The sequence below is a fragment of the Streptomyces sp. NPDC038213 genome (assembly GCF_055600495.1).
Genome location: NZ_JBVJYM010000004.1, coordinates 111,414 through 226,756 on the forward strand (window position 1 = coordinate 111,414; position 115,343 = coordinate 226,756).

Annotated in this window: 90 protein-coding genes and 2 pseudogenes (2 of these 92 cut by a window edge); 53 read left to right on the forward strand and 39 right to left on the reverse strand. The window is 75.7% G+C overall.

Annotation, left to right across the window (positions count from 1 at the left end; all coding sequences use genetic code 11):
- On the forward strand, nt 1-568 hold the 3' portion of the coding sequence (locus tag ACZ7JZ_RS07850) for a hypothetical protein (protein WP_470934407.1). The gene continues 119 nt to the left of window position 1, outside the view; 568 of the gene's 687 nt are visible here — the last part of the coding sequence; its start codon lies off the left edge, out of view; it ends in the stop codon at nt 566-568.
- Nucleotides 568-1,557, forward strand: coding sequence for a serine/threonine-protein kinase (locus ACZ7JZ_RS07855; RefSeq protein ID WP_470934409.1), 990 nt, complete (start codon nt 568-570; stop codon nt 1,555-1,557). The genes ACZ7JZ_RS07850 and ACZ7JZ_RS07855 overlap by 1 nt, the downstream gene beginning before the upstream one ends.
- A 58-nt stretch (nt 1,558-1,615) precedes the next feature.
- Here ACZ7JZ_RS07855 and ACZ7JZ_RS07860 read toward each other — a convergent pair whose 3' ends face one another.
- Entirely contained in the window at nt 1,616-2,911 is a 1,296-nt protein-coding gene (locus ACZ7JZ_RS07860) for a streptophobe family protein (protein ID WP_470934412.1), read from the reverse strand.
- 154 nt (nt 2,912-3,065) lie between these two features.
- Here ACZ7JZ_RS07860 and ACZ7JZ_RS07865 point away from each other — a divergent pair.
- Both ACZ7JZ_RS07865 and ACZ7JZ_RS07870 read left to right on the forward strand, forming a co-directional pair.
- Nucleotides 3,066-4,319, forward strand: a pseudogene (locus ACZ7JZ_RS07865) (DUF6777 domain-containing protein); the annotation flags it as partial.
- Nucleotides 4,320-4,741: 422 nt separating this feature from the next.
- Nucleotides 4,742-6,856 (forward strand): SpoIIE family protein phosphatase, encoded by a 2,115-nt coding sequence (locus tag ACZ7JZ_RS07870; RefSeq protein WP_470934415.1) that lies wholly within the window; start codon nt 4,742-4,744, stop codon nt 6,854-6,856.
- 22 nt (nt 6,857-6,878) lie between these two features.
- Here the strand turns inward: ACZ7JZ_RS07870 and ACZ7JZ_RS07875 are convergent, their stop codons facing one another.
- The 3 genes from ACZ7JZ_RS07875 to modA all read right to left on the reverse strand — a co-directional run bounded on the left by ACZ7JZ_RS07875 (nt 6,879) and on the right by modA (nt 10,721).
- Nucleotides 6,879-7,589 carry a DUF4328 domain-containing protein gene (locus tag ACZ7JZ_RS07875; protein WP_470934418.1) on the reverse strand — a complete coding sequence of 237 codons (711 nt, stop codon included), beginning with the start codon at nt 7,587-7,589 and terminating at the stop codon, nt 6,879-6,881.
- A 132-nt stretch (nt 7,590-7,721) separates the two neighbouring features.
- The gene (locus ACZ7JZ_RS07880; RefSeq protein WP_470934421.1) at nt 7,722-9,740 is read right to left on the reverse strand and encodes an ABC transporter permease; all 2,019 of its coding nucleotides are present in this window, start codon (nt 9,738-9,740) and stop codon (nt 7,722-7,724) included.
- 165 nt (nt 9,741-9,905) lie between these two features.
- Nucleotides 9,906-10,721, reverse strand: a complete 816-nt coding sequence (modA, locus tag ACZ7JZ_RS07885; RefSeq protein ID WP_470934424.1) for a molybdate ABC transporter substrate-binding protein — start codon at nt 10,719-10,721, stop codon at nt 9,906-9,908.
- Between the two features lie 303 nt (nt 10,722-11,024).
- Between modA and ACZ7JZ_RS07890 the strand changes: the two genes are divergently transcribed.
- A complete protein-coding gene (locus ACZ7JZ_RS07890) occupies nt 11,025-11,399 on the forward strand; it encodes an RNA-binding S4 domain-containing protein (RefSeq protein ID WP_470934427.1) in 375 nt (124 codons plus the stop codon).
- Nucleotides 11,400-11,986: 587 nt separating this feature from the next.
- Here ACZ7JZ_RS07890 and ACZ7JZ_RS07895 read toward each other — a convergent pair.
- The 3 genes from ACZ7JZ_RS07895 to dhaK all read right to left on the reverse strand — a co-directional run bounded on the left by ACZ7JZ_RS07895 (nt 11,987) and on the right by dhaK (nt 14,216).
- Nucleotides 11,987-12,418 (reverse strand): PTS-dependent dihydroxyacetone kinase phosphotransferase subunit DhaM, encoded by a 432-nt coding sequence (locus ACZ7JZ_RS07895; RefSeq protein ID WP_470934430.1) that lies wholly within the window; start codon nt 12,416-12,418, stop codon nt 11,987-11,989.
- Nucleotides 12,415-13,098, reverse strand: a complete 684-nt coding sequence (gene dhaL, locus ACZ7JZ_RS07900) for a dihydroxyacetone kinase subunit DhaL (protein WP_470935226.1) — start codon at nt 13,096-13,098, stop codon at nt 12,415-12,417. The genes ACZ7JZ_RS07895 and dhaL overlap by 4 nt, the downstream gene beginning before the upstream one ends.
- A gap of 131 nt (nt 13,099-13,229) precedes the next feature.
- Nucleotides 13,230-14,216, reverse strand: coding sequence for a dihydroxyacetone kinase subunit DhaK (gene dhaK / locus ACZ7JZ_RS07905; RefSeq protein WP_470934433.1), 987 nt, complete (start codon nt 14,214-14,216; stop codon nt 13,230-13,232).
- A gap of 180 nt (nt 14,217-14,396) precedes the next feature.
- Here dhaK and ACZ7JZ_RS07910 point away from each other — a divergent pair, with 180 nt between their 5' ends.
- Entirely contained in the window at nt 14,397-16,616 is a 2,220-nt protein-coding gene (locus ACZ7JZ_RS07910) for an NADP-dependent isocitrate dehydrogenase (protein ID WP_470934434.1), read from the forward strand.
- Between the two features lie 106 nt (nt 16,617-16,722).
- Nucleotides 16,723-16,905 (forward strand): annotated as a pseudogene (locus tag ACZ7JZ_RS07915) (glycosyltransferase); the annotation flags it as partial.
- A 31-nt stretch (nt 16,906-16,936) separates the two neighbouring features.
- Here the strand turns inward: ACZ7JZ_RS07915 and ACZ7JZ_RS07920 are convergent.
- A complete protein-coding gene (locus tag ACZ7JZ_RS07920; protein ID WP_470934435.1) occupies nt 16,937-19,465 on the reverse strand; it encodes a PP2C family protein-serine/threonine phosphatase in 2,529 nt (842 codons plus the stop codon).
- 190 nt (nt 19,466-19,655) lie between these two features.
- Complete coding sequence (locus ACZ7JZ_RS07925) at nt 19,656-21,647, reverse strand: heavy metal translocating P-type ATPase (RefSeq protein ID WP_470934438.1); 1,992 nt, start codon at nt 21,645-21,647, stop codon at nt 19,656-19,658.
- 100 nt (nt 21,648-21,747) lie between these two features.
- On the opposite strand from ACZ7JZ_RS07925, the gene ACZ7JZ_RS07930 reads away from it, so the two are divergent.
- Nucleotides 21,748-22,071, forward strand: a complete 324-nt coding sequence (locus ACZ7JZ_RS07930) for an ArsR/SmtB family transcription factor (protein ID WP_470934441.1) — start codon at nt 21,748-21,750, stop codon at nt 22,069-22,071.
- Between the two features lie 4 nt (nt 22,072-22,075).
- Nucleotides 22,076-23,317: a glycosyltransferase gene (locus ACZ7JZ_RS07935; protein ID WP_470934444.1), complete on the forward strand. Its 1,242-nt coding sequence runs from the start codon at nt 22,076-22,078 to the stop codon at nt 23,315-23,317.
- Between the two features lie 22 nt (nt 23,318-23,339).
- On the opposite strand, the gene ACZ7JZ_RS07940 is transcribed toward ACZ7JZ_RS07935, so the two are convergent.
- Complete coding sequence (locus ACZ7JZ_RS07940) at nt 23,340-25,364, reverse strand: helix-turn-helix domain-containing protein (protein WP_470934447.1); 2,025 nt, start codon at nt 25,362-25,364, stop codon at nt 23,340-23,342.
- A gap of 114 nt (nt 25,365-25,478) precedes the next feature.
- The gene (locus tag ACZ7JZ_RS07945; RefSeq protein ID WP_470934450.1) at nt 25,479-26,864 is read right to left on the reverse strand and encodes an MFS transporter; all 1,386 of its coding nucleotides are present in this window, start codon (nt 26,862-26,864) and stop codon (nt 25,479-25,481) included.
- A gap of 203 nt (nt 26,865-27,067) precedes the next feature.
- Between ACZ7JZ_RS07945 and ACZ7JZ_RS07950 the strand changes: the two genes are divergently transcribed.
- Nucleotides 27,068-27,598, forward strand: coding sequence for a GNAT family N-acetyltransferase (locus tag ACZ7JZ_RS07950; protein ID WP_470934453.1), 531 nt, complete (start codon nt 27,068-27,070; stop codon nt 27,596-27,598).
- Between the two features lie 140 nt (nt 27,599-27,738).
- Here ACZ7JZ_RS07950 and ACZ7JZ_RS07955 read toward each other — a convergent pair whose 3' ends face one another.
- On the reverse strand, nt 27,739-28,194 hold the full coding sequence (locus tag ACZ7JZ_RS07955) for a DUF5997 family protein (RefSeq protein ID WP_470934456.1): 456 nt from the start codon (nt 28,192-28,194) through the stop codon (nt 27,739-27,741).
- 37 nt (nt 28,195-28,231) lie between these two features.
- Here ACZ7JZ_RS07955 and ACZ7JZ_RS07960 point away from each other — a divergent pair, with 37 nt between their 5' ends.
- A complete protein-coding gene (locus ACZ7JZ_RS07960; RefSeq protein WP_470934459.1) occupies nt 28,232-29,077 on the forward strand; it encodes a LysR family transcriptional regulator substrate-binding protein in 846 nt (281 codons plus the stop codon).
- Nucleotides 29,078-29,099: 22 nt separating this feature from the next.
- Here ACZ7JZ_RS07960 and ACZ7JZ_RS07965 read toward each other — a convergent pair whose 3' ends face one another.
- The 7 genes from ACZ7JZ_RS07965 to ACZ7JZ_RS07995 form a co-directional block, all read right to left on the reverse strand.
- Nucleotides 29,100-29,714: a TetR/AcrR family transcriptional regulator gene (locus tag ACZ7JZ_RS07965; RefSeq protein ID WP_470934462.1), complete on the reverse strand. Its 615-nt coding sequence runs from the start codon at nt 29,712-29,714 to the stop codon at nt 29,100-29,102.
- Nucleotides 29,715-29,851: 137 nt separating this feature from the next.
- A complete protein-coding gene (locus ACZ7JZ_RS07970) occupies nt 29,852-31,912 on the reverse strand; it encodes a galactose-binding domain-containing protein (RefSeq protein ID WP_470934465.1) in 2,061 nt (686 codons plus the stop codon).
- A 149-nt stretch (nt 31,913-32,061) separates the two neighbouring features.
- Nucleotides 32,062-32,823, reverse strand: coding sequence for a 3-hydroxybutyrate dehydrogenase (locus ACZ7JZ_RS07975; RefSeq protein WP_470934468.1), 762 nt, complete (start codon nt 32,821-32,823; stop codon nt 32,062-32,064).
- Nucleotides 32,824-32,920: 97 nt separating this feature from the next.
- Entirely contained in the window at nt 32,921-33,415 is a 495-nt protein-coding gene (locus tag ACZ7JZ_RS07980; protein WP_470934471.1) for a hypothetical protein, read from the reverse strand.
- Nucleotides 33,416-33,610: 195 nt separating this feature from the next.
- The gene (locus ACZ7JZ_RS07985; RefSeq protein WP_470934473.1) at nt 33,611-35,272 is read right to left on the reverse strand and encodes a serine hydrolase; all 1,662 of its coding nucleotides are present in this window, start codon (nt 35,270-35,272) and stop codon (nt 33,611-33,613) included.
- Nucleotides 35,273-35,338: 66 nt separating this feature from the next.
- The gene (locus tag ACZ7JZ_RS07990) at nt 35,339-36,286 is read right to left on the reverse strand and encodes an AAC(3) family N-acetyltransferase (RefSeq protein WP_470935229.1); all 948 of its coding nucleotides are present in this window, start codon (nt 36,284-36,286) and stop codon (nt 35,339-35,341) included.
- Between the two features lie 238 nt (nt 36,287-36,524).
- A complete protein-coding gene (locus tag ACZ7JZ_RS07995) occupies nt 36,525-37,361 on the reverse strand; it encodes an alpha/beta hydrolase fold domain-containing protein (RefSeq protein ID WP_470934476.1) in 837 nt (278 codons plus the stop codon).
- 332 nt (nt 37,362-37,693) lie between these two features.
- Here ACZ7JZ_RS07995 and tdh point away from each other — a divergent pair, with 332 nt between their 5' ends.
- The 3 genes from tdh to ACZ7JZ_RS08010 all read left to right on the forward strand — a co-directional run bounded on the left by tdh (nt 37,694) and on the right by ACZ7JZ_RS08010 (nt 41,147).
- Nucleotides 37,694-38,722 carry an L-threonine 3-dehydrogenase gene (gene tdh, locus ACZ7JZ_RS08000; RefSeq protein ID WP_470934479.1) on the forward strand — a complete coding sequence of 343 codons (1,029 nt, stop codon included), beginning with the start codon at nt 37,694-37,696 and terminating at the stop codon, nt 38,720-38,722.
- 148 nt (nt 38,723-38,870) lie between these two features.
- Nucleotides 38,871-40,070 (forward strand): glycine C-acetyltransferase, encoded by a 1,200-nt coding sequence (locus ACZ7JZ_RS08005; protein ID WP_470934482.1) that lies wholly within the window; start codon nt 38,871-38,873, stop codon nt 40,068-40,070.
- Between the two features lie 105 nt (nt 40,071-40,175).
- Complete coding sequence (locus ACZ7JZ_RS08010; protein ID WP_470934485.1) at nt 40,176-41,147, forward strand: LysR family transcriptional regulator; 972 nt, start codon at nt 40,176-40,178, stop codon at nt 41,145-41,147.
- A 7-nt stretch (nt 41,148-41,154) separates the two neighbouring features.
- Here the strand turns inward: ACZ7JZ_RS08010 and ACZ7JZ_RS08015 are convergent, their stop codons facing one another.
- A complete protein-coding gene (locus tag ACZ7JZ_RS08015; RefSeq protein WP_470934489.1) occupies nt 41,155-42,141 on the reverse strand; it encodes a LysR family transcriptional regulator in 987 nt (328 codons plus the stop codon).
- 144 nt (nt 42,142-42,285) lie between these two features.
- Nucleotides 42,286-43,095, reverse strand: a complete 810-nt coding sequence (locus ACZ7JZ_RS08020; protein WP_470934492.1) for a DeoR/GlpR family DNA-binding transcription regulator — start codon at nt 43,093-43,095, stop codon at nt 42,286-42,288.
- A 148-nt stretch (nt 43,096-43,243) separates the two neighbouring features.
- Between ACZ7JZ_RS08020 and ACZ7JZ_RS08025 the strand changes: the two genes are divergently transcribed.
- From ACZ7JZ_RS08025 to ACZ7JZ_RS08080, 12 genes are all read left to right on the forward strand, one after another.
- Entirely contained in the window at nt 43,244-44,134 is an 891-nt protein-coding gene (locus tag ACZ7JZ_RS08025) for an SIS domain-containing protein (RefSeq protein WP_470934495.1), read from the forward strand.
- Entirely contained in the window at nt 44,131-45,012 is an 882-nt protein-coding gene (locus tag ACZ7JZ_RS08030) for a class II fructose-bisphosphate aldolase (protein ID WP_470934498.1), read from the forward strand. Before ACZ7JZ_RS08025 ends, ACZ7JZ_RS08030 begins: the two co-directional genes overlap by 4 nt.
- An 89-nt stretch (nt 45,013-45,101) precedes the next feature.
- Nucleotides 45,102-45,503 (forward strand): GntR family transcriptional regulator, encoded by a 402-nt coding sequence (locus tag ACZ7JZ_RS08035; RefSeq protein ID WP_470934501.1) that lies wholly within the window; start codon nt 45,102-45,104, stop codon nt 45,501-45,503.
- Complete coding sequence (locus ACZ7JZ_RS08040) at nt 45,500-46,384, forward strand: ABC transporter ATP-binding protein (RefSeq protein ID WP_470934504.1); 885 nt, start codon at nt 45,500-45,502, stop codon at nt 46,382-46,384. The genes ACZ7JZ_RS08035 and ACZ7JZ_RS08040 overlap by 4 nt, the downstream gene beginning before the upstream one ends.
- Nucleotides 46,381-47,256, forward strand: coding sequence for a hypothetical protein (locus ACZ7JZ_RS08045; protein WP_470934507.1), 876 nt, complete (start codon nt 46,381-46,383; stop codon nt 47,254-47,256). Before ACZ7JZ_RS08040 ends, ACZ7JZ_RS08045 begins: the two co-directional genes overlap by 4 nt.
- Before the next feature lie 111 nt (nt 47,257-47,367).
- Nucleotides 47,368-48,558: an acyl-CoA dehydrogenase family protein gene (locus ACZ7JZ_RS08050; RefSeq protein ID WP_470934510.1), complete on the forward strand. Its 1,191-nt coding sequence runs from the start codon at nt 47,368-47,370 to the stop codon at nt 48,556-48,558.
- 122 nt (nt 48,559-48,680) lie between these two features.
- On the forward strand, nt 48,681-49,541 hold the full coding sequence (locus ACZ7JZ_RS08055) for an ABC transporter ATP-binding protein (RefSeq protein WP_470934513.1): 861 nt from the start codon (nt 48,681-48,683) through the stop codon (nt 49,539-49,541).
- The gene (locus ACZ7JZ_RS08060) at nt 49,538-50,515 is read left to right on the forward strand and encodes an ABC transporter substrate-binding protein (protein ID WP_470934516.1); all 978 of its coding nucleotides are present in this window, start codon (nt 49,538-49,540) and stop codon (nt 50,513-50,515) included. Before ACZ7JZ_RS08055 ends, ACZ7JZ_RS08060 begins: the two co-directional genes overlap by 4 nt.
- A 79-nt stretch (nt 50,516-50,594) precedes the next feature.
- The gene (locus tag ACZ7JZ_RS08065; protein ID WP_470934519.1) at nt 50,595-52,700 is read left to right on the forward strand and encodes an iron ABC transporter permease; all 2,106 of its coding nucleotides are present in this window, start codon (nt 50,595-50,597) and stop codon (nt 52,698-52,700) included.
- 317 nt (nt 52,701-53,017) lie between these two features.
- Nucleotides 53,018-53,395, forward strand: coding sequence for a hypothetical protein (locus ACZ7JZ_RS08070; protein WP_470934521.1), 378 nt, complete (start codon nt 53,018-53,020; stop codon nt 53,393-53,395).
- 363 nt (nt 53,396-53,758) lie between these two features.
- The gene (locus ACZ7JZ_RS08075; RefSeq protein WP_470934524.1) at nt 53,759-56,209 is read left to right on the forward strand and encodes a serine/threonine-protein kinase; all 2,451 of its coding nucleotides are present in this window, start codon (nt 53,759-53,761) and stop codon (nt 56,207-56,209) included.
- Nucleotides 56,210-56,277: 68 nt separating this feature from the next.
- The gene (locus tag ACZ7JZ_RS08080; RefSeq protein ID WP_470934527.1) at nt 56,278-57,855 is read left to right on the forward strand and encodes a phytoene desaturase family protein; all 1,578 of its coding nucleotides are present in this window, start codon (nt 56,278-56,280) and stop codon (nt 57,853-57,855) included.
- Between the two features lie 15 nt (nt 57,856-57,870).
- On the opposite strand, the gene ACZ7JZ_RS08085 is transcribed toward ACZ7JZ_RS08080, so the two are convergent.
- Together ACZ7JZ_RS08085 and ACZ7JZ_RS08090 are read right to left on the reverse strand one after the other, a co-directional pair.
- Entirely contained in the window at nt 57,871-58,644 is a 774-nt protein-coding gene (locus ACZ7JZ_RS08085) for a YoaK family protein (protein ID WP_470934530.1), read from the reverse strand.
- An 86-nt stretch (nt 58,645-58,730) separates the two neighbouring features.
- Nucleotides 58,731-60,464, reverse strand: coding sequence for a serine hydrolase domain-containing protein (locus ACZ7JZ_RS08090; protein WP_470934533.1), 1,734 nt, complete (start codon nt 60,462-60,464; stop codon nt 58,731-58,733).
- 427 nt (nt 60,465-60,891) lie between these two features.
- Between ACZ7JZ_RS08090 and ACZ7JZ_RS08095 the strand changes: the two genes are divergently transcribed.
- From ACZ7JZ_RS08095 to ACZ7JZ_RS08105, 3 genes are all read left to right on the forward strand, one after another.
- Nucleotides 60,892-61,998, forward strand: coding sequence for an NAD(P)H-dependent flavin oxidoreductase (locus ACZ7JZ_RS08095; protein WP_470934536.1), 1,107 nt, complete (start codon nt 60,892-60,894; stop codon nt 61,996-61,998).
- A gap of 13 nt (nt 61,999-62,011) precedes the next feature.
- Nucleotides 62,012-63,706: an acyl-CoA synthetase gene (locus ACZ7JZ_RS08100; RefSeq protein WP_470934539.1), complete on the forward strand. Its 1,695-nt coding sequence runs from the start codon at nt 62,012-62,014 to the stop codon at nt 63,704-63,706.
- An 85-nt stretch (nt 63,707-63,791) separates the two neighbouring features.
- Complete coding sequence (locus ACZ7JZ_RS08105) at nt 63,792-64,889, forward strand: calcium:cation antiporter (protein WP_470934542.1); 1,098 nt, start codon at nt 63,792-63,794, stop codon at nt 64,887-64,889.
- Here the strand turns inward: ACZ7JZ_RS08105 and ACZ7JZ_RS08110 are convergent.
- The 3 genes from ACZ7JZ_RS08110 to ACZ7JZ_RS08120 all read right to left on the reverse strand — a co-directional run bounded on the left by ACZ7JZ_RS08110 (nt 64,879) and on the right by ACZ7JZ_RS08120 (nt 68,899).
- Nucleotides 64,879-65,775, reverse strand: coding sequence for a YhjD/YihY/BrkB family envelope integrity protein (locus ACZ7JZ_RS08110; RefSeq protein ID WP_470934545.1), 897 nt, complete (start codon nt 65,773-65,775; stop codon nt 64,879-64,881). The two genes, ACZ7JZ_RS08105 and ACZ7JZ_RS08110, sit on opposite strands and share 11 nt — an antisense overlap.
- A gap of 98 nt (nt 65,776-65,873) precedes the next feature.
- On the reverse strand, nt 65,874-67,181 hold the full coding sequence (paaK, locus tag ACZ7JZ_RS08115) for a phenylacetate--CoA ligase PaaK (RefSeq protein ID WP_470934548.1): 1,308 nt from the start codon (nt 67,179-67,181) through the stop codon (nt 65,874-65,876).
- Nucleotides 67,182-67,267: 86 nt separating this feature from the next.
- A complete protein-coding gene (locus ACZ7JZ_RS08120) occupies nt 67,268-68,899 on the reverse strand; it encodes an acyl-CoA synthetase (RefSeq protein WP_470934551.1) in 1,632 nt (543 codons plus the stop codon).
- Between the two features lie 160 nt (nt 68,900-69,059).
- On the opposite strand from ACZ7JZ_RS08120, the gene ACZ7JZ_RS08125 reads away from it, so the two are divergent.
- From ACZ7JZ_RS08125 to ACZ7JZ_RS08160, 8 genes are all read left to right on the forward strand, one after another.
- The gene (locus ACZ7JZ_RS08125) at nt 69,060-69,860 is read left to right on the forward strand and encodes a crotonase/enoyl-CoA hydratase family protein (protein ID WP_470934554.1); all 801 of its coding nucleotides are present in this window, start codon (nt 69,060-69,062) and stop codon (nt 69,858-69,860) included.
- A 128-nt stretch (nt 69,861-69,988) separates the two neighbouring features.
- A complete protein-coding gene (locus ACZ7JZ_RS08130) occupies nt 69,989-70,960 on the forward strand; it encodes a Zn-ribbon domain-containing OB-fold protein (RefSeq protein WP_470934557.1) in 972 nt (323 codons plus the stop codon).
- Complete coding sequence (locus ACZ7JZ_RS08135) at nt 70,957-72,021, forward strand: thiolase domain-containing protein (protein WP_470934560.1); 1,065 nt, start codon at nt 70,957-70,959, stop codon at nt 72,019-72,021. The genes ACZ7JZ_RS08130 and ACZ7JZ_RS08135 overlap by 4 nt, the downstream gene beginning before the upstream one ends.
- Entirely contained in the window at nt 72,018-73,193 is a 1,176-nt protein-coding gene (locus ACZ7JZ_RS08140; RefSeq protein WP_470934563.1) for a thiolase domain-containing protein, read from the forward strand. The genes ACZ7JZ_RS08135 and ACZ7JZ_RS08140 overlap by 4 nt, the downstream gene beginning before the upstream one ends.
- A gap of 93 nt (nt 73,194-73,286) precedes the next feature.
- Nucleotides 73,287-73,709: an ACT domain-containing protein gene (locus tag ACZ7JZ_RS08145; RefSeq protein WP_470934566.1), complete on the forward strand. Its 423-nt coding sequence runs from the start codon at nt 73,287-73,289 to the stop codon at nt 73,707-73,709.
- A 73-nt stretch (nt 73,710-73,782) separates the two neighbouring features.
- Nucleotides 73,783-74,853, forward strand: a complete 1,071-nt coding sequence (locus ACZ7JZ_RS08150) for an ATP-binding protein (RefSeq protein WP_470934569.1) — start codon at nt 73,783-73,785, stop codon at nt 74,851-74,853.
- 47 nt (nt 74,854-74,900) lie between these two features.
- Nucleotides 74,901-76,613 carry a hypothetical protein gene (locus ACZ7JZ_RS08155; RefSeq protein ID WP_470934572.1) on the forward strand — a complete coding sequence of 571 codons (1,713 nt, stop codon included), beginning with the start codon at nt 74,901-74,903 and terminating at the stop codon, nt 76,611-76,613.
- 67 nt (nt 76,614-76,680) lie between these two features.
- Complete coding sequence (locus ACZ7JZ_RS08160) at nt 76,681-77,181, forward strand: hypothetical protein (RefSeq protein WP_470934575.1); 501 nt, start codon at nt 76,681-76,683, stop codon at nt 77,179-77,181.
- A 45-nt stretch (nt 77,182-77,226) separates the two neighbouring features.
- Here the strand turns inward: ACZ7JZ_RS08160 and kstD are convergent, their stop codons facing one another.
- Together kstD and ACZ7JZ_RS08170 are read right to left on the reverse strand one after the other, a co-directional pair.
- Complete coding sequence (gene kstD / locus ACZ7JZ_RS08165; protein WP_470934578.1) at nt 77,227-78,996, reverse strand: 3-oxosteroid 1-dehydrogenase; 1,770 nt, start codon at nt 78,994-78,996, stop codon at nt 77,227-77,229.
- A gap of 308 nt (nt 78,997-79,304) precedes the next feature.
- Nucleotides 79,305-80,441: an aminoglycoside phosphotransferase family protein gene (locus tag ACZ7JZ_RS08170; RefSeq protein WP_470934581.1), complete on the reverse strand. Its 1,137-nt coding sequence runs from the start codon at nt 80,439-80,441 to the stop codon at nt 79,305-79,307.
- Between the two features lie 352 nt (nt 80,442-80,793).
- On the opposite strand from ACZ7JZ_RS08170, the gene ACZ7JZ_RS08175 reads away from it, so the two are divergent.
- The gene (locus ACZ7JZ_RS08175) at nt 80,794-82,287 is read left to right on the forward strand and encodes a DNA-binding protein NsdB (protein ID WP_470934584.1); all 1,494 of its coding nucleotides are present in this window, start codon (nt 80,794-80,796) and stop codon (nt 82,285-82,287) included.
- A 66-nt stretch (nt 82,288-82,353) separates the two neighbouring features.
- Here the strand turns inward: ACZ7JZ_RS08175 and ACZ7JZ_RS08180 are convergent, their stop codons facing one another.
- Entirely contained in the window at nt 82,354-83,811 is a 1,458-nt protein-coding gene (locus ACZ7JZ_RS08180; protein ID WP_470934587.1) for a PP2C family protein-serine/threonine phosphatase, read from the reverse strand.
- Between the two features lie 235 nt (nt 83,812-84,046).
- The gene (locus ACZ7JZ_RS08185) at nt 84,047-84,298 is read right to left on the reverse strand and encodes an SCO4226 family nickel-binding protein (protein WP_470934590.1); all 252 of its coding nucleotides are present in this window, start codon (nt 84,296-84,298) and stop codon (nt 84,047-84,049) included.
- A 276-nt stretch (nt 84,299-84,574) separates the two neighbouring features.
- On the opposite strand from ACZ7JZ_RS08185, the gene ACZ7JZ_RS08190 reads away from it, so the two are divergent.
- The 7 genes from ACZ7JZ_RS08190 (at nt 84,575) to ACZ7JZ_RS08220 (ending at nt 94,591) form a co-directional block, all read left to right on the forward strand.
- The gene (locus ACZ7JZ_RS08190) at nt 84,575-86,806 is read left to right on the forward strand and encodes a xanthine dehydrogenase family protein molybdopterin-binding subunit (RefSeq protein ID WP_470934593.1); all 2,232 of its coding nucleotides are present in this window, start codon (nt 84,575-84,577) and stop codon (nt 86,804-86,806) included.
- Between the two features lie 14 nt (nt 86,807-86,820).
- Nucleotides 86,821-87,288 (forward strand): (2Fe-2S)-binding protein, encoded by a 468-nt coding sequence (locus tag ACZ7JZ_RS08195; RefSeq protein ID WP_470934596.1) that lies wholly within the window; start codon nt 86,821-86,823, stop codon nt 87,286-87,288.
- Between the two features lie 363 nt (nt 87,289-87,651).
- A complete protein-coding gene (locus ACZ7JZ_RS08200; protein WP_470934599.1) occupies nt 87,652-89,346 on the forward strand; it encodes a PucR family transcriptional regulator in 1,695 nt (564 codons plus the stop codon).
- 82 nt (nt 89,347-89,428) lie between these two features.
- Nucleotides 89,429-91,342, forward strand: coding sequence for an APC family permease (locus ACZ7JZ_RS08205; protein WP_470934603.1), 1,914 nt, complete (start codon nt 89,429-89,431; stop codon nt 91,340-91,342).
- An 83-nt stretch (nt 91,343-91,425) separates the two neighbouring features.
- Nucleotides 91,426-91,863, forward strand: coding sequence for a hypothetical protein (locus tag ACZ7JZ_RS08210; RefSeq protein ID WP_470934606.1), 438 nt, complete (start codon nt 91,426-91,428; stop codon nt 91,861-91,863).
- 248 nt (nt 91,864-92,111) lie between these two features.
- The gene (locus ACZ7JZ_RS08215; protein WP_470934609.1) at nt 92,112-93,278 is read left to right on the forward strand and encodes a PLP-dependent cysteine synthase family protein; all 1,167 of its coding nucleotides are present in this window, start codon (nt 92,112-92,114) and stop codon (nt 93,276-93,278) included.
- Nucleotides 93,275-94,591 carry an MFS transporter gene (locus ACZ7JZ_RS08220; protein WP_470934612.1) on the forward strand — a complete coding sequence of 439 codons (1,317 nt, stop codon included), beginning with the start codon at nt 93,275-93,277 and terminating at the stop codon, nt 94,589-94,591. The genes ACZ7JZ_RS08215 and ACZ7JZ_RS08220 overlap by 4 nt, the downstream gene beginning before the upstream one ends.
- A gap of 132 nt (nt 94,592-94,723) precedes the next feature.
- On the opposite strand, the gene ACZ7JZ_RS08225 is transcribed toward ACZ7JZ_RS08220, so the two are convergent.
- Nucleotides 94,724-95,329, reverse strand: a complete 606-nt coding sequence (locus tag ACZ7JZ_RS08225; RefSeq protein WP_470934615.1) for a phosphoribosylanthranilate isomerase — start codon at nt 95,327-95,329, stop codon at nt 94,724-94,726.
- Nucleotides 95,330-95,548: 219 nt separating this feature from the next.
- Here ACZ7JZ_RS08225 and ACZ7JZ_RS08230 point away from each other — a divergent pair, with 219 nt between their 5' ends.
- The gene (locus ACZ7JZ_RS08230; RefSeq protein WP_470934618.1) at nt 95,549-95,791 is read left to right on the forward strand and encodes a helix-turn-helix domain-containing protein; all 243 of its coding nucleotides are present in this window, start codon (nt 95,549-95,551) and stop codon (nt 95,789-95,791) included.
- Nucleotides 95,792-95,888: 97 nt separating this feature from the next.
- Here ACZ7JZ_RS08230 and ACZ7JZ_RS08235 read toward each other — a convergent pair whose 3' ends face one another.
- The 3 genes from ACZ7JZ_RS08235 to ACZ7JZ_RS08245 form a co-directional block, all read right to left on the reverse strand.
- Nucleotides 95,889-98,366 carry a helicase associated domain-containing protein gene (locus ACZ7JZ_RS08235; RefSeq protein WP_470934621.1) on the reverse strand — a complete coding sequence of 826 codons (2,478 nt, stop codon included), beginning with the start codon at nt 98,364-98,366 and terminating at the stop codon, nt 95,889-95,891.
- Between the two features lie 131 nt (nt 98,367-98,497).
- Nucleotides 98,498-99,442: a hypothetical protein gene (locus ACZ7JZ_RS08240; RefSeq protein ID WP_470934624.1), complete on the reverse strand. Its 945-nt coding sequence runs from the start codon at nt 99,440-99,442 to the stop codon at nt 98,498-98,500.
- A gap of 115 nt (nt 99,443-99,557) precedes the next feature.
- On the reverse strand, nt 99,558-100,460 hold the full coding sequence (locus ACZ7JZ_RS08245; RefSeq protein WP_470934627.1) for a helix-turn-helix domain-containing protein: 903 nt from the start codon (nt 100,458-100,460) through the stop codon (nt 99,558-99,560).
- A gap of 80 nt (nt 100,461-100,540) precedes the next feature.
- Here ACZ7JZ_RS08245 and ACZ7JZ_RS08250 point away from each other — a divergent pair, with 80 nt between their 5' ends.
- From ACZ7JZ_RS08250 to ACZ7JZ_RS08265, 4 genes are all read left to right on the forward strand, one after another.
- On the forward strand, nt 100,541-102,307 hold the full coding sequence (locus ACZ7JZ_RS08250; RefSeq protein ID WP_470934630.1) for a glycoside hydrolase family 35 protein: 1,767 nt from the start codon (nt 100,541-100,543) through the stop codon (nt 102,305-102,307).
- Nucleotides 102,308-102,752: 445 nt separating this feature from the next.
- Nucleotides 102,753-106,262: an endo-alpha-N-acetylgalactosaminidase family protein gene (locus ACZ7JZ_RS08255; protein WP_470934633.1), complete on the forward strand. Its 3,510-nt coding sequence runs from the start codon at nt 102,753-102,755 to the stop codon at nt 106,260-106,262.
- A 95-nt stretch (nt 106,263-106,357) separates the two neighbouring features.
- Nucleotides 106,358-107,689: a CapA family protein gene (locus ACZ7JZ_RS08260; RefSeq protein WP_470934637.1), complete on the forward strand. Its 1,332-nt coding sequence runs from the start codon at nt 106,358-106,360 to the stop codon at nt 107,687-107,689.
- A 44-nt stretch (nt 107,690-107,733) separates the two neighbouring features.
- The gene (locus ACZ7JZ_RS08265) at nt 107,734-108,225 is read left to right on the forward strand and encodes a phosphatase domain-containing protein (RefSeq protein WP_470934641.1); all 492 of its coding nucleotides are present in this window, start codon (nt 107,734-107,736) and stop codon (nt 108,223-108,225) included.
- 73 nt (nt 108,226-108,298) lie between these two features.
- Here ACZ7JZ_RS08265 and ACZ7JZ_RS08270 read toward each other — a convergent pair whose 3' ends face one another.
- Nucleotides 108,299-108,514, reverse strand: a complete 216-nt coding sequence (locus tag ACZ7JZ_RS08270) for a dodecin (protein WP_470934643.1) — start codon at nt 108,512-108,514, stop codon at nt 108,299-108,301.
- A gap of 287 nt (nt 108,515-108,801) precedes the next feature.
- Here ACZ7JZ_RS08270 and ACZ7JZ_RS08275 point away from each other — a divergent pair, with 287 nt between their 5' ends.
- From ACZ7JZ_RS08275 to ACZ7JZ_RS08285, 3 genes are all read left to right on the forward strand, one after another.
- Entirely contained in the window at nt 108,802-110,058 is a 1,257-nt protein-coding gene (locus ACZ7JZ_RS08275) for an extracellular solute-binding protein (protein WP_470934646.1), read from the forward strand.
- Nucleotides 110,059-110,303: 245 nt separating this feature from the next.
- A complete protein-coding gene (locus ACZ7JZ_RS08280; protein ID WP_470934649.1) occupies nt 110,304-111,149 on the forward strand; it encodes a GNAT family N-acetyltransferase in 846 nt (281 codons plus the stop codon).
- Nucleotides 111,146-112,117: a lysophospholipid acyltransferase family protein gene (locus ACZ7JZ_RS08285; RefSeq protein WP_470934652.1), complete on the forward strand. Its 972-nt coding sequence runs from the start codon at nt 111,146-111,148 to the stop codon at nt 112,115-112,117. Before ACZ7JZ_RS08280 ends, ACZ7JZ_RS08285 begins: the two co-directional genes overlap by 4 nt.
- On the opposite strand, the gene egtD is transcribed toward ACZ7JZ_RS08285, so the two are convergent.
- The 4 genes in view from egtD to egtA are tightly spaced (each overlapping or abutting the next) and all read right to left on the reverse strand, a layout consistent with a single transcriptional unit that may run on beyond the window.
- Entirely contained in the window at nt 112,012-112,974 is a 963-nt protein-coding gene (gene egtD / locus ACZ7JZ_RS08290) for an L-histidine N(alpha)-methyltransferase (RefSeq protein WP_470934655.1), read from the reverse strand. The genes ACZ7JZ_RS08285 and egtD overlap by 106 nt on opposite strands.
- Nucleotides 112,971-113,729 carry an ergothioneine biosynthesis protein EgtC gene (egtC, locus tag ACZ7JZ_RS08295; RefSeq protein WP_470934658.1) on the reverse strand — a complete coding sequence of 253 codons (759 nt, stop codon included), beginning with the start codon at nt 113,727-113,729 and terminating at the stop codon, nt 112,971-112,973. The genes egtD and egtC overlap by 4 nt, the downstream gene beginning before the upstream one ends.
- A complete protein-coding gene (gene egtB, locus ACZ7JZ_RS08300; RefSeq protein ID WP_470934661.1) occupies nt 113,729-115,111 on the reverse strand; it encodes an ergothioneine biosynthesis protein EgtB in 1,383 nt (460 codons plus the stop codon). The genes egtC and egtB overlap by 1 nt, the downstream gene beginning before the upstream one ends.
- Nucleotides 115,108-115,343, reverse strand: partial view of an ergothioneine biosynthesis glutamate--cysteine ligase EgtA gene (gene egtA, locus ACZ7JZ_RS08305; protein ID WP_470934664.1) — the 3' portion only. The gene runs 1,066 nt beyond the window's last position; only the last 236 of its 1,302 coding nucleotides appear in the window; its start codon lies beyond the right edge, outside the window; its stop codon occupies nt 115,108-115,110. Before egtA ends, egtB begins: the two co-directional genes overlap by 4 nt.

Below are 115,343 nucleotides of genomic sequence, written 5' to 3' on the forward strand. Positions count from 1 at the left end.
CTTCCTCCCCGTCCAGCTCCTGGCCCGCCGCGGCGAATGGGGGGAGATCCTCTGCGCCAACGGCTGGTCCGCCTGGGTGGACGGCCGCCTCCTGGTCGCCGTACCCCGCCCGCCGCCCACGGGCGGGCGCCCGCTGGGCCGCAGCGAGGACCTCCGGCCGCTGCTCGCCCGCTGCGCGGAGTCCCTGGAGCGCTACGGGCGGGCCGCGGACGAGCTCGCGGCCGGCCGCACCGACGGCGAGGGCTTCCGGCGCGCCACCCGCGGACTGCGCGCAGGGATCGTCGTCGACGGCGAATCGGTCTGGCTGTACGACGAAGCCGCCGCGCGCTGGATGTACGGGGACGGCGTCCGGATCACCACCTACGCCGCCGAGGGGCCCGGAGCCGCAGCCGCCGGCCTCCCCGCCGCCGGGCCCGACCCGGGGTCCGCCCCCGTGCCCGTACGCGTCGAGCCCCCCGCGGAGGAGCCCGCCGGGGGCACCGAGGTGCCCGCCGCGGGCCGGCAGGGGCACGCGCCGACCCGCGTCGTGTCCCCGGAGGGCACCGGTACCGCCCCCGGTGAGCGGTGATGGGGGCACCCGGGCGCGAGGACAGCAGGCTGCCGTACGACCTCACGGGCAGCCGGGTCGCGGGCTACCTGGTCGAGGCCGAGATCGGGCGCGGCGGCATGGCCGTGGTCTACCGCGCCCACGACGTGCGGCTGGGCCGGACCGTGGCCCTCAAGGTCCTCGCCCCCGAACTGGCCCGCAACGACTCCTTCCGGGCCCGCTTCGTCCACGAGTCCCGGGCGGCCGCCGCGATCGACCACCCGCACATCGTGCCGGTCTTCGAGGCCGACGAGAGCGAGAAGCTGCTGTTCATCGCCATGCGGTACGTGCCCGGACAGGACCTGCGCGCCCTGCTGGACCGCACCGGGCCGATGCCCCTCGCCGCCGCCGTGCGGATCGCGACCCAGGTGGCCTCCGCCCTCGACGCGGCCCACGACCACGACCTCGTCCACCGGGACGTGAAACCGGGCAACATCCTCGTCGCCGCGGGCACCGACGAGGAGCACCCCGAGCACGTCTACCTCGCCGACTTCGGCCTGACGAAGAAGTCCCTGTCCCTGAGCGGGCTGACGAACATCGGCGACATCGTCGGCACCCTCGACTACATGGCCCCGGAGCAGATCGACGGGAAGCCGGTGGACGGGCGCTGCGACCTGTACAGCCTGGGCTGCGTGGTCTTCGAGATGCTGACGGGCACCGCGCCCTTCCCGCGGGAGAACGACGTCGCCGTGCTCTGGGCCCACAAGCACGAGCTGCCGCCCCCGCTGACCTCGGTACGGCCCGATCTGGCGCCCGCCCTGGACGGGGTGCTCGCGCGGGCCCTGGCCAAGGAGCCGGGGGACCGCTTCGACGGCTGCCTCCAGTTCACCGGAGCGCTGCGGCTCGCGGCCCGGCAGGCGCCGGAGCGGCCCGGCCGGGACGGCGGGCCGGGCGGGTCGACAGGGCCGTCCGGGCCCCCGCCCCCGCCCCCGCGCTGGGCGCTGCCGGTCTTCCGCGCCGGGCGGGGCTGATCCAGCCGGGGGCGGCGGAAGGCCCGTACCGCCGTACGGGCGGTCGTACCGGCAGCCGTCAGGCGGGCGGGCGGGGACCGGCGGGGTCCGTCTGGCCGCGCCGCCGGACCGGGCGGGCCAGCAGGGCGCCGAGGTACCCGGCCACCGCCCCCCACAGCACGCCGAGGCCCACGTTCCGCCACAGCTCGGGGCGCAGCTCGACCCGCCCGGCGAGCCCGTCCACCTCGCCGATGCCGATCAGCGACAGGCCGAACCGCGCCTGTACGCCGGCCAGCAGGCAGACCGCCAGCACGGTCAGCCCCAGCGCCACCGCGAGGTGCAGCGCGTGCTGCCAGGCCCGCATCCGGGCCGGGGAGCGCACCGCGGCCGCGAACCCCGCCGCGGGCACCAGGACCGCCGCCGCGACCACCAGCCACCAGGCCCGGCCGTCGTACTGCGCGAGGGCGCCCACATCCAGCTGCGAGAGCTCGGGGGTGCGCAGCACCTGGTCGAGGGCCTGGGGCATCGGCAGCCCGAACGGGCCCTCCACCCGGCCCTCCCAGGCCCCGCCGAGCCCGAGGGTCAGGGCGGTCCAGGCGAGGTTCGGCAGCCCGAGCAGCACGACCGCGAGGGTCTCGCCCGCGTGCCCGCGGGTCAGGGCCACGACCACCCCGGCGACCAGGCCGACGGCCGCGTACGCCAGGAGCAGCAGGACCATCGCGGAGGCCGCCGGCCGGACCGCCTGGTGGAAGCGGACCAGCCGCGGGGGCAGCGGGGCCCGCCGGGACACCAGCAGCGCGAGCAGCATCAGCCCCGCGATCCACAGCAGCCCGAAGAAGAGGGTGGCCGGGACGTCGGCGGCGAAGCCGACCGTGGGGGAGGCGTCGAAGAGCTCGCCGAGCTCCCCGAGGGGGTTGTCGCCCAGGGAGATCCCGAAGCTGTGCCGGGCGAAACCGGCGAAGGCACCCAGGACCGCCAGCCACAGCACGGCCAACTGGACCGCCCGCAGCAGCAGTTCGCCCGCCCCCGCCACCGCGCGGTGGTGCAGCGGGCGGACGAGGAACCAGCCCGCGGCCAGCGCCCCGGCCAGAGTGACCGACAGCGGCAGCAGGGCGATCGAGGCGTCCGCGCCGGCCAGGAACCCGGCCCCGCCCGTCACCTCCACCGATCCGCCCGCGGCCATCACGACCACGGCCGCGACCACCCGGGGCAGGGCCCCGCCGGGCAGGTCCCGCGCCCCGGCGGCGAGGAGTCCGGCGGTCGCCACCACGGTCATCGCGGCGAAGCCGGCGAGTACGGCGAGCAGTGCGTCGGCCCAGCCCCGGACGGCGGCTCCGCGCGGTCCGGAGGGGGCGGTTCCTGCGGTTGCGCTCACAGTGCCACCGTAAGCAGGGGGCGGGCGGGCCGCGCGGCGGGCGGCCCCGGGTTGCGGGCCTCACCCGGATGGCGCACACAATGGTCGGCAGGAGTGACGAAGTCCGGCGCATCCCGTCACGGGACCGGAATCCTCCGCCAGGAAGAAGCCGCCCATGACCACTCAACCGTCGGGCCCGCCGCCTTCCGGCGGCCGCCCCACCGGCCCCCCTTCCGGCCCGCTGTCGGGCCCCGGCGCCCAGGGCCCGCCCACCCCGCCCCCCGGCCCCCCGCCGGCCCCGCCCCAGGGCGGCGGCCCCGGGGGTCCCGGCGCACCGGGCGGCCCCGGCGGACCGGCGGGCCCCGCGGGGTCCGGCGGCGGGCGCGGCGGCCCGTGGTGGCGCTCCGCGCCCAGGGTGGCGACCGCGGCCCTGGCCCTGGTCGCCGCGGTGGTCCTCGTGGTGGTCCTGACCCAGCGCGGCGGCGGCGGGAGCTCGGAGCCGCAGGCCGGCGGGGAGATCTTCCTCCAGCCCGCCTCAGCCGCCGGCCCCGACCCGTACACCGAGTCCACGGTCACCCCCGCCGCCGCCCAGCAGCCGGCCACCACCGCCCCCGCCCGCCCTCCGACCCGGCCCACCCCGCCCGGGCAGACCGTCACCCGCAGCGTCGACGGCGCCGCCCCCGGCCTGTACGGCGGGACCAAGAACGTCGCCAGCTGCGATGTCGAGAAGCAGGTCAGGGTGCTCGGGGCCCAGCCCGCCAAGAACGGCGCCTTCGCCGCCGCCCTCGGCATCCAGCCCCAGGCGGTGCCCGCGTACCTGCGCTCGCTCACCGCGGTCCAGCTCCGATCGGACACCCGGGTCACCAACCACGGCTACCGGGACGGCCGGCCGACCAGCTACCAGGCCGTCCTCCAGGCCGGCACGGCCGTCATGGTCGACGGCCGCGGGGTCCCGCGGGTGCGCTGCGCCTGCGGCAACCCGCTCACGCCGCCCGTGGCGCTGGGCGCCGACCCGCAGCGGCGGGGCACGCCCTGGGCCTCGTACCAGCAGGTCGACGTGGTCGTGATCGCGCCCTCCGTGACGGTCGTCAACAACTTCGTGATCTACGACCAGCGCGACAACCGGTGGTACGAGCGCCACCACGGCCGGCACGGGCGGCCCGACCGGCCCGTCCCGCCGCCGCCCAAGCCCTCGCCGTGGGTGCCGGTGACCCCGCCGGTGACCCCGTCCTCCCCGAGCCCGTCGGAGAGCCCGTCTGAGAGCCCGTCCGAGAGCCCGTCCGAGAGCCCGTCCGAGAGCCCTTCGGACTCGGCGTCCCCCTCCGACTCGCCTTCGGACTCGGCGTCCCCCTCGGATTCGCCGTCCGACTCCCCGTCCGATTCCGTACCGCCGTCTGAGGACTCCGAAGGGGCCTCCCCGGCCGATTCGCCCTCGGACGCCGTCGTCCCGTACGCGCCCGTCACCCCCTGCCCGTCGCTCTCCGGCAGCGTGATCGTGACCCCGCCGGTGCAGGAGGGCGCCACCCCGCCGAACCCCTGCCCGCCCGTGGCGCAGCCGCCCGCCGTGGACTCCCCGTCCGTGCCCTCGCCCGAGCAGCCGTTAGAGGACCCGGCGGGCACCGGGGAGTCCCCGGCCACCGAGGACCCCGCGGTCACCGGGGAGTCCGCGGCACCGGCCTCCTCCGCCCCCGCGCAGGTCCCGGCCTCCCCGGCCGACCCGCCCCCGGCCGGCTCCTCCCCGGCGGTACCGCCCCCCGGTGAGCAGCCCCCGCCCCCCGGCGAAGGCTCCTGACCCGCCCGCGGCTCCCGTCCGATCCGACGGGAGCCGCGGATCGGTGAGACAGTTGCTCCATGGCCGACAGGGGAGTGCCCCGGAGCGCCGCGCCTCCGCCGGAGGACTGGCCGGCCCGACCGGACCGCAGCCTCCAGCTCAACCGGATGGGCACGTTCGACTGGAACCTCGACAGCGGGCAGATGCACCTGGACCCCACCGCCCTCGAGGTCTTCGAGCTGCGCCCCGGCGAGTACGGGGGCACCGCCGCCTCCCTGCGGCTGCGGATCCCGCCCGGCGAGGAGGCCCGGCTCGACGCCCGCGTCTCCCAGGCCCTGAAGAACGGCCGCAGCGAGTACGGGGCCTACTTCCGGATCCGGCGGCGCGACGGCCGCCCCCGCTGGACCCACATCCAGGGGCACATCCTGCGCGACCCCTCGGGCCGCCCGTTCCGCATCATCGGCATCGTCCGCGACGCCTCCCTCGACCCGCGCGAGGCCGGGGCCCCGCAGTGCGGCGGCGGGCGGGCGCCGCGGGCCGAAGAGGCCGCCGTACGCCGCAGGATGACGGGCGTGGTGGACCGGACCAGCGCGATCCTGGCCCACGCCCGGACCGTCCACGACGTCACCGAGGTCCTCAAGGACCCCGAGTCCCTGGGCCACCTCGGGGCGGTCAGCGTGATGCTCGGTGTCGTCGACGGCGGCCGGATCCACCTGGTCGCGGAGGGGCAGCTCGGCTCGTACGTCCCGGAGATCGAGTACACGCGCATCGACGCCCGCTTCCCGATGAGCGAGGCCGTGCGCACCCTCCAGCCCGTGTTCCTCTCCGAGCGGGAGGAGTTCCAGGAGCGCTACCCGCAGCTGTGGCCGTTCATCGAACCCCTCGACGTGCGCAGCGGGGCCTACCTGCCGCTGATCGCCCAGGGCCGCCCCATCGGCGCCCTGGGGCTGCTCTACGCCCGGCCCGGCGGGTTCTCCGCGGAGGAGCGCAACCTGCTCGTCGCCCTGGGCAGCGGCATCGCGCAGAGCCTCCAGCGGGCCATGCTGTACGAGCAGGAGCACGACCTCGCGGAGGGCCTCCAGCGGGCGATGCTGCCGCGGAGCATCCCCGAGGTGCCCGGGGCCCGGATCGCGGTCCGCTACCGGGCCGCCCGGATGGGCCGGGACATCGGCGGGGACTGGTACGACGTGGTCCCGCTGGGCGGCAACCGCATCGGGGTGATGATCGGTGACGTGGAGGGGCACGACACCGACGCCGCCGCCGTCATGGGCCAGCTCCGGATCGTGCTGCGCGCCTACGCCGCCGAGGGCCACACCCCCGCAGCGGCGATGGCCCGCGCCTCCGCGTTCCTGCGCGACCTGGACACGGACCGGTTCGCGACCTGCACCTACGCCGAGGTGGACCTCGGCACCGGACTGCTCCAGCTGGTCCGCGCCGGACACCTCGACCCCCTGGTGCGCCGCGGGGACGGCAGCTGCCACCGGATCGCCGTCGCGGGCGGCCTCCCGCTGGGCCTGCCCGCAGGCGCGGACACCGGCCCGGGACCGGCGGGGCCCGGCTACCCCGTCACCGCCTTCGAGCTGCACCCCGGCGAAACCCTGGTGCTGTGCACGGACGGCCTGGTCGAACGGCCCGGCACCGACCCCGGCCTCGGGATGCGGGAGCTGATGGCAGCGACCCGCAAGGGACCGACCGACCTGGAGGCACTCGCCGACGCCCTCTGCGACCTGGTCGGCGACCAGGGCGGCGGGGACGACATGGCCCTGCTCCTGCTGCGCCGCCAGGGGGCCGTCGTCCCCCGCGGCGGCGGACCCCTGCGCCAGCACCTGGAACCGGGCGATCCGCAGGGCCCCACGGCCGCCCGCCACCTGGTCCGGGCGGCGGCCGCCGCCTGGGGCGCCCCGGACCGCGCCGACGAGATCGAGCTGGCCGCCGACGAACTGGTCACCAACGTCCTCGTCCACACCGACGGCGGCGGCGAGGTCATCCTGCGCCTGACCCCGGAGGGCCGCATCCGCGTGGAGGTGGAGGACGGTTCCAGCGCCCTGCCGCGCCGCCGCGAGGCGGGCGACTGGGCGGTGTCGGGGCGCGGGCTGATGCTGATCGAGCAGCTGGCCGACGTGTGGGGCGTGGAGCCGCGGGGCGGCGGCAAGTGCGTGTGGTGCGAGTTCGAGGTCACGGCGGGGGCGGGCTGAGTCCCGGCCGCGGGCTGCGCGTTCAGCCCCGGGCCACCGGCCCCTGCACGGCCTTCACGTGCTGGAGGGCCGACAGCCTGCGGACGAACAGGACCGCGGCCGCCGCGGCACCCAGGTCCAGCAGGTCCGCGAGGATCAGCGTCTCCATGCCGCGCCCGTAGGCGTCCGCGTCGGTGTCGCGGAGGGCGTACTGCCCGGCCAGGCCCGTGATCGTGCCCGCGGTCCACAGGACCCACCAGGTGTTCACGGTGCCGAGCGACAGCGTGGCCGGCCGCCCGTCCGCGGGCAGCTGCGTGCTCGCGGTCCAGATCTCCACGGAGATCCGGTACGGCATCCAGAGGTTCACCACCGGGATGAACCAGGCGCCGAGCGACCAGCCGGGCCCACGGCGGAAGCCCTCGGGCGCGAACACCTGCCCGTTGGCCCGCACCCGCCGGAACCAGACGAGGAAGAGGACCCCGGTCGCCAGCAGCAGGTTCATGCGCACCACGTCGGACAGGTGGAGCAGCCGCTCCACCTCCCCGGAGCGCTCCTCCGACCACGGGTCCTGCGCCGTGTACTGCGAGCCGTAGAACTCGTGCGCCACGACCCCCGCGTAGAGGGAGAACAGGACCGCCCCGGCGGACAGCAGGAGCAGGCCGGTCACCCAGTAGGAGAGCGTCCGCGGGTCGCGGACCGCGGGCACGGGCAGGGGCGGGCGCGGCCGGAGGGTTCCGGTCGTGTCGGCGTTCATGGCTGGGTTCCCCCCGGGGACGTACGCGGTCGGTGTCCCGCCGGTGGCGGGCCCGAGGACCCTACGGCAGCCCTGACCTGCGAGGAAGCCCAGGGTCCGGTCCCAGGTGCCGGAGGCCGGGGAGCAATCGGGTCAGAGGGTGACGAGGGTGGTCTCGGTGGCCTTCACGCTGGTCCACACGGCGGTTCCCTCGGCCAGGCCGAGTTCCGCGGCGGCGTCCGGGGTGATCTCGGCGAGGAGGTCCGGGGACTCGGGTGAGGTGACGAGCACGCGCAGCCGGCTGCCGACCGCGGTGATCTCGCGGACCGTGCCCGGCCACACGTTGCGCGGGCTGCCGCCCGGCCGCTCCCGGTACACGGCCACCGCCTCGGGCGCGATGATCGCCAGGGCCCGGCAGCCCTCGGGGGCCTCGTCCGCGAGGACGAGCCGCCCGCCGCCCTCCAGGGCGAGCGCGCCGTCCGCCACCGTGCCGGGCCAGGCGTTGCTGCCGAGCATCCGGGCCACCCACGGGGAGCGCGGATGCCGGGCCACCTCGGCGGGGGGCGCGTCCTGGAGGGCCTCGCCGCCGTCGAGTACGAGCACCCGGTCGGCCAGGGACACGGCCTCCACCGGGTCGTGCGTGACGATCAGGCAGACCCCGCCGAAGCCGCCCAGGTGGCTGCGCAGGGTGTGCCGGACCCGGGCCCGGGTGGTCTGGTCGAGGGCCGCGAGGGGTTCGTCGAGCAGCAGCAGCCTCGGCCGGGCGGCCAGCGCCCGGGCCAGGGCCACCCGCTGGGCCTGCCCGCCCGAGAGCTGGGCCGGCCTGCGGTGGGCGAGGGCCCCGACGCCCAGCCGGTCCAGCCACTCCCGGGCCTGGCGGCGGGCCTCGGCGCGCGGCACCCCGCGGGCCCGCAGCCCGTACGCGGTGTTGGCGAGGGCGGACAGGTGCGGGAAGAGGGCCCCGTCCTGCGGGACCCAGGCCACCTGGCGGCGGTGCGGGGGCAGTGCGGTGACGTCGGTGCCGCCGAGGCGCAGCTCCGCGTGTGCGCGCGGGGTGAGGCCGAGGAGGGCCCGCAGGAGGGTGGTCTTGCCCGCGCCGTTCTCCCCGACCACGGCGATGGTGGTGCCGGGCGCGGCGTCGAGCGCGAGCCGGTTGAAGCCGCTGACCTCGGCGTGCAGGGACCACCGCTCGGCGGGAGCCGACGGGGCGGAGGGGGCGGGGGACGGGGCTGCTTCCGGTCCGGGTCCGGCTGCGGCGGGCTCGGGGGGCGGTTCCGGGGCGGGGCGCGGGTCCGCCGCCGGGGTGCCCGTCCAGCGGCCGCGCAGGGCGATCAGCACGGCCATGGCCACGGCCAGCAGGAGCAGCGACAGGGAGGTCGCGGCCTCGGGCTCGTCCTGGAGCAGCAGGTAGACCTGGAGGGGCAGGGTCTGCGTGGTGCCGGGCAGATTGCCCGCGAAGGTGATCGTGGCGCCGAACTCGCCCAGGGCGCGGGCCCAGGTGAGGGCCGCGCCGGCCAGCAGGCCGGGGCCGACCATGGGCAGGGTGACCGTGAAGAACACCCGTACCGGCGAGGCGCCGAGGGAGGCCGCGGTCTCCTCGTAGCTCGGCTTCAGCCCGCTGAGCGCCCCCTCCAGGCTGATCACGAGGAACGGCATGGCCACGAACGTGGCCGCGACCACGGCGCCGGAGGTGTGGAAGGGCAGGGTGATCCCGAAGGTGTCCTCCATCCACGGGCCGAGCAGCCCGCGCCGACCGAAGGCGAGCAGCAGGGCCACGCCGCCCACGGTCGGCGGCAGCACCATCGGCAGCAGCACCAGCGAGCGGACCACCGCCTTGCCGGGGAAGTCGACGCGGGCCAGCAGCCAGGCGAGCGGCACGCCCAGCACCAGGGACAGCCCGAGCGACCAGCCGGAGACGAGGAGCGAGAGCTTCAGCGCCTCGACCACGCCCGGCGTGGTGAGGTGCGCCGCGAGATCGCTCCACGCCGTCCGCACCAGGATCCCGACGAGCGGCAGCAGCAGGAACAGCACCGCCAGCAGGGCCGGCAGGGCCAGGGCGAGCGGCGGCCGGGTGCGGGGCCTGCGGGGGCTGCGGACCCCGGCCTGGCCGGGGGCCGGGGCCGGGTCGGGTGCCGCGGCCGGGGCGGGCGTCGGGTCGGGTGCTGGGCTCATGCGGGTTCCTGCGCGTTCGGTCGTACGGGAAGGCGTGGCAGGGCGAGGATACGAGCGCGGCGGGGCCGCCCGTCCCCCCGGAGCGGGCGGCCCCGCCGCGGAGCGCGCGGGCCTGCGGCCGGGGGAGCCCCGGGCTCCCGCCCCCGCCCGCGTCTCCGGTCCCGCTTACGGCTGCTGGAAGCCGGCCCCGCGCAGGATCTGCTGGGCCTCGGGGGTGCTCAGCCAGGCCACGAAGGCGGCGGCCGCACCGGCGTTCTTCGACTGCTTCAGCGCGGCGGCCGGGTAGGAGGCCACGGCGTTCTGCCCGTCCGGGATCACCACGGCCTCCACCTTCCCGGCGGCCTTGGCGGCGTCGGTCTTGTAGACGAGGCCCGCGTCGGCCTCGCCCAGCTCCACCTTGGAGAGCACGGCGCGGACGTTCGGCTCCAGGGACACCGGCTTCACGGCGACCTTCTGGGCGTCCAGGATCTTCCTGCTGTAGCGGCCCACCGGCACCTCGGGCGCCGCGAGGACCACCTTCAGCTTGGTGTCCGCCAGGTCCTTCAGGGCGCCGACCTTGAAGGGGTTGCCCTTGCCCGTGGCGATGACCAGGCGGTTCTTGGCGATCACGGTCGGCGCGCCGGCCAGCTCGGCCGTCAGCCCGTCCATGGTCCTCGTGTCGGCGGTGACCAGGGCGTCGGCGGGCGCACCCTGCTTGACCTGGGCGGCGAGCTCCTGCGAGCCGGCGAACGAGAAGGTCACCCTGGTGCCCGGGTTGGCCTTCTCGTAAGCGGCGCCGGCCGCCTTGAAGACGTCCGTGAGGGAGGAGGCGGCGAGCACGGTCAGGGAGGCGGCCTTGGGCGCGTCGGAGGACGGGGAGGACTTGGTGCCCTCACCGGCGGTGTCCGTGCCCGCCTTGTCGCTGCCGCAGGCGGCCAGCGGGACGAGCAGGGCGGCGGTCAGGACGGCAGCGGCGGCGCGGCGGGTGGTGATCGGGGACATGAGGGTCGGACTCCTCGGTGCGGCGGACGGGCGGGACCGGTCCGGGGGCGGGACGAGCGGCGCCGGTGACGGGCGGTGCGGGCTCTGCGTGACGGAGCGGATGGTGCGCGGAGCGGGCGGCGGCCGGGTCGCGGCCGCCGGGCCGGACCCGGGCGACATGCGGCAGGTGATGCCGCATGTGCGACAAGGTAGGGCCTTTGATGTCGCATGTGCAATCGTCTTCTGACGAACTGCCTGGCAATTGCTACAGCGTATGTCGTTTCCGACAAAGACCGCCCGGGGGGCGGGCGCTAGAGTGCGGGCATGGCTGACGAGGGAACCTCCGCACGCGTCGACAGCTGGATCTGGTCCGTCCGGCTCACCAAGACCCGGTCGCTGGCCGCGGCCGCGTGCCGGGCCGGTCACGTCCGCGTCAACGGCGACCGCGCCAAGCCGGCGCAGACCGTGAAGACGGGCGACGAGGTACGGCTCTTCCACGAGGGCCGCGAGCGGATCGTCATCGTGCAGCGGGTGGTCACGAAGCGGGTCGGCGCCCCGGTGGCCGCGGAATGCCTGATCGACAAGAGCCCGCCGCCCCCGACCCGCACGGAGGCCGCCGCGACGGGCCTGCGCGACCGCGGCGCGGGCCGCCCCACCAAGCGCGAACGCCGCGACCTGAACGCCCTCCGCGGCCGCTGATCCGGCGGGACGCCGGTGCGGGTAGGGGCGTCCCACCCGACCGGCCGGGCGGAGCGGACCCGGCCCGCCGTGATGCGGACCGCCGGGGCCCGGTCCGCCGGGGTCCGGTCCGCCGAGATCATGGCGGCCCGGATCCGCTCCGGCGGACCGCCTGACCGCGGGCCGCCGTGCCGGACGGCCGGGGGCCGGCCCGCCCGCATCCGGGACGGGGTGAGGTGCCCGTACGAACCCCGCCTCACGGGCGTACCGAACCCGGCTTGCGGGCGTGCGGGACCCGGCTTCGGGCGTGCCGGACTCGGCTTACGGGCGTACCGGACTCGGCTTACGGGCGTACCCGACCTGGCTTCGGGCGTGCCCGGCCGGGCTTGCGGGCGCCCTGAACCTGGCTCCGGGCGCGCCGGGTCTGGCTGCGGGCGTACCGGACTCGGCTTCCAGGCGTACCCGACCTGGCTCCGGGCGTACCCGGCCGCGCTTACGGGCGTGCCGGACTCGGCTCCGGGCGTACCGGGCCGGGCTTACGGGCGTATCCGACCCGGCCACGCCCCTCCCGGGCCGGCCCGCCCCAGTTCCGGTCCTCACCGGCCCGGTCACGCCTTGCGGTAGGCGTACGCCTCCGCCGCCGAGGCGGCGACGGCCGCCAGGTCGGCCCCTGCGGAGGCCGTGACCAGTGCGGACACCGCGCCCTCCACGAACGGTGCGTCGACCAGGACGGCGCCCTCGGGCAGCTCGTCCCCCTCCGCCAGGAGGGCCTTCACCGTGAGCACCGAACTGCCGAGGTCGGCCAGGAGGGCCACCCCCGCGCCCCGGTCCACGGACCGCGCCGCCGCCACGATCAGCTCGGCGCTGGTGCCCAGGCCGCCGTCCAGCGTGCCGCCCGCCGCGGCCAGCGGCACCGGCCGGCCGCCCGCCGCGAGGCCCCGGGCCAGCTCCGCCACCGACTCGGCCACCCCGCGGCTGTGCGACACGAGCACGATCCCGACCAGCGGCGCTCCGCCCCCGTCTGCCCCCGGCCCGCTCACGCGGCCTCCCCCGAGTCCGGACCGGTCCGTGAGCCCGTACCCGTATCCGCCCCCGGCCCGCGCCCCTGTGCTTCCGCCGTCCCAGCCACCCCCGTCGCCTCAGCCGTGTCCGCCGCCTCAGCCGTCTCCGCCAGTGCCGCGAACAGCAGCGCTGCCGAGGCCGCCCCCGGGTCCTCGTGGCCGATGCTGCGCGCGCCGAGGTAGCTGGCCCGGCCCTTGCGGGCCTGGAGCGGTGCGGTCGCCAGCGCGCCGTGCTCCGCCGCGTCCCGCGCCGCCGCGTACGAGGTGGACAGCGCCGCCACCCCCGGCACCAGCGCGTCCAGCATCGTCGCGTCACCCGGCGCCGCCCCGCCCAGCTGAGCCACCGCGCCGACCCCCTTGTACAGGGCCAGCCGCAGGGCGTCGTCCGAGACCTCCGGGGCCTCCCCGAGCTCCTTGCCGGTACGCCGCAGCAGGGTCCCGTACAGGGGCCCGGAGGCCCCGCCGACCGTGGAGATCAGGGTCCGCCCGGCCAGCTGGAGCACCCCGCCGGGGTGGCCGGGCCGCTCCGCGTCCAGCTCCGCCGCCACGGCCGCGAACCCGCGCAGCAGGTTGGCGCCGTGGTCGGCGTCCCCGATGGGGGAGTCCAGTTCGGTCAGCCGCCCGGCCTCCCGCCCGACGGCGGCCGTGACCGCCGCCATCCAGCTCCGGAAGAACTCCGCGTCGCGCACCCTGCCGCCTCCTCGCCTGGGACCCGGGCCGGACCGCCCGTACGCCGCCCCGCCCCGCGCCCGCCCGTACCGCCGCGCCCCAGCCTACGGACCCGAACCGCTCACCGGCCCCAGCGCAGCGCCGCCGTCGACACCGGTGCGTCCCACAGCCGCAGCACCTCCCCGTCGGCCTCGCACAGCGTCACCGAGCAGCCCGCCATGTCCAGCGAGGTGACGTAGTTCCCGACGAGCGTCCGCGCGACCGCGACCCCGCGCTCCGCCAGCACCGCGTGCACCTCGCCCGCGAACCCGTACAGCTCCAGCAGCGGGGTGCCGCCCATCCCGTTGACCAGGGCGAGCACCGGCCCCGCGGGCCGCAGATCGGCCAGTACGGCGTCCAGGACGCCCTCCGCGATCTCCCGCGCGCCCGCCACCGGGCGCCGCTCGCGCCCCGGCTCCCCGTGGATGCCCACGCCCCACTCCAGCTCGCCGTCCGGCAGCTCGAAGGTCGGTGCGCCCTTCGCGGGCGTGGTGCAGGCCGTCAGGGCCACGCCGAAGCTCCGGCAGCGGGCGTTCACCTCCCGGGCCAGCGCCGCCACCCGCTCCAGCGGCGCGCCCTCCTCGGCCGCCGCGCCCGCGATCTTCTCCACGAACAGCGTCCCGCCCGTCCCGCGCCGCCCGGCCGTGTACAGGCTGTCGGCCACCGCCACGTCGTCGTCCACGAGCACGCTCTCCACCCGGATGCCGTCCTCCGCCGCCAGCTCGGCGGCCATCTCGAAGTTGAGCACGTCGCCGGTGTAGTTCTTCACCACGAACAGCACCCCGGCCCCGCCGTCCACCGCCGCGGCCGCCCGCAGCACCTGGTCCGGCACGGGAGACGTGAACACCTCGCCCGGGCAGGCCGCGGCCAGCATCCCCGGGCCCACGAACCCGGCGTGCAGGGGCTCGTGCCCCGCACCGCCGCCCGACACCAGCGCCACCCGCCCCGCCTGCGGCGCACCGCGCCGCCGCACGATCCGCCGCTCGGCGTCCACCTCCAGCTCGGGATGGGCCGCGGCCATCCCGCGCAGCGCGTCCGCGACGACCGTTCCGGGGCTGTTGATCAACATTTTCACGGGGTCTCCTCCGTCCGCCGGCGGCGCCTGACCCGCTTCCCGGGGGCGCCGCGCCGCGGGTCCGCCGGACCCGCGGTCGAGACCTGACCCATACCCCTGTCCAGAGGAGGGCGATCACGGGATATCTTGATGTCAAGCAATGTTGGAGACGTGGAGACGCGGAGCGGAGCACCGGTGACTGACTCGACCATCATCTATACGCACACTGACGAGGCCCCGGCCCTGGCCACCTATTCCTTCCTCCCGGTGGTCCAGGCCTACGCCTCGACCGCCGGAGTCCGGGTCGAGACCCGTGACATCTCGCTGGCCGGGCGCATCATCGCCAGCTTCCCGGAGTTCCTCCAGGAGGACCAGCGCATCGCGGACGCCCTGGCCGAGCTCGGCGAGCTGGCCAAGACCCCGGCCGCCAACATCATCAAGCTGCCGAACATCTCCGCCTCGATCCCGCAGCTCAAGGCCGCGGTCGCCGAGCTCCAGGCGCAGGGCTACGCCCTCCCGGACTACCCGGACGACCCGCAGACGGAGCAGGACAAGGACGTCCGCGCCCGCTACGACAAGATCAAGGGCTCCGCGGTCAACCCGGTCCTGCGCGAGGGCAACTCCGACCGCCGAGCCCCCGGCTCGGTCAAGAACTACGCCAAGGCCCACCCCCACCGCATGGGCGCGTGGAGCGGCGACTCGAAGACCAACGTCGCCACCATGGGCGAGAACGACTTCCGCTCCACCGAGAAGTCCGCCACCATCGCCGAGGCCGGCACCCTGCGCATCGAGCACGTGGCCGCCGACGGCACCACCACCGTGCTGCGCGACTCCGTACCGGTCCTGGCCGGCGAGGTCGTCGACGCCTCCGTGATGCGCGCCGCCGCCCTGCGCACCTTCCTCGAGGCGCAGGTCGCCCGCGCCAAGGCCGAGGGCGTGCTGTTCTCCGTGCACCTCAAGGCCACGATGATGAAGGTCTCCGACCCGATCGTCTTCGGCCACGTGGTCCGCGCCTTCTTCCCGAACACCTTCGCGAAGTACGGCGAGGCCCTCGCCGCCGCCGGCCTGTCCCCCAACGACGGCCTCGGCACCATCCTGAACGGCCTGGGCTCCCTGGAGAACGGCGCCGAGATCAAGGCCTCCTTCGACGCCGAGACCGCCGAGGGCCCGGCCCTCGCGATGGTCGACTCCGACAAGGGCATCACCAACCTGCACGTGCCGTCCGACGTCATCGTCGACGCCTCGATGCCGGCCATGATCCGCACCTCCGGCCACATGTGGGGCCCGGACGGCCAGGAGGCCGACACCCTCGCCGTCCTCCCGGACAGCTCCTACGCCGGCGTGTACCAGGCCGTCATCGAGGACTGCCGCGCCCACGGCGCCTTCGACCCGGCCACCATGGGCTCGGTCCCGAACGTCGGCCTGATGGCCCAGAAGGCCGAGGAGTACGGCTCCCACGACAAGACCTTCGAGATCGCCGAGGCGGGAACCGTCCGCCTCGTCGACGCCGAGGGCAACGTCGTCCTGGAGCAGGAGGTCGCCGAGGGCGACATCTTCCGCGCCTGCCAGACCAAGGACCTGCCGGTCCAGGACTGGGTCAAGCTCGCCGTCACCCGCGCCCGCGCCACCGGCGACCCGGCCGTGTTCTGGCTGGACGAGACCCGCGCCCACGACGCGCAGCTCATCGCCAAGGTCAACGCGTACCTGCCGCAGCACGACACCGAGGGTCTGACCATCAAGGTCCTCGCCCCGGTCGAGGCCACGAAGTTCTCCCTGGAGCGCATCCGCCGCGGCGAGAACACCATCTCGGTCACCGGCAACGTGCTGCGCGACTACCTGACCGACCTCTTCCCCATCCTGGAGCTGGGCACCAGCGCCAAGATGCTCTCCGTCGTCCCGCTGATGGCCGGCGGCGGCCTCTTCGAGACGGGCGCCGGCGGCTCCGCCCCGAAGCACGTCCAGCAGCTGGTCAAGGAGAACTACCTGCGCTGGGACAGCCTCGGCGAGTTCTTCGCCCTGGCCGCCAGCTTCGAGCACCTGGCCACCACCACGGGCAACGCCCGCGCCCAGGTCCTGGCCGACACCCTCGACCGCGCCACCGGCACCTTCCTCAACGAGGACAAGTCGCCGACCCGTCGCCTCGGCGGCATCGACAACCGCGGCAGCCACTTCTACCTGGCCCTGTACTGGGCCCAGGAGCTGGCCGGCCAGACCGCGGACGCCCAGCTCGCCGAGGCCTTCGGCCCGCTCGCCAAGACCCTGGCCGAGCAGGAGCAGGCCATCGTCGCCGAGCTGAACGCCGTCCAGGGCTCCCCGGCCGACATCGGCGGCTACTTCCAGCCCGACCCGGCCAAGGCCGCGGCCGTCATGCGCCCGTCCGCCCTCCTGAACGACGCGCTGGCCACCCTGGTCTGACCCGCCCCCCTGCCCGCACCCTCCGGGGCGCGGGCACCGGCAGCACCACGGCCCGCCCCGCCCCGGCACCCGCCGGGGCGGGGCGCAGCCGCATCCGGGGCCCGGGCTGATCCCCGCTGCGGGGTTCGACCCCGCGCTCGGGGCCCGGCGCTACCTGCTGCCCGCCGTGCTGGGGGCGCGGTCCGCCGGGGTGCCGGCGCTCATCCACGAGTCGAACGCCGTTCCCGGGCGGGCCAACAGGTTCGCGGCGCGGCTCACCCCGCACATCGCCGTCGCCTTCGAGCCGTCAGCCTGCGGTACGCGTCGTCCACGGCGGCAGCCTACGGCTCGCGCGGAGGGCGGCGGGTGGTCAGGAGGAGGGCTATGTCGTCCGGGCGGTCCGGGGTGTGGCGGGCCTCGGTCATCAGGCGGTCGGCCAGTTCGCCCAGGGGGGCGGGGGCGGTGCGGGAGAGGGCCGCGGCGAGGCGGGCCACGCCGTGGTCGATGTCCTCGCCGGGGCGCTCCACCAGGCCGTCGGTGTACAGGGCGAGGACGGCGCCCGGTTCGAGGAGGAGGTCCGTGACCGGGTAGGTCTCCTCGCGGTCCACCCCGAGGACCACCCCGCCCGGCAGGTCGAGGACCGCGGTACGGCCGTCCCCGCCGCGCAGCAGCGGCTGCGGATGGCCCGCCCGGACCGCCCTCGCGCGGCCCGACCCCGGGTCGAGCTGGACGTAGCAGCAGCTCGCGAACTGGCCCGGGTCCAGGCCGATCAGCAGCCGGTTGGTGCCGCCGAGCACCTCCTGCGGGCTGTTCCCGGCCAGGGCGAAGGCCCGTACGGCGCTGCGCAGCTGGCCCATCGTGGCCGCCGCGGACACCCCGTGGCCCTGGACGTCCCCGATGACCAGGGCCAGCTGCCCGCCGCCGGTCTCCAGTACGTCGTACCAGTCCCCGCCGACCTCCATGCCCGCCGTCCCCGGCAGGTACCGGCCCACGGTCTCCAGCCGCTCGTCCACCGGCAGGCGGTGGGGGAGCAGGGCGTCCTGGAGCCCGCGGGCGAGCGCCGCCTCCGAGTCGTAGCGCTGCGCCCGCTCCAGCGCCTGGGCGATCAGGCCCGCGAGCGCGGTGAGGACCGTGCGCTCCTCCGGCGCGAACCCGCGCGGACCGTCGAAGCCGAGGATGCACGAGCCGACCGGGCGCCCCGAGGCGATCAGCGGCAGGAAGGCGCGGGCGCCGACGCTCGCGTCGAGCGGGATGCCCGGGTACGCGGCCGCCAGGTGCTCCATCGACTCGAAGAAGATCGGGCGGCCGGTGGTCAGGGCCTCGACCCCGGGCAGCCGGGCGTCGAGCCCGACTCCGTCGAACCGGTCGAGGAAGCCCTGCGGGAAGCCGGTCTCCCAGGCCAGGTACAGGTGCCGCTCGTTGAGCAGGTAGATCGCCAGCTGCCGGCCCCCGAAGGCGGGCAGCAGCTCCTCGGTGACCACCGCGGACACCTGCCGGGCGGTGACCGCCTCGCTCAGCGCTATGGCCAGGGCCACCGGCCGGTACAGTGCCGAGCCCCGGTCGGCGGGGGAGCCGGGTCCGGGTCCGGGCCGCCCCACCGAGCCCGGCGCGTACACCGGGTCCTCCGCGGCGGCGAGGGTGACGGTCAGTCCGACCCGGCCCGGGTGCAGCCGCACCGACACCCAGTCGCGGGCCTCCCGGCGGGCCACGAAGCGCACCTCGTCCCCGGAGAGCAGCACCGAGCGGAAGTAGTCCTCGTACGCCGGGTGGCCCAGCCACGGCAGCGCCTCCCACAGCACCCGCCCGGTCAGCTCGGCGCGGCCGAGGCCCAGCAGCCGCTCCGCGGCCGGGTTGGCGTACGTGACCCGGCCGAGCCGGTCGAGGGCGAGCACGGTCTGCGGGAGCCGGTCGGCGGCCTCGTCGAAGGCCGAGCCGACCCCGGGGTCCAGCAGGAACCCGGTGACCCGGCGGCCGGGCCGGGCGGTCAGCTCCAGCAGCAGCGCCTGCCCGCCGGGGCCGCGCAGCGGGACCCGGCGGGTGGCCGGGCCGCCGGGGGCGGCCAGGGCGCGGGCGGCCGCCCAGACCCCGTAGCGGTCCTCGCGGGCCCAGCCCGCGCTGATGGTGGCGACCGTCCCGTCGAACTCGTGCGGCTCCAGTCCCGCGAGGGCCACCAGTTCCGCGTCGGCGCTCATCGCCCCCGAGTCCAGGTCCCATGCGAAGTGCCCGGTGCGCACGGGCGGCGCGGCCGGCTCGGGCAGCTGCACGCAGACCGGCTCCCCGTCCCACTCCACGGCCGTCCCCCCGGCCCGGATCCGGCCCAGCCCGACGGCGAGCTCCTCCGCGCCCTGCCGCATGACCTTCCGGTCGGCGGCGGAGAGGGGCGCGCCGGGGGCGGCGGGGCGCAGGACGAACAGGACCCCCAGCCGGTCGTGGCGGTCGCGGGAGCCGGGGGCGTCGCGCAGGGCGCGGGCGTCGCCGCCCACCGGCTCGTACAGCGAGGCGAAGGGGAACGGCAGGCCCGCCATGAGCTGCGGGAACAGCCGCATGGCCTCGTCCGCGTCCGTGAGGTGCACGGACTGCCCGGTGCGGAAGGCCTCGGCGACCGGGTACGGGCGGTTCTCGTGGATCCGCCACCAGGGGCCGAACAGCGGGCCGGGCAGCCCCGCCAGCAGGGCCAGCCGCAGCAGGCCGGGGGTGCCGGAGCGCAGGTAGACGCCGCCGGCGTACCCGTCGGCGGCCTCGGTCGTGCTCACCGCGGCCTGGGCCAGCGCCAGGGTGAGCTCGTCCGGCCCGGCGCCCGGGGCCCCGGGCCCGGCCACGCCGTTCCCGGTCACACAGCCAGGATGCGCCCGCCCGGGTCCGGCCCGCATCCCGTGCCCGTCCGGGACCGGCGGGGACCGGCCGCGCCCGGCCGGGTCGGACCAGGGGTCAGCCGGGTCAGGCAGACCAGCCGGGTCGGCCGGCCTCGCGGGGGTACGCGTGCCGCGCGTCCGCGGTGCGTGCGCGGCGGCCGGGCCGGCCCGACGGGCCGACCCGGCCGGGGACGCCCGGGCCGCGGCCTCAGCTCGGGTCCGGGTGGCGCAGCAGCCGCAGCGCGTTGGCCACGACCAGCAGCGTGGAGCCCTCGTGCACCAGCACCGCCGGGCCGATGCCCAGCCCCAGCACGGTGGCGGGGACCAGCACCGCGACGATGCCCAGGCTCAGCCACAGGTTCTGCCGGATGACCCGGGTGGCGCGGCGGCTGAGCCCGGTGATGAACGGCAGCCGGTCCAGGTCGTCCGACATCAGGGCGATGTCCGCGGTCTCCAGGGCCACCGCGGAGCCCGCGGCGCCCATCGCGACCCCGACGGTCGCCCCGGCCATCGCGGGGGCGTCGTTGACCCCGTCGCCGATCATCGCCGTACGGCCCTTCGTGCGGAGCGCGGCCACGGCGCCCGCCTTGTCCTGCGGCAGCAGCCCGCCGCGGGCCTCGTCGATGCCGACCAGGGAGGCCACCGAGTCGGCGACCCGCTGGTCGTCGCCGGAGAGCATCACCGTCCGGGAGACGCCCAGGGCGCGCAGCCGGGCCACGGTGGCGGCGGCCTCCGGCCGCGGGGTGTCCATCAGGGCGAGCACGCCCAGGTGCCGGTCGCCGTAGCGCACGGCCATCGTGGTGCGGCCGGCCGCCGAGAGCTCCTCGGCCCGCTCGCGCAGCGCCTGCGGCACCGGGGTGCCCGACTCCTCGAACCCGGCCAGGCTGCCGATGCGGACCTCGGTGCCCCCGATCCGGCCCGCGACCCCGCGGCCGACCAGCGCCCGTACCTCCTCGGCCTGCGGGACCGGCAGGGCCGGGTCCAGGTGCCCGGGGGCGTCCCGGACCACGGCCTGCGCCAGCGGGTGGTCGCTCTGCCGCTGCACGGCCAGGGCGGTGCGCAGCAGCTCGGCGGCGTCGGTGCCCTCGGCGGGCAGGACGTCGGTGAGGCGGGGGCGGCCCTCCGTCAGGGTGCCGGTCTTGTCGAAGGCGACGGTGTGCAGCCGGCCGAACTCCTCCAGCGGCGCCCCGCCCTTGACGAGCACCCCGCCCCGGGCGGCCCGGCCCACCGCGCTCAGCACGGCCGCGGGGGTGGCGATGGCCAGGGCGCAGGGGCTGGCCGCGACCAGGACGGCCATCGCGCGGTAGAACGACTCGGCGAACGGCTCGCCGGCCAGCGCCCCGTACAGCAGCAGCGCGGCGACCAGGGCGAGCACGCCCGGTACGAAGACCCGCTGGAAGCGGTCGGTGAACCGCTGGGTGGGGGAGGTGCGCTCCTCGGCCTCCTGCACCATGCGCACCACCCGGCTCAGCGTGGTGTCGGCGGCGAGCCGGGTGACGACCAGCTCCAGCGAGCCGGCTCCGTTGACCGTGCCGGCGTACGCGCGGCTCTCGGCGGGGACCGCGCCCTCCAGGGCGAGGGCGGCGGCCGGGTCGGCCACCGGCCGCTTCTCGGCGGGCATGCTCTCGCCGGTCACGGGGGACTGGTCCACGCTGCCGGTGCCGGCGGCGACGAACCCGTCCGCGGGGAGGCGGGTGTGCGGGCGGACCAGGACCCGGTCGCCGACGGCGAGCTCGGCCACGGGCACCTCGGCGGGCTCCCCGGCGGGTGCCCCGACGGGCCCGGCGGCCTCCTCGCCGCCGGTGTCCCCGGCCCGGCGCAGCAGCAGCGCGGTGGCCGGGGCCAGGGCGCCGAGGGCCTCGATGGACCGCCGGGCGCGGCCCATGGCGTACCCCTCCAGGGCGTGGCCGAGGCTGAAGAGGACCAGGAGGACCGCGCCCTCCTCCCAGCGGCCGATGGCGGCCGCGCCCGCGGCGGCGACCAGCATCAGGAAGTCGACCTGGAACTTTCCGCGGCGCATGCTCACGAGGGCCTCGCGGAGGGTGAAGAACCCGCCGAAGGCGTAGGCGGCCGTGAAGAGCGGGGTGGCGCCCAGGACCAGCCCGGCGATCCAGGCGGCGAGGGCGAGCAGGGCACTGGCCAGTTCGGCGCGCTCGCCGAGGAGCCCGTGCCGGTGGGTGTTCGTACGGTTCGCACTCATGACCTCAATATATCAGCACATTGAAATATGTGAATGTGTTGAGCGGGTCCGGTCGCGGCCCGGGACGGCCCGGGACGGCCCGGGACCGTAGGGTGGGCCCGTGGAACAGACATCCGGCACCGGCCCCCTGATCTCCGAGGCCTCCGCGGCCGCCGTCGCCGAGGTCATGCAGGGCCTCGCGGCCCCCGCCCGCATCCGCATCCTCGACCGGCTGCTGCGCTCCCCCTGCTCCGTCGGCGAACTCGCCGAGGACCTCGGCCTCGGCCAGCCCACCGTCTCCAACCACCTGCGCCTGCTGCGCCACCTCGGCCTCGCCGCCGGCCACCGCAGCGGCCGCACCGTCGTCTACGCCCTCCACGACGAGCACGTGGCCGAACTCCTGCGCCAGGTCCTGGCCCACGTCCACCACGACCTGCCACAGTGAGGCCGTGCGCGTACTCATCGTGACCGCCGGCTCCTGGGGGGACGTCGCCCCCTACACCGGCCTCGGCATCCGGCTGCGCGCCGCGGGCCACGAGGTCTGCCTCGCCACCCACGGCCGCTTCGAGACCGCCGTGACCGCCCACGGCCTCGGCTTCCGCCCCCTGCCCGTCGACCCGCGCGCCGAGCTCGCCTCCGCCGCGGGCCAGGGCCTCGCCCGGGCCGTCAGCACCCCCGTGGCCATGGCCCGCGCCGTCCGCATGGCCCGTACGTTCATGCCGCGCCTGACCTCCGGGATCGTGGACGCCGTGGCCGGGGGCGCCGACGTGCTGCTGTCCTCCACCCTCACCGACCCCGTCTGCGCCACCCTCGCCGAAGCCGCCGCACTGCCCTCCCTCGGCGTCTACCTCCAGCCCCTCGAACCCACCGCCGCCTTCCCGCCCCTGGTCACCGGCGTACGCAGCCTCGGCCCCCGCGGCAACCGGCTCGCCGCCCGCGCCCTGTGGGCCGGCACCGACCTCATGTTCGCCCCCGCCGTCCGCGCCCTGCGCAGCGAACTCGGCCTGCCCCGGCGCCGCTTCGCCGGCCCCCTCGGACTCGACCCGCACCGCCCCGTCCACCACGGCTTCAGCCCGCTCGTCGTCCACCGCCCCGGCGACTGGCCCCCCGGCCACCGCGTCGGCGGCTACTGGTGGCCCGAGCCCCCGCCCGGCTGGCAGCCGGACCCCCGGCTCGTCGAGTTCCTCGCCGCCGGACCGCCCCCGGTCTTCGCGGGCTTCGGCAGCTTCGTCGCCGCCGACGCCCGGCGCCTGAGCGCCCTCGTGGTCCGGGCCCTGCGCGCCGCCGGGGTCCGCGCCGTCGTCCAGGCCGGCTGGAGCGGGCTGCACGCCGAGGGCGACGACGTCCTCACCGTCCCCGAGGTGCCCCACTCCTGGCTCTTCCCGCGCACCGCCGCCGTGATCCACCACGCCGGGGCCGGCACCACGGCCGCCGGACTGCGCGCCGGGGTCCCCGCCGTCCCCGTACCCGTCCAGCTCGACCAGCACTTCTGGGCGGCCCGCCTGACCTCCCTGGGCTGCGCCCCGGCCGCGCTGCGCTACCAGACCCTGACCGCGGACCGCCTCGCCGAGGCCGTGCGCCGGGCCGTCGGGGACCCCCGCCACCGCGAGAGCGCCGCCCGGATCGCCACCGGACTCGCCGCCGAGGACGGGGCCGCCCCGGTCGTCGCCGCACTGGAGCGGCTCGCCTGACGGGGCCGCCGGCCGCGCGGGCTCAGAGCAGTCCCCCCGCCTCCCCGGGTACACCCGCGGCCCCCGACCCGTCCGCCGTCAGCCGGTGCAGGCGCAGGGCCAGTTGGAGCTCCAGCGTGCGGGCCGGGGTGTTCCAGTCCGGGCCCAGCAGGGTCCGCACCCGGTCCAGCCGCTGCACCACCGTGTTCACGTGCACGTGCAGGGCGTCCTTGGTACGGGTCAGGCTCGCGCCCTGCGCGAAGTAGGCGCCCAGGGTGCGGACCAGGTCCGTCCCCCGCTCCGCGTCGTAGTCCAGCACCGGGCCCAGCACCCCCCGCACGTACGCCGACAGGTCCGCCCGCTCCCCGATCAGCAGCCCCACGAACCCCAGCTCCGCCAGCGCCCCGCCCTGACCCGCGTGCCCCAGCGCCCGCAGGGCCGACAGGCAGCGCCGCGCCTCCGCATGGGCCGCCGGCAGCCCGGCGGGACCGTCCGCCGGACCGGCCGCACCCACCGTCACCGGCGCCGACACCAGCGCCCCCAGCTCCGCAGCCAGCTCCCGGGCCGCGGCCCCCGGCTCCGCCGCCGGCACGACCACCACCACCTCGCCGCGGTGCAGCCCCGCCAGCCCCCGCCGCGCGTGCGCGATCCGGGCCGCCGCCGACAGCAGCCGCCTCGGGTCCACCGGCGCGCCGCCCCGCCCGGACGGCCCGGCACCCGGTACGGCCGCTCCGGCACCCGCCCCGGACGGCCCGGTGCCCGCCACGAACACCGCCTGCCCCGCGCCCAGCGCCACCCCCAGGCGCCGGGCCCGGCGCGCCAGCCCGGCGGCGTCGGCGGTGCCCGCCAGCAGGTCGTGCAGCAGCTCCCCGCGGATCCGGTCCTCCGCCTCCGCGACCGACCGCCCCAGGAGCAGCAGCAGCGCGGTCACCACGCTCGCCCGCTCGAACAGCAGCCGGTCCGCGTCCCCCAGCGGCGCCGCCCGGGTCAGCGCGATACTGCCCAGCGGCTCCGGACCGGCCACCACCGCGCACAGCCAGCTGCCGTCCGCCGCCACCGCCCGCCCGCTGGACCGCGAGGCCGCCACGGCCGCGGCCGGCGGGGACGCGGGCCCCGCACCGGCCCGCGCCAGCTCCGCGCCCTCGCTGTCGTGGACCACGATCCCGCCGTCGAGCAGACCCGCCAGGGCCAGCGCCACATCGGCCACGCCGCCCCCGCGCAGCACCAGGTCGGTCAGCTGGTCGTGGGCCCGCTCGGCCCGCGCCGAGGCCTCGCTGTGCGCGCGGATGGTCTCCGAGGCCCGTCCCAGCTCCACCAGGGCCGCCCGGGTCTCCTCCAGCAGGCGCGCGCCGTCGATCGCGATGGCCGCGTGGTCCGCCAGCGAGGACAGCAGCGCCACCTCGTCCGCCGTGAACCCGCGCGGGGCCCGGTCCGCCGCGTACAGCACCCCGATGATCCGCGAGCCCACCCGCAGCGGTACGCCGAGGATCGCGCGCAGCCCCTCCTCGGCGACCGCCCCGTCGATCGCGTCCGTGTGCCGGAACCGCGTGTCGGCCTGGTAGTCGCCGGTCACGTACGGGCGCGCGGTCTGCGCCACCAGCCCGCCCAGGCCCTCGCCCATCCCCAGCCGGACCTGCTGGAAGGCGGCCGCCACCGAGCCGTCCGTGACCCGCATGTACGTGTCCCCGGCCGCCTCGTCGTTGAGCGACAGGTACGTCACGTCCGTGCCGAGCAGCAGTTTCGCCCGGTGCACGATGGCCCGCAGGACCGCGTCGAGGTCCCGCAGCCCGGCCAGGTCGCTCGCCGTGTCGAAGAGCGCGGTCAGCTCGGCCTCCCGCCGCCGGTGCTGCCCGATGGTCCGCCGGATCCGCAGGGCCACCTCGGCGGCCTCCGCCACGGCGGCCACCGCCTCCGCCGGCGCCCCCGCCTCCCGGGCCGCGGCGGCCGGGCGCGCGAAGTCCTCGGCGGGCGCCCCCGCGGCCAGCAGGTCCAGCAGCCTGCGCAGGGCGGCGGCGGTGGCGCCGTCGGTTCCGGGGGCCGTTCCGGGGGCTGTCACGGTGGGGAGCATACGTCGCGCCTCTCCGGGCGGTGGGGGCGGCGCCGTACGGCCCGGACGGGGAGCCGTACGGCAGCGGCGGGTGCAGCGGGCGGGGCCGGGAACCGCCCGCCGGGTACGGGCCCCTCAGCCGCCCGTCCGGGCCCCGGCCGCCGTCTTCCCGGCCCCCGCACCGGTCTGCGCCGGCACGGCCGCCGCCCCCAGGCTGCGCCCGCGGGTCTCCCGGGCCACCGCCACGGTGCCCACGGTCACCAGCGCCGCGGCGCACAGGTACACCGAGACCGGCACCGAGGACCCGTAGTCCTTCAGCAGTTCCACCGCGATGATCGGGGCGAGCGCCCCGCCGACGATCGAGGCGAGCTGCGAGCCCATCGAGGCCCCCGAGTAGCGGACCTCGGTGTCGAACATCTCCGAGATGAAGGCGGCCTGCGGCCCGTACATCGCCCCGTGCAGCAGCAGGCCCACCGTCACGGCCAGCACGATCACGGGGAAGGACTCCGTGTCCAGCAGGGCGAAGAAGGCGAACGCCCACAGCGCCATGCCCGCGGCGCCGATCAGGGTGACGGGCCGGCGCCCGATCCGGTCCGACAGGGCGCCCCACAGCGGGATCGTCACGAAGTGCACGGCCGAGCCGATCAGCACCGCGTTCAGGGCCAGGCTCTTGGGCAGCTCCAGATGGGCCGTCACGTACACGAGCAGGAAGGCGGTGAGGATGTAGTACGAGACGTTCTCCCCGAGCCGGGTGCCGATCGCGGTCAGCACCTGGCGGCGGCTGGTGCGCAGCACCTCGACCACCGGCGCCCGGGGGGCCTCGCCCGCAGCCTTCCGCTCGGCGGCCTTCTCCTGCGCCGCGAGGAACACCGGGGACTCCGACACCGAGATCCGGATCCACAGTCCGATCACCACGAGGACCCCGGAGAGCAGGAAGGGTATCCGCCAGCCCCAGGCGAGGAAGGCCTCCTCGGACTGCACGGCGGCCAGCAGGGCCAGCACCCCGGTCGCGAGCAGGTTCCCGCCGGGCGCCCCGGCCTGCGGCCAGGAGGCCCAGAACCCGCGGCGGCGGTCGTCGCCGTGCTCCGACACCAGCAGCACGGCCCCGCCCCACTCACCGCCCAGCGCGAACCCCTGCACCAGCCGCAGCAGGGTCAGCAGCACGGGCGCCGCGGCCCCGATCGCGGCGTGCGTGGGCAGCAGGCCCATCGCGAAGGTGGCCCCGCCCATCATCAGCAGGCTGAGCACCAGCAGCTTCTTGCGCCCGACGCGGTCGCCGAAGTGCCCGAACACCACCCCGCCCAGCGGCCGGGCCGCGAAGCCCACCGCGTAGGTGAGGAAGGCGAGCAGGGTCCCGGTCAGCGGATCGCTGTCCGGGAAGAACAGCGTGTTGAACACCAGCGCGGCGGCGGACCCGTACAGGAAGAAGTCGTACCACTCCACGGTGGTCCCGACGAGGCTGGCGGCGACGATCCTCTTGATGCTGCCGGACGGTGCTGACGGGGGAGCGGAGGCGGCCATGGGCACCACTTTCGGACGGGGAGGGGGGAACGATTCCGTGCGGCCACACCCTAGGAACGCCCAGGTCAAGGGCACATGGTGCGCGCCTCCACAGTTGCCCCCGCAGAGGTGTGCGCTTCCGCCATGCGGACGGCCGCTGGGAGCCCGTACCCGGGCTCCGGGGGAGGCCGGGCTCCGGCGGGCGCCCCGGATAGCATCGGCCCATGCCCGACGAGCGCCTGACCGCCGATCACCTGCCCGGTTCCGCCGCGCTGCCGCCCGGGATGGAGATCCGCGAGCTGGACGTGGGCGATGCGGTGACCGCGGCGGCGGCGCAGGAGGTGGGGCGGCGCGCCTACGCCGTCGAGGCGGGACTGATCGGCTTCGACGGGATCCCCGCCCTGCACGAGTCCCTCGCGCAGATGCAGGCCCGCCCGCTGCGCTGGCTGGGCGCGGTGACGGGCGACGGCCGGGTGGCCGCCTTCGTGGCCTGGGAGGCCGGCACCGGCGGTGGGCCGCAGGAGACGGTCGTCGACCGGGTCTGCGTGGACCCCGCCTGGTTCCGCCGCGGCCTGGCCTCCCGGCTGCTGGAGCACCTGCTCGCCGGGGCCGCCGGCAGCGGCGGGGTGCGCGTGACCACCGGCGCGGACAACGCGCCCGCGGTGACCCTCTACCGCAAGCTCGGCTTCAGCCGCGGTGCCGACTTCGAACCCGTACCGGGCCTGCGCATGGCGAGCTTCCTCCTCCGCCGCTGAGGCGGGCCCCGGTCCGGGCGGATCCGCTGCCCCGTGCCTCCCGGCGGCTGAGCCGCCCCCGCGCTCCCTGGGCCGGATACGCGAACACCGCGGCGGGGTCCCGGGGACGGGACCCCGCCGCGGTGGCGGGACGGGGCGGGTCAGGAGCGGGGGCGGCGGTCCGCGGCGGCGGGCTTGCCGGCCTTCTCGGCCTTCTCGGCCTTCTCCGCGCGCATCTGCTTGATGCGGACGGTCTCCTTGCGGACCTCGGACTGGGTCGCGCGCTCCTTCTCCAGCCAGGTCGGGTTCTCGGCCTTGAGGGCCTCGATCTGCTCGGTGGTGAGGGCCTCGGTGACCCCGCCGCGGGCCAGGCCCGCGATCGAGATGCCGAGCTTGGCGGCGACCACGGGGCGGGGGTGCGGGCCGTTGTCCCGCAGTTCCTTCAGCCACGCGGGCGGGTTGGCCTGCAGCTCGTTCAGCTCGGCGCGCGAGACCACGCCCTCCTGGAACTCTGCGGGGGTGGCCTCGAGGTACACACCCAGCTTCTTCGCCGCGGTCGCGGGCTTCATCGTCTGGGTGCTCTGGTGCGACGTCATGGTGTCAAGGGTATCGAGCATGTGCACGGGCTCCGACCACGCCCGGTAGCCTTGCGGGGTGACAGGCTCGGATGAATCCCCCGCGTTCCGGCTCGCCTACGTTCCGGGAGCGACCCCCGCCAAGTGGGTGCGGATCTGGAACGAGCGCTTGCCCGACGTCCCCCTCACCCTCGTCCCGGCCGCCCCGGCGGAATCCTTCGGGATGCTCCGCGGGGGTGCGGCCGACGCGGCGCTGCTGCGGCTGCCGGTGGACGGCGAGGACCTCAGTGCGATCCCCCTCTACACCGAGACCACGGTGGTCGTGGTCCCCAAGGACCACCTCTTCGCGGCGGTGGAGGAGGTGTCCGCCGAGGACCTGGCGGACGAGATCGTGCTGCACCCGCTCGACGACACCCTCGGCTGGGAGGAGCGCCCGCCGGGCAGGCCCGCCTTCGAGCGGCCCGCCACCACGGCCGACGCGGTCGAGCTGGTCGCCGCCGGGATCGGCGTGCTCGCCGTACCCCAGTCGCTGGCCCGGCTGCACCACCGGCGGGACCTGACCTACCGCACCCTGACCGGGGTCCCCGAGTCCCGGGTCGCCCTGTCCTGGCCGGCCGCGGAGACCACCCCCGACCTGGTCGAGGAGTTCATCGGGATCGTCCGCGGGCGCACGGTGAACAGCACCCGCGGCCGCGGCCAGACCCCGCCGAAGGACCAGTCGAAAGCGCAGGGCAAGGCGCAGTCCAAGGCTTCGGCCAAGGGCCAGGGCAAGGCCCCGGCCAAGGGGTCCGCGAAGGGCGGAGCCAAGGCCGGGGCCCGCGGCGGGGCGGCCCGGACCGGCGGGAAGTCGGCCGCCCGCTCCGGGGGCGGCGGCAGGGCCGCGGCCAAGGGCGCCCGCCGCCCGGGCAAGCCCCGGGGCCGCTGACCTGCGCCGGCGTCCCCGCCGCTCAGGCGTCCACGGCCGGGACCGGGGTCTCGACCAGTCCCGCCACGTGCGCCGTGACCGTGTCCAGGACCGCCGCTGCGCCCGCGGCCTCGCCGAGGGCCAGGTGGTGCAGGGTCAGCCCGTCCGTCATCGCCGCCAGGTAGCGGGCCAGCACCGACACCGGCACCCGCAGGGTGAAGCCCATCTCGGCGCGCAGCTGCCGGATCAGCTCGGCGTAGGTCTCGGCGTACAGCTCGTACTGGCGCCGGGCCAGGTGCCCGAACCCCGGCTGCCGCAGGGCGTACTGCGTCAGCTCGTACGTCAGCATGTGCGCGCCCGGGTGGGCCACCACGTGGTCCCAGTAGGCCTGGAAGCCCGCCCGGATCGTGTCCTGGAGGGTCTCCCGGGGCCGCAGGGCCTCCTTGACCACGGCCGCGTAGTGGTCGGTGATCGAGGAGATCACGGCTTCGAGGAGGGCCTCCTTCGATTCGAAGCAGTAGTGGAAGACGCTCAGCGACACGCCCGCCTCCGCGGCGATCGACCGGGTCGTGGTCCGGGCGACCCCGTCGCGGGCCATCGCGCGGATCGCGGCCTCGGTGAGCTGCCGGCGGCGCTCGGCGGACGGCAAGCGTGCCATGCGCCCTCCCTCCCGTACCTGCCCGGTACGCATCGGGGCGCGGCGCCCGCCGGCGCCGCGCCACCCGTCGGTGCGGACGGCTCCGCCCGGACCGGCGCGGGGCCGGTCCGGGCGGCTCCGCCCGTTGCTGTACGGGGTCAGCTGCTGTAGACCCCCACCTCGTGGAGCGAGTAGCCCCACTGGGTGCCGCGCTGTACCCCCTGGACGCGTACGTACCGCGCCGGGGTCCCCTCGAACCGCGCCGTGTCCAGACCGCCGTCCCCGGCGGTGGTGGACCAGGCGGTCTTCCACTCGCTGCCGTCCGCGGACAGCTCGATCCGGTACGCCCTGCCGTGCGCCCGCTCCCAGTCCAGCGTGATCCGCTTGACCAGGTTCACGGAGCCGAGGTCGACCCGCCACCACTGGTCGTCGTTCCACTCGCTGGCCCAGCGGGTGCCCCCGTCGCCGTCCGCGGCCCGGCCGGGCGCGTACGAGACGAAGGGGTTCCACCACTCGCTGGTGGACGCGGCGGCCGGGCGGCCCAGGGCCAGGTTCTCCCCGGCCTTGTGCTGCTCGGAGCCGCCCCAGGTGCGCAGGTAGGACTCGGCGCCGCGGAACAGGTCGTCCACCACGTCCTGGCCGCCGGTCAGCCGGATGTCCTCGATCCAGTCGGGGACCAGGCCGTAGTGCGAAGCGCCGTCGGTGTTGAGGTCCCAGGTGCGCTGCCCGGTGGTCTGCTTGTCGATCACCGAGCCGCCGTCCGTGCTGCGGAAGGGGTAGCGGACCGGGTTCGGGGTGTCGGCGCCGCGCGGGCCGGGCCAGCCGCCCACGCCGTTCATGTCGGTGCCGTAGCCGTAGCCCGCCCCGTACTTGTCGCGCAGCGCGTCCGTGCGCTTGGCCTCGGCGCTGAAGGCCTCGGCGCCGTTCATGTACTGGGCCGCGAACCCGCCGAGTTTGTAGAGCCGCTCGGTCCACTCGCTGTCCATCCAGCTGTGCGAGGAGATGATGCCCGGGTAGGACTCCGACTCCAGGATGTCGAAGGCGCGGCCGGCCGCCTTGACGCTCATGTGGTCGATCTCCAGCATCATCTTGCGCTTCATCATCCCGCGCACCGCGTACTCGCCCAGCTCCGTGAGCCCGCGGGTGTTGCACTGGGCGCCGGCCGCGTACGAGGGCACGCTCACGCCGGCCGGCAGCTCCTTCTCCGCGGCGGGGGCGGCGGCCAGCCCGATCGGGTTGTCGCGCTGCGGGCCGGTGCACTCCTCGGTCTTCCAGAAGGTGCCGGTGGACAGGAACTGGCCCACGTTGATGGCGGTGCCGAGGGCCCCGGAGTCGAAGCGGACCCCGCACAGGGCGTTGTCGAATTTGTGGCACAGGAACATGCTGCGCACGCCCAGCTGGTGCAGTTCGTCGAGCCCGCGGTCGATGTCCGCCTTGCCGCACTGCGCGACGTCGAGGACCTGCTTGCAGCCGAAGGGCTCGGAGGTCTCCACCCCGAGGACCACGGCGAGTTTGCCCTCGCCGATCACCCGGCGGGCCTGCTCGGTGTCGGTGACGATCCGGAACCAGCCCTTCCCGGGGCCGCCGTACATCTTGTCGACGAAGGCCTGCATCTCGTACGTCTTGCGGGCCTGGAGCCGGATCGAGGTCATCTCGTCGCAGCTGCGGTCCTTGAAGAAGTACACCGAGCAGATGACCCCGTTGGTGACCAGGTCGTTCACCATGATGCGCTGGCCGCCGCGCCAGGCGCGCTCCACCCAGGCGTAGTAGTTCTGCTGGTGGGTCAGCGAGTCGTGGGCGGGCCAGTCCTTGAAGGTGGGCCAGCCGTCCGGGTCGTGCTTGCCGTCACCGCCCTTGGTGATGAAGTCGAAGACGGCGAGGGAGCCGTCGGGGTAGTGCTCGGGGCAGTCCTTGAGCGCGTCGGCCACCCCCAGCTCGGAGAAGGTCTTGCCGCAGATGAGCCGGCCGCCGAAGGCCTCGTTGGACATGAGGTGGTTGTGGGCGTCGACGAAGCCCCGGACCTGTCCCTTGGCGTCGGTCCCCTTGAAGGGCTCGCCGGTGACGTTGATCTCGGAATCGGGGGCGGGCCGGGCGGTGGGGGTCCACCACCCGGGCTCGGCCGCGGAACTGGGCACGGGGCCCAGCAGCATGGCCATCGCTGCGAGGAGGAACGACAGGACCAGCAGGGGCCTGCGTCTGCGCTGTGGGGGTCGCGTCATGGCCTGTGAGGATTGCTACTGGCGCGTACGGAGTCAATAGTCCGGGACGGCCGACCTGATGATGTGCCTGATGAATCGTCAGAATCCTTCCCGCAAAGGCACTTCGGGGCGGCCGCGGTCCGCAGGTCCCGGGGGAGGGGCCGGGCCGCTCAGTGCGCCCCCCAGCCCCCGTCCACCGGTACGGAGGCGCCCGAGATGTACCCGGTGAGCGGGCCGCACAGCCAGACGGCCACCGCCGCCACCTCCTCCGGCTCGATCAGCCTCTTGATCGCCGACCGGTGCAGCAGCACCTCCGCCGCCACCCGGTCCGCCGGGATGCCGTGCACCGCCGCCTGCGCCGCGATCTGTCCCTCGACCAGCGGGGTGCGCACGTACCCGGGGTTGATGCAGTTGCTCGTCACCCCGTGGGCGGCGCCCTCCAGCGCCACGACCTTGCTCAGCCCCTCCAGCCCGTGCTTCGCGGCCACGTACGCGGACTTGTACGGGCTCGCGCGCAGCCCGTGCACGCTGGAGATGTTCACCACCCGGCCCCAGCCGCCCCGGTACATGTGCGGCAGGCAGCGGCGCACCAGCAGGAAGGGGGCCGTCACCATCACCCGCTGGATCAGCTCGAAGCGCTCGGGCGGGAACTCCTCCAGCGGTGCCACGTGCTGGAGCCCCGCGCTGTTGACCAGGACGTCGACGTCCCCGGGCAGACCCTCCAGGGCCCGCGGGTCCGACAGGTCCACGGCGTGGGCCAGGCCGCCGGTCTCCGCGGCCGCGGCGGCGGCCGCGTCCGCGTTCAAATCGGCGATGTGGACCCGCGCACCGGCCGCGGCCAGCGCCCGCGCGCAGGCCAGCCCGATCCCGCTGGCGCCGCCGGTGACCAGGGCCGTGCGGCCGCCGAGGTCCGTGTGGCTCTCACTCGTCATGCCGGGAACGTTAGGGAGGCGGCCCGGCCGCTGCCCATGGGTGCGGCCGCCACACCTCGCGGCGCGGGGGTGGCGGCCGGCCACGTGCCCGCGGCCGTCACAGCCGGTGGACGCGGCCCTCCTCCACGGCCAGCGGACGGCTGCCCGCGGCCAGGATCCGCACCCCGGGCGCGGTGGCCAGCAGCCCGCGCAGCCAGTCCAGGGCCCCGGCGGTCAGCTGGTCGCAGCCGTCGAGGACGAGCAGCATGTCGCACTCGGCCAGCGGGCCGCGGACGTCCCCCGTGCCGCAGGGCGGGAAGGGCGTGCCGGCCGGTCCGCCGAGCGCCGCCGACAGCTCCTCGGCCCCGAAGGGCCGGTCCACGGAGATGACGGCCGTGCCGTCGAAGAAGTTGGAGTCCAGCCGGTGCGCGATCTCGCGGACGAGCCGGCTGCGCGGCGCGCGCTCGCCCGTCACCGTCGTGACCCGGCCGCGGCGCACCGCCGTCAGCAGCCGGGACAGTTCGTGGAACCGGGTGTCGGGCGGTGCGGGCGGCCCCGACGGCCCGGGCGGTCCCGGTGGCCCGGGCGGATTCCCCACGTCGTGTTTCGGCACGATGCCCCCGTTGCATACGTGTCGCGGAGCGGCAGGAAGTCGCATTCAAGCCGCAGTACGGACGATTATCCGCCGCCCGGGGGAGACGGGTAGAGGAATTGCCGATTCCTTCTCAAAAAGCACCAAAGGCATGAAGGGGAAACGCATTCGTTACCCGGCGGCCGCCCCGGAAGCCGGCCGCAGGCCGCCCGGACGTCAGCCCGAGCCCGCCCGCGTGAAGGTCCCGAGCCCGTTCTGGTCCAGGTACTCCACCCGCACGGTGTCCCCGCGGAACGTCACCCCGGTCCGGCCCACCGCGTTCTCGCCCCGGGTCTCGAAGCTGAACACGTCCCCGTCGTAGTGCGTGAGGGGGTAGCGCTGCGGCTCGGGACCCAGCTCCAGCACGAGCCGCCCGCCGTCACCCGCGACCACCTTCAGCGGCCCGTAGTACGGGTTGTCGTACGTGCCCGTGTACGCGGAGTCCGCACGCGCCGCGGCCGGGTCGGCGGGCGGCTTCGCGTAGTCCGTCTCCGAGCGCCCGGCCTCGTCCTGCTGCGCGTACAGCCCCGCGAACAGGGCGAGCCAGTCCGCACGGGGGGCTCCGTACTGCGCGGTCTCGAAGAACTCCATGGCCACGCCGTCGGGCAGGCCGCCCAGCGGGGCGCCGTTGGCGAGCACCACGATGCCCAGCTGCTCCAGCGGCAGCATCGTCACGTTGGTGTTCGCGCCGAGCGCGAAGGCGCCGGTGTGGCTCAGCCGCAGCCGGGCCTGGTCGTCGTAGCTCACGTTCCAGCCCAGCCCGTAGAAACCGGTGCGCGCCGTGGGGGAGTTGGGCGGATGCGACAGGGAGTGCGGGGTGTGCGTGCGGGTCAGCTCCCCGCCGTCGACGATCTGTTTCCCGTCGAGCCTGCCCTGTGCCAGCTGCAGGCGCAGCCATCGGGACATGTCCCGGGCTGTGGAGCTGACCCCGCCGGCCGGGGCCTGCGCGTCCGGGTCGCGCACGAACCGCGGCTCCCAGCTGCCACCGGCCGTCCGCACGTGCCCCCAGGCCCGGTTGGAGGCCTTCGCGTAGTCCGCGAACAGCGTGCTGGTCGAGGCCATCCCGGCCGGTTTGAACAGGACGTCCTCGTTGAGCTTCTGCCAGCTCACGCCCTCGGCGCGGGCCACCGCCTCCGCCGCCGCGGTCAACCCGAAGTTGGTGTACGCGTAGCTCGCGCGGAAGGGGGTCAGGGGCTCGTACCGCAGGTGTCCGAGGATGTACTCCTGGTCGAAGCCCAGGTCCTCCAGCAGGTCGCCGGCGTGGTCGGGCAGGCCGCTGCGGTGCGAGAACAGGTCGGCGGCGGTCGCGTGCCGGCCCGTCCACGGGTCCTTGAGCGTGAAGCCCGGCAGCTCCCCGGCCACCGGCCGCTCCCACAGCCCCCCGGGACCCTCCGCGGGCCCGTCCTCGTCCCCGGGCCCGCCGCCCTCCCGGCCCGCGAGCGCGGCGAGCACCGTCGAGGAGACCGGCTTCGACACCGACGCCAGCTGGAAGACGGTGTCCGGGTCCACCTTCGCGCTCTCGCCCGCCTTGCGGACCCCGAAGCCCTTCAGGTAGACGACCTCGTCCCGGTACACGACCGCGACGGACACGCCCGGGATCCCGCTCTTCTCCATCGCCGCCGTGACGAACCCGTCCAGCTTCGACAGGGCCCGGTCCACCTTCGCCCGGTCCAGCTGGGGCTCCGGCGCGGGCGGCGGCGCGGGCGCTGCCCCGGCCCCGGGTGCGGCGGTGGCGGCCAGCAGCGCGGCCAGCCCCGACACGGCGAGCAGCCGGGCCCGGGGCCGGCGCCGGCCCCGCGCGGTGACCCCCCGTACGGCAGCCCCCCGTACGGTGTCCATACAGCCATTGAACGCCCCCCGCCCCGCCCTGTCTCCCGGGGCGCCCGGGGCTCGGCGGTACGCGACTCAGCGGGCCCGGCGCCGCCCCGGGAGCCAGCCCACCGCGAAGTCCACCGCCCCGCGCACGGACAGCAGCCGCGCGGCGGCCCCGCCCACACGGCCGGTGCGCACGGCGCCCGGTCCGCGGACACCCGCGGCCGGACCTGCCGCACCCTTCTCGAAGGCGGCGCCCAGCGCACCGAAGTCCGAGTCGTCCAGGGCCACGTCCTCGTACGACCACCACTGCCGCACGCCCCCGCGCAGCACCACGCACGAGTACTCCCGGCGGGGCGGCTGCGGCACCCGGTACTCGGCCAGGTGGAAGGCCGTGCACCGCTCGAAACCCACCCCGAGCAGCAGGACCTGCGCATCGAGCCCGTACAGGCGGGCCAGGGGCGACTCCTCGCCCAGGTGGCAGTCCGGGGCGTGGTCCGCCACGACCGCCCCGGCGGCGGGCCCGAGGGCCGCGAACGAGGTCTGCGGATGCCCGCTGCGCAGCGCCCCCGGGCTGCGCCGGACCGCCTCCGCGAGTGCCCCCATCCCGGGGGCGGGGGTGGCGTGCGGGTCGAAGGCCGGCATCCGGTCGCGCAGCGCGGCGACCTCCCGCGGGGACAGGCCCCGGGTCCGCTCCCGGTACTGGGGCGAGGTGTCGGAGTTCTCCGTGGTGAAGGCCGGGGCCACCAGGGTCCCGGCGGGCCCGAGTACGGTCCGCAGGGACCGCAGCACGGGCCCCGGCCCGACCTGCGGGCCCAGCGCGCGCAGGGAGGCGTGCACCATCAGCACACCGCCCCCGGCGACGCCCAGCGCCCGCAGGTCGGCGGTGAGCCGGGAGTCCAGCGGCGCGGAGCGCACGGGCAGGGCGGGCTTCCCGGGTCGCTCCGGCAGGCCCGCCCGGGCCCCGCGCACGGCGGGAGCAGCAGGCATGGCGGGAGCGGTCCGGGACGGCTCCCGGCGGTGCTGGGGGTACGGCGGCATGGTGCTCACGCGCAACTCACTCCTGTGGCCCGGCCGGTCGTGCGGAACCCGGTCATCGTAGGACGGCCGCCCCCGCCGGGGGCGCCCCGCGGCGCCCGCCACCCGATCGGGCGACCCGACCCGACCCGACCCCCGCCCGACCCCGACCCCGGGCCCGGAGGGCTCAAGAACGGCCGGGAAGGCTCCGGAGCGGCCGGGAAGGCCCCCCACCAGCCGCCGGGACCCCGGACGGACCGCTCTACGCGGCCTCCGCGCCCCCAGGCACGGCCCGGGTACGGGCGATCAGGTCCACGATCCGGTCCCGCGCCTCGCGCCCCTCCGGCACGGGCAGCAGCGGGTAGCAGTGCGTCTGGCCGGGCGCCTCGACCAGCTCGGCGTCCACCCCCGCCCGCCGGGCCCGGTCGAGGAGTTCACGGCTGTCGGGGCCGAGCACGTCGCGGGTGCCGCTGAAGAGGGTCAGCGGGGCCAGCCCCGCCAGGGACCCGTACAGCGGGCTGACCAGCGGGTCGTCGGCCGCGAGCGTGCCCGCGTACAGCCGGCCCGCCTCGCGGAGCCCGGCGCGCGCCAGCATCGGGTCGCGCGGCTCGATCGCCGTCTGGTCGGGGTGGCTCATCGACACGTCCAGCCAGGGCGAGACCAGGATGATCCGGGAGGGCTGCGCCCCGCTGCGGTCGCGGAGCTTCTGGGCGGCGGCCAGGGCGAGGCCCGCCCCCGCCGAGTCCCCGATGAGCACCGTCCCGCCCGCCCCGCCGCCCGCGATCAGCCCGCTGAGCAGGTCCGCCGCCACCGGCACCGTCCGGTCGGCGGTGCCCCGCGGCGCCAGGGTGTACGCGGGCACCACGCAGCGGGCCCCGGCGCGGGTCACCAGCGTGCGGATCAACGCCCAGTGGGGGCGCACCAGTTCGTTGATGTAGCCGCCGCCGTGCAGGTACAGCACCTGCGCGGTCGGCTCCCGGTCCCGCGGGGACACGTCGTACACGGGCCAGGCGCCCACGATCGTCCGGGACACCTCCGCGACCCGCGCCAGGCTCCGCGGCGGCAGGTGCGACGCGGGCCGCCGGGCGGTCTCCGCCACCCTCGCCCGTACCGCCTCCGCGCTCGCCCAGCGCCTGCGCCTCCCCGATACGACCAGCGCCGCGGTCAGCGCTCTGCTCCGCAGACTCGGCTCGCCCGTCACCCGTCCCGACCCCTCCCGGTGCCCGTCCCCGTCCGGTAGGAGCATAGGCGTGAAGTTCTGCTGTCGGCCCGCTTAAGAAATCCTCGATGGACTGAAGAGTGATCTTCTCGGCACATTGGTGCGCGTCCGAGGGAACCCTGTGGCCGCTGTGGCCGCCGGGACCCCCGCGTGGCGTATGCCTTGAGGCGTACGCCCTGCCCGTCCCGCACTTCCCGCATGGAGCCGCACCCATGAAGGCACTCGTCAAGCACAAGGCCGAGCCCGGACTCTGGCTCATGGACGTGCCGGAGCCCGAGTACGGCCCGGGCGAGGTCCTGATCAAGGTCCTGCGCACCGGCATCTGCGGCACCGACCTGCACATCCGCTCCTGGGACGGCTGGGCGCAGGGCGCCGTCAGGACCCCCCTCGTGCTCGGCCACGAGTTCGTCGGCGAGGTCGCCGCGGTCGGCGCCGGGGCCGGCGAGGTCGCGGTCGGCGACCTGGTCAGCGGGGAGGGCCACCTGGTCTGCGGCAAGTGCCGCAACTGCCTGGCGGGCCGCCGCCACCTGTGCCGCAGCACGGTCGGCCTGGGCGTGGGCCGCGACGGCGCCTTCGCCGAGTACGTGGTCCTGCCCGCGTCCAACGTGTGGGTGCACCGCACCCGCGTGGACCTCGACGTGGCCGCGATCTTCGACCCCTTCGGCAACGCCGTGCACACCGCGCTGTCCTTCCCGCTGGTCGGCGAGGACGTCCTGATCACCGGCGCCGGCCCGATCGGCATCATGGCCGCGGCCGTGGCCAAGCACGCCGGGGCCCGCAACGTGGTCATCACCGACGTCAGCCCGGAGCGCCTGGAGATCGCCCGCAAGGCCGGTGCCACCCTGGCCCTCGACGTCTCCGAGCACCCCATCGCCGAGGCGCAGAACCGCCTCGGGCTGCGCGAGGGCTTCGACATCGGCCTGGAGATGTCCGGCCGCCCCGAGGCGATGCGCGACATGATCGACAACATGACGCACGGCGGCCGGATCGCCATGCTGGGCCTGCCCGCGCAGGAGTTCCCGGTGGACTGGGCGAAGATCGTGACCTCGATGATCACCATCAAGGGCATCTACGGCCGCGAGATGTTCGAGACCTGGTACGCCATGACGGTCCTGCTGGAGGGCGGCCTGGACCTGAGCCCGGTCATCACCGGCAAGTACGGCTACCAGGACTTCGAGGCGGCCTTCGACGAGGCCGCGACCGCGCGCAGCGGCAAGATCATCCTCGACTGGACGGCCTGACCCCCGGTCGGGCCCGCCCGCAAGGCCACGGGGGCCCACCGCCCCCCTTCCCGGACCGGACCCCGCTCCACCCCCCCCCGAGCGGGGTCCGGTCCCCCTCACTCCTCCTCCGCACCACAGCCCTCCGCCGCACAAGGAGCAGCAGCACATGTTCGAGTCCGTACGCGACGACCTCCGCGCCACCCTCGACGAGATCAGGGCCGCCGGCCTGCACAAGCCCGAGCGGGTCATCGGCACCCCGCAGAGCGCCTCGGTGGCCGTCACCGCGGGCGGCGCCCCCGGCGAGGTGCTGAACTTCTGCGCGAACAACTACCTCGGCCTGGCCGACCACCCCGAGGTCGTGGCCGCCGCCAAGGACGCCCTGGACCGCTGGGGCTACGGCATGGCGTCCGTCCGCTTCATCTGCGGCACCCAGGAGGTCCACAAGGAGCTGGAGCAGCGCCTTTCGGCCTTCCTCGGCCAGGAGGACACGATCCTGTACTCCTCCTGCTTCGACGCCAACGGCGGAGTCTTCGAGACCCTCCTCGGCGCCGAGGACGCGGTCATCTCCGACGCCCTCAACCACGCCTCCATCATCGACGGCATCCGCCTGTCCAAGGCCCGCCGCTTCCGCTACGCCAACCGCGACATGGCCGACCTGGAGGCGCAGCTCAAGGCGGCGGCCGAGGGCGGGGCCCGGCGCAAGCTCATCGTCACCGACGGCGTGTTCTCCATGGACGGCTACGTCGCCCCGCTCACCGAGATCTGCGACCTGGCCGACCGCTACGACGCCATGGTCATGGTCGACGACTCGCACGCCGTCGGCTTCACCGGCCCCGGCGGCCGCGGCACCCCCGAGCTGCACGGGGTCATGGACCGCGTCGACATCATCACCGGCACCCTCGGCAAGGCCCTCGGCGGCGCCTCCGGCGGCTACGTGGCCGCCCGCACCGAGATCGTCGAGCTGCTGCGCCAGCGCTCCCGCCCGTACCTGTTCTCGAACTCCCTCGCCCCGGTCATCGCCGCCGCCTCCCTCAAGGTCCTCGACCTGCTGGAGTCCGCGGGCGACCTGCGCGAGCGCCTCGCCGAGAACACGAAGCTGTTCCGCACGAAGATGACCGAGGCCGGCTTCGAGATCCTGCCCGGCGACCACGCCATCGCCCCCGTCATGATCGGCGACGCCGCCGAGGCCGGCCGGATGGCCGAGCTGCTCCTCGAGCGCGGCGTGTACGTGATCGGCTTCTCGTACCCGGTGGTCCCGATGGGCCAGGCCCGCATCCGGGTCCAGCTCTCGGCCGCCCACTCGGCACAGGACGTCGAGCGCGCCGTCGCCGCCTTCATCGACGCCCGCGCCGCCCTCCAGGGCTGAGGCGCCGCGCTCCGGGCCGGGGCGCGGCCCTTCCGGGGCCCTCCGGGGTCCCGCGGCCACGGGCCGCGCCCCGGGGCCCCTGTGCGGGCCTGACACAATGGCGGGGTGATCGACCCCCGCCGGCTGCGCATCCTGCGGGCCGTGGCGGACCACCGGACGGTGACCGCCGCGGCCGCCGCGCTGTACCTGACCCCCTCCGCGGTCTCCCAGCAGCTCGCCGCCCTCGAACAGGAGACCGGGCACGCCCTGTTCTCCCGCAGCGGGCGCGGGGTGCGGCTGACCGCCGCCGGGGAGATCCTCGTGGGCCACGCCCACGAGGTGCAGGCCCAGCTGGAGCGGGCCGAGGCGGAGCTCGCGGCCTACGCCGACGGGAGCGCCGGCGAGGTCACCGTCGCGGCCTTCGCCACCGGCATCGCCGAGGTCCTGGCGCCGGCCCTGGCGCGCCTCGCCCGCGAGCGCCCCGGGATCCGGATCCGGGTGCGCGACGCCGAGGGGGACCAGGCCCTGCCGATGCTGCTCGACGGGGAGGCGGACCTCGCCCTGGCCGTCGAGTACCGCGGCGGCCCCGGCGCCGACGACGCCCGGCTCTCGCTCGTACCGCTGTACGCCGAGCCCTTCGACGCGGTGCTGCCCGCCTCGCACCCGCTGGCCGCGCACCCCGGGATATCCCTCGCGGAGCTCGCCGACAGCGACTGGATCGGGCAGAGCCCCGGCAACCCCTGCCACGACGTGGTCGTCCTCGCCTGCGAGCTGGCCGGCTTCCAGCCGCGGCTGGTGCACTCCTCGGACGACTTCCGGGCCGTGGCCGCCCTCGCCGGGGCCGGGGCCGGGGTGGCGCTCGTACCGCGCTCGGCGCTGCGCGGCATGGAGCTGAAGGAGGTCGTCGTACGGCCCGTCACGGGACCCGTCACCGGCCCGGCCGCCACCCGCCGGGTGTTCGCGGCCGTGCGCCGCGGCAGCGGGGGCCACCCGCTCCTGCGGCCCGTCCTCCAGGCCCTGGTCCGGGAGGCCGCGAACCTGTCCCCGGCGAACGCGGAGGGCGGGGCGCCCGCCCCGGGCCCCCGGGACCCTGCCTAGAGACGGCCTAGGATCCTCCGCCGCCCTGCGTGCCCGGGTGCCCCGAAGCGGCGGCCACCCGCGCGACCGTGCTGACGAACGCCCGGAGCAGCGGGGTGTCCGCCCCGGCCCGCCACACCAGCCCCCAGTCCAGCGGCGGCGCGTCCTCGATCGGTACGTACGCCAGGTCCGGCCGCTGGTAGAAGCGCACCACCTGGGCCCCGACCGGGTACGCCCCCTTCCCGGCGGCGATCAGCGCCAGCGCCTCCTGCAGCGAGCCCACCGTGGGGCCCTCGGGGGCGGGCTCCGCCCCGGGCGCGGCCCCCGTACCGGCGCTTGGTGCCCCCGAGTCCCCGCAGTCCCCGCTGTCCTCGCGCAGGGTGCGCGAGCGGGCCCAGTAGTCCGGCATGGTCGGCGTGCGCAGCATGGTCACCCCCGCCAGGTCCGCCCGCCGCAGCGAGGAGCGTGCGGCCAGCGGGTGGGAGGCGGGCAGGGCCAGCATCCGGGGCTCGCGCACCAGCGCCGGGCCGGTGGCCAGGTCCGCCTCGCGGACGGGGAAGCTGGCGTTCATCAGGTCGGCCCCGCCGCTGCGCAGCGGCTCCTGGGCCACCCCGAAGGCGTACTCGCGCAGCTCCACCCCGCAGTCCGGGCGCTCGGTGCGGAAGGCGTCCGCCGCGAGGACGAACAGCTGGCCCCACAGGGCGCCGACGAAGCCGATCCGCAGGGTGCCGGCGGCGCCCTGCGCGGTGGCCACGGCCCGGCGCACGGCCTCCGCGATGGCGCGGTGGTGCGGGGCGAGGTCGTCGCGCAGCTGTCCGCCGAGCGGGGTCAGCGCCACCCGGCGGCTGGTGCGGACGAAGAGCGGGGCGCCGATGCGGCGCTCCAGCTTCTTGATGGTCTGGCTGACGTGGGCGCGGGAGACCGTGAGGCGGTCCGCGGCGCGCCCGAAGTGCAGTTCCTCGGCGAGGACCAGGAACGCGTCGAGCTCGTGCCGCTCCAGCACGGGTGCCCCCATCGGTCATCGTGGGTTACCGCTGATTGCGGCTTTCGGCATTGTTCCAGGTGGGAGGATGTAGAAGGGTGAGTTCCGGATGCGCTCCCGGCCGGGTCCGGACGGGCCGTCCGCAGGCGGAGGGGGCAGTTCGTCGGGAACGGGGGTTCAGACGACCTGCACCTCGACGCCCGCCTCCCGGAAGGCCTGCGCCGTCCGCGGGGGCACCGCCGCGTCCGTGACCAGGACGTCCACGCGGTCCGCGGGGCAGATCCGGGCGAAGGCGCGGCGCCCCAGCTTGCTGGAGTCCGTGGCCACCACCACCCGGCGGGCCCGCTCGCACAGCAGCCGGTTGATCGCCGCCTCGTCCTGGTCGTGGGCCGCGGCCCCGTCGAGGGGGTCGAAGGCGTCCACGCCCACGACGGCCGTGTCCAGGGTGATCTGCCCCAGGACCCCGTCCGCGAGGGGGCCGGTCAGCTCGTAGGTCTGCGGGCGGGCGACCCCGCCGGTGACCACGACCTTGAACTGCGGGCGGATGGCCAGCTCCGCGGCGATGTTCAGGGCGTTCGTGACCACGGTGAGGGTGACGGAGCCCCCGCCGTCCGGGCCGCCCGCGGCCCCGGCCCCCGTCAGGTCGGGCCGGGCGGCCAGGGCCCGGGCCACCTCGGTGGTGGTGGTGCCGCCGGTCAGCCCGACCACCTCGCCCGGCGCCACCAGTGCGGCCACCGCGGCACTGATCCGCTGCTTTTCGGCCGCCCGCCGCGAGCTGCGGTAGCGCAGCGGCAGCTCGTACGACACGCCGTGCACCACCGCGCCGCCGCGGGTGCGGACCAGCAGCTGCTGCTCGGCGAGCTGGTCGAAGTCCCGCCGGACGGTGGCGGGGGAGACGCCCAGCTCGGCCGCGGTCGCGTCCACGTCGAGCCGGCCCCGCTCCACCAGCAGGTCCAGCAGGGTCTTCCAGCGGGCGTCGCGGGACATCGGACGTCCTTCCGTGGTGCGGTACGGCGTATTCGGCCCGACCCTAGCCCAACCCGTCACCGTTGATGCTTGAAGTTGCTCGAAACCACACGCTAACTTGCAAGAACAAGCATGTACGTGCAGGAAGCCCGAGAGGGAGTCGTCTGGAATGAGCCATGCCGCCCGTGAACTGGGTTCGCAGCCGGAATGCTGGCAGCGCGCCGCCGAACTCGCCCCCGCCCACCGCAGGATGCTGCCCGCCCCCGGTGAGCGGGTGGCCATCACCGGCTGTGGCACCTCGTACTTCATGGCCCGCGCCGCCGCGGCCCTGCGCGAGACCGCCGGCCTCGGGGAGACGGACGCCTTCCCGGCCTCCGAGTTCCCGGCCGGCCGCCGCTACGACCGGGTGGTCGCCCTGACCCGCTCGGGGACCACCACCGAGGTGCTCGACCTCCTCGCGGCCCTGCGCGGCCGCACCCCCACCACGGCGGTCATCGGGGACCCCGACACCCCGGTCGCCGCCCTCGCCGACCAGCTCGCGGTCCTCGGTTTCGCGGACGAGCAGTCGGTGGTGCAGACCCGCTTCGCCACCACCGCCCTGACCCTGCTGCGCGCCCACTTCGGCCTGTACTCCGACGCGGTGGCCGAGGACGCCCGTACCGCGCTCGCCGAGCCGCTGCCCGAAGGGCTCGACGGGTGCGGCCAGTTCACCTTCCTCGGCCGCGGCTGGACCTCCGGGCTCGCCGAGGAGGCCGCCCTGAAGATGCGCGAGGCCTCCCTCTCCTGGGCCGAGGCCTACCCGGCCATGGAGTACCGGCACGGGCCGATCAGCGTCACCGGGCCGGAGAGCGCCACCTGGATGCTCGGCCGGGCCCCGCACGGACTGCCCGAACAGGTCGCCGCGACCGGCGCCCGCTGGATCCAGGGCACCCTCGACCCCGTCGCCGAACTGGTCCGCGCCCAGCGCCTGGCCCTCGCCGTGGCGGAGCGCCGCGGACTCGACCCGGACAGCCCCCGCCACCTGACCCGCTCCGTGATCCTCGCCGGGGAGGTCCGGTGACCCTCGCCGCCACCGGCGACCTCGTCGCGGACGCCGCCGCCGCGGGCCGCGCCGTCGCCGCCTTCAACATCATCACCCTGGAGCACGCGGAGGCGGCCATCGCGGGCGCCGAGAGCGTGCACACCCCCGTCGTCCTCCAGATCAGCGAGAACGCCGTCAAGTACCGGCACGGGCGGGTGCTGCCCCTGGCCCGGGCGGCCGCCGCCGCGGCCGAGGCCGCCGAGGTCCCGGTCGCCCTCCACCTCGACCACGTCAAGAGCGCCGACCTGCTGCGGCAGTGCGCCGCGGCCGGGTTCAGCTCCGTGATGTACGACGCGGCGCACCTGCCGTACGCGGAGAACCTGGCCGCGACCCGCGCGGCCGCCGAATGGGCCCACGCCAACGGGCTGTGGATCGAGGCCGAGCTCGGCGAGGTCGGCGGCAAGGGCGGCGCGGCCCCCCTCGACGCGCACGCGCCGGGTGCCCGTACGGACCCGGAGGAGGCCGCCGCCTTCGTGGCCGCCGCCGGGGTGGACGCCCTGGCCGTGGCCATCGGCACCACCCACGCCATGACCACCCGCACCGCCGCCCTCGACCACGTCCTGCTGGGGCGGCTCGCGGCCGCGGTGGACGTACCGCTGGTGCTGCACGGCTCCTCCGGGCTGCCGGACGCGGAACTGGCCGCCGCGGTGGAGGGCGGGATCACCAAGGTCAACATCGGCACGGCCCTCAACGTGGCCATGACGGACGCGATCCGCACCCACCTCGACGCCCACCCGGGCGCCGCCGACTGCCGTTCGTACCTCACCGTGGGCCGGGCCGCCATGGCCCGCACGGCCGCCGCCCTGATCACGGCCCTGGGCGCGGGCCTGCCCCTGACGGTCCCGGCCCAGGCGTAGGAAACGGCTCTCCCGGAAGGGAGTTGACAGGCGCGGTCCCCTTGCACCACCCTTTCACTACTTCATTAGTGAAAGGGTGGTGCAGCGGCGTGGTGACGTACCGGATCGACCGGCGCAGCGGCGTCGCGACCTACCTCCAGATCGTCCAGCAGACCAAGCAGGCCCTCAGGCTGGGCCTGCTGCGGCCCGGCGACCGGCTGCCCACGGCCCGCGAGGTCGTCGAGGCCACGGCCGTCAACCCCAACACCGTCCTGAAGGCGTACCGCGAACTGGAACGCGAAGGACTCGTGGAGGGCCGCCGCGGCCTGGGCACCTTCGTCCGCCGGGGCCTCGGCGGGGGGCGGGCCGCCGACGGCCCGCTGCGCGCCGAGCTGGCGCAGTGGATGGAGCGGGCCCGCGCGGCCGGACTGGAGGAGGAGGACATCACCGCGCTCTTCACGGCCGTGCTGGACGGGGCCGGGAGCGCACCGAACGAGGGGGAGGGACCGTGACGGTCACCATCGAGGCCCAGGGCCTCGGCATCAGGTACGGGCGGGAACAGGCCCTGGACGACTGCTCGTTCCGGGTGCCCGCGGGCAGCATCTGCGCGCTCGTGGGCCCCAACGGGGCCGGCAAGTCCACCCTGCTGGCCGCTGCCGCGGGCCTGCTGAGGCCCACGGCGGGCACCATCCGCAGCGCTGCCCGGGAGCAACTGGCCTACGTGGCGCAGAACAAGCCGCTCTACCCGCAGCTCACCGTGGAGCAGACCCTGCGCATGGGAGCCGAGCTCAACCCGGGCCGCTGGGACGCGGCCGCGGCCCGCGCGGTGGTCGAGGCGGGCGGCATCGACCCGGGTCGGCGCGTACGTACCCTCTCCGGGGGCGTGCACACGCAGATCGCCCTCGCCCTGGCCCTCGGCAAGCGCCCCGAACTGATGCTGCTGGACGAGCCGATGGCCGATCTCGACCCGCTCGCGCGCCAGCGCCTGATGGGCACCCTGCTCTCCACCGCCGCCGAGAACGGCACCACGGTGCTGCTCTCCTCGCACATCCTGGGCGAACTGGAGCAGGCCTGCGACCACCTCCTGCTGCTCGACGGCGGCCGGGTCCGGCTGGCCGGCGCCATCGACGACCTCGTCGCCGCCCACCTGCTGCTCACCGGTCCCGTGCGCGACCTGGCCCCGCACACCGTGGTCGAATCCCGCACCGCCGGACGCCAGCTGACCGCCCTGGTCCGCCCCCGCGGCCCCGTCGACACCGAGGGGGCGGCCGTCCTCGAACCGGGCCTGGAGGACGTGCTCCTCGCCCACCTCCGCTCCCCCGGGGCCCCCGCCCTCCTCACCCCGGCCATGACCGCGGGCACCCCCCACCAGCACCCGGAGGCCGCCGCATGAGCAGCGCCCACGCCCTCATCGGCGCCCTGCGCGTCACCGCCCTCGTCCACCGGCGCGCCCTGTGGCTGCTGTTCGCAGCGCCGGCCCTCGCGGCCGCGGCGCTGCCCCTGCACCGCTGGTACACCGCGGACACGGCGGACGAGTACGCGGCCAGCGGCTGCTCCGTGCAGCGCACGACCGCCGACTGCGGCGGCCTCGTCCGCGTCTACCTGGACGACCTGCACAACGGGTCCGCGCTGCTCCAGTACGCCGGGGTCTCCCTGGCACTGCTGCCCGTCCTGTTCGCCGTACTCGTCGCCGGCCCGATGACCGGCCGCGAACTGGAGTCCGGCACCCACGCCATGCTGTGGACCCAGTCCCTCAGCCCGCGCCGCTGGCTGGCCGCGAAGCTGGCCGTTCCGGCCGCCCTCGCCCTGACCGCCGTACCCCTCTTCTCCCTGGCCTTCGACCGGGTCCGCGCCGCCGGGCTCGACGGGTACTACCCGCTGGACTGGTACCTCTGGCAGGCGTACGCCGCCACCGGGGCCGTGCCCGTAGCCCACGCCCTCTTCGCCGTCGCCGCCGGAGCCCTCGCGGGGGTCCTGCTGCGCCGCACCCTGCCGGCGGCCGGCGCCGCCGCCGCGGCCGCGGCGGCCCTCGCCGTCGCCATGTCCTGGCTGCGCCCGCACCTGTGGCCCGCCGTCGAGGGGCCGGCGCTCCGCGCCGGGGACTGGCAGTCGGAGTGGACCGGGCTCTCCGCGCCGGTCGTGCGCGAACACCACCCGGAGTCCCACTTCTGGCCCCTCCAGCTGGTCGAGACCGGCATCGTGCTCGCCCTGGCGGCGCTCGCCGCGGCGGCGGCCTTCCGGGTGCTGGAGCGGCGGCACGGCTGACGGTCCGCCCGGCGTGCCCGCCGACCGCCCGGCCCCTTCCGGATTGGTGGAACAGGTTCTAGTCTGTGCGCCGCCAGCAGCGCCGCAGAGCCGCTACGTCCTGGAGGGGCCGTGCACCTCGAATACACGCCTGAGCAGCAGCAGTTGCGCACCGAACTGCGCGCCTACTTCGCCGGGCTGGTGCCCGAGGACGTCTACGCCCGGTACGAGGACCCCGCGGCCCAGAAGCGCTTCTACCGCGAGACCATCCGGCGGCTGGGCGCGGACGGCTGGCTGGGGGTGGCCTGGCCCGTGGAGTACGGCGGGCGGGGGATGTCGCCCGTGGACCAGTTCATCTTCTTCGACGAGGCCGCCCAGGCCGTCGTACCGCTGCCGCTGATGGCGCTGAACACGGTCGGTCCGACGATCATGCAGTTCGGTACGGAGGAGCAGAAGGCGTACTTCCTGCCGCGGATCCTCTCCGGCGAGATCGACTTCGCCATCGGGTACAGCGAGCCCGACGCCGGCACCGACCTGGCCGCGCTCAAGTGCAGGGCGGTGCGCGAGGGCGACGAGGAGACCGGCACGTACGTGGTCAACGGGCAGAAGATCTGGACCACCAACGGCGACACCGCCGACTGGGTGTGGCTGGCCGTCCGCACCGACCCGGACGCCCCCGCCCACAAGGGCATCACCATGCTCCTGGTCCCCACCGCCGACCCCGGCTACAGCTGCACCCTCATCAACACGCTGGCCTCGCACGACACCACGGCCAGCTATTACGAGGACGTCCGGGTGCCCGCCACCCGCCGGGTCGGCCCGGAGAACAGGGGCTGGCGCCTGATCACCAACCAGCTCAACCACGAGCGCGTCACCCTGGCCGCCCACGGCACCATGGCCATCCGCGCCCTGCACGACGTCCAGCGCTGGGCCGCCGCCACCAGGCTCGCCGACGGCCGCCGCGTGATCGACCTCGGCTGGGTCCGCGGCCGCCTGGCCCGCACCCACGCCCGGCTCGACGCGATGAAGCTCCTCAACTGGCAGATGGTGAACGCCGTCCAGGACGGCACCCTCACCCCCCAGGACGCCTCGGCCGTCAAGGTCTACGGCTCCGAGGCCCGCCGCGACGCCTACGCCTGGCTCATGGAGGTGGTCGCCGCGGCGGGCCCCCTGAAGGACGGCTCGGCCGGTTCGGTCCTGCACGGGGAGCTGGAGCGCGGCTACCGCAGCGCGGTCATCTTCACCTTCGGCGGCGGCAACAACGAGATCCAGCGCGAGATCATCTCCTGGATCGGCCTGGGCATGCCGCGGGTGCGCCGCTGAGGCCCGTACCGCCGCCCCCGGCAGCCGGGAACGGCCGGATGGGGATCCTGGCCTGATATCGCCTTGCCGACGGAAGCGGGGGCGGTCTTGGCGATCAACTAAGGCTAGGCTAACCTACGTGCGTGCTTGAAGGTGAAGAGAACGCCGCGTGCCGCCCTGCCCGCGGCCGTCAACTGTCGGCCACCGGTGTCACGGTGGCGTACGAGGGCCTCGACGTAGTCCACGACGCGTCGATGACGCTGGAACCCGGCGAGGTCACGGTCCTCGTCGGACCCAACGGCAGCGGCAAGTCCACGCTGCTGCGCACCCTGGCCCGGCTCCAGCGGCCCAGGACCGCCACCCTGGTCATCGACGGCGACACCGACGCCTTCGCGCTCAGCCCCCGCGCCTTCTCGCGCCGCGTCGCCCTGCTCACCCAGGGCCGCCCCACACCCAGCGGCCTGACGGTACGGGACCTGGTCGAATTCGGCCGCTACCCCTACCGCGGGCGGTGGGGCCGCGAGGACCCCGGCGGCCGTGCGGCCGTCGACCGCGCCCTCGACCTCACCGGCGTGGCCGAACTCGCCGGCCGCGGCGCCGAACACCTCTCCGGCGGACAGCTCCAGCGCGTCTGGCTGGCCGGCTGCCTCGCCCAGGAGACCGGCGTCCTGCTCCTCGACGAGCCCACCACCTACCTCGACCTGCGCTACCAGGTCGAACTCCTCGACCTCATGCGCGACCTGGCCGACGACCACGGCATCGCCGTCGGCGCGGTCCTGCACGACCTCGACCAGGCCGCCGCCGTGGCCGACCGGATCGTCCTGCTCGACGCCGGACGCGTCGTCGCCGACGGCGCCCCCGCCGAGGTCCTCACCCCGCAGCGGCTCACCGACACGTACGGCATCCGCATCGAGGTCGACACCGACCCCCTCACCGGACGGCTGCGCACCCGTGCCATCGGCCGCCACCACTCGCGAAGCGAAAGGCTCAGCCCCACCCCATGAAGAAGTTCCTCCTCACCGCGGCGGCCGCGACCACCGCGGCCCTGGCCCTGACCGCCTGCGGAACCACCGAGCCCGCCGCCGACGACGCCAAGAAGACCGCCGAGCCGATCACCCTGACCGACGCCTCCGGGGCCGAGGTCCAGCTCGACGGCCCCGCCAAGAAGGTCGTCGGCACCGAGTGGAACGTCGTCGAGAACCTGGTCTCCCTGGGCATCGACCCCGTCGGCGTCGCCGACGTCAAGGGCTACAAGACCTGGGACACCGTCGTCCCGCTGAAGAACGAGCCCAAGGACATCGGCACCCGCGGCGAGCCCAGCATGGACACCGTCGCCGCCCTCAAGCCCGACCTCATCGTCGCCACCTCCGACCTGCCCCCGGCCGCGGTCAAGCAGCTGCGCGAGGTCGCCCCGGTGCTCACCCTCCGCTCCGCCGACGCCGCCGACCCCATCGGCCGCATGACGCAGAACCTCGACCTCATCGCCCGGGCCACCGGCACCACCGAGAAGGCCGCGGCCGTCAAGACCGCCTTCGAGGCCAAGCTCGCCGAGGGCGCCAAGGCCCTGTCCGCCGCGGGCCTCGCCGGCAAGCCGGTCGCCTTCGCCGACGGCTACCTCGTCTCCAACCAGGTCTCCATCCGCCCCTTCACCAGCGGCTCGCTCATCGGCGCCGTCAACGAGAAGCTCGGCCTGAAGAACGCCTGGACCGTCAAGGGCGACAAGGACTACGGCCTCGGCACCACCGACGTCGAAGGCCTCACCAAGATCGGTGACGTGTACTTCGCCTACATCGGCAACGACGGCGACCAGAGCAGCAACCCCTTCGGCGGCGTCCTCGCCAAGGACAAGGTGTGGACCTCCCTGCCGTTCGTGAAGAAGGGCAACGTCCACCGCCTGCCCGACGGCATCTGGATGTTCGGCGGCCCCGACTCCATGAACAAGTACGTCGACTCCCTCGTCGCCGCCCTGACGAAGTAGCCGCAGCACCGCCCCGGGCGCGGCGCACGCGCCCGGGGCGCAGTACGGGCACAGCAGAAGAGAGAGCGCAGAAGAGAGCATGGCCGCCACCGCAACCACCCCCGCCCCCCGCCCCCCGGCGGATCCGGACCCGGACCCCGCCGCGGGGAAGTCCGCACCCGCGTCCGCCGCCCGGACGGCGGCCGCGGTGACGGCCCTGCTCCTCCTGCTCGTCGCCGTCCTCGCCGTCGTGGACCTCACCCAGGGCACCGCGGCCGTCGGCGCCTCCGAGGTCTGGAAGGCCCTCACCGGCCGCGCCGACACCGCCGACGCCTCTGTCGTCATCGCCTCCCGGCTCCCGCGGATGGCCGCCGGACTGCTCGTCGGCGTCCTCCTCGGCGCCGCGGGCGCCGCCCTCCAGGCCGTCAGCCGCAACGTCCTCGCCGCGCCCGACACCCTCGCCGTCAACGCCGGCTCCTACTTCGCCCTCGGCATCGCCACCGTCACCGGCGTCACCCTCCCGCTGTTCGCCTCCGCCGGAGTCGCCTTCGCGGGAGGCCTCGCCGCCGCGGGCATCGTCCTCGGCCTGTCCGGCCTCGGCACCGGAACGGTCCGCCTGGTCCTCGCCGGCAGCGCCCTCACCCTCGGCCTCACCGCCGTCACCGAGGGCCTGCTCCTGCTCTTCCCCCACGAGACCGAGGGCCTCTACCACTGGAACCAGGGCAGCATCGCCCAGAACGGTTTCGACGGGCTCCTCCAGACCGCCCCCGCCGGCGCCCTCGCCCTGGCCGGGCTGCTGCTCCTCGGCCGCCGGATCGACGCCCTCGCCCTCGGCGACGACGCCGCCCGCGGGCTCGGCGTACCCGTCCGCGCCACCCGCATCACGGCCGTCGTCCTCGCCGCCCTGCTCTCCGCCGCCGCCGTCACCCTCGTCGGCCCCATCGGCTTCGTCGGACTGTGCGCGCCCGCCCTGATCCGCCCGCTGGCGCGCAGGTTCCGCGGGTTCACCCGCAGCCGCGCCGCGATCCCGGCCGCCGGGCTCGCCGGTGCGGCCCTCGTCCTCGGCTCCGACGTACTCCTGCGCGCCCTCGTCCCGGCCGACCTCGCCGTCGCCGTGCCCACCGGGGTCGTCACCAGTCTCCTCGGCGCCGTCTTCCTCGTCGCCATGGCCGCCAAGGCCCGCGACACCAGCGAGGCCGGCTCCCAGGACCGGGTGCGGATCCGCAGCCGGGCCGCCTTCCTCACCGCCACGGCCGCCCTGGTCGCCGCCCTCGTCGCGGTCGCGGTCGCAGGCGTGCTGCTCGGCGACGCCAAACTCCTCCTGGGCGACGTACTGAACTGGCTCCAGGGCCGCGCCGGACGCTCCGTCACCTTCATCCTCGACACCCGCACCCCCCGGGTCCTCGCCGCCCTCCTCGCCGGCGCGGCCCTCGCCCTCGCCGGCACCCTCGTCCAAGGGGTCACCCGCAACCCGCTCGCCGAGCCCGGGGTCCTCGGCGTCTCGGGCGGCGCCGCACTGGGCGCCGTACTGCTCGTGACGACCGTCCCGGCGGCCGGCAGCTGGGACCTGGCCGGAGCCGCCTTCGCGGGCGCCGCCGTCGCCGCCGTCCTGGTCTTCGGACTCGCCGCCAGGGGCGGCTTCCGGCAGAACCGCCTCGTACTCGTCGGCTTCGGCGTCGCCACCGGCTCCGCCGCCCTGATCAGCCTCCTGATCATCCTCACCGACCCGTTCAACGCCACCAAGGCCCTCACCTGGCTGTCCGGCTCCACGTACGGACGCACCCTGCCCGACGTCCTGCCCCTCGCCGGGGTGCTCGCGGTCGGCGTCGCCGTCGCCGTCGCCGCCCGCACCTCCCTCGACCTGGTGTCCCTCGACGAGGACACCCCGCGGCTGCTCGGGATCCGGCCGGGCCGGGCCCGCCTGGGCTTCCTCGTCCTGTCCGTCCTCCTCAGCGCGAGCGCCGTCGCCGCCGCCGGCACCATCGCCTTCGTCGGCTTCGTGGCCCCGCACGCGGCCCGCGCCCTCGTGGGCCGCAGGCACAGCCGGGTCACCCCGGTCGCCGTACTCCTCGGCGCCGTCCTCGTCTGCACCGCCGACCTCGTCGGCCGCACGGTCATCGCCCCCGCCCAGCTCGGCGCGGGCCTGATGACGGCCGTGATCGGCACGCCGTACTTCCTGTACCTGCTGGTGCGCAGCCGGCGGTAGGGGTGAGGGGGTGCGGGCGGAGGCGGGCGGCCTGCCCCCAGGGGAACCGGATCACCGCCCCCGCCGTCCCAGGGGCATCCCCACGCGGATCCCCACGCGGACGAAAGGCACCTCCCATGCAGTCACCGCGCATCCCCGCCGACCGAGGCGTCCCTGCAGGCCGAGGCGCCACCGCCCGGGGCGTCACAGGCCGAGAAGGCACAGGCCGGGGGGCCGCCGGCGCCCGGGCCCGCCGGACCCGCTCCGGGCTCCTCCTGCCCGCGGCCGCCGCCGCCCTCCTGCTCGCCGTGACCGGCTGCAGCCCCGCCGGTGCCACGGTGGGCGAGGGACCCATGGGCAGCGGGCCCGCCGCCGCCCCCTTCAGCCAGGACGGCGAACGCCCCGCCCCCGGCAGGCCCGACACCGACTCCCCGCGCACCGGACCCGCCGACCCCAAGCCCGGGGTCTGGTACCCGTACGACCTCTACACCCACTGCGGGATCGGCACCCTCACCTTCGCCGGCAAGTACTGGGGGCTGCGCCAGATGCGCACCGACATGGAATCCGGGGTCGCCGGGCCGCGCGTGGAGTGGAGCGGCGACTACACCCCCGGCTACATCCAGCTGGAGGCCGAGAAGGTCGCCGTCTTCGAGACCGCCGGCCAGCCCCCGCTGACCTTCACCCCGGTCGCCGCGCCCACCATCCTCTGCAAGTAGCCGGGCCGGGCCGACGCGTCCCGCCGGTACGTGGCCGAAATGCGTACCGGCGCCCGACCCGCCCGCCCGGCTCCCGGCGCCGCCCTTGCGCGCGCACCCCGTACCCCGGACGGGTGGCCCCTGCACCGATCCGCCCCGGTCTGTACGCCCCACCCGCCGCCGGCGCCCCACCGGCCACCCTGCCGCGCGCCGTTCCCGCACGTCCGCCCCGGCAGCGCTCCGCAGGTCACAATCGTGGGGCAATGGCGCGGCCGGACCCCGGGAGCCGTCCCTCGGCGTACACACTGAATCGGGGGGCCGCCATACTGGACGGTCCGGGAGGGCGCGGCACGACAACGGGGGCGACAGCACGACATGGTGGAGTTGGCGGAAACCAGACTGATCCAGGGCCGGTACCGGCCGCTCGACCTGATCGGGCGCGGTGGCATGGGCGAGGTCTGGCGGGCGCGCGACGAGTCGCTGGGGCGGCACGTGGCCGTCAAGTGCCTCAAACCGCTCGGCCTCGACCACGACCCCAACTTCACCCGCGTCCTGCGCGAACGCTTCCGCCGCGAGGCCCGCGTCGCCGCCTCCCTCCAGCACCGCGGGGTCACCGTCGTCCACGACTTCGGCGACGACAGCGCCTCCGGCGGCTGCCTCTTCCTCGTCATGGAGCTCCTCCACGGCCGCAACCTCAGCCAACTGCTCGACGCGAACGAGCACCGGCCGCTGCCCGTCGGCGAGGTGCTCGACATCGCCGAACAGGTCGCGGCCGCCCTCGCCTACACCCACGAGCAGGGCATCGTCCACCGCGACCTCAAGCCCGCGAACATCATGCGGCTCACCGACGGCACGGTGAAGCTCTGCGACTTCGGCATCGCCCGCCTCGCCCACGACATCGGCTTCACCGCCAAACTCACCGGCGGGGGCATGGCCATGGGCACCCCGCACTACATGTCCCCGGAGCAGATCGCGGACGAGGAGGTCGACCACCGCAGCGACCTGTACTCGCTGGGCTGCGTCCTGTACGAGATCGCCACCGGCGCCCCGCCCTTCGACCTCGGCGACTCCTGGTCCGTCCTGGTCGGCCACCGCGACCAGGCGCCGGAGCCGCTGCGCACGCACCGGCCCGAACTGCCCGGGTACTTCGAGCGGGCCGTCCTCGACCTGCTGGCCAAGAAGCCGGAGGAGCGCCCGGCGGACGCCCGCGCCCTCCACCGCCGCCTGGTCCAGTCCCGCGGCAGCCGGGGGGCGGGGCAGCGCACGGGGGGCGCCGGCATCCGCCCGCCGGCGGGCAGCACGTCCGCCGGTACGGGGACGGGCACCGGTATCGGCACCAGCACGGGTTTCGCCGCCGGTATCGACTCCGGTCCCGCGACCCTGCCCGCGCCCGGTGCCCCGCTGCCCGCATGGGCCCAGGGGCTGGCCCCGGGCCCCCGCGCGGGCACCCCGCGCACCACGGCCGGTGATGCCTGGGCCCAGGCCCTCACGCTGCGCTGGACGGGGGGCGGGGGAGGGGAAGCGGGCGGGCCGCCAGCCGCCAACGGCGGCGCAGCCACCGCCCCTGCGCCCGGAGCCGTCGACAGTGCCGGTGCCGGGCCCGCCTCCGCCCCGCCCGCCGCAGACCCCCGGGTGCCCGGCCGGCGGGACCCCGCCGCCTCCGCCGGCGCGCCGGGCGACGCGCTGGCCGCCCGCCACGGCACCGCCCTCGGCCTCGGCCGGGCCGGGCGCTGGGAGGAGGCCGGGCGGATCCACCGCGAGGTCGCCGCCGCGCGCGCCGAGACCCTCGGCCCCGACCACCCCGACACCCTGGCGAGCCGCTACGAGGTCGCCTTCACCCTGAGCCGGTGCGGCCGCCCCGGCGAGGCGCTGCTGGAGTACGGCACGGTCGCGGAGGGCAGGTCCCGTTCGCTGGGCGCCGAGCACCCCGAGACCCTGGCCGCCCGTCAGGAGACCGCGTACGTGCTCGCCGAGCTCGGCAGGCACCAGGAGGCGCACGAGGTGTACGGGGAGGTGCTCGCCGTACGGGAGCGGGTCGCCGGGCCCGAGCACCCCGACACCCTGGCCTGCCGCCACAACCTCGCCGTCAACCTCTCCCGGCTGGGGCGCCTGGAGGAGTCGCACCGGACCGCCGCCGAGGTCGCGGAGGCCCGCGCGAGGGCCCTCGGGCCCGGCCACCGGGACACCCTGCTGTCCCGGTACGAGGTCGCGTACGCCCTCGGGCGCCTGGGCAGGTGGCCGGAGGCCCTGGACGCGTACCGCAGCCTCGCCGGGGCCCGCGCGGAGTCCCTCGGCCGCGACCACCCCGAGACCCTGGCCGCCCGCTACGAGGTCGGCATCAGCCTGGGCCGCCTCGGCCGCAGCGCCGAGGCACTGGACCTGTACCGGTCGCTGGTCGCGGACCGCACCCGCGCGTACGGGGCCGCCGACCCGGAGACCCTGAGGGCCCGGCACGGGCTCGGCGTGAACCTCGGCCGGCTCGCCCGCTGGGAGGAGGCGCTCGAAGAGGCCCGGCAGGTCGGTGCGCTGCGCGCCGCGGTGCTCGGCGGGCGGCACCCGGACACCCTGGCCAGCCGCCGCGAGGTGGCGGTCGCCCTGGGCTGGCTGGGGAGGTGGCCGGAGGCCCTGTCGGTGTACCGGGAGGTCGCGGTCGGGCGCGAGGCGACCCTCGGCCCGTCGCACCCGGACACCCTCGCGGCCCACGCCGACGAGGCCCACTGCCTGGACCGCCTCGGCCGCCACGAGGAGTCCGCAGCCGTCACCCGCCACATCGATTCCCTCCGCACCCACCACCACCCCCATGCCAGCCAACTGCCTCCGGCGGGGGAGGGGTAGGGGCAGGGGGCGCAGCGGGCGGCCGGGGTCTGGCCGGGCAGGGGCGGGGCGTGCTACCAACTGGGGCCATGAGTCGAGCGCTTGCGTTTTCCAGGGAACGGTACGACGTCGTGATCGTGGGGGGCGGGCACAACGGGCTGGTGGCCGCCGCCTACCTGGCGCGGGCGGGGCGGTCCGTGCTCGTGCTCGAGCGGCTCGGGCGCACCGGTGGGGCCGCCGTCTCCACGCGCCCCTTCGCGGGGGTGGACGCGCGGCTGTCGCGCTACTCGTACCTCGTCTCCCTCCTGCCCCGGAAGATCGTCACCGACCTGGGGCTGGAGTTCGCCGTCCGCAAGCGCACGGTCTCCTCGTACACCCCCGCCGTCCGCGGCGGCCGCCCCACCGGGCTGCTCGTCGGCGGCGGGGAGGACCGTACCCGCGAGTCCTTCGCCCGGCTCACCGGCGGCGCCGCCGAGTACGAGAGCTGGCGCCGCTTCTACGCCACCACCGCGCGCGCCGCCGAGCGGATCTTCCCCACCCTCACCGAACCCCTGCCCACCCGCGCAGCCCTCCGCGCGCGCGTCGACGACGAAGCGGCCTGGCGGATGCTGTTCGAGGAGCCGATCGGGCGGGCCGTGGAGGAGCGCTTCCGTGACGACCTGGTCCGCGGAGTGGTGCTCACGGACGCGCTGATCGGCACCTTCGCCGACGCGCACGACCCCTCCCTGGTCCAGAACCGCTGCTTCCTCTACCACGTCATCGGCGGCGGCACCGGGGACTGGGACGTCCCCGTCGGCGGCATGGGCGCGCTGACCACCGCCCTCGCCGGTGCGGCCCTCGCCGCGGGCGCCGAGATCGCCACCGGCCACGAGGCGCTGCGCATCGAGACCGACGGGGCCGCCGACGCGTCCGTGACCTTCCGCACGGCCGACGGCGAGGGCGGGGTCGGGGCCCGCCGGGTCCTGGTCAACGCCTCCCCGCAGGCCCTGGCCGCCCTGCTGGGGGAGCGGCCGCCGACGCCGGCCGAGGGCGCGCAGCTCAAGGTGAACATGCTGCTCACGCGGCTGCCGCGGCTCAAGGACACCTCGGTGGACCCCCGCGAGGCCTTCGCGGGCACCTTCCACATCGCGGAGGGGTACGGGGAGCTGGCCCGGGCCCACGCCCAGGCGGCGGCGGGTGAACTGCCCGCCGCCCCGCCCTCGGAGATCTACTGCCACTCCCTCACCGACCCGTCGATCCTCGGCCCGGACCTGGCCCGCCGGGGCTACCAGACGCTCACCCTCTTCGGACTCCACACCCCGGCCCGGCTGTTCGAGAAGGACAACGACGGCGTGCGCGGGCAGCTGCTCGCCGCCACCCTCGCCCAGCTCGACGCCCACCTCGCCGAGCCGCTGGCCGACTGCCTGGCCTTGGACTCCGAGGGCCGCCCCTGCATCGAGGCCAAGACCCCGCTGGACCTGGAACACGAACTGCGGCTGCCCGGCGGCCACATCTTCCACCGCGACCTGTCCTTCCCGTACGCGGAGGCCGCCGCCGGGGAGGCCGGACCCTGGGGGGTCGGCACGGCCCACGCCAACGTGCTGCTGTGCGGGGCGGGCGCGGTCCGCGGCGGCGGGGTCAGCGGCATCCCGGGCCACAACGCGGCGATGGCGGTGCTGGGGGCGTGAGGCGGGGCGGGGCCCTCAGCGGGTGAAGAGCCGCGGCAGCCGCAGGCAGGCCATGCCCACGGCAGCCGTGAGGGCGGCCGCCATCAGGAGGAGGTAGGGGAGCGGGCGGCCGGAGTGGAGGTACGCGGCTCCCAGCAGCCCGCCCGCGAACATCGCGCCGACCGAGGCCGCCCGCCGCAGCGAGGCTCCGGCGGAGCGGCCGAAGGCCGGGTCGTGGCCCAGCACCGAGCCGCCGAGGAACGCGGTCATGGCCCGGGTGACCAGCGTGGTCGGCATGTCCGGCACGCTGACCCGCATCGCGGTCACGTTGCGCAGGCCCATGGCCGCGGACAGGACGGCGACGGTGGCGAGGTGGCGGTCCGTCGGGGCGCTGCGGACCGGTTCGAGGCCCCAGGCGGTGACCGCCGCCGCGACCACGAGGGCCGCCTCGGTGGAGACGGCGATGACGAACCACCGCCGCCGGTGCTCCTCCAGCCGCCACTCCAGCCGGGCGGCGGCCACCGCCCCGGCGGTGAAGGAGGCGAGGGAGACGGCGGGGGCCACCACCGAGAGCCCGCCCTCGCCCACGGTGCCGAAGGCGAGGAAGAGGACGTTCCCGGTCTGCATGGCGGTGAACACCGGACCGAGGGCGAGCAGGCTGGCGGCCTCGGTCATCCCGGTGGCGAGGCTGAGTACGGCCATGAGCGCGGCGAGTGCGGCCACCGGCCGCGCGGGCGGCGCGGCGGCGCCCGCCGCCGCGGGGGCCCTCCCCTGCTCCCCGTCCCCGCCCCGCGTCCGGTCCTCCTGCACGGCCACCACCTCCCGAGCGGGAACGACTGGCGCCAGTGTCGCCGGATGCCGGGCGGCCCGGCCGCCGGCCCCGTTCCGGCGCGGGCTCAGTCAGCCGAACGGCTCCACCCCACCGCCTCGATCAGCCCCGCGTCCGCCGGCCGGTCCTCCGCGAAGAGGAGCCCGCGGGGTTCGGAGACCCGCAGCACGTCGGCGTAGACCCCGCGCCCCACGTACCGGCCCGTGGCCGTGTGCCGCAGCCGGATGCGGACCTCGCGCCCCGCCCAGGCCGCGAGGGGGGCCTCCAGCCGGTGCCAGATCCGCCCGGACCAGCCGCCGACGGTGCCCTGCGGCCAGTGCTCGGGGCTGCCGCCGGTGGCCCGTACCGTCGTGAAGGGCAGCGGCTGCCAGTCGGTGCCGTCCGCCGAGGCCTCGACGTGGAGGGCGCCGGCGCCGGGCACGGTGTCCCACCACAGGGCGCAGCGCAGCCGCGCCCCGGCGGTGGCGGGGGTGAGCGGGGGGAGGGTCAGGGTGCCGGAGCCGCCGGGGGTCATGCCGGAGTACCAGGCGGGGCCGCCGTGCCGGGTGCGGACGGGGACCGCGCGGGCGAAGGCGTTGCCGACGGCGACCCGCGGGGCGCTGCCGGCCCGCCAGGTGCGGACGGGGTGGACCGAGTTGCCGAGCAGGACCAGGTACGAGTCCGTGGACGGGTCCAGGGCGAGGGAGGTGCCCGTGAACCCGGTGTGCCCGGCGGACCGGGGGGTGGCCATGGCGCCCATGTACCAGTGCTGGTAGAGCTCGAAGCCGAGCCCGTGGTCGTCGCCGGGGAAGGCGGTGTTGAAGTCGGTGAAGAGCAGTTCGACGGAGGCGGGCCGCAGGATCCGCTTGCCCGCGTAGACCCCGCCGTCGAGCAGGGCGCGGGCCAGTACGGCCAGGTCCCAGGCGGTTCCGAAGACCCCGGCGTGCCCGGCGACCCCGCCCAGCGCGTACGCGTTCTCGTCGTGGACCTCCCCCCAGACCAGCCCGCGGTCGAGTCCGGACCAGGGCGGCCGCTGCACCTCGGTGGCGGCGGTCGCGCGGCGCCAGGACGGCGGCGGGTTGTAGCGGGTGCGGTGCATCCCGAGCGGGCCGGTGACCTCCTCGCGGAGCAGGACGTCCAGGGTGCGGCCGGTGATCCGCTCCAGGAGGAGCTGGAGGGCGATCAGGTTGAGGTCGGAGTACCGGTAGACCGTCCCCGGCGGGTCCTGCGGGCGTACGGACCACAGCAGGCGCAACTGCCCCTCGCGCGTGGACTCCTGGTAGAAGGGCGCCCAGGAGCGCAGGCCGGAGGTGTGGGTGAGCAGCTGGCGGACCGTCACCCGCTCCTTGCCGCCGCCGGTGAACTCGGTCAGGTAGCGGTGTACGGGCGCCTCCAGCGCGAGGCGGCCGCGCTCCATCTGCTGGACGGCGAGGACGGAGGTGAAGAGCTTGGTGAGGGAGGCGAGGTCGAAGACGGTGTCCTCGGCCATCGCGATCCGTTCGGCGGCGGGCAGTTCGCGGGCCCGGTCGGTGCGCCCGTCGTACTCCGCGTACCGGACGGCGTCGCCCACGGCCCGGTGCAGGGCGACCGTGCGGCCCCGCCCGGCGAGGACCACCGCCCCGGCGTAGTACGGGTAGTGGGGGGAGGGGCCGAGGAAGCGGGCCGCCTCGGCGGCCACCGCCTCCAGCTGCCGGTCGATCAGACCGGCCTGCCGCGGGGATCCGTAGCGCAGCCGCAGCCCCTGGAGGGCGCGCCGCTCGGCGGGGTTGCCCGCCCAGCCGGCCGCGCCCGCCGCGCCGGGGAGGGCGTGCAGGACGAGCACGCCGCCGAGTGCGAGCAGCCGGGCCCCGAGCCGGCGGCGGCTCGGTCCGGGTGGCGGCTGGGCGGGTCCCGGGGGCGCGGATGCGGTGGCGGGGGCGGCCGCGGTGGGAGCGGAAGCGGCGGTACGCCCGTTCGCGCCGGAGCCCCGTACCGGTGCCGGTGCCCGCGGTGAGGGCGGGGCCGGTACGAACGCCGCCCGTGTCGCCCCCGTTCCGGGCACCCGCCCGGCCTCCGCCCCAGCAGCCCCCGTCGTCCCGTCTGCCCCCGTGTACCCGTCCATTTCCGGACCTCCCGTTCCGACCCCGCGCACGCTACCGACTATCTGCCCGCGCACCCGGCACTCCCCGCCCGTCCCGGCACCCAAAGAATCTGACACTGCATCAGAAAATCTCTTCCCTCGGCCGCCGCCCTGCGGCATCCTGCCGCCCATGGAGACGGAGCTGAGCAAGAAACTCGGGGTCGAACACGCCATCTTCGGCTTCACGCCCTTCCCGGCCGTCGCCGCGGCCATCACCCGGGCCGGGGGCTTCGGCGTGCTCGGCGCGGTCCGCTACACCGCACCCGACGAGCTCGCGCGCGACCTCGACTGGATGCAGGAGCACACCGGCGGCAAGCCGTACGGACTGGACGTGGTCATGCCGGCCAAGAAGGCCGTCGACGGGATCGGCGAGGCCGAGATCGAGGCCATGATCCCCGCGTCCCACCGGGAGTTCGTCCGCGAGACCCTCGCCAAGCACGGGGTGCCCGAACTCCCCGAGGGGGAGGCCTCGGGCTGGCGGATCACCGGCTGGATGGAGCAGGTCGCCCGCAACCAGCTCGACGTGGCCTTCGACTACCCCGTCAAGCTCCTTGCGAACGCCCTCGGCTCCCCGCCCGCCGACGTGATCGCCCGCGCGCACGACCACGGCGTACTCGTCGCCGCCCTGGCCGGCAGCGCCAAGCACGCCCGCCGGCACGCCGAGGCCGGCATCGACGTCGTCGTGGCGCAGGGCTACGAGGCCGGGGGCCACACCGGGGACATCGCCTCCATGGTGCTCGTACCCGAGGTGGTCGAGGCCGTGTCCCCGCTGCCCGTCCTCGCCGCCGGCGGCATCGGCAGCGGGGAACAGGTCGCCGCGGGGCTGGCCCTGGGCGCCCAGGGGGTCTGGCTCGGCTCCCTCTGGCTCACCGCCACCGAGGCCGACCTCCACTCCAGGGCCCTCACCCGGAAGCTGCTCGCCGCCGGCTCCGGGGACACCGTCCGCTCCCGCGCGCTCACCGGCAAGCCGGCCCGGCAACTGCGCACCGAGTGGACGGACGCCTGGGACGACCCCAGCGGCCCCGGGCCGCTGCCGATGCCCCTGCAGGGCCTGCTCGTCGCCGAGGCGGTCTCCCGGATCCAGAAGTACGAGGTCGGGCCGCTGCTGGGCACGCCCGTGGGCCAGATCGTCGGCCGGATGAACTCCGAGCGCAGCGTCCAGGCCATCGTCGACGACCTCACCCGCGGGTTCGAGAAGGCCGTCGACCGCATCAACCGCATCGCCGGCCGCGACTGAGGAGGCAACGCCGATGAGCAGCGAGAAGAGCGAGAGCACAGGGACCGGCGCGAGCGGCGGGGACGGCGGGGCCGGAGGGACCGGCTCAGGTGCAGCGGCCACCCCCGCCCAGGCCGCGCCCGCGCCCGCCGCCCCCGGCCGGGACGCACCCCCCAACGGCTTCTGGGCCCAGGCCGCCGCCGACCCCGGCCGGACCGTGCTCACCGCCCCCGACGGCACCGGCTGGACCGCCGGGCGGCTGCACGCCGACGTCAACCGGCTCGTACACGGGCTGCGCGCGGCCGGGCTGGAGCGCGGGGACGCCTTCGCCGTGGTCCTGCCCAACGGCGTCGAGTTCCTCACCGCGTACCTCGCCGCCTCCCAGGCGGGCTTCTACCTCGTCCCCGTCAACCACCACCTCGTCGGCCCCGAGATCGCCTGGATCGTCGCGGACTCCGGGGCCAGGGTGCTCATCGCCCACGAGCGCTTCGCCGCCGCGGCCACCGCGGCCGCGGACGAGGCGGGACTGCCCGCCAGCCACCGGTACGCCGTCCCCGAGGGCGCCGACCGCCCGGACTTCGGCGGCTTCCGCCCGTACGCCGAACTGCTCGACGGGCAGCCCGACACCGTCCCGGCGGAGCGCACCCTCGGCTGGGTCATGAACTACACCTCCGGGACCACCGGCCGCCCCCGCGGCATCCGCCGCCCCCTGCCGGGCAGGCTCCCCGAGGAGACCTACCTCGGCGGCTTCCTCGGCATCTTCGGCATCCGCCCCTTCGACGGGAACGTGCACCTGGTCTGCTCGCCGCTCTACCACACGGCGGTGCTCCAGTTCGCGGCCGCGGCCCTGCACATCGGCCACCCGCTCGTCCTGATGGACAAGTGGACCCCGCAGGAGATGCTGCGCCTCATCGACGCCCACCGCTGCACCCACACCCATATGGTCCCCACCCAGTTCCACCGGCTGCTCGCCCTCCCCGAGGCCGTCCGGTCGGCGTACGACGTCTCCTCGATGAAGCACGCCATCCACGGGGCCGCGCCCTGCCCCGAGCACGTCAAGCGGGCGATGATCGACTGGTGGGGGAGCTGCGTGGAGGAGTACTACGCGGCCAGCGAGGGCGGCGGGGCCTTCGCCACCGCCGAGGACTGGCTGAAGAAGCCCGGGACGGTCGGCCGGGCCTGGCCGATCAGCGAGCTCGCCGTCTTCGACGACGAGGGCGCCCGGCTGCCCGCCGGCGAGGTCGGCACCGTCTACATGAAGATGAGCACCGGCGGCTTCAGCTACCACAAGGACGAGGACAAGACCCGCTCGAACCGCATCGGGGACTTCTTCACCGTCGGCGACCTGGGCCTGCTCGACGAGGAGGGCTACCTCTTCCTCCGCGACCGCAAGATAGACATGATCATCTCGGGCGGGGTGAACATCTACCCCGCCGAGATCGAGTCCGCGCTGCTCTCCCACCCCGCCGTGGCCGACGCCGCCGCCTTCGGCATCCCCCACGCCGACTGGGGCGAGCAGGTGAAGGCCGTCATCGAACCGGCCGAGGGGTTCACGCCCGGGGACGCGCTCGCCGCCGAGATCCTGGTGCACTGCGAGCGGCAGCTCGCCGGGTACAAGCGGCCCAGGTCCGTGGACTTCGTCGAGGCCATGCCGCGCGACCCCAACGGCAAGCTGTACAAGCGGCGGCTGCGCGATCCGTACTGGGAGGGCCACGACCGCCCGATGTGACGAAGCGTACGGTTTGACCGGCGGACGGATGTGACGAAGCGTGCGGTTTTTGTGACAGAGCGCCTGCTATGGCAGCGTAGCGGTCATGAGTACGACAACGCGGACATCCCCCCTGACCGACTGGACGGTCCTCGTCCCCGTGGCCGCGCTCGTCGCGCTGGCCCTGACCTGGGGACGGGACCTGCCGGGCTTCGCCGTGGGGCTCGTCGCACTCTGCCTCGCCGGTGCGGTGCTCGCGGCCGTGCACCACGCCGAGGTGGTGGCCCACCGGGTCGGCGAGCCCTTCGGCTCCCTGGTGCTCGCGGTCGCCGTCACCGTCATCGAAGTCGCCCTGATCGTCACCCTGATGGCCGACGGCGGGGACAAGACCTCCACACTGGCGCGGGACACGGTCTTCGCCGCCGTCATGATCACCTGCAACGGTATCGTCGGCCTGTCCCTGCTGGTGGGCGCCCTGCGCAACCGGGTGGCCGTCTTCAACGCCGAGGGTTCCGGCACGGCCCTGGCCACCGTCGCCACCCTGGCGACCCTCAGCCTCGTGCTGCCGACCTTCACCACCAGCAAGCCCGGCCCGGAGTTCTCCACCGCGCAGCTGGCCTTCGCCGCCGTGGCCTCGCTCGCCCTGTACGGGCTGTTCGTCGCGGTGCAGACGGTCCGCCACCGCGACTACTTCCTGCCCGTCGCCACCCCCACCGAGTCCGAGGACGAGCACGCCGACCCGCCCACCGCCCGCGCCGCCTGGATCAGCCTCGGGCTGCTGATGGCCGCCCTCGTCGCCGTGGTCGGCAACGCCAAGGCCGTATCGCCCACCATCGAGTCCGCGGTGGCGGACGCCGGGCTCCCGCACGCCGTGGTCGGTGTGATCATCGCCCTGCTCGTGCTGCTGCCCGAGACCCTCGCCGCGGTCCGCGCCGCCCGCCGCAACCGGGTGCAGACCAGCCTCAACCTGGCGTACGGCTCCTCGATCGCCAGCATCGGCCTGACCATCCCCGCCATCGCGCTGGCCTCGATCTGGCTCTCCGGCCCGCTCACCCTGGGCCTCGACCCCACGCACATGGTGCTGCTCGCCCTCACGGTGGTGGTCGGCGCCCTGACCGTGGTCCCGGGCCGGGCCACCCTGCTCCAGGGCGGGGTGCACCTGGTCATCCTGGCGGCGTACCTGTTCCTGGCGGTCAGCCCCTGAGCCCCGGCCGCGGTCCCGGCCCCCTCCCCGGGCCCGGGCCGCGGCCCCCGGCGGCGAGCACCCCCGCCTCCCGCAGCCGGCGCAGGGTCAGGTGCTCGTGCGCCATCCGGCCGACCAGTGCCCCGCCGTAGACCACGAACCCCACCCCGACCAGCCAGGACTGCGCCACCAGCAGGGTGCCGAAGGGCCCGTAGGTGACGGCGTTCGAGGCGATCAGCGGGGAGAACACCAGCTGGGAGAAGACCCGCAGCCCCAGCAGGCCGAGGCTGGTGGCCACCGCCCCGGGCAGCAGGGCCCGCCACCGCACCCGGCCCCCGAGCAGCATCCGCTGCGAGGCCCAGAAGAACAGGCCGGTGCTCGCCAGGTCGGCGGCCCCGCCCAGCACCGAGGCCCAGAAGCCGGGGGAGGGGACCGATACGGCGACCAGCACGCCGAGGTAGAAGATCAGCAGCGCCAGCCAGACCACGTGCCGCCACATCGTGTGCCAGCGGGCGGTCGGCAGGTCCCACACCTTCTCGTACCCGGTCTGCACCACGGAGCCGAAGGTCAGCCCGAACACGCACAGCGCGGCCAGACCGAAGGCCGTGGTCCGCTCCAGGGCCTGCCCCGGCATCCCGAACAGCAGCTCCACCTGCCGCCGCGAATCCGCCGACACCCCGAGCGCCTGCCCCAGCCAGCGTCCGAACCCCTCCCCGCTGGCCGGTGCGGCGGCCGCCACCACGATCAGCAGCGGCACCAGCGTCAGGAACCCGAGCGCCGCGAACCCCATCGCCCGGTGCATCAGCTCGATCTCGCGCCCGCGGCTCCAGGCCAGCCCGGCGGGCGAGGCCTGGACCCGGTCGTGCAGCCGGCGGATCCGATGCGGGTGGGGCTGGGGGTGCGTCACAAGGACCGACTACCCCAAACCGCTGCAAACCAGGACAATGTCCGTCCGAAAGGGTGGCCTGCGGGCGGGCCGTGCCCCGGCGGGCCGCGGGCTGCCGGCTACGGGCCCGCGTCCCCGCTCTGCTCCCGCAGGTCCACGATGCGGCGGATCTTGCCCACCGAGCGCTCCAGGCTGTCCGGGTCCACGATCTCCACCGCCGCCGTGACGCCCGCGGACTCCTTGACCGCGCGCGCCACCGCGGCGGCCGCCGCCTCGCGGTCGGCGGGGGAGGCATCGCGCCGGGCCTCGGCGCGGACGGTGAGGGCGTCGAGGCGGCCCCGACGGGTCAGGCGGAGCTGGAAGTGCGGGGCGACGGCCGGGGTGCGCAGCAGGATCTCCTCGACCTGGGTGGGGAAGAGGTTCACCCCGCGCAGGATGATCATGTCGTCGCAGCGGCCGGTGACCTTCTCCATCCGGCGGAAGGCGGGCCGGGCCGTGCCGGGCAGCAACCGGGTCAGGTCGCGGGTGCGGTAGCGGACCACGGGCATCGCCTCCTTGGTGAGGGAGGTGAAGACCAGCTCGCCCGTCTCCCCGTCCGGCAGCACCTCGCCGGTGACCGGGTCCACCACCTCCGGCAGGAAGTGGTCCTCCCAGAGGTGCAGGCCGTCCTTCACGCTGGCGAATTCCTGGGCCACGCCGGGGCCCATCACCTCCGAGAGCCCGTAGATGTCCACGGCGTCGATGCCGAGCCGCTCCTCGATCTCCCGGCGCATCTCCTCCGTCCACGGCTCGGCGCCGAAGATCCCGGTGCGCAGCGAGGTCCGGCGGGGGTCGACGCCCTGGCGCTCCATCTCGTCCAGGAGGGTCAGCATGTACGAGGGGGTCACCATGATGACCTCGGGTTCGAAGTCCAGGATCAGCCGGACCTGGCGCTCGGTCATCCCGCCGGAGGCCGGGACGACCGTGCAGCCGAGCCGCTCGGCCCCGTAGTGGGCCCCGAGGCCCCCGGTGAACAGCCCGTAGCCGTACGCCACGTGCACCGTGTCGCCGGGCCGGGCGCCCGCCGCACGCAGGGAGCGGGCCACCACTTCGGCCCAGGTGTCCAGGTCGCGCGCGGTGTAGCCGACCACGGTGGGGCGGCCGGTGGTGCCGCTGGAGGCGTGGATCCGGCGGACCTCGGAGCGGGGTACGGCGAACATCCCGAAGGGGTACGTGTCGCGGAGGTCGGCCTTGGTCGTGAACGGGAAGCGGGCCAGGTCGGCCAGGGTGCGGCAGTCCTCGGGGCGTACCCCGGCCTCGTCGAAGGCGGCCCGGTGGAAGGGCACGCGCTCGTACGCGTACCGCAGGGTGTCCCGCAGCCGCTCCAGTTGCAGCGCCTCCAGCGCCCCGCGGTCCAGCCGCTCCGCCGCGTCCAGCAGATCCGTCACCCGTGCCTCCCCTGACCCGACCGATCGTTCGGTATCCGTAGGCAACCAAAGGGCGGGCGGCCGGGTCAAGATCCGTGCGCGGGTTCTCAGCCCCGGCCGTCGGCCTCCGTCGCCACGGCCTTCGCCCAGCGGTAGTCGGCCTTGCCGCTCGGGGAGCGCTGGATCTCCGGGGCGATGACGAGCTGGCGGGGGATCTTGTAGCCGGCCAGGCGGGTGCGGCAGTGGGCCTGGATCTGGTCGAGGGTGGGGGCCGCGGCCCCGGCGCGGACCTCCACCACGGCCGCCACGTGGCTGCCCCACTTCGGGTCGGGGACCCCGGCGACCAGGGCGTCGTAGACGTCCGGGTGGGACTTGAGGGCCTGCTCGACCTCCTCCGGGTACACCTTCTCGCCGCCCGTGTTGATGCACTGGGAACCGCGGCCGAGGACCGTCACGATGCCGTCCCCGTCGACGGTGGCCATGTCCCCCAGCAGGACCCAGCGCTCCCCGCCGCGCTGGAAGAAGGTCTCCGCCGTCTTCTGCGGGTCGTTGTAGTAGCCGAGCGGTACGTGCCCCCGCTGCGCGAGCCGGCCCGGGACGCCGGGCGGGACCGGCTCGTGCGTCACCGGGTCCACCACCAGCGTGCGCTCGTTGACCTCCAGCCGGAAGCCCTTCTCCGGGCCGGAGTCGGCGGTGGCCTTGCCGTTGGAACCCGACTCGGAGGAGCCGAAGTTGTTGAGCAGCAGGACGTTCGGCACCAGCTCCTGGAACTGCGCGCGGACCGTGTCCGACATGATCGCCCCGGAGGAGGAGACGCTGAACAGGGAGGACATGTCGGTGCCCTTGAGCGGTCCGCGCAGGGCGTCGACGAGGGGGCGGAGCATCGCGTCCCCGACCAGCGAGACGCTGGAGACCTTCTCCTTCTCGATGGTCCGCAGCACCTCCTCGGGCACGTACTTGCGGTGGATCACGATCCGCTGCCCGTAGTTGAAGGCCACGAAGGAGGTCAGTGTCGACGTGCCGTGCATCAGCGGGGGAGTGGGGAAGAAGGTCAGCCCGCCGCCGCGCGCCGCCACCCGCTCGGCCAGCTCCTCCGGCCGCTTGACCGGCTCGCCCGTCGGCTCCCCGCCGAACAGGCCCGCGAAGAACAGGTCCTCCTGGCGCCACATCACGCCCTTCGGCATCCCGGTGGTGCCGCCCGTGTAGATGATGAACTGGTCGTCGGGCGAGCGCGGGGCGAAGCCGCGCTCCGGGGAGCCGGCTGCCTCGGCGTCCGTGAACGCGACCGGGGCGGTGGCCGGTTCGGGCGCGCCCTCGGGGGCCCGGCCCACCCGCAGCAGGTGGCGCAGCTTCGGCGTACCGGGCAGCACGGCGGCGACCCGGGCGGTGAACTCCCCGTCGAAGACCAGGGCGGCCAGGTCGGCGTCCCGGTAGAGGTACGCCAACTCCTCCTCCACGTAGCGATAGTTCACATTGACGGGGACGAGCCGGGCCTTCAGGCAGGCCAGTACGGTCTGGAGGTACTCGACCCCGTTGTAGAGGTGCAGGCCCAGGTGTTCGCCGGGCCGCAGTCCGCGGTCGACCAGGTGGTGGGCGATCCGGTTGGCGGCCTCGTCGAGCTGCGCGTACGTCAGCCGGCGCTCCGCGCCCGTACCGGGGTGGTCCACGAAGACGAGGGCCTCGCGGTCGGGGACCACGTCGACGACCGACTCGAACAGGTCGGCAAGGTTGTACTCCACCGTTCCTCCTGACCCCGGGATCCGATGGCGGTCATTAGAGCGCCAGCCACGGCAATGGGGAAGGGTGCCCGCGAAGAAAACTGACTGACTGTCAGAAAGCTATTGAACTGCAACCGCCCCTACTGCAACCTGTTCTAGGTCTTGAGACGGGAGGACGGCAATGGGTGGGACCGAACACCTCACCGTGGAGCGCCAGGGCGCCACGCTGGTGCTCACGATGAACAGGCCCGAGGCGAAGAACGCGCTCTCGCTGCCGCTGCTGGTGGGCCTGTACGACGGCTGGCTCGAAGCCGACGCCGACGACACCGTCCGCTCGGTGGTGCTCACCGGCGCGGGCGGCGACTTCTGCGCCGGCATGGACCTCAAGGCCCTCGCGGGCCGGGGCATGGCCGGCGACCACTACCGGGACCGGCTCAAGGCCGATCCCGACCTGCACTGGAAGGCCATGCTCCGCCACCACCGCCCCCGCAAGCCGGTGATCGCCGCGGTCGAGGGCTACTGCGTCGCCGGGGGCACCGAGATCCTCCAGGGCACCGACATCCGCGTCGCCGCCGAGGGCGCCACCTTCGGGCTCTTCGAGGTCAAGCGCGGCCTCTTCCCCATCGGCGGCTCCACCGTCCGCCTCCCGCGCCAGATCCCGCGCACCCACGCGCTGGAGATGCTGCTCACCGGCCGCCCGTACAGCGCCGCGGAGGCCGCCCGCATCGGGCTCGTCGGCCGGGTCGTCCCCGACGGCACCGCCCTCGACGCGGCCCTCGCCGTCGCCGAGCAGGTCAACGCCTGCGGACCGCTCGCCGTCGAGGCCGTCAAGGCCTCCGTCTACGAGGCCGCGGAACTCACCGAGACCGAGGGGCTGGCCGCCGAACTCACCCGCGGCTGGCCGGTCTTCGACACGGAGGACGCCAGGGAAGGCGCCCGGGCCTTCGCCGAGAAGCGGCCGCCCGTCTACCGCCGCGCCTGACCTGCCGGGTCCGGGACCGCATCCCCCGGCCCCGCCCGGCCCCGCCCGGACCCGTACACCGGACCCGTACACCCGGCCCGTACCCCCGGACCCGTACGCCCGACCCCGCAGATTACGGAGAGCCGCCCATGACAGCCGCCCCCGCCCCCGGGGTGCTGAGCGCACCCCTCGTCGTCGAGTTCCCCTTCACCCGCTCGCTCGGCCCCGTCCAGAGCGCCTTCCTGACCGGGCTGCGCGAGCGGACCGTCCTCGGGGTCACCACCTCCGACGGGCGGGTGATGGTCCCGCCCGCCGAGTACGACCCCGTCACCGCCGGGGAGCTGCGCGAACTGGTCGAGGTCGCCCCCACCGGCACCGTCACCACCTGGGCCTGGAACCCGGCCCCCCGCCCCCAGCAGCCCCTCGGCACCCCCTTCGCCTGGGTGCTCGTCCGCCTCGACGGCGCCGACACCGCCCTCCTGCACGTCCTCGACGCCCCCGGCCCCGACGCCGTCCGCACCGGCATGCGGGTCCGCATCCGCTGGGCCGCCGAACGCACCGGGGCCATCACCGACATCGCCTGCTTCGAACCGTACGAGGACCCCCGGGGCGCACCCGGCCCGGCCGCCCCCCGCCGCCACGACGGGGTCTTCCCCGAGCCCGTGTCCGGCATCGTCGCCGAGGCCCGCCTCGACTACACGTACAGCCCCGGCCGCGCCCAGACCGCGTACATCGCCGCCCTCGGCGAGCGCCGGACCGTCGGCGAGCGCTGCCCCGAGTGCCGCAAGGTGTACGTGCCCCCGCGCGGCGCCTGCCCCACCTGCGGGGTCGCCACCACCGACCGCATCGAGGTCGGACCCGCGGGCACCGTGACGACCTTCTGCATCGTCAACATCAAGGCGAAGAACCTCGACATCGAAGTCCCCTACGTCTACGCCCACATCGCCCTCGACGGCGCCGGCCTCGCCCTCCACGGCCGGATCGGCGGCATCCCCTACGACCAGGTCCGCATGGGCCTGCGCGTCGAACCCGTGTGGAGCGAGGGCGGCGGCTACCCCGACCACTACCGCCCCACCGGAGAGCCGGACGCCGACTACGACACCTACAAGGAGCTCCTGTGACCGCCCCCCGGTCCGACCGCGAGGTCGCGGTGGTCGCTTTCGCCCAGAGCGACCACCGGCGCCGCACCGACGAGCTCAGCGAAGTCGAGATGGTCATGCCGGTCCTCCACCGCGTGCTGGAGCAGACCGGGCTCAAGGCCGGCGAGATCGGCTTCACCTGCTCCGGCTCCAGCGACTACCTCGCCGGCCGCGCCTTCTCCTTCACCATGACCCTCGACGGGGTCGGCGCCTGGCCCCCCATCTCCGAGTCCCACGTGGAGATGGACGGCGCCTGGGCCCTGTACGAGGCCTGGGTCAAACTCCGCACCGGCGAGGCCGACACCGCCCTCGTCTACTCGTACGGCAAATCCTCCCCGGGCCCGCTGCGCGACGTCCTCACCCGCCAGCTCGACCCCTACTACCTCGCCCCCCTGTGGCCCGACTCGGTGGCCCTCGCCGCCCTCCAGGCCCGGGCCCTGATCGACGCGGGCGACACCGACGAGGAGGCCCTCGCGGCCGTCGCCGCCCGCAGCCGCGCCGACGCCGCCGCCAACCCCCACGCCCAGCTGCGCGGCGCCGTCCCCCAGGGCGGCTACCAGGTCGCCCCGCTGCGCACCGGCGACTGCCCGCCCATCGGGGACGGCGCCGCCGCCGTGGTCCTCGCCGCCGGGGACGCCGCCCGCCGGCTGTGCGCCCGCCCGGCCTGGATCACCGGCATCGACCACCGCATCGAGGCCCACGGACCCGGCCTGCGCGACCTCACCGACTCCCCGTCGGCCCGCACCGCGGCCGAGCGCGCCGGGCTCTTCGACCGGCCCGTGGACACCGCCGAACTGCACGCCCCGTTCACCTCCCAGGAAGTCGTCCTGCGCAAGGCCCTCGGGCTCGGCGCGGACGTCCGCGTCAACCCCTCCGGCGGGGCCCTCGCCGCCAACCCGATGATGGCCGCCGGCCTCATCCGGATCGGCGAGGCCGCCGCCCGCATCCACCGCGGCGAGTCCGACCGCGCCCTCGCCCACGCCACCTCCGGCCCCTGCCTCCAGCAGAACCTGGTCGCCGTCCTGGAAGGGGACCCGGCATGAGCAGCACCGCCAGGGAACCGGTCGCCGTCGTCGGCATCGGCCAGACCAAGCACGTGGCCGCCCGGCACGACGTGTCCATCGCCGGACTCGTACGGGAGGCCGCCCGGCGGGCCCTCGACGACGCCGGGCTCGACTGGGCGGACGTCGACGCCGTGGTCATCGGCAAGGCCCCCGACTTCTTCGAGGGGGTGATGATGCCGGAGCTGTACCTCGCCGATGCCCTGGGCGCCGTCGGCAAACCGATGCTGCGGGTGCACACCGCCGGCTCCGTCGGCGGCTCCACCGCCCTGGTGGCCGCCAACCTCGTCGCCGCCCGCGTCCACCGCACCGTCCTCACCCTGGCCTTCGAGAAGCAGTCGGAGTCCAACGCCATGTGGGGCCTGTCCCTGCCCGTCCCCTTCCAGCAGCCCCTGCTCGCCGGGGCCGGCGGGTTCTTCGCCCCGCACGTACGGGCGTACATGCGGCGCACCGGGGCCCCGGACGGGGTCGGTGCCCTCGTCGCGTACAAGGACCGGCGCAACGCCCTGAAGAACCCGTACGCCCACCTCCACGAGCACGACATCACCCTGGAGAAGGTCCAGGCCTCGCCCATGCTCTGGGACCCCATCCGCTACTCCGAGACCTGCCCGTCCTCCGACGGCGCCTGCGCCATGGTCCTCACCGACCGGGCCGGGGCCGCCCGCGCCCCGCACCCCCCGGCCTGGGTGCACGGCGGGGCGATGCGCAGCGAGCCCACGCTCTTCGCGGGCAAGGACTTCGTCTCCCCGCAGGCCGGCAAGGACTGCGCGGCCGACGTCTACCGGCAGGCCGGCATCACCGACCCGCGCCGGGAGATCGACGCCGTCGAGATGTACGTGCCCTTCTCCTGGTACGAGCCCATGTGGCTGGAGAACCTCGGCTTCGCCGAGGAGGGCGAGGGCTGGAAGCTCACCGAGGCCGGGGTCACCGCACTCGACGGGGACCTGCCCGTGAACCCCTCCGGCGGGGTGCTGTCCACCAACCCCATCGGGGCCTCCGGCATGATCCGTTTCGCCGAGGCCGCGCTCCAGGTGCGGGGGCGGGCGGGGGAGCACCAGGTCCCGGGGGCCCGGCGGGCCGTGGGGCACGCGTACGGCGGCGGCGCGCAGTTCTTCGCCATGTGGCTGGTCGGCTCGGAGCCCCCGCCGCGCTGAGGCCCCGCCCTGGGGCCCCGCCCTGCCGGGCCCCGCCTGCCGCGCCGGGGCCCCTCCCGGGCCGGGGACCGCCCCCGGCAATAGAGTGCGGCCATGAGCGGCGAACGGGACCTGGCGGTCCTCCTCGGCAGCATGAGCCCGCAGCTGAACCCGGGTGAGTACGTGTTCACGACGGTGCCCGGGGCTCCCCCCGAAGGGGTGAACCCCGTGGCCACCGTCGTGGAGGCCGAGGGGACCACCCTCGTGCTGCCCCGGCACGAGGCCGACGCGGCCGGGCTCGACTACGCGTACGTGGCCGGGTGGATCACCCTGCGCGTCCACTCGGCACTCGACGCCGTCGGCCTCACCGCAGCCTTCGCCCGCGAACTGGCCGCAGCCGGGCTGAGCTGCAACGTCGTGGCCGGGTACCACCACGACCACCTCTTCGTCCCCGCCGACCGGGCCGCCGGGGCCGTCGCCGTGCTGGAAGCCCTTGCCGCCCGCTCCGCGACCGAATCAGAAAGATCCGATCAGTAGACGACAGAACCCTCCGCCCGCGCACGCGCGGGCGTACGCTGATGGCCCCGAACCGCCCTGGGGGGTACCAGCCATGACGGAACGCCAGCTGCGTATCCGGCGCACCATCTTCGAACGCGACGCCGAACTCGCCGCGGTGGACGAGGCGCTGGCCGAGCTCACCGGCCCCGAGCCCGGATCCGCCACCGGCGGCGGCCTGCTCGCCTTCGCAGGTCCCGCCGGACTCGGCAAGACCACGCTCCTCAACGAGATCAGCCGCCGGGCCCACGCCCGCGGCTGCACCGTGATGAGCGCCCGGGGCGGCGAGATGCAGACGAGCGTGCCCTTCTACGTGGCCCGCCAGCTCATCCAGCCGCAGCTCGCCCGGATCCCCTCGCCCGAGGTCCGCGAGAGCCTCGGCAGCTGGTACTCGATCATCGGCCCCGCCCTCGGACTGACCGCCGCCGAGGCGGTGCCCCCGGACCCGCAGGGCCTGCGCGACGGCCTCGACTGGGTCCTCACCCACCTCGTGGTCCAGCGCGCCCCGGTGGTCCTGCTCCTGGACGACGCCCACTGGACCGACTCCGAGTCCCTGGGCTGGCTCTCCGCCTTCGCCTCGCGCACGGCCCACCTCCCGCTGCTCCTCGTCGTCGCCTACCGGCCCGACGAACTGCCCGACCACGCCGAGTCCTTCCGCTTCCTCCCCGGCCGGGCGGGCCAGCGGCCCATCACCCTCGACCCGCTCACCCCCGACGCGGTCGGCCGGCTGGTCCGCGAGACCGTCGGCGAACAGGCCGACGACGCCTTCTGCCGCGAGTGCTGGGCCGTCACCGCGGGCAACCCCTTCCACGCCGTCGAGCTCTCCGAGAAGGTCCGCGACCGCGGACTGACCCCCGACGAGACCGGCGCCGCCTCCCTGCGCGACCTCGCCGCCGCCCAGCGCGGCAGCGGATTCGTCGCCCGCCTCGAACGGCTCGGCCCCTCCACCGTCCGCTTCGCCTGGGCCTGCGCCGTCCTCGGCACCGCCGTGCCCCAGGAACTCGCCGCCCGGGTCGCGGCCGTGGGAGCGGAGGAGGCCGCCGACGCCACCGAGCGGCTCCGCGACGCCCGCATCCTCTCCAGCACCGTCTCACCCGGGGCAACCTGGAGTTCGAGCACCCCCTGATCGCCACCGCCGTCTACCGGGCCATCCCCGACGCCCTGCGCGTCGGCATGCACGGCGAGGCCGCCATGGCCGTGGTCGACGCGGGCCTCGGCGCCTCCGACGCCGCCCGGCACCTGCTGGAGACCCACCCCGAGGGCGACGACCGCGTGGTCCGCCTGCTGCGCGCGTCCGCCGCCGAGCACATGCGCACCGGAGCCCCCGCGGCCGCCCGGCGCCAGCTCGCCCGCGCCCTCCAGGAGCCGCCCGCCTACGAGGACCGCGCCGACGTCCTCTACGAACTGGGCTGCGCCTCCCTGCTCACCGAACCGGCCGCCACCGCCAACCACTTCCGCGCCGCACTGGAGGAGTCCGCAGAGGGCACCTCCCTGCGCCAGGGCATCGCCATCCGGCTCGCCCAGGCCCTCGCGCACAGCAACCGCCACGGCGAGGCCTCCGCCGTACTCGGCGAAGAGATCGTCAAGGCCCCGGACGCCCGCGCCAAACTGCGGCTGCAGGCGGAGCAGTTCATGTGGGACGCCTTCCGCTCCGACGAACCCGACTCGCCCGCCCGCTCCCGGCGGCTGGCCCGGCTCGCCGACCGCCTCGCCGGCCGCGACCTCACCGAGCGGTACATCATCGGCCTGCGCGCCTGGGACGCCACCCTGCGCGGCGAGCCCGCCGAGACCGTCCTGCACCACTCCCGGCGCGCCCTCGGCGAGGAGCTGAGCTGGGCCGACCCCGACCGCGGTTTCGAACTGCCCCTGGTCGTCGCCCTCACGTACATGTACGCCGACCGCCCCGGCCGCGCCGAGGAGCTCTTCGCCGCCGGAACGGCCGAGCTGGAGCGGCTCGGCTGGCGCGGCGCCCACCTGTCCTTCGCCTACAGCCTGCTCGGCTACATCCGCTTCCGGCGCGGCCGCCTCATCGAGGCCGAGGACTACGCCCGCTCCGGCCTGCGGCTCGCCGAGCGCGTCGGCCGCCGCACCCCCGTGCACTGGTACGCCGTCACCATCCTCATCCAGGTCCTGCTCGCCCGCGGCCGCACCGCCGACGCCTGGCAGCTCGCCCGCGAGCACGAGTTCGGCGAGCCCTACCCCGAGGCCATGGTCTTCCCCGACCCGCAGACCGTGTACGCCGAGCTGCTCCTCGCCCGCGGGGACCGCAAGGCGGCCGTCGCGGAGCTGGAGGCCGTGGGCCGGCGGCTGACCCCGCGCGGCATCCAGAACCCGTCCTGGTGCCCCTGGCAGCTCCACCTCGCCCGCGCCCTCGCCAAGGACGACCCCGAGCGGGCGCGCGCCCTGGCCGAGGACGCCATCCGCCGCGCCCGCGCCTTCGGCACCGCCTCCGCCGTCGGCCAGGCCCTGCGGATGGCCGCCGACGTCACCGGCACCGGCCTCGAGGAGGCCGTGGAGACCCTCTCCGCCTCACCCGCCGGATACGAGCTCGCCTGCGCGCAGGTTGCCCTGGGTATCGACCTGCGCAGGCCCTCCGTCCTCCACGAGGGCCTGGAGTCCGCTGTGGCCTGCGGCGCCGACGGGCTGGCCGCCACCGCCCGCGAGGCCCTGTCCGGGGTCGGCTCCCGGCCGCGCCCGTCGCTGGCCGGAGGCGCCGAGCTGACCGCCCGCGAGGAGCAGGCCGCCCGGCTCACCGCCGCCGGCGAACCCCTCTCCAAGGTCGCAGCGGCCCTGTCCACCAGCGAGGCGGAGGTGTCCCGGCTGCTCTCCTCGGGCTACCGCAAGCTCGGCACGGACCTCGCCGGACTCAGGGAAGCCCTGTCCTGACCGGGTGGGCCGGGCCCCTTCCCCACCCGAGGGCCGGGGAGGGGGTCCGGCCACGTACCATGGCGGCATGTCCTTCCTCCGCCGCCGCAGCGCCGCCACCCCCGCGGGCCCGGACTTCGACGTCCTGGCCATGGACCCGGGGGACTGGCCGGGGAACCTCGGGGCCGGGCTGCTCCCCGCCCCCGACGGCAGCTGCCAGGGTGTCTTCCTGCGCTACGACCTCTTCGGCGGCCGCGGCCCCGCCATGATCATCGGTAACCTCCCCGAGGGCTCGCCCGCCCGGGAGCTCGCCGACAAGGAGGTCCCCTTCGAGGTGGCCCAGCTGCTCGCCGCACTGGAGAACGACGAGGAGGTCGAGGTCACCGGCGTCGAGGACTGCCCCGTCATGCAGGGCGACAACCTCCTCATCGTCCGGAAGGTCAAGCTCTCCGAGACCCGGATCTCCTGCGTCCAGTTCGACCGCAGCGACAACGTCCTCGTGACCATCGCCAGCTGGGACCGGCCGATCACCGACGACCTGTACGCGCTGCTCAAGCCGCTCCCGGCGGAACTCTTCCAGCAGGGCTGACCGGACGGCCGCCGGGCCGCACGGCCCGGCGGAGCCCCGCGCGGCTCAGGCCCCCGCGATATCGTTCGCGGCGATGTAGCCGAACGTCATCGCGGGCCCGATCGTGGACCCCGCGCCCGCATAGCTGTGCCCCATCACGGCCGCGCTCGCGTTGCCCGCCGCGTACAGTCCCCGGATCACCGAGCCGTCCTCGCGCAGCGCCCGCGCCCGCTCGTCCGTGACGATCCCGCCCTTCGTCCCCAGGTCCCCGGGGACGATCCGGAAGGCGTAGAACGGCGGCGCCCACACCGGGGCCAGGCAGGAGTTCGGGCCGACCGCCGGATCCGTGTAGTAGTGGTCGTACGCCGTCGCCCCGCGCTGGAAGTCCGGGTCGGTACCCGACCACGCCTGGGCGTTGAACCGGCCCAGCGTGGCCCGCAGGGCCGCCGCCGGCACCCCGATCTGGCCCGCCAGCCCGTCCCAGCTCCAGGACGTGCGCACGGCCCCGGCCTCGTACCAGGCGTCCGGGAAGGCCAGGGTCGGCAGCACGTCCTTGAAGAGGTACTTGTTCCGGTAGTTCTGGTCCACGATCAGCCAGGCGGGGATGTGCGAACCCGGCCGGCCCCGGTCCTTCTCGTACATCACGTGCACGACGTCGCTGTACGGAGCGGCCTCGTTGACGAACCGCGCCCCCGCCGCATTGACGATCAGCCCGCCCGGCAGGGTCCGCTCCGCGAGGCAGAAGTACGGCTCGCCCGGCAGCGGGATCGACGGCCCCCACCACGCGTCCTCCATCAGCGCCAGCGCCGCCCCCGCCCGCCGGCCCGCCCGGATCCCGTCCCCGGTGTTCTCCTTCGCCCCCACCGACCACTGCGTGCCGATCGGCTGCTGCTGGTACTCGGCCCGCATCTGCGCGTTGTGCTCGAACCCGCCCGAGCCCACCACCACGCCCCGCCGTGCCCGCACCACCGACCGGACGCCGCCCCGCTCGACCACCACCCCCGTGACCGCCCCGCCCTCCTGCACCAGGTCCACCAGCGGGGTGTCCAGCCAGACCGGCACGCCCGCCCGCATCAGCCCCGCCCGCAGCCCCGCCGCCAGGGCCTGCCCCATCGTGAGGGGCTTCTCCCCGCACAGCGCGGCCTTCGTGCCGCGGGCCAGGCACTCCGTGGAGACGGCCAGCCCCCTGGCGTTGACCGCGGCCAGCGTCAGCCACTTGTAGTCCTGGCTGAACACCACCATCCCGGCGGGCACCGGCATGTACGCCGGGTTCAGCCGGGCCAGTTCGGCCCCGAGCACGTTCCCGTCCAGCTGGTTCGGCTCGATCGACCGGCCGCCCGGCAGCCCGCCCGGCAGGTTCGGGTAGTAGTCGCTGTACCCGGGCATGAAGCGGAACTTCAGCGGGCTGTGCGCCATCACGAAGTCCAGCATCCGCGGCCCGTGCGCGAGGAAGGCCTCGCGGCGGGCGGCCGGCACCTCGGGCCCGACCACGGCCGCCAGGTACGCGGCGGCCTTCGCCGGGGTGTCCGGGACCCCCGCGGCCAGGATCACGCTGTTGTTCGGCAGCCAGATCCCGGCCCCCGAACGGGCCGCCGACCCGCCGAAGGTCGGGGCCTTCTCGACCACCACACAGCTCAGCCCGCGCGCCGCGGCGGTCAGGGCTGCCGTCATCCCGGCGGCGCCGGAACCGACCACGACCACGTCGAACTCGCCGAGCACGGGCCCCTCCTGGGCCCGGGCCGCCGACAGCGGGAGCCCGGCCGCCAGGGCGCCGGCGCCGGCCCCGGCGAGCACGGTCCGGCGGGAGGGGAGGGACGGTGAAGCGCTTGCGGACATGGGCGGGCTCCATCGGGAGGGGAGGCGGGCGGGCCGGCGCGTCGGCGGAGCACCAGACACCTGATGTCCCGTCAGAAGGTGTTCCGGGGATCATGTGATGTCAAGGCGCACGCGGGGTGCGGGCCCCGCACACGAAGAATCCCGCGGTGCGGACAAGGGGGTGTCCGCACCGCGGGATTGCACTGCTCCCGGGCCGCCGGGAGTGCTCTGGGGGGAGGGGTGGAGCTCCTGCCGGGAGGCGGTGCCCGGACGGGTACGCATGGGTTGTCGGCTGCCCACGGGCCGTCAGGACACCTCCGCCCCCGCGGCTACCGCGTGCCCACCGCCGCCCGTACCGCCCGCCGCGCCATGCCGCAGTCGTCGTGCAGCCTGCGCAGCAGCAGCCGCTGCTCCTCGCCCGAGCTCATCGGGGAGCCGGGGACCCCGGCACCCGGCAGCACCGGGGCCGCCGCGTTCATGGAGCGCTGCACCGCCAGCTCGTACGTCCGGATCTCCCGGGTCAGCACGAGCATCAGGTTCAGCAGGAAGGCGTCCCGCGACACCGGTCCGGCGGCCTGGGCCAGCTGGCTGATCTGGCGGCGGGCGGCCGGGGCGTCCCCGAGCACCGTCCACAGGGTCGCAAGGTCGTACCCGGGCAGGTACCAGCCCGTGTGCTCCCAGTCGAGCAGCACCGGGCCCGCCGGGGACAGCAGCAGGTTCGACAGCAGGGCGTCACCGTGGTTGAACTGCCACTGCCCGCCCGCCTGCGCCACCCCGTGCAGCAGCTTCTGCAGGTCGCCCAGGTCCCGGTCGGTCAGCAGGCCGAGCTCGTGGTACCGGGCGATCCGCGAGGCGTAGTCCAGGGGCCGCCCGAACAGCTCGGCCGGCGGCCGCCACTGGTTCACGCGGCACACGGCCCCGAGCGCGGCCCTGACGTCGGGGCGCGGCGGCGCCTCCACGGGGTGGCGCTGCAGGGCTGCCACCCGTCCGGCCATCCGCTCCACCACCAGCGTGCAGTTCTCGGGGTCCGCGGCGATGAGACGCGGGACCCGGACCGGCGGCCGGTGCCGGACGAACGCCCGGTACGCAGCTATTTCGTGCCGGTAGCGCTCGGCCCAGGCCGGCGAGTGGTCCAGTAAAACCTTGGCGACGGCGGTCGTCCGCCCGGTGGTGCCCACCAGGAGTACGGACCGTCCGCTGCGCCGGAGCACCTGGACCGGTGCGAACTCCGGACAGATCCGGTGCACCGACGCCAGGGCGGTGCGCAGCTGCGCCCCCTGGGGCCCGGACAGGTCGAGTCTTCCGCTGAGCGGCTGGGAGCCGGCGGCCGCCAGCCTCCTGGCCCGTACGGTCCCCGGAGCCGGGGCCGGGCCGCGCCCGGGTTCGAGATAGGGGCCGCCACCGCCGGCCTGGAAGGTGCGGTAGGGCCGGACGGGCGCGGACACGGAGGACGATGCTGCGTACATGGCGGATACGGATCCCTTCGTGCGCCGACGAGTTGCGTACGCCTTCCCGTCCCGGACCGGTCGGAGCGGATGCCGCTGCGGTCTGCCGTTCGGAGCCGAAGGCTTCCGAGTGGCTTCCGGGCGACTTCCGCACGGGGTGCGAACGGAACGGACACCCTGGGGAGTGCAGTTCCTTCGCAGTCCCGCACGGTCCGTTTCCTGCGCGGCGACCGGGTCGGGGAGGCGCATTCCTACCTGACACCCGCGGGTGGGTGGCGGACCACATGGCCCCCCCTGGCGAAGCCTGGCGAATAGTCGCTCGGCATCTGACGGCGGGTTACTGTCAACACAGCCGAGAACCTGGGGGCTTGACGTGAGCAGAGGACCCAACACCCGCCTGAACGACCTGTTCGGCCTGGCCGGCTGGTCCAAGGGCGAACTCGCGAGGCTGGTCAACCGGCAGGCGGCGGCCATGGGCCACCACCAGCTGGCCACCGACACCTCGCGGGTGCGGCGCTGGATCGACATGGGGGAGACCCCGCGCGAACCGGTTCCGACGGTGCTGGCGGCGCTGTTCACCGAGCGGCTCGGCCGTGTCGTGACCATCGAGGACCTCGGGTTCGTACGGCAACGGCGCGCCGCCAGAAGCAAGTCGCAGGGGGCGAAGGAGAACCCCGACGGTCTGCCCTGGGCGCCGGAACGCACGGCTGCGGTCCTCACCGAATTCACGGGAATGGACCTCATGCTCAACCGACGCGGACTGATGGGCGCGGGAGCCGCGCTCACCGCCGGCTCGGCGCTCAGCGGCGCCATGCACGACTGGCTGCACGCCGACCCGGCCCTCACGTTGGACGCCCCCCGCTACGACAACCCCCTGCACGCCGACCCCATGGGCTACGACCGCTACGAGGCCGCCCCGATCGGGGGAGAGGAGATCGACGCCCTGGAGCGGTCCGTCGAGGTGTTCCGCGCCTGGGACGCCTCCCGCGGCGGCGGACTCCAGCGCAAGGCGGTCGTGGGCCAGTTGAACGAGGTGGGCGGGATGCTCGCCTACCACCACCCCGACCACCTCCAGCGCCGGCTGTGGGGCGTGGCCGCCAACCTGGCCGTCCTGGCCGGCTGGATGTCCCACGACGTGGGCCTGGAGCCCACGGCCCAGAAGTACTTCGTCATCGCCGCCCACGCGGCCCGGGAGGGCGGCGACCGCCCCCGCGCCGGGGAGGCCCTGTCCCGGGCGGCCCGGCAGATGGTGCACCTGGGCCGGCCGCACGAGGCCCTGGACCTCATGGAGCTCGCCAAGTCCGGCTCCGGGGAGGAGACCCTGCCGCGGACCCGCGCCATGCTGCACACCATCGAGGCCTGGGCGCAGGCCGCGATGGGCCGCGGGCAGGCCATGCGGCGCACCCTCGGCGAGGCCGAGGACCTGTTCGTCTCCGACAAGACCGATGTGCCGCCGCCGAGTTGGATGCAGCACTTCGACGAGGCGGACATGCACGGGATGCAGGCGCTGGCCTTCCGCACCCTGGCGGACCACGACTCCTCGGCGGCGGTGATCGCCCAGCGGCACGCCAAGGAGGCGCTGCGGCTGCGGGCTTCGGGCCACCAGCGCTCACAGATCTTCGACTTCATCTCGATGGCCTCGGCCTGCTTCATCGCCGACGACCCCGAGCAGGCGGACCGGTACGCGCGGCTCGCCCTGGTGTCCATCGGCGAGACCTCCTCGCACCGGACCTGGGACCGGCTGCGGGAGATGTACCGGCTCACGGGCCAGTACGCGGGCTACGCGAAGATCGAGGACCTCCGCGAGGAGATCAGGACGGCGCTGCCGAAGAGCCCTGCGCGCAAGGGGCGGACCACGGAGATCTGAGGGTCCGCGCCGGGGGCCGGAGGGCTCCCGTCGGACACCGGGGTCCCACACGGGGGACCCGGGGGATCAGCCGCCCACCCGGGCGACGAGCACGCACGCGTCGTCCGCCCGTCCGGGTGCGTCGAACTCCTCCAGCACGGTACGGACACAGTCCTGGGCGGAACGCGCCGCGGTGAACCGGGATGCGAGGGCCAGCAGCCTCGCAGCCCCGTCGGTGTGCCCGTACCCGCCCCTGCGGGGCTCCAGCCCGTCGGTGTGCAGGACGAGTACGTCGCCCGCCTCCAGGGCCACTTCGGCCTGCCCGTACCCGGCTCCCGAGGTGGCTCCCAGCAGGACGCCCTCCGGGGACTGCAGGGCGCGCCCCGCGCCCCCGCGGAACAGCAGCGGGGCGGGGTGGCCGGCCTGCGCCCAGGACAGGGTGCGGGTGGCGGGGTCGAAGCGGCAGCAGACGGCGCTGCCGAGGGCGGGCTGGGCGGAGGTCTCCAGCAGCTGGTTGAGCCAGCCCATCAGGGGGCCCGGCTCGATGCCGGCCATGGCCATGCCGCGCAGCGCGCCGAGCATCATCGCCATGCCGGAGGTGGCGGTGACCCCGTGTCCGGCGAGGTCGCCGACGGTCAGCATCGAGCTGCCGTCGGGCAGTTCGAGGGCGTCGTACCAGTCGCCGCCGACGAGGGAGCCGACGGTGGCCGGGAGGTAGTGGGCGGCGAGGTCGAGGGCGCCCGTACTGCCGTACGGGAAGCGGAGGGCGCCGCGCCAGGGCGGCAGGACCGCCTCCTGGAGCTCGACCGCGAGCCGGTGCTCGGTCTGGGCGATCTGGTGGTGGCGCTGGAGGGAGTCGCGGGTGTCGTGCACGGCCCGCTGGCTGCGGCGCAGTTCGCTGACGTCGCGCAGGACCGCCCACATGGTGGCCGTGCACCCGTCCTCGTCGAGCACCGGCTCGCCCCGCATGTGGAGGGAGCGGACCCGGCCGTCCGCGCGGAGGATCCGGAACTCCCCGTCGATGGGCTTCCCGTCCACGAGGCAGTCCGTGACCATGGCCGTCATCAGCGGCTGGTCTTCGGGCACCAGGGTGGAGCCGAGCTCGTCGAGGGACAGCGGTCCGGCCTGCGGGGCGCGGTCGAAGATCTGGTACAGCTCCTCGGACCAGCTGACCTCGTCGGTGAGGAGGTTCCACTCGGCGGTGCCGAGCCGGCCGGGGGCCGGGAGGGCCGGGGCCGCAGCGCCGGGGTCCGGTCCGGCGGAGGGGGCCGGGACCGCGTCGAGGAGTCCGCGGGCGGCGGCCGCGGCGGGGGGCAGGCCCTCCCTGAGCTGGCCGAGCTGCTCGCCGAGGTCGTCGAGGTGGTGGACGGCCAGGTCGCACAGGGCGCGCTGCCAGCGGCCGTGGGCGTCGTGGTCGTCGGCGACGGTGTCCCGGCGGACCGCGTCCACCTCGCCGCGCAGCCTCCGCGTCTGGGTGATGAGCGCGTCCACGGGTCCGGGCCCGGGCGGCTGCGCGGGGCGGTCCGCGAAGAGGTGGGGCGGCATGGGGAACTCCGATACAGGCGCGGCGCGGCCGGACATACGGAAGGCCGGCTACGACTCTTGCACAGCGTCCGGAGGCCTGTAAGGGCTTTGGCAACATCCGTTGCACGGATGCTTCCGGCATATGTCAAAGGCCTCCCGGGCCCGCTGTCCTGTGCGAACAGTTCCGGTCAGCGGGCCCGGGAGGGGAGGGACTGCCGGGCCGCGCGGGGGAGCGCCCCGGCGCGGCCCGGGGGAGTCAGGACACGGTCAGGGGCACCGGGTGGATCTCGTCGGCGGGGTGCCCGGCCCGCTCGTGGATCCGCTGCACGGCCTCCGCGGACGGGGCCTCGGACAGGCAGTACACGACGCCCGAGGCCGGGTCGGCCCAAGCCCGTTCGAAGTGCACCTTCTCGTCCTTCTCGATCGCGAGGTCGGCCCGGTGGGCCGCCATGAGCTGCTCCGACGTGATGCCCTTCATGCCGGTGTGGACGTCCATGAACTTGGCCATGTCCGCACACCTCCTTCGGTCGGGGGTCCTCCCCCCATCGTGCCCCGCCCCGGGGGGTGTGGCCAGCGGCCGGAAATCGCCTGTGCGGTGCCTGCCGGGTGCGGGGCCGGGTACGGGGTCCCCGTACCCGGGAGGGAAGGGCCCGTGCGGCCAACTGCCGCCCCGGGCCGCCGGTCCGCGGATCCCGCGGCTTCCGTCCCCGGCGACCGGTCGCTACTCTACGTGCCGGTAACGACCGGGGCGGGCCCGGCGCCGGGCACAGGGCGGGGCTGGGGCATGACAGGGCAGGGCGCGGGCGGCACCCGCGGCACGGACCGGCGCGGCTTCCTCACCGGGCTGCTCGCCGCCCCCACGCTGGCCGTCGCCACCCGGATCGGCGCCGACGCGCTCGCACCGCAGACCGCCCATGCGGTCGTCCCCTCGCTGCCCGCCCCCGCGGACCTCGTCGACCTCGGCGACCTGTTCATCATCGCCGGGGCGCCCACCGCCCACCTGCTCGTCCTGACCGTCGAAACCGACGGCTCCGTGCACTTCCGGCTGCCGCGCGCCGAGGTCGGCCAGGGCCTGACCACCGCCGTGGCCATGCTCGTCGCCGAGGAGCTCGACGTCCCGCTGGCCACCGTGCGCATCGCGCTGGAGGACGCCCGGCCCGAGCTGCTGTTCAACCAGCTCACCGGCAGCTCCAACGCCATCCGCTCGCTCTACGGCCCGGTCCGGCAGACCGCGGCCGCCGCCCGCGCCCGCCTCGTCGCCGCCGCGGCCCGCTCCTGGTCCCTTCCCGCCGCCTCGCTGACCACCCGCGACGGGGCCGTCCACGCCCCGGACGGGCGCTCCGCCGGGTACGGGAGCCTCGCCGAGGCCGCCGCCGACCCGGGGCTCGCCGTCCTCGGCGCCGGCCCCAAGCCCCCCTCCCGGCACACCCTCGTCGGCACCCCCCAGAACCGCATTGACGCCCGCGCCATGGTCACCGGCCGCCAGGAGTACACCCTCGACCTCGACGTGCCGGGCGCCAAGCCCTGCGTCCTGCGCCGCCCGCCCAGCGTCGGCGGCACCGTGCGCGCCGTGGCCAACGCTCCCGAGGTGCGGGCCATGCCCGGGGTGCTGCACGTGGTCACCGTCCCCACCGGGGTCGCCGTCGTCGCCGAGACCTTCGGACAGGCCCTGGACGCCCGCGCGGCCCTGCGCGTGGACTGGGGGCCCGGTCCCGCCGACGCCCTCTCCGACGCGCAGATCCGCGCCAGGCTCAAGGCCGCCGTCCCGCCCCTGCTGGTGCCCCCGCTGCTCACCCTGCACCTCGACGCGGAGTTCGACTTCGCGTTCGTCAGCCACGCCCCGCTGGAGACCAACTCGGCCGTCGCCGACGTGCGTCCGGACCGCGCCGAGATCTGGTCCGGTCTCAAATCGCCCATCGTGGCCCAGCAGACCATCGCCGCCGCGCTCGGACTGCCCCAGGACAAGGTCACCGTCCACGTGGTGCAGGCGGGCGGCTCCTTCGGGCGCAGGCTGTTCTTCGACGCCGCCCTGGAGGCCGCCCTCGTCTCGAAGGCCTGCGGCCGTCCCGTCCGGCTCATGTGGACCCGCACCGACGACATGCGCCACGGCCGGATGCGCCCCGCCAGCCACCACCGGATGCGGGCCACCTTCGCCCTCGGCGAGGTGCTCAGCTTCGAACACCGCGTCGCGGCCGCCGAGACGGACTTCCGGCACGGCCTCGGCGAGATCCTCACGGCCACCGCCGCCAGCCTGCCCGCCGGGATCGGCAACGCCACCTTCGCGCAGACCCTCTTCCTCACCACCGTGAAGTCCCCGTACCACTTCGGACTGACCACCCAGCTCCTCAACGAGGTGCCGACCGGCATCCCCACCGGCTCCTGGCGCTCGGTGTACTCCGCCAACACCCGCGGGGCGGAGGAGGTGTTCGTCGACGAGCTCGCCCGCCGGCTCGGCCGGGACCCGGTCCAGTTCCGGCGCACCTTCCTGAAGAACGCCGCCCAGCGGGCCGTCCTCGACAAGGTGGCCGCCGAGGGGGAGTGGGGCCGCGAACTGCCGCCCGGCTGCGCCCAGGGGGTCGGCTTCCACGAGGAGTACGAGTCCCGTACCGCCGTCCTGGTCGAGATCGACACCCGGGACCCGGAGCACGTGCGCGTCACCAAGGCCGTCATCGCCGCCGACGTGGGCCGCGCCGTCAACCCCCGCGGACTGGAGGCCCAGCTCCTCGGCGGGCTCACCGACGCCATCGCGACCACCCTGCGGGCCGGCCTGCACATCGACAAGGGGCTCCCGCTGGAGGGCAGTTACAGCCAGTTCCACTACGCCCGCCAGCGCGACACCCCCCGGGACGTGCGCATCTTCGTGATGCCGGCGACCGGGGAGCCCGGCGGGGCCGGCGAGCTCGGCGTACCCGCCGCGGTCGGGGCCATCGCCAACGCGTACGCCCGCGCCACCGGTACGAAGCCGCGCAGCTTCCCCCTCGACTTCGACGTCGACTTCACCCCCTTCCCCCGCTAGCCAGGAGCCCCGCCGTGCCCTCGCACACCTTCACCGTCAACGGGCGCAGCGTCACCGTCGACGCCCCCGACGACCTCCCCCTGCTGTGGGTACTGCGCGACCTGCTCGGCATCCGCGGCCCCAAGTACGGCTGCGGCATCGACGTCTGCAAGGCCTGTACCAGCCACCTCGACGGGGCCGAGGTGCGGCCCTGCGTGGTGCCCGTGGCCCAGGCCGCGGGCCGGGAGGTGACCACGATCGAGGGACTCGCGGGCGGCGCCGACGGGGACGACCTGCACCCCGTGCAGGAGGCCTGGCTCGAACAGGACGTGGCCCAGTGCGGCTACTGCCAGCCCGGCCAGATCATGGCCGCCGTCGCCCTCCTCAAGCGGACCTCCGAGCCCACCGACGAGGACCTCGACGCCATCGCCAACATCTGCCGCTGCGGTACGTACTTCAGGATCCGCGAGGCGATCCGCAGCGCGGCCGCCCGGATGCGGTAGGCCGCTCCTTCCAGGTGCGGCCGGGACCCGGCGGGCCCGGTGCTCCCCCGTAGCTGTGTACGGCACCGGGACCGGCCGGCCCTGCTGCCGGATCCCCCGCGGACCCCGGGGTTCACCCCCGTCGTACTGCGCTCCCCGCCGGGGTCCGCCCGGCACGGACCAAACTAGGCGGGTGCGGCCCGCCCGGCAGGGTTCGCCCTGCACAGTGGCCGGACGAGACCGGTTTCACAGCGCACACCCACCACCGGGTGGTTGAATCCCGGAAGTTGACCGGGCGCCGACCGGAGTCGACCGGACCCGACCGGAGCCGACCGGGGGCGGGTCCCGCTTCCGCTGCCGCCCCGCACCGAAGGGGGGCCGGCCGTGCCGGACCGTTCCGAGGACATCCTCAAGGCCCACCGGCTCGCCCTCACCGGCGGATCCCCGGCCCTGCTGCGCTGGCTCGCCGCGCGCAGCGGCGGCTGGGTGGGCCTGGTCTCCGCGGCCGGCGCCGTACTGCCGCCCGCCCCCGCCGCCCCGGACCCGCAGACCGCCGCGCAGCTGGCCGGGGCCGCTGCCGAGGCCGGGGCGCGCGGGGTGCGCTCCGCCGTGCTCGACGGGCCGGGCCGCACCGTCCTGCTCTTCGTGCTCGACGAGCCCGCCGGCGCCCCCGGCACCGGGCGCGCCCTCGCCGCCGCCGTCCCGCGCCCCTGCCCGCCGGAGCTGCCCGGCCTGCTCGCCGACGCCGCCGTGCCGCTCGCCCTGACCCTGCGCGCGGAGGAGGCCGGGGAGCGCGACCGGCGGGCCGCCCTGGCCGATTCCCGGGCCCGCGAAGCCGTGCTGCACCTGCTGATGAACGGCAGGCTCTCCCCGGCCCGGCAGGTCGCCGAGGCCCTGACCCCCGCCCTCCCCGATCCGATGCGGATGTACGTCGTCGAAGCCCCGGCCGGGCGCCGCGCGGCCCTGGCGCGGCTGTGCGCCGAACTGACCGGCGGGGGCGCCTGGAGCGTGCCCTGCCCCGTCTACGTGCGCCACCTCATCGTGCTCGTACCCGGCGGGCCCGGCGGCCCGGGCGGCGCGGGACCGGGCCGGGACCCGCTCGCCGAGGCGCTGGCGGGCGAGGCCCCCGACTGCGTCGTAGGGGTCAGCGGGGAGCTGCACCTGTCGCAGGCGCCCGCCGCCTACGGCCAGGCCTTCCACGCCCTGGCGGTGGCCCGCGGCCGCCCGGAGCGGCACGCGCGCTTCGGCGCCGGGCCCGAACTGGCCCTCGCCGCCCACGAGGCGGGCGCCGGCTGGGCCGCGGGATTCCTCGCCCCGCTGCACGCGTACGCCCCGCGGCGCCCGCAGGACCCGGGGGCCCGGGAGCTGCGGGCCACCGCCCACGCCTGGCTGAACTTCACCTCGCACGCCACCCGGCTCCTGAAGATCCACCGCAACACCCTCGCGACCCGGCTGCGGCTGGTGGAGTCGGTGCTCGGGGTGGACCTGCGCAGCCTCGCCGACCAGTCGGCGCTCTCGCTCGCCCTGCGGCTGACCCCGGGCGGCGAACCCGGCGGTACGGACTTCCCCCTCGGCCCGGACCTCCCGCCCGCCCCCGACCTCCACCGCGGCCCGGACGTCCCGGCAGGCGCGAAGCCCCCGGCAGGCCCGGACCCCGCGATCGGCCGCGACCCCGCGATCGGCACGGCCCCCGCGGCAGGCCCGGCCCCCGCGGCAGGCGCGGGCGCCCCCGAGCCCCCTGCCGGTGCCGCCCGCCCCGCCGCGGGCGCACCCGCGACCGCGCACGCCGGGCTGGACGCCCTGCTCACCCGGCCCGCCCTGGCCGACTGGGCCCGGGCCCAGCTGCGGCCGCTGGCCGGGGAGCAGGCGCCGTCCGGGGCCCGGGAGACCCTGCGCACCTGGCTGGCCCACGACGCGCAGCTCGTGCCGACCGCGGCCGCCCTGGGGATCTCCGTACCCGGCGCCCGCAAGCGGCTGGCCCGGCTGGAGCTGCTGCTGGAGCGCTCGCTGCTCGCCTCGCCGAGCGCCCGGCACGACCTCTGGATCGCCCACCGGGCCGAGCAGCTCGCGGGCACCTGACCCGTTCCTCCCGCCGCTGCCGGGCCCGCGCCCCCGTGTGTCACAGCGGGCCGCGGGGGCGGAATGCGCCGATCATGCCCGAATGAGGCGAATCCATCCGAAGCGCGTCCTGGTCGGCGAGCCGCTCGACACCGCACGGCTGGGCGAGACCCTGCTGCCCAAGCGGCTCGCCCTGCCGATCTTCTGCAGCGACCCGCTCTCCTCCGTCGCCTACGCCACCGAGGAGATCCTGCTGATCCTCGCCCTCGGCGGGGTCGCCCTGCTCCACCTCACCTGGTACGCCGCGGCCGCCATCGTCTTCCTGCTGGTCGTGGTGATCGCCTCCTACCGGCAGACCTGCCACGCCTACCCCGGCGGCGGCGGGGCGTACGTCGTCAGCGCCGAGAACCTCGGGCCGACCGCGGCCCTCACCGCGGCCAGCGCCCTCCTCGTGGACTACGTCCTGACGGTCGCGGTGTCCGTGGTCTCCGGGGTCTCCGCCATCACCTCGGCCGTACCCGCCCTGCACGACCACAAGGTGGGCCTGTCGGTGGGCTTCGTGGTGCTGCTGACCGTGATGAACCTGCGCGGAGTCCGCGAATCGGGCCGGGTCTTCGCCATCCCCACGTACGGGTTCGTCCTCGTCATCTACGCCATGTTCTGCTTCGCGGCCTACCGGGCGGCCACCGGCGAGAGCGTCCGCGCCGAGTCCGCCGACCTGCCGATCACCGAGGCCGGCACCTACACCGGGCTCGCCCTGGTCCTGCTCGCGCTGCGGGCCTTCGCCTCCGGGTGCACCGCCCTGACCGGCGTGGAGGCCATCAGCAACGGGGTCCCGGCCTTCCGCAAGCCCAAGAGCCGCAACGCCGCCACCACCCTCGCCCTGATGGGCCTGCTGTCGGTCACCATGTTCGCCGGGATCACCGTCCTCGCGATGGCCTACGAGGTGCACGTGGCGGAGGACCCCGTCCAGCTCGGCCTCGCGCCCGGCACCCCGACCTCCACCGCGCTCGCCCAGATCGGCCGGGCCGCCTTCGGCGACCTGCACGTGCTCTTCTACCTGCTCCAGGCCGTCACCGCCGGGGTCCTGGTCCTCGCCGCGAACACCGCCTTCAACGGCTTCCCGATGCTCGCGTCCATCCTCGCCCGCGACAAGTACGCGCCCCGGCAGCTCTACAACCGCGGCGACCGGCTGGTCTACTCGAACGGCGTCGTGCTGCTCGCCCTCGCCGCGATCGGCCTGATCGTCGCCTTCGACGCCGAACTGACCCGCCTCATCCAGCTCTACATCATCGGGGTGTTCGTCTCCTTCACCCTCTCGCAGGCCGGCATGGTCCGGCACTGGAGCCGCGAACTCGCCGCCCCCGCCACCCCGGCCGCCGAACGCCCCCGCATCCACCGGCGGCGGCTCATCAACGCCGTCGGCGCCGCCATGACCTCCGTGGTGCTCGTCATCGTCCTCGTCACCAAGTTCACGCACGGCGCCTGGCTGGTCGTCATCGCCATGCCGCTGCTCTTCCTCGGCATGAAGGGCGTCCGCCGGCACTACGACGAGGTGGCCCGCGAGGTCGCCCTCGCACCGGGCGCCACCGCCCGGATGCCCGCCCGCCACCACGTGGTCGTGCTCGTCGCCTCCGTCCACGCCCCCACCCTGAAGGCCCTCGGCTTCGCCAAGGCCCTGCGGCCCGACACCCTCACCGCGCTGACGGTCGCCGCCGACGAGGACGCCGGCCCGCTGCTGGCCCAGTGGGAGGCGTACGACCTCGGGGTCCCGCTGAAGATCCTGCACTCGCCGTACCGCGAGGTGGTCCGCCCCGTCCTCGCGTACGTCCAGGAGCGGACCGCCGAGGACCCCGCCGCGATGGTGTCGGTGGTCATCCCGGAGTACATCGTCGGCCATTGGTGGGAGCAGCCCCTGCACAACCAGAACGCGCTGCGCCTCAAGGCGCGGCTGCTCTTCACCCCGGGCGTGACCGTCATCGACGTGCCGTACCGGCTCGCCTCGGCCCGGAAGTAGGGCTCCGTGGCACCGGCTGGTTCCGGACACCGCGCACCCCGCCGCCCGGCGGGGCGGCCCCGCGGCGGGGTTAGGATCACGGCGTGATGACGGGTGGGTCACGTTCCGGTACCCGGGGCGGCCGTGCGACGGCCGCCCTGCGCCTGCTGGCCGTGGCCGGACTCGTCCTCCTCGGGCTGCTGCTCACCCATGCGGCCGCACCGGACGCGGCGGCCGCCCATGCGGGCGCGCCCGCCGCGTCCGCCGCAGCCCCGGACCACGGCTGCGCCGGATCCGGCGACCCGGACGGCGGACACGGCCACCACGGCCGGCACGGCGCCGCCCACGGAGCCGAGTCCTGCGTCCTCGCCCAGCCCCCGGCCGGCCCCCACCTCGGGGTGCCCGCCCTCTCCGTGCTCGGCTCGGAGTGCCGCGACGACAGCGCCCCCGCCGCGGCCCCGTGCGCCCACGTGCCCGCGGCCACCCGGGGGTTCGTCGTCCCGATAGCGCACGCGGCCCAGTCGGCCGTGGTGCGCCAGTAGGAGCCCCGGGCCCCGGGCCCGGGTCCGCACCGCCGGAACCCGCCCCCGCGCACCGCGCCCCCGCCGCCGTACGGCCCCCCAGGCCCCGTACGGCCGCCCCCGCGCACCCGGAACGCCGCCCCGCCGCACCCGCGGCGGCCGGCCCCCGCCCGCCGCCCCGCCCCGGCGGCGGGCCGCCCCGCGCGCCCGCCCGGGCCCGTCCCTCTCGACGCCTGCGCACCCGTCCGCACCGAACCGAGAGCGAGACCGTGAACACTCCCACGGAGACCAACCCGCCCACCCCGGCCGCTGCGCCCCCCGCGGCGCCCCGCCGCCCGGCCCCCGCCCCCGGCGGCGCCACCCTGGCCGGGCTGGTCGGCAACACCCCCGTCCTGCGGGTCTCCCAGCCCTTCACCGGGCCCGACCGCGGCTTCTGGGCCAAACTCGAGGGCTTCAACCCCGGCGGCATCAAGGACCGGCCCGGCCTCCACATGGTCGAACGCGCCCGCACCCGCGGCGAACTGCAGCCCGGCCGCACCATCGTCGAATCGACCAGCGGCACCCTCGGCCTGGGCCTCGCCCTCGCCGGCATGGTCCACGGGCACCCCGTCACCCTCGTCACCGACCCCGGGCTCGAACCCTCCATGGTCCGCCTCCTGACCGCCCACGGCGCCCGCATCGACACCGTCGCCGAACCCCACCCCGAAGGGGGCTGGCAGCAGGCCCGCCGCGACCGGGTCGCCGCCCTCCTCGCCGCCGAACCCGGCTCCTGGTGCCCCGACCAGTACGGCAACCCCGACAACGTCGCCGCGTACGCGCCCCTCGCCCTCGAACTGGCCTCGCAGCTCGGCCACATCGACGTCCTGGTGTGCAGCGTCGGCACCGGCGGCCACTCCGCCGGGATCTCCCGCGTCCTCGGGCGGATCCAGCCCGGACTGGAGCTGGTCGGCGTGGACACCGTCGGCTCCACGATCTTCGGGCAGCCCGCCCGCCCCCGCCTGATGCGCGGACTCGGCTCCAGCATCCACCCGCGCAACGTGGCCTACCCCAGCTTCTCCGAGGTGCACTGGGTCGCCCCCGCCGAGGCCGTCTGGGCCTGCCGGCGGCTGGCCGCCTCCCACTACGCCACCGGCGGCTGGAGCGTCGGCGCCGTCGCCCTGGTCGCGGGCTGGCTCGCCCGCACCCGCCCGCGCGGCACCCGCATCGCCGCGGTCTTCCCCGACGGGCCCCAGCGCTACCTGGAGACCGTCTACGACGACGCGTACTGCACCCGGCACGGACTCCTCGGCGGCGAACCCGCCCAGGGGCCCGAGGAACTCGCCCACCCCGGCGAACGCGAGGTCACCCGCTGGACCCGCTGCGCCCGCGTCCTCGACCCCGTCGCCGGGCACGAGACCGCCGCCGGGGACCGGCCCGCCGACGGGGGGACCCGGTGAGCTCCCGCTCGCTGCTCGCGCAGACCCGCTCCTACGACCGCAGCGTCCGGCTGCTGCTGGTCAACCAGTTCAGCATCAACCTGGGCTTCTACATGCTGATGCCCTACCTCGCCCAGCACCTGTCCGGCGGGCTCGGACTGGCCGGCTGGATCGTCGGACTCGTCCTCGGCGTACGGAACTTCAGCCAGCAGGGCATGTTCCTGATCGGCGGCACCCTGGCCGACCGGCTCGGCTACAAACCCCTCATCGTGGCCGGACTGCTGCTGCGCACCGCGGGGTTCGCCACCCTCGGGCTCGTGGACTCGGTGCCCGCCCTGATCGCCGCCTCCGCCGCCACCGGCTTCGCCGGGGCGCTGTTCAACCCCGCCGTGCGCGCCTACCTCGCCGCGGAGGCGGGGGAGCGCCGCATCGAGGCCTTCGCCCTGTTCCACGTGTACTACCAGGCCGGCATCCTGGCGGGCCCGCTCGTCGGGATGCTGCTGGCGGGGGCCGGGTTCCGGCTCGTGTGCCTGGTGGCCGCCGCGGTGTTCGCGGTCCTGGGCGCCGTACAGGTCAGGGCCCTGCCCGCGCGCCGCGGGGAGGCCGGTGCGCAGGCGGGCGGCGGTGCCCGGGAGGGGGTGCTCGCCCAGTGGCGGGGCATCCTCGCCAACCGGAGGTTCCTGCTCTTCGCCGCCGCGATGAGCGGTTCGTACGTCCTGGGCTTCCAGGTCTACCTCGCCCTGCCCCTGGAGGTCCGCCGGGTGGCCGGCACCGGCACCGCCGCCACCGTCGCGACCGCCCTGCTCTTCGTCGTCTCCGGGCTCGGGACCGTACTGCTCCAGACCCGGGTGACGGCCTGGTGCCGGGCGCGGCTGCAGCCCGGCCGGGCCCTCGCGGCCGGACTGGCCTGCATGGCGGCGGCCTTCCTGCCGCTGCTGGCCGCGGCCGCCGTGCCGGTGCCGGGGGCGGGACCGGCGCGCTGGGCGCTCGCGGCGGGGCCGCCCGCGCTCGCCGCGCTGCTGCTGGCACTGGGCACCATGGCCGCGTACCCCTTCGAGATGGACGCGATCGTCCGCCACTGCGGGGAGCGGCTGGTGGCCACGCACTACGGGCTCTACAACACCGTCGTGGGGGTGGGCGTCACCGTCGGGAACCTGGCCGTGGGCGCGGCCCTCGGCGCGGCGGGCGGCAGCGCCCCGGCCGCCGTCTGGGCGGGCCTGGCCGCCTGCGGGCTGGCCTGCGCGGCCGCGGTACGGGCGGGGATGCCGCAGCGCCGCCCCGCGGCCCGGCCCGCGGCGGACGCGGCGCGCGGGGCACCGGAGGCGGCGGGCTGAGGGGAGGGGGCGGCCGGGCCCGGGGGACGCGATCGGCTGACGGGGAGGGCCGCCGGGGTCCGGGCCGGTGTCCGGGCCTGTCGCGGGGGCCGCAACCCCGGGCCCGGTGGCCGGGCCCGGCCGGCCCGGTCCTCAGGCCCCGCGGGCGGCGGTGATGAACGCCTCGATGAGGGCGGGGTCCTTCACCCCGCGGGAGCTCTCCACCCCGCTGGAGACGTCCACGCCCCACGGGGCGACGGTGCGGACCGCCTCGGCCACGTTGCCGGGGTGGAGCCCGCCCGCCAGCAGCCAGCGGCCTTCGGGGGCGGGGAAGTCCCCGGACCCCCAGTTCCACGGCCTGCCCGAGCCGGGGTCGGGGGAGTCCAGCAGGAGCAGGTCCTCGCCGAGCTCCCCGCAGCGCAGCCGCCCGCCCGTGGCGGCCGTGGCACGCAGCAGGGTGCGGCCGGGCAGGCGGAGCCCGGCGTAGTACTCGGGCCCCTCGTCCCCGTGCAGCTGCACGGCCCGCATCCCGCTCTCCTCGGTGAGGGCCCGCACCTCGGCCAGGGGCTGGCCGCGGAAGACGCCGACGGTCAGCACGTCCGCGGGGACGCGGGCGGCCAGCCGGCGGGCGGTGGCCGCGTCGACCAGCCGGGGACTGGCGGCGAAGACGAACCCGACGGCGGCGGCCCCGGCTCCGACGGCGGCGTCCACGTCCCGCTCGGTCCGCAGCCCGCAGATCTTGATGAACAGGTCACTCATGGGCCCCAGTCAACCACCCGCCCCGCCGGGCCGGCCGCCCGCCGGGAGCGGAACAGCTTCCGCTTGCGGCCGCCGAGCATCAGATGATCTTAGGGTCAGCTCTACGCGAGTCCCCTGGTCCGGAGGGGGAAGAGGGACTTACATGGCTTACGGCACTCCGTGTCGCCCGGTGCCACCGGCACCGCCGCTCCGACTCGTTCGCACACCGGAGGAGCACCGATGGCCGCTGAACCCGCACCGAAGGACGCCGCCCCCACCCTCATCGGTTCCGTGCAGCGGGCGTTGCGCCTCGTCGAGACCCTGCACGCGCAGGGGCCCGTCACCGCCAAGCGCCTGGCCCGCCTCACCGGGATCCCGCTCCCGACCACGTACCACCTGCTGCGCACCCTGACGCACGAGGGCTATGTCCTGCGCGACCAGGGGGCGTTCCGCCTCGCGGAGGGCCTCCCCCTCGCGTCCTGACCGCGGATGCCCCTGCGACGCGGCCCAACGGGCCCGTGCGGCCGGGGTGTCGGGGCGCGCCCCGCGCCGGATCCCGGGAACTGGCCGCCGGCCGCCCTCAGTCACGCGGCACCCGACCGGAACCCGCCTCCGGCCCCGCCTCCGCCCAGCGCATCCCGAGGTCGTCGAGCGCGGAGACCCGCTCCGCGCTCAGGCGGTGCGCGCGGCTGCGGGCGTTGGCGATCCACGCGCCCAGCCCGTACGTCGTCCCGCCCACCTCCTCCACGTGTCCGCGCGGCACCCGCAGGTGCCCCTCGCGCCGCCGGAACTGCCGGGCCGCCGCCAGATTGGCCGCCCACTTCTCGGCATGGCCCACCCGGGTCCGCGGCTGCTCCGCCGCAGCCGCCGGGACCACCCCGAGCGTGTGCTCCAGCAGCCAGCGCTGCGCCAGCTCGAGCCGGTCCCAGCCGGCGGCCTGGGCCCGGACCCAGGCCCCCAGGTCCTCGCCCTGCACCACGGCCTCGCCCGGCCGGTGCGGCAGCCGCCCGCTGGCCTCGAACTCGATCCGCGCCAGCCGGAACCGCCGCTGCCAGGAGATCGGCCAGTCCGGGCACCAGGCCGGGTCCAGCTCCTCCAGCGCCTCCCGCCGCTCCTCCGGCAGGGCCCCGGGGGCGCCCGGCCCGCGCCGGGCCGCCGCCCGGTTGTTCTTCAGCCAGATGCCGACGGGGTAGCCCCGCCAGGCGGCCTCGACCGGGGCGAGCAGGTGCCCGTGCTCCGCCGCCCAGCCGCGGGCCGCGGCCAGCCCCTCCTCGAAGGCCACGTCGAAGTGCGACCACACCATCCCGAGGGCGTCCAGCTGCGCGGTCCGCTGCGCCGACAGCCGCCCCCGCTTGTGGGCCCGGCGGGCGTCGGCGATCCACTGGCCCAGCGGGAACCCGGCCAGCGGCTCCGGCCAGGCCTCCCGCGGGGTCCCCGCCCGGTAGCCGAAGGGCACCTTCAGGTCGCCCTCCAGCCGTGCGTACACCTGCGCGGCGGCGATGCCCCGCTGCCAGTGCATGTTCTCGGGATTCAGGATGCGCAGGCTGATGAAGGCCGCCAGCACCGCCGGGTCCCGCGGCGTGGAGAATTTCAGCAGCTGCCGGGCCGGTGCGCTCAGCCCCGGCGCCGCCGCGCTGCGGCCACGGCCCGCCTGCTGGTACGCGCCGGGGGACTGGGGCTGCGCCAGCGCCTCCACCACGCGGGCGTCGTGCGCCCGCAGGGCCTCCAGCAGCCGGGCCAGGTCCCCGTACGCCCGGGAGCCCAGCATCGCGTCCGGCTCCTCGCCGGGCCCCAGCAGCACCGGGACCACCAGCGAGGCCACCTTGCCCTCGCCCGGCCGGATCCGCAGCGCCCGCCCGACCGCCTGCACCAGATCGGGCATGGAACCGCGCAGGTCCGCCCAGAACACCGAGTCGCAGGAGCGGGTGTCCACCCCCTCGCCGAGCACCCGCACCGAGCTGAGGAAGCCGTGCTCCGCCCGCGCGAACTCCTCCAGCACCTCCCGGCGGTGCGGCGGCCGGTGCTCCCCGCACAGCCAGTCGGCCCAGACCCCGCGCGGGAAGCCCGCCCGGTCGGCCTCGTGCAGCTGCCGGGCCACGGCGGGCAGCCCCGCCGCGAAGGCCTCGGCCTCCTTCGTCAGGTGGTGGAAGACCAGTGTGCGGCGCAGGCCCTCCTGGGCCGCCGCCTTCAGGGCCGCCGTCTGCAGCGCGGCCAGCCGCGCCCCGCGCACGGCGTCCGAGCGGGCGTCCGCGCCCAGCAGCAGCGCCGCCTGGAACCCGGCGTCGGTCACGTCCACGCACACGACCTGGTACGGGGCGACGATGCCGCGGTCGATGGCCTCCGACAGGGTCAGCTGGTGGCAGACCGCCCCGAACGGGCCCTCCGGGTCGTCCTCCATCGAGGCCACGAGCTCCGCCCCGTCCCCCTCCCGGACCGCGGCCGCGCCCGCCGGCCCGGCGCCGCCCGGCTCGCCCTCGTCCGGGCCCTGCCACAGCCGCGGGGTCGCGGTCATGTACAGCCGCCGGGCCGCCGGGATGCGGGCGTTGTCGTGGACGACCGCCCACGGCTTGCCGATCCGCCCCGAGGTGCGGTGCGCCTCGTCCACCACGACCAGGTCCCAGGCCCCCAGCCCCGCCCGGTGCGCCCGCTCCACGGTGCCCAGGCCCAGGGAGGCGTACGTGGCGAAGACCGTGGTGCTCCCGCGCCCGCGGCACCACGCCGCCAGCTGCTCGCCCGAGGTGGTGTTCGGGAACCCGGCCTCGGCCTCCCGCAGGGAGGAGACGCCCAGCACGGTTCCGTGCCGCCCGGCCTCCCGCCAGGCCGCGGCGGACTGCACCAGCAGGTCCAGGGAGGGGACGAGGACCAGCACCCGGCGGGCCCGCAGCTCCTCGGCAGCCCGGGCCGCCACGAAGGTCTTCCCGGAGCCCGTCGCCATGATCACCTGGGTCCGCAGCCCGCGGCCCGCGGCGCCGGAGCGGGCGCCCGGCGGCGGCTGGAGCGCGCGCAGCACGGCGTCCACGGCCTCCCGCTGGTGCGGCCGCAACTCCGTCCTCGCCATGTCGCTCCGCCTTCTCCCTGCCGGTCCCGGGCTCCTTCCGCCGCCCATTCTGGTACACGTGCGGCCGATCGGGCCGGGAACGCGGCAAGGCGGGCCCCGCTGGCCGGGCCTGCCCGGCCCGGGGCGGCGGCTCAGCCCCCTCCGGCAGCGGGCCCGGGGCGCCTGGTCAGCGGCTCCCCGGAGTGCGCGTCGAGCAGGACCCGGGTGCCGAGCGGCCGCTCCAGCACCACCTGCACCCGCTGGGAGAGCAGCTGCGCGGTGCAGGCGCCGGGCCGGTCCCCGCCCTTGATCCGCCCGCGCAGCACCACCGTCCCGGCCCCCTCCAGCACGTCCACGGCAGCCCCGTCGTCGCAGGCCCCGTGCCCCGCGACCACGGTCAGGGTCCGGCCGTCCGCCGCGACGGACTCGAAGGACATCAGCGGCATCAGGTCGTCCGAGGGGACCTCCGGACCCGGCACCCCGGCCGTCGGCAGGGGGGTGGGCGGAGCGGCGAGGTGGACGAGCGGACGGGCGTACCCGCGCAGGGTGAAGAACCAGGCGGGGACCTCGGCCGGGCCGCGGCTGGTCGCCACGGACGCGGTGCCGGAGCGGACCGCGGTGACGGTCAGGGAGCGCGGCCCGTCGGCAGTGCCGCCCGCGTCGAGCTGCGCGTACGCCTGCGCCGCGGACAGCGGGGCGACGCTGAGCGAACTGCCGTCCGTCCAGCGGACCCTGCCGGGCGCGGCCGCCTTCGGCAGGGTGAGCGCGGTGGCGAAGTCCTTGCGGTGGAAGGCCTCCTTGTCCCCGGTGCTGTGGAAGGCTCCCTCCGGCAGCCGGACCTGCTCCTCCAGCGGGAAGTAGCCGGTGCGCCAGGCCCGGGCCGCCGCCGAGCCCTCCCAGGCCGCGGCCACCTCCCGCATCCGCCGCCCCTCCGGCCCCTTCGGCACCTGCCGCTGCGGCGGCTCCGACGCGGCGGGCGTCCCCGCAGGGCCCCCGCCCCCGCCGCCGCCCGGTTCCCCGCAGCCCGTCGCCGCCGCGGCCAGCAGCACCGCCGCGGCCAGCGCCCTGCGGCCCGCCCTCCCCGTCTCCCGCTCCATGTCCTGACCGTCCTCCCGCGCTCCTGCGGTCCCGGATGCCGGACCGTCCGCCGGTTGGACCCCCGGCCGGGCGGTTCGGTTCCCGGGCGGTCCGGCTCCCCGGCCGGTACGCGCCTCAGCCTGCCGCGCCCGGGGCCTGCGGGGGCCGCAGCAGCGGGGGGTCGGCCGGGTCCGGGATCCGGTCCGACCAGCCGCCCGGCACGGCCCGCCCCTGCTGGGCGCGGAAGCGCACCGGCGCCGTACCCACCCGGCGCGCGAACAGCCGCGAGAAGTACGCCGGGTCCTCGTAGCCCACCCGGCGGGCCACCGCCGCCACCGGCAGCTCGGTCGCCGCCAGCAGCTCCTTCGCCCGCCCCAGCCGGATCCCCAGCAGGAAGTCCTTCGGGCTGCACCCCGCGCCCCGGCGCACCGCCGCCCGCAGCTCCGCCGGGCTCATCCCGTGCCGCGCCGCGTGCCCGGCCACCGACAGCGGCAGGAAGGCGTCGCGCGCCAGCGCCTCCAGCACCGGGTGCCCGTCCGGGGCGGTGTCCGCACGGGCCCGGCGCAGCACCACCAGCAGTTCGTGCACGGCCGCGGCCGTCTCCACCTCCAGCAGCGGGTTCCCGCGGTGCGCGGCCCGCGCGATCCGCGCCACCACGGCCCGCGCCCCCTCCGCCTCCCCGAGCGGTACGACCGGCCGCTGCGGATCGATGTACCCGAGCTCGGTGTACGTGTCGGCGGCGGGCCCGGTGAAGTCCACGAAGCACTCGTCCCAGCCGGTCGCCGGATCCGCCCCGTACTCGTGCTCCGTCCCGGGCACCAGCCAGATCAGCGCGGGGGCGGCGACGGGCGCCCGCCGCCCGTCCGGGGTCCGGAACCAGCCGCCGCCCGCCGAGACCACCACCGCCACGTGGTGGTCCAGCGTCCGCGGCCCGACCGGCGGCAGCACCCCGTACTGGAGGCCCACCCCCAGGCAGACCAGCCCCAGCCGGCGGTGCACCGGGCCGGGCGAGAAGTAGCGCATCCACGTGTGGTACATCCGCCCGCCCTCCCGGTGTCCAAGGACAGCCGATCTTTGTCCATGGACCCGCGGGCCGCCAGGGGGCGAGGGTGGCCGGTGTGAGCGACTTCCGCGTGGGCGAGGACCACTTCGAACGGGACGGCGGGCCGGTACGGCTGCTGTCCGGGGCACTGCACTACTTCCGCGTGCACGAGGAGCACTGGCCGCACCGGCTGGCCGTGCTGCGGGCGATGGGGCTCGACTGCGTGGAGACGTACGTCCCGTGGAACCTCCACCAGCCGCACCCGGACACCCTGCACGACGTGGGGGCCGTCGGCCGCTTCCTGGCGGCCGTGCAGGAGGCCGGGATGCGGGCCCTCGTGCGGCCCGGCCCGTACATCTGCGCCGAATGGGACAACGGCGGGCTGCCGTACTGGGTGACCGGCCCGCTCGGCCGCCGGGTGCGCACCCGCGACCCCCGCTTCCTGCGCCTGGTCGGGGAGTGGTTCGACGTCCTGCTCCCGCAGATCGTGCCGTACCAGAGCGGCGGGCCCGGCGACGGGCCCGTCCTGATGGTGCAGGTGGAGAACGAGTACGGGTCCTACGGCTCCGACACGCAGTACCTGCACCGGCTGGCGGAGCTGCTGCGCGCCGGCGGGGTGACCGTACCCCTGTTCACCTCGGACGGACCCGAGGACCACATGCTCACCGGCGGCTCCCTGCCCGGGGTCCTGGCCACCGTCAACTTCGGCTCCCGGGCCGGGGAGGCCTTCGCGGCCCTGCGCCGGCACCGGCCCCGCGGCCCGCTCGTGTGCATGGAGTTCTGGTGCGGCTGGTTCGACCACTGGGGGGCCGAGCACACCGGGCGGGACGCTGCCGGGGCCGCCGCGACCCTGCGCGAGATCCTGGAGGCCGGCGCCTCCGTCAACCTGTACATGGCCCACGGCGGCACCAGCTTCGGCGGCTGGGCGGGGGCCAACCGGGGCGGGGCGCTGCACGAGGGGCCGCTGCTGGCCGGGACCACCTCCTACGACTACGACGCCCCCGTGGACGAACGCGGCCGCCCCACGGCCAAGTTCCACGCCTTCCGCGAGGTGCTGGCCCGGTACGCTTCCGGTCCCCTGCCCGAACTTCCCCCACATCCGCCCGAGTTGGAGGCACCGGTGGCGGCGGACCTGTCCGGATGGACCCCGCTCGACGCCGTACTCGAAGGACTCGGCGGACCCGAGACGGTCTCCGGCGACCCGCCGACCTTCGAGGAACTGGGCGTGGACCGCGGGCTGGTGCGCTACCGGGTGTCCGTGCCCGGCCCCCGGCAGCCCTACCCGCTGACCGTGGGCGGGCTGCGCGACCGCGCGGTCGTGTACGTGGACGGAGTGCGGGCCGGGATCCTGACCGAGGAGGACGCCGTGCTGCCCGAACCGGTCGCCGGACCGGCCGAGGTGGAGCTGTGGGCCGAATCCCTGGGCCGGGTCAACTACGGGCCCCGGCTCGGCGAGCCGAAGGGCCTCACCGGCGGGATCCGGCACGAGCGCCAGTACCTGCACGGGGTGCGCGCCCGCCCCCTGCGCCTGGACTCCTTCGACGGCCCCGCCGGGGCGGCCCGCGTCGCCGCCCTGCCCTCCGGTCCGCCGCCCGCGGACGGCCCGCCGGGGCTGTACCGGGGCACGGCCCGGGTCTCGGGCGCGGGGGACGCCACCGTCGAACTCCCGGGCTGGACCAGGGGGTTCGTGTGGGTGAACGGATTCTGCCTGGGCCGGTACTGGTCCGCCGGACCCCAGCAGGGCCTCTACCTCCCCGGCCCGGTGCTGCGCGAGGGGGCCAACGAGGTCTGGGTCCTCGAACTCGAGGGCGCCCCCGCGCCCCCCGCGGTCCGGCTGTCGTAGGCGGACCCGCGGGAGCCGCTCGCGCGCCCGGGCAGAGCCGCCGGGGCCTTGCGGGGGCCGCCGGGGGCCGTTGGGGGTCCTGCCTGGGCCGCCCGGGTCCTGCCGGGGCCGTCCGGCTCCCGGCCGGTCATGGACGTCTGGACGCCGGGGCCGGCCGCGCCCCGCCGTCTGCGCCGTCCCCGCCACCCCGTTGTCTCCGCCGCCCTGCCGCCTCCGCCGCACCTGCCTCCGCCGGGCCCCCGGCTGCGCCGCACCGGCCTGCGCCGGGCCCCCGGCCGGACCGCCCCCGCCCCCGCGTCCAGAAGTCCATGACCGGCCGCGGTTTTGTCCATGGGCCCGCCCGCGCCCGCCGGGCCAAGCTGGCTCGCCGGCGACACCACCGCACGCCCCGCACGTCCAACACCCCCGCACCCCCCGCCACAGCCGACGACTCCCGGGAGTACCCATGCGCACCCCCCGCCGTGCCGCGACGGCGGCGGCCGTTCTGACGGCCCCGCTGCTGGTCTGCCTCCCCGCGGCCTCCTCCGCCTCCCCGGCGCCCGCGCCAGCCGCCGGGGCCGGCGCGGCCGCCTTCCCCGCCCCGGCCTCCCTCCGCCCCGCATCCGCCGACTCGCCCGTCACCATCGCCTCCGCGGACCTGTCCGTCCGCGTGGACGCCGGCTTCCCCCGGGTGATCGGGTACACCCAGCGCGCCACCGGCGCGGTCCTCGACGGGAACGAGGACGTGCTGACCCGCATCCTGGTCAACGGCACCGCGTACACGCCCGAGGTGTCCTCCGCCGTCGCCGCCGACCGCGTCGACTACGCCCTGTCGTTCTCCGGGGTGGTCCTGCGGGCCCGGCTCTCGGTCAGCGGCTCCGTGCTGGAGTTCCGCGTCACCGCCGTCGAGGACACCCCGGCCCTGCGGGTGCGGACCCTGTCCGTCCCCGGGCACAACCTGGTCAGCGTCCGCAGCACCACCGCCGGGGCGGCCCTGGCCACCGCGCGGATGCACACCGCCACCACCGGCACGGGGGACACCTTCACGCAGGTGACCGGCAGCACCCCCGTGGACCCCGCCGCGACCAGCGTCATGTACGGACTGCTGTCCGCGGGCCGGCTGGCCGCCGCCGTGGACTCCAACTCGTACGAGGACCGGCCCGCCGGCGGCACCGCCCGCGAGAACGGCCGCATCGCCAAACAGGTGGTGGACAAGGGCGGTTACCGCCGCGCCGGACTGTGGAGCGGCGGCTGGGTCCACCGCGCCGAGGGCGCCGCGGACTCCGACACCGAACCCCTCCCGTACGCCCGCGTCGCCGTCACCGGGGACCGCAACGGCGACTCCGCCGCGGACTGGCAGGACGCCGCCGTCGCCTACCGCGACATCTGGACCCCGCCCACCGGCTGGCAGGACACCGCCGACCGCGTGGTCCAGCGCATCCCCTTCAACTTCGCCTCCCAGGCCACCCACCCCTTCGCCCAGACCCTCGACGAGACCAAGCGGGTCTTCCACGCCACCGACGGCCTCGGGCAGTTCGTCCTCCTCAAGGGCTACGCCTCCGAGGGCCACGACTCGGCCCACATGGACTACAAGGACATCGGCGCCAAACTCGGCGGCGCCGCCGCCCTGCGCACCCTGACCGGCTCCGGCCACGCCTACAACGCCGACTTCGGCGTGCACGTCAACGCCACCGAGGAGTACCCCGTCTCGGCCACCTTCGACCCCGCCCGGCACACCGGCGGGAAGGGCTGGGACTGGCTCGACCAGTCGTACTACGTGGACACCCGCAGGGACGGCCAGTCCGGCGACCGGCTGCGCAGGCTCCAGGACCTCAAGGCGGCCGCCCCCGGGCTCGACTTCCTGTACGTGGACGTCTGGTACGGCGACGGTTACGTCTCCCGCAGGCTCACCCGGGAGATCACCGGACTGGGCCTCCAGGTGGCCACCGAGTTCCCCGACTCCCTCACCGACCAGTCCCTGTGGCACCACTGGGCGGCGGACGTGGACTACGGCGGCAGCGACCACAAGGGCGTCAACTCCACCATCGCCCGGTTCATCGCCAACCACGCCAAGGACGACTGGATCGCCCGCCACCCCCTGCTCGGCGGCGCCGAGCTGGCCGCCTACGAGGGCTGGCAGGGGAAGAAGGACTTCACGGCCTTCCTGAAGACCACCTTCGGGGTCAACCTCCCGGCCAAGTTCCTCCAGCGCTCCCCGGTCGTGAAGTGGACGGCCGACACCGTCACCCTCGCCGACGGCACCGCCGTCACGAAGGCGGGCAACTCCCGCCGCATCACCAGCGGCGGCCGCACCGTCCTCGACGGCGGCGCCTACCTGCTGCCCCGGGACGGCAGGCTCTACCACTGGAACGCCGCGGGCGGCAGGACCGCGTGGACCCTCCCGCCCGGCTGGACGGCCCCCAAGCTCTACCGCCTCACCGACACCGGCCGCGTCCCCCTCCCCGACCCCGCCACGGCCGGCGGCACCGTCACCCTCGACGCCGCCGCCGGCACCGCGTACGTGCTCTACGACGGCGCCGCTCCCGCGGCCGCCGACCCCCGCTGGGGCGAGGGCACCCCGCTGAAGGACCCCGGCTTCTACGCCGGGAACCTCGCCGCCTGGACCGTCACCGGAGCCGGGGCCGCAGTGCTCCGCAATGCCCAGGGCCAGCAGGAGCTGACGGCCGCCGCGGGCACCGCGCCCCGGGTCGCGCAGACCATGACCGGCCTGGCCCCCGGCACGTACGCGGCCTCGGTGTGGGTCGCCACCCCCGCCGGGCGCCGCGCCGCCCTGACCGTCACCCCGGCAGGCGGCGCCCCCGCCACCGTCTACGCCGACTCCTCCCCGCTGGTCAACACCCTGGGCGGCAGCGAGAAGAACGGCACCAGGATGCAGCGGATGAAGGTGCACTTCGAGATCCCCGCGGGTGGTTCGGCCGCCACCCTCGAACTGTCCGCCGCCGCGGCCGGGGGCACCGTGTACTTCGACGAGGTGCAGGTCGTGCCCGCCGTCCGCACCCCCGCGGGCGGGCACTGGTTCGCCGAGGACTTCGAGAGCCCCGAGGCGGGCTGGGGGCCCTTCGTCCCGGGCGGCGCGGGCGGCGCCGCCACCGACCCCCGCACCCACGTCGCCCAGCGCAACGCCCCGTACACGCAGGCGGGTTGGAACGGCAAGCTCGTGGACGACGTCATCGGCGGCGGGAACTCGCTGAAGTCCCACGAGGAGCGGCCGGGCCTGGTCTACCGGACCCTCCCGCAGACCCTGCGCTTCACCCCGGGCCGCACCTACCGGGTGCAGTTCCGCTACGAGGCCGCCTTCGGCGACGACTACCGCTTCGTCACCGGCTCGGGCAGCGCCGAGACCGCCACCGCCCTCGGCCAGGCCCGTACGCCCACCTCCTTCACCGCGACCTTCACCGCCGGGGCCGACGCCTGGATCGGGATCCGCAAGGCCACGCCCGAGGGCTCGCACGACGAGGCCGACCTGATCCTGGACGACCTGGCCGTCGACGACCTGGGCGGCGGGGGCGGGGGCGAGGAACTCGTCCCGCAGTCGGCCGTGTCGGTGGCCTCCGTGGACAGCCAGGAGACCGCGAACGAGGACGGCCGGGCCTCCAACGTGCTCGACGGGGACCCGGCGACCATCTGGCACACCCGCTGGTCCACCGCCACGGACCCGCTGCCGCACCAGATCACCCTGGACCTGGGGGCCGCGTACCAGGTCTCCCGGCTGCTGTACCTGCCCCGCCAGAACCAGCGCAACGGGCGGATCGCCGCCTACGAGGTGTACACCTCGGCGGACGGGACGACCTGGGGCCCGGCCGCGGCGACCGGGACCTTCCCCGACACCGCGGCGCAGCAGGAGGTCGCCCTGACCCCGCGCACGGCCCGGTTCGTCCGCCTCCGGGCGCTCGGTGAGGCCGGGGGCAACCCCTGGACCTCGGCGGCCGAGCTGAACGTGGCGCACCGCCCCTGACCCGGGCCCGCCGCCGCGCAACCGGTACGGCCGCAATCCCGTCTCATCGGACGTACGTACGGATCCGGCGGGTCCGGGGAGCGGAAGGGCGGGGCATGGGAACCGAGGCGGCGGAGCCGGCCGGGGGAGCGGAAGCGGACGGCCGGGCGGGCCCGGCCGCGGGCACCGGTACGGGCAGCACGGGCAAGGCGGCGGCCGGGGGCCGGCGGCGTACGGCGGTCGCGGCGGCCGTCGCCGGCGCCGCCGTGCTCGCCGCGGCGGCCGCGGGCCTCCTGCTGCTCCCCGGGACCCCCGGCTCCGGCGACGAGGGCAGCGGACGCCTGGGGGCCGGCGGGGCCGGGGAGGGCCGGGAGTCCCGGGCCCCGTCCGAGGCCCCCGCGGGCCGCCCGTTCACGCTCGTCGCGACCGGCGACATCATCCCGTACCCGTCGATCATCGCGCGGGCCTCGCAGGACGCGCAGGAGGGGCCGGGCGGCGGGAGCCACGACTTCCGGCGGATCCTCGCGGGGGTGGCCCCGGTGGTCGGGGCCGCGGACCTGGCGCTGTGCCACCACGAGATACCGTACGGGCCGCCCGGCGGGCCCTACACCGGCTATCCGCTCTTCAAGGCCCCGCAGCAGCTCGCCGCCGCCCTCAAGGAGACCGGCTACGAGGGCTGTTCGACGGCCTCGAACCACACCCTCGACGCCGGGTACGAGGGCGTGGTCCGCACCCTCGACGGGCTGGACGCGGCCGGACTGCGGCACGTCGGCTCCGCCCGCAGCGCCGCCGAGGCGAAGGCCCCGGCCTGGTACGCGGCGGGCGGCGCGAAGGTGGCCCAGCTGTCGTACACCTACGGCACGAACGGCATCCCGCTCCCCGAGGGCAAACCGTGGGCGGTCAACCTGACCGACCCGGCCCGGATCATCGCCGACGCCCGCGCCGCGCGGAAGGCGGGGGCGCAGGTCGTCGTGCTCAGCATCCACTGGGGCACCGAGTGGCAGACCGCGCCCGACGCGGAGCAGCGCGCCCTGGCCCGCACCCTGACCGCCGCCCGCACCGGCGGGCTCCCGGACATCGACCTCGTCCTCGGCACGCACAACCACGTCCCGCAGCCCTACGAGAAGATCGGCGGCACCTGGGTCGTGTACGGGATGGGCGACCAGGTCGCCAGCTTCGTCCCGGCCGACAAGCGGCGGGGCAACGAGTCCTCGATCCCGCGGTTCACCTTCGCACCCTCCCCGGAGCACCCCGGGCGCTGGACGGTCGCCAAGGCCGAATTCCTCACCCAGTACTCGGACATGGGCCCGCCGTTCCGGGTGGTGTGCGCCTCCTGCCCGGCCCCGGCGGGCAAGCGGGAGGAGTACGCGGCCGTCGACCGCCGGGTCGCGGAGGCGGTCCTCTCGCGGGGCGCGGCCGCCCAGGGGCTGACCCGCGCCACGCGGTGAGCCGTCCTGCCGGCGTTGTCGGCGGCCGTGCCTACGCTGCCGCCATGAGCGATGACAGCAGACGGCCGCTGGCCGTGTTCGACCTCGACGGGACCCTGGCCGACACCGCGCACCGGCAGCACTTCCTGGAGGGGAGGCCCCGGGACTGGGCCGGGTTCTTCGGGGCGGCCCCGCAGGACCCCCCGCTGGAGCGCGGGGTGCGGATGGCCGTGGACAGCGGGGCCGAGTGCGAGGTCGTGTACCTGACCGGGCGTCCGGAGCGATGCCGGGCCGACACCCTGGCCTGGCTGGAGGCGCACGGGCTGCCGCAGGGCCGGGTGTGGATGCGCGCCAACCACGACCGCAGGCCCGCCCGGGTCACCAAGCTGGAGGTGCTGGGGCGCATCGCGCGCGGGCGCGAGGTGCGGATGCTGGTGGACGACGACGAGCTGGTCTGCGCGGCGGCGCGGGCGGCCGGGTACCGGGTGGTGCGCGCCGACTGGGCGGCGGCCTCGGCGGAGCTGAAGGACGCGCAGGAGCGCGAGGGGCGCACCTGAGGCGACCGCGGCCGGGGGCCGCACCCCGGGGCTCCGGCCTGCGGAGTCCCCGGGCGCGGCGCCGGCGGCCGGGTCAGTCCTCCGCGTCGAGGCGGAAGCCCACCTTCAGGCCGACCTGGTAGTGCGCGATCCGCCCGTCCTCGATGTGCCCGCGGACCTGCGTGACCTCGAACCAGTCGAGGTTGCGCAGGGTCTGCGCGGCCCGCTCGATGCCGTTGCGGACGGCCTGGTCGGTGCTCTCGGTCGAGGTGCCCACGATCTCGGTCACGCGGTAGGTGTGGTTCGACATGCGACGCTCCAGGGTCGGCGGTGCAGGGCGTGTTCCCTTGCCCGGGGGGCTGGAGTCCACGGTGCCGCACCCTCCCCGGGTCCGCGCGGTGTCGGGGGTGCGACGGGCCGGGCGATCCGCCACATGGGTGAGTTGCGCCACGATCGCAGCGGTTGGCCCCAATTGCCCTGTGTTGGGAGGGGGCCGGGTGGGGTTTCTGTGAAGAAAGTCTGCGCATCCCCCCTTGACCGGGGCATTGGTCCATGCCAATTTCAAGCCATCTGCGATCTACCCCGAAGGTGACATTCGTGAAGAAGCGCTTCTTTGGCGTGCCCGCGGCCATCCTGGCCGCAACGGCCCTGACGGCCTGCGGCCAGCTTCCCGGCTCGGACGGCGGGAGCACGAAGGTCACCGTGTGGCTGATGAAGGGCAGCGCCTCGGACCAGTTCCTCGCCCGCTTCTCGGAGACCTTCGAGCGCGAACACGAGGACATCGACCTGGACATCCGGATCCAGGAGTGGACCGGCATCGTGGACAAGGTCAACGGGGTGCTCGACGGCAAGGAGTCCGCCGACGTCGTCGAGGTGGGCAACACCCAGGTCGCCCAGTACGCCGAGCGGGGCGGGCTCAGCGAGCTGACCCTGGAGGCGCTGCGCGACTGGGGCGGCCGCGACTGGCTGAAGGGCCTCGCCGAGCCCGGCAGCATCAACGGGGCCCAGTACGGCATCCCCTGGTACGCCGCCAACCGCGTGGTGATCTACAACAAGGACCACTTCAAGGAAGCCGGCATAGCCGAGGCCCCCCGCAGCCGCGACGAGTGGATCGAGGCGACCAAGAGCCTCGACAAGAACGGCAAGCAGGGCATCTACCTGGCCGGACAGAACTGGTACGTGCTGGCCGGATTCATCTGGGACGAGGGCGGCGACCTCGCCGTCGAGGGCGCCGGCCAGTGGAACGGCGCGCTCGACTCCCCGCAGGCCCTCAAGGGCATGAAGTTCTACCAGGAGCTCCAGGCCCTCGGCGACGGCCCCAAGGACGCCGACGAGGAGAACCCGCCGCAGGCCGAGGTGTTCGCCCGCGGGGACGTGGCCCAGATCATCGCCCCGCCCGGGCAGGTCGCCGCCATCGAGCAGGCCAACCCCGAACTCCGCGGCAAGCTGGGCTTCTTCCCCATCCCGGGCAAGACGGCCGCCAAGCCGGGCGCGGTGTTCACCGGCGGCTCCGACCTGATCATCCCGGAGGGCACGGCCAACCGTAAGGCCGCCCTCGCCGTGGTCAGCGCGCTCGTCAGCGAGAAGTGGCAGACCGAGCTCGCCCGCGCGATGAGCTACGTGCCCAACAAGACCACCCTCGCGCACGTGGTCTCCGGCAACGAGGGCGCCGCCACCATGGCCGAGGGCGCCGCCCAGGGCCGCGCCACCCCCAAGTCCGCCCGCTGGGCGGAGGTCGAGGCGAACAACCCGATCAAGCCGTACATGACGGCCGTACTCACCGGGACCGACCCGCAGAAGGCCGCCAAGGAGGCCTCCGCGGTGATCACGAAGGTGCTCAGCGCGGACCGCTGACCCGGACCGTCGACCCGGACCGTCGCACCGCACCTGCGGCCCGTACGGCAGCCCCGGCTGCCGTACGGGCCGCAGGCGCGCGCGGGCGCGCAGGGGTGCGTACGGGGCCCGAACCGGGCATTCAGCATCCCCACATCCCCGGGCCCCCGGCCCGACACGTCGAATCCAGCCGGCAGCGGGAGAAGTGGGGTGCCGGGCCGCACCGCAGCGGCCCCGGCGCCCACGCGTCCGGAACTGGAGCCGCCATGAGCATCGCGCCCCCGACCCCCGCACCCGTCCCCGCCGCCCTGCGCCCCGCCGCCGTCGCCCCCGCACCGGCCGCCTCCCCCGCGCCCGCATCCGCACCCGTCCCCGCCGCCCGCTACACCGTCCGGCTCGCCCGGAACGAGGAGGAGGTGCGCGCCGCCCAGCGGCTGCGCCACCGGGTCTTCGCCGGGGAGCTCGGCGCCCGCCTCGACGGGCCCGAGCCCGGTCTCGACTCCGACGCCTTCGACGCGTACTGCGACCACCTCCTCGTCCTCGACGAGGAGCGCGCCGAGGTCGTCGGCACCTACCGGCTGCTGCCGCCCGAGCGGGCGGCCGTCGCCGGACGGCTCTACTCTGAGGGCGAGTTCGACCTCGCCGCCCTCGCCCCGATCCGCTCCGACCTGGTCGAACTGGGCCGCTCCTGCGTCCACTCCGACCACCGCAACGGCGCCGTGATCGCCCTCATCTGGGCCGGGCTGGCCCGCTACATGGAGCGCAGCGGCCACGAGTGGCTCGCCGGCTGCTGCTCCGTACCGCTCGCCGACGGCGGGGCCCTGGCCGCCGCCACCCGGGAGACCGTCCTCGCCCGCCACCTCGCCCCGGCCGGGTACCGGGTCACCCCGCACCGCCCCTGGCAGCCGCCCGCGGGCGCCGCCACCGGACCCCGGAGCGCCGCCGAACTCCCCCCGCTGCTGCGCGGCTACCTGCGGCTCGGCGCCTGGGTCTGCGGAGAGCCCGCGCACGACGTGGAGTTCGGCGTCGCCGACCTGTACGTCCTGCTCTCGCTGCGCCGGGCCAACCCCCGCTACCTGCGCCACTTCCTCGCCCTCGCCCCGGCCGCATGAGCACCTGGCTGCCCGCCGCGCCCTGCACCCCCGGGGCCTGTGCGGTCCACGAGGGGGCGGCCGCGGGCGCGCCCCGGGCCGTGCTGCGGCTGGCCGCCCTGGCCGTGGCTGCCCTCGCGGGTGCGGCCTGCTTCCCACTGGTCCGGCTGCTCCCGCCGGGCCCCCGCTCGGCCGTCGTCCGCACCTGGTGCAGGCTGCTCGTACGCTCCCTCGGCGTCCGGACCGAGGTCCACGGGCAGGCGGGCCCGCCCGGCGGCCGGCTCGTGGTGGCCCGGCACATCTCCTGGCTGGACGTGCCGCTGGTGGCGGCCGCCCTGCCGAGCCGGATGCTCGCCAAGAGCGAGGTCCGCCGCTGGCCGGTGCTCGGCGCGCTCGCCGCCCTGGCCGGCACCCTGTTCATCGAACGGGACCGGATCCGGGCCCTGCCCGCGACCGTGGCCGCCCTCGCCGCGGCCCTGCGCGCCGGGTCGCGGGTGACCGTGTACCCGGAGGGCAGCACCTGGTGCGGCCGGGCGCACGGCCGGTTCCGCCCCGCGGCCTTCCAGGCGGCCCTGGACGCGGGGGTGCCCGTACAGCCGGTGCACATCGGCTACCGCCTGCCGGACGGCACTCTCGCCGCGGCCCCCGCCTTCGTCGGCGACGACCCGCTCGCGGCCTCGCTGTGGCGGATCGCGCGGGCCCGCGGGATCACCGCCGAGGTCCGCCTGCTGCCCCGCATCCCGCCGGGCCGCCACCCGGACCGCCGGTCCCTGGCCCGGGCAGCCCAGCTGGCGGCCACCGGCGGCGGTCCGGCGGGATCCGGGGCGCGGACCGGCACGGAGACCGGCGCCGGGACCGGCCCGGCAACCGTTCCGCGGACCGGTCAGGAAGCCGTCGCCAGGGAGAGCGCGAAGCGCCCCGCCCGGTCCGTCCACCACTCGGCGAGCTCCAGCCCGGCCGCCGCCAGTTCCGCCCGCACCCCCTCCTGACGGAACTTCGCCGACACCTCCGTACGGATCTCCTCGCCCGCCGCGAACGGCACCACCAGGTCCAGCGCGCGGATCTTCACGTTCGCCTCCTGGCGCGCCCGCAGCCGCATCTCGATCCACTCCTCCTCGCGGTTCCACACGGCCACGTGGTCGAAGGCGTACGCCCCGAAGTCCGCGTCGAGCTCCCGGTCGATCACCGACAGCACGTTGAGGTTGAACCGGGCCGTCACCCCCTGCGCATCGTCGTACGCGGCCACGAGCACCTCCTCGTCCTTGACCAGGTCGGTGCCCAGCAGCAGGGCGTCCCCGGGCGAGAGCATCCCGCGGACCGCCGCCAGGAAGGCGGCCCGCTCCGCGGGCAGCAGGTTCCCGATGGTCCCGCCGAGGAAGACCACCAGCCGCGGACCGGGGGAGTCCGGCAGCACCAGCGGCCGGGTGAAGTCGGCGACCACCGCGTGGACGCGCAGCGCGGGGTGCGCCTCCAGGAGGGTCTCCGCAGCCCCCTCCAGCGCGCTCTCGCTGACGTCCACCGGCACGTACAGGTCCAGCGCGGGCAGGGCGTCGATCAGGTGCCGGGTCTTCTCCGAGGAGCCGGATCCCAGCTCGACCAGGGTCCGCGCCCCGCTCGCGGCGGCTATCTCACCGGCCCGTTCGAGCAGGATCTCCCGCTCGGCCCGGGTCGGGTAGTACTCGGGCAGCCGGGTGATCTCCTCGAACAGCTCGCTGCCGGCGGCGTCGTAGAACCACTTCGGCGGCAGCTCCTTCGGGTGCCGGGTCAGTCCGTGCAGCACGTCGGCGCGCAGCGCGGATTCGGCGGAGGTCCCGTCGAGGGTGCGGGTCAGCTGGAAACGGCTCACGGGGTGGGCTCCTTGAGCGGGGTGAGGGTCACGGCGGTACGGGTGGCGGTCAGCAGGGTGCGGTCGGGGACCCCGGTCCAGCGGACGTCCTCGTCGTAGGGCTCGGAGGCGACCACGACCCGGCCGGCCTCCGGATCGGACAGGTACCAGAGGGTGTCGCCCCAGGCGGTCGCGGCGAGCGTCTTCCCATCGGTCAGCAGCAGGTTCAGCCGGGACCCCGGCGCCGCACCGGCCAGCTCCCGCACCGGCTCGGCCAGGGCGGTCCCGGGATCGTCCCCGGCCCGCAGCCGGCGCAGCACCAGGGCCCACACCAGCGCCGAATCGGTACGGGCCGCCAGCCGCAGCAGCTCGGCCGGGGACAGCTGCGCCGCCGCCCCGGCCACCGCGTCCGGCCAGCCCCGCACGGCCCCGTTGTGGCTGAACAGCCACCGGTCCTCGGCGAAGGGCGCGGCGGCGGCCTCCCCGTCGGCCCCCGGCTCGGTCGCGTCGCGCACGGCGGCCAGCAGGGCCCCGCTGCGCACCACGCGCACCAGGTCGGCGAAGGACGGGTCGCCCCAGACGGGCACGGCCCGGCGGTAGCGGCCCGGCACCGGATCGCCCGGCGCGTACCAGCCCACGCCGAACCCGTCGGCGTTCACCGTGCCGTACCGCTGGTGGCGCGGCGCCCACGACTGCCGCAGCAGGCCGTGCGCGGGCTCCGTCAGCAGCCGGGACATCGGCACGGACGGCCCCAGATAGGCGAGGTGACGGCACATTAGGCATCCCTCGCGGTCCGGAAGCCGGAGAAGATCTGCCGGCGCACGGGCAGGTCCCAGTTGCGGAAGGTGCCCCGGCAGGCCACCGGGTCCACCGCGAAGGAGCCGCCGCGCAGCACCTTGTGCTCCGGCCCGAAGAACACCTCCGAGTACTCCTTGTACGGGAAGGCCCGGAAGCCGGGGTACGGCTCGAAGTCGCTGGCCGTCCACTCCCACACGTCGCCGATCAACTGCCGCACCCCCAGCGGGGAGGCGCCGCGGGCGTAGCTGCCCGCCGGGGCGGGGCGCAGGTGCCGCTGGCCCAGGTTGGCGTGGTCCGGGGTCGGGTCCGCGTCACCCCAGGGGTAGCGCAGGGAGCGCCCGGACGCCGGGTCGTGGCGGGCGGCCTTCTCCCACTCGGCCTCCGTGGGCAGCCGCCGGCCGCTCCAGCGGGCGAAGGCGTCGGCCTCGTACCAGCTCACGTGCAGTACGGGCTCGGCGGGCGGCACCGCCTCCGTGACGCCGAACCGGCGCCGCACCCACTCCCCGGCCTCGCGGCGCCAGAACAGCGGCGCCGCGATGCCCGTGCGCCGCACCTGCTCCCAGCCCTCCGGGGCCCACAGGCGCGGGTCCCGGTAGCCGCCCTGGGCCATGAACTCCAGGTACGCGGCATTGGTCACCGGCACGGTGTCGATCCAGAACGGGGCCAGGTCCCTTACGTGCGCGGGCCGTTCGTTGTCCAGCGACCAGGGCTCGGTGGAGGTACCCATGGTGAACGGGCCTCCGGGCACGAGGACTTCGGCCGCCTGCACCGGCGGTCCGGGCGGGGGGTCGGGAGTCGGGGCGGTGAGCACCGGGGCACCCGTACGCAGCTGATGGGTGATCAGCATCGTCTCGTCGTGCTGCTGTTCGTGCTGCGCGATCATCCCGAAGGCGTAGCCGTCGGCCAGCAGGCCGCCGCCCTCGTCCGCCGGGCCGAACGGGACGCGCTCCAGCAGGTCGAAGACCCGGCCGCGGACCTCGGCGGCGTAGCGGCGGGCCTCGCCGGGCGCCAGGAGCGGCAGTGACGGCCGCTCGGCGCGCGGGTGCTCGAAGGCGTCGTACAGCGGGTCGATCTCGGGGTGCATGGGCTCACGGCCGCCCACCCGGCGCAGCAGCCAGAGCTCCTCCATGTTCCCGATGTGGGCGAGGTCCCACACCAGCGGGGACATCAGGGGGGAGTGCTGGGCCGTCAGCTCGGGGTCCGGGACGCAGTCGGTCAGCGCCGCCGTGCGGGCGCGCGCGGCGGTCAGGGCGGCCAGCGCCCGCTCCCGCAGGCCCGGGGCCGGCCCCGGGGGGCCGGGGGCCGGCTCCTGCGGCGCGGCGGGCTGCCGCAGCGGCTCCGGGGCCGGTGCGCCGCTCATGCCCCGGCCTCCGTCCCGGCAGCCGTGCGGCGCGCCCCGTAGCGCTCGTCGTAGCGGTCGTCCGCCGGACAGCGGCCCCGCAGGGTGTAGCGGTCCGCGAAGGCCGCGACCGTGGCGGTCAGCCGCGGGGAGGCGCCGAGCCGGGGCAGGGCCCCGGCGGCGGCGCGGAAGCACACCTCGGCGGCGGCCCGCAGCACCGGGTCGGCGAGCCCCTGCCGGGCCGCGGTCAGCC

Excerpts from the sequence above, each read along its gene's own strand:
- ACZ7JZ_RS07940 (WP_470934447.1), bottom strand. The coding sequence starts at position 25,364 with ATGCTCCCCACCGTGACAGCCCCCGGAACGGCCCCCGGAACCGACGGC.
- ACZ7JZ_RS08020 (WP_470934492.1), bottom strand. The coding sequence starts at position 43,095 with ATGTCCCGCGACGCCCGCTGGAAGACCCTGCTGGACCTGCTGGTGGAG.
- ACZ7JZ_RS08140 (WP_470934563.1), top strand. The coding sequence starts at position 72,018 with ATGAGCAGCACCGCCAGGGAACCGGTCGCCGTCGTCGGCATCGGCCAG.
- ACZ7JZ_RS07880 (WP_470934421.1), bottom strand. The coding sequence starts at position 9,740 with ATGAGCCCAGCACCCGACCCGACGCCCGCCCCGGCCGCGGCACCCGAC.
- ACZ7JZ_RS08125 (WP_470934554.1), top strand. The coding sequence starts at position 69,060 with ATGGGTGGGACCGAACACCTCACCGTGGAGCGCCAGGGCGCCACGCTG.
- ACZ7JZ_RS08160 (WP_470934575.1), top strand. The coding sequence starts at position 76,681 with ATGTCCTTCCTCCGCCGCCGCAGCGCCGCCACCCCCGCGGGCCCGGAC.
- ACZ7JZ_RS08245 (WP_470934627.1), bottom strand. The coding sequence starts at position 100,460 with ATGTACCACACGTGGATGCGCTACTTCTCGCCCGGCCCGGTGCACCGC.
- ACZ7JZ_RS08285 (WP_470934652.1), top strand. The coding sequence starts at position 111,146 with ATGAGCACCTGGCTGCCCGCCGCGCCCTGCACCCCCGGGGCCTGTGCG.
- ACZ7JZ_RS07920 (WP_470934435.1), bottom strand. The coding sequence starts at position 19,465 with ATGCGGGCCGGACCCGGGCGGGCGCATCCTGGCTGTGTGACCGGGAAC.
- ACZ7JZ_RS07875 (WP_470934418.1), bottom strand. The coding sequence starts at position 7,589 with ATGAACGCCGACACGACCGGAACCCTCCGGCCGCGCCCGCCCCTGCCC.
- ACZ7JZ_RS08240 (WP_470934624.1), bottom strand. The coding sequence starts at position 99,442 with ATGGAGCGGGAGACGGGGAGGGCGGGCCGCAGGGCGCTGGCCGCGGCG.
- ACZ7JZ_RS08235 (WP_470934621.1), bottom strand. The coding sequence starts at position 98,366 with ATGGCGAGGACGGAGTTGCGGCCGCACCAGCGGGAGGCCGTGGACGCC.
- ACZ7JZ_RS08095 (WP_470934536.1), top strand. The coding sequence starts at position 60,892 with ATGGAGACGGAGCTGAGCAAGAAACTCGGGGTCGAACACGCCATCTTC.
- ACZ7JZ_RS08225 (WP_470934615.1), bottom strand. The coding sequence starts at position 95,329 with ATGAGTGACCTGTTCATCAAGATCTGCGGGCTGCGGACCGAGCGGGAC.
- ACZ7JZ_RS07945 (WP_470934450.1), bottom strand. The coding sequence starts at position 26,864 with ATGGCCGCCTCCGCTCCCCCGTCAGCACCGTCCGGCAGCATCAAGAGG.
- ACZ7JZ_RS07855 (WP_470934409.1), top strand. The coding sequence starts at position 568 with ATGGGGGCACCCGGGCGCGAGGACAGCAGGCTGCCGTACGACCTCACG.
- ACZ7JZ_RS07965 (WP_470934462.1), bottom strand. The coding sequence starts at position 29,714 with ATGGCACGCTTGCCGTCCGCCGAGCGCCGCCGGCAGCTCACCGAGGCC.
- ACZ7JZ_RS08255 (WP_470934633.1), top strand. The coding sequence starts at position 102,753 with ATGCGCACCCCCCGCCGTGCCGCGACGGCGGCGGCCGTTCTGACGGCC.
- ACZ7JZ_RS08260 (WP_470934637.1), top strand. The coding sequence starts at position 106,358 with ATGGGAACCGAGGCGGCGGAGCCGGCCGGGGGAGCGGAAGCGGACGGC.
- ACZ7JZ_RS07975 (WP_470934468.1), bottom strand. The coding sequence starts at position 32,823 with ATGACGAGTGAGAGCCACACGGACCTCGGCGGCCGCACGGCCCTGGTC.
- ACZ7JZ_RS07955 (WP_470934456.1), bottom strand. The coding sequence starts at position 28,194 with ATGCTCGATACCCTTGACACCATGACGTCGCACCAGAGCACCCAGACG.
- ACZ7JZ_RS07985 (WP_470934473.1), bottom strand. The coding sequence starts at position 35,272 with ATGGACACCGTACGGGGGGCTGCCGTACGGGGGGTCACCGCGCGGGGC.
- ACZ7JZ_RS08045 (WP_470934507.1), top strand. The coding sequence starts at position 46,381 with ATGAGCAGCGCCCACGCCCTCATCGGCGCCCTGCGCGTCACCGCCCTC.
- ACZ7JZ_RS08180 (WP_470934587.1), bottom strand. The coding sequence starts at position 83,811 with ATGCCGCCCCACCTCTTCGCGGACCGCCCCGCGCAGCCGCCCGGGCCC.
- ACZ7JZ_RS08105 (WP_470934542.1), top strand. The coding sequence starts at position 63,792 with ATGAGTACGACAACGCGGACATCCCCCCTGACCGACTGGACGGTCCTC.
- ACZ7JZ_RS07950 (WP_470934453.1), top strand. The coding sequence starts at position 27,068 with ATGCCCGACGAGCGCCTGACCGCCGATCACCTGCCCGGTTCCGCCGCG.
- ACZ7JZ_RS07890 (WP_470934427.1), top strand. The coding sequence starts at position 11,025 with ATGGCTGACGAGGGAACCTCCGCACGCGTCGACAGCTGGATCTGGTCC.
- ACZ7JZ_RS08065 (WP_470934519.1), top strand. The coding sequence starts at position 50,595 with ATGGCCGCCACCGCAACCACCCCCGCCCCCCGCCCCCCGGCGGATCCG.
- ACZ7JZ_RS08015 (WP_470934489.1), bottom strand. The coding sequence starts at position 42,141 with ATGGGGGCACCCGTGCTGGAGCGGCACGAGCTCGACGCGTTCCTGGTC.
- ACZ7JZ_RS08060 (WP_470934516.1), top strand. The coding sequence starts at position 49,538 with ATGAAGAAGTTCCTCCTCACCGCGGCGGCCGCGACCACCGCGGCCCTG.
- ACZ7JZ_RS08265 (WP_470934641.1), top strand. The coding sequence starts at position 107,734 with ATGAGCGATGACAGCAGACGGCCGCTGGCCGTGTTCGACCTCGACGGG.
- modA (WP_470934424.1), bottom strand. The coding sequence starts at position 10,721 with ATGTCCCCGATCACCACCCGCCGCGCCGCCGCTGCCGTCCTGACCGCC.
- ACZ7JZ_RS08100 (WP_470934539.1), top strand. The coding sequence starts at position 62,012 with ATGAGCAGCGAGAAGAGCGAGAGCACAGGGACCGGCGCGAGCGGCGGG.
- ACZ7JZ_RS07990 (WP_470935229.1), bottom strand. The coding sequence starts at position 36,286 with ATGCCGCCGTACCCCCAGCACCGCCGGGAGCCGTCCCGGACCGCTCCC.
- ACZ7JZ_RS08150 (WP_470934569.1), top strand. The coding sequence starts at position 73,783 with ATGACGGAACGCCAGCTGCGTATCCGGCGCACCATCTTCGAACGCGAC.
- ACZ7JZ_RS07925 (WP_470934438.1), bottom strand. The coding sequence starts at position 21,647 with ATGAGTGCGAACCGTACGAACACCCACCGGCACGGGCTCCTCGGCGAG.
- ACZ7JZ_RS08270 (WP_470934643.1), bottom strand. The coding sequence starts at position 108,514 with ATGTCGAACCACACCTACCGCGTGACCGAGATCGTGGGCACCTCGACC.
- ACZ7JZ_RS08080 (WP_470934527.1), top strand. The coding sequence starts at position 56,278 with ATGAGTCGAGCGCTTGCGTTTTCCAGGGAACGGTACGACGTCGTGATC.
- dhaK (WP_470934433.1), bottom strand. The coding sequence starts at position 14,216 with ATGTTGATCAACAGCCCCGGAACGGTCGTCGCGGACGCGCTGCGCGGG.
- ACZ7JZ_RS08170 (WP_470934581.1), bottom strand. The coding sequence starts at position 80,441 with ATGTACGCAGCATCGTCCTCCGTGTCCGCGCCCGTCCGGCCCTACCGC.
- ACZ7JZ_RS08205 (WP_470934603.1), top strand. The coding sequence starts at position 89,429 with ATGAGGCGAATCCATCCGAAGCGCGTCCTGGTCGGCGAGCCGCTCGAC.
- ACZ7JZ_RS08280 (WP_470934649.1), top strand. The coding sequence starts at position 110,304 with ATGAGCATCGCGCCCCCGACCCCCGCACCCGTCCCCGCCGCCCTGCGC.
- egtB (WP_470934661.1), bottom strand. The coding sequence starts at position 115,111 with ATGAGCGGCGCACCGGCCCCGGAGCCGCTGCGGCAGCCCGCCGCGCCG.
- ACZ7JZ_RS08185 (WP_470934590.1), bottom strand. The coding sequence starts at position 84,298 with ATGGCCAAGTTCATGGACGTCCACACCGGCATGAAGGGCATCACGTCG.
- tdh (WP_470934479.1), top strand. The coding sequence starts at position 37,694 with ATGAAGGCACTCGTCAAGCACAAGGCCGAGCCCGGACTCTGGCTCATG.
- dhaL (WP_470935226.1), bottom strand. The coding sequence starts at position 13,098 with ATGGCGGCGGTCACGGCCGCCGTCGGGCGGGAGGCCGGGCGGCTGACC.
- ACZ7JZ_RS08155 (WP_470934572.1), top strand. The coding sequence starts at position 74,901 with ATGCACGGCGAGGCCGCCATGGCCGTGGTCGACGCGGGCCTCGGCGCC.
- ACZ7JZ_RS08005 (WP_470934482.1), top strand. The coding sequence starts at position 38,871 with ATGTTCGAGTCCGTACGCGACGACCTCCGCGCCACCCTCGACGAGATC.
- ACZ7JZ_RS07970 (WP_470934465.1), bottom strand. The coding sequence starts at position 31,912 with ATGACGCGACCCCCACAGCGCAGACGCAGGCCCCTGCTGGTCCTGTCG.
- ACZ7JZ_RS07870 (WP_470934415.1), top strand. The coding sequence starts at position 4,742 with ATGGCCGACAGGGGAGTGCCCCGGAGCGCCGCGCCTCCGCCGGAGGAC.
- ACZ7JZ_RS08025 (WP_470934495.1), top strand. The coding sequence starts at position 43,244 with ATGAGCCATGCCGCCCGTGAACTGGGTTCGCAGCCGGAATGCTGGCAG.
- kstD (WP_470934578.1), bottom strand. The coding sequence starts at position 78,996 with ATGTCCGCAAGCGCTTCACCGTCCCTCCCCTCCCGCCGGACCGTGCTC.
- ACZ7JZ_RS08145 (WP_470934566.1), top strand. The coding sequence starts at position 73,287 with ATGAGCGGCGAACGGGACCTGGCGGTCCTCCTCGGCAGCATGAGCCCG.
- ACZ7JZ_RS08130 (WP_470934557.1), top strand. The coding sequence starts at position 69,989 with ATGACAGCCGCCCCCGCCCCCGGGGTGCTGAGCGCACCCCTCGTCGTC.
- ACZ7JZ_RS08190 (WP_470934593.1), top strand. The coding sequence starts at position 84,575 with ATGACAGGGCAGGGCGCGGGCGGCACCCGCGGCACGGACCGGCGCGGC.
- egtC (WP_470934658.1), bottom strand. The coding sequence starts at position 113,729 with ATGTGCCGTCACCTCGCCTATCTGGGGCCGTCCGTGCCGATGTCCCGG.
- ACZ7JZ_RS08230 (WP_470934618.1), top strand. The coding sequence starts at position 95,549 with ATGGCCGCTGAACCCGCACCGAAGGACGCCGCCCCCACCCTCATCGGT.